The organism is Bradyrhizobium sp. USDA 4502 (assembly GCF_054063355.1).
In genome coordinates this window covers 7,079,054-7,192,555 of sequence record NZ_JBSSGF010000001.1, presented here as the reverse complement: position 1 = coordinate 7,192,555, position 113,502 = coordinate 7,079,054, and the positions used below count along the sequence as shown (strand labels likewise).

Sequence of the window (113,502 nt, the reverse complement as noted above, 5' to 3'; positions counted from 1 at the left end):
CATCCCGAACCGCCGCGGCGTCTGGACGCGCACCGACGCCACGCCGTTCGGCCATGGCCGGCCCTATTCGCGGGCGCAGATCACGCAGCTGTTGCGGCAGACCTGGTTCACGCCGTCGTCGTGGGGCGAGGCGTTGTTCATGCCGCCGGTGCAGGGCAGCTGGTTCCTGCGCTCGGCGATGGCGTGGGAGCGGGTCGGCGCGGCGCTGTCGATGCCGTTCGCCGGCGTGCACATCGTGGAGGCGACCAAGCAGGTCTATCGCGCGATTCCCGCGCGCCGCGAGCGCACGCAGCTGATCCCGTCATTGCGTCCGGTGCTGGTGCCGTCCTCGACGGCGACGCGCAAATCGACTCACGCAGAGTCGTAACACGACCCGAGGCGTGACGCGGACAATTCACCCTCCCCGTGAAGGGAGGGTGACAGATTTTCAGGATTACTCGTTGCCCGGATTGAAGTCGTCGCTCGGCGCGGGCTGCGCCGCCATGTCGGGGCGCGGGCCGTGCGGACGGCGGCGGCGGCGCGGAAAGCGCTCGCTCCGTTCGCCGCGTTCTGCGCCGCCATTATTGCCTTCATAGGCGCCGTTGACCTGTGGCTGCGCGCCGCCGGTGATGAACGAGGGCAGGCGATCGACGCCGCCGGCATCGGCCATCGCGGGCTGCGGCTGGTTCTGCGGTTGCGGCTGATATTGCGGCTGCGGACGATGTTCGCGCTCGCGGTGCTCACGCGGCTGCTGGTCACGCTCGCGATGCTCGCGCGGCTGCTGCTGCTCGCGCTGGTACGGCTGCTGGCCGTTGTCGCGCATGAAAGGTTGCTGCTGCTGCGGCACGAAGCCCGGCTCCTGGCCGAAGCTCGAATAGCCGTCGCTGTCGTCGTCGCCGTCTTCGGTCGGGGTGACCTCGGCGTCGGGGCGCGGCGGCTGCTGATTCTGCCGGAACTGCTCCTGCGCGGCCGCGATGATCCGGTAGTAGTGCTCGGCGTGCTGGTAGTAGTTTTCAGCGGCCACCGGATCGCCGGAGGAGCGCGCATCGCGCGCAAGCTGAACGTATTTCTCGGCCACGTGGGAGGCCGTGCCGCGGATCTTGATGTCGGGTCCGTTCGATTCGTACACCCGTGTCAGGGGATTCTGGCCGCGCCGGTTATTGTTGTTGTTATTGTTGTTGTTATTCCGGTTGCGCATCCGCTTGTTGTTCTGACCGTTTCTCATCTGTCGCCTTTTATTCCAGCCCTGAAGTTATTGCAGTCCACAGTCCGATTTCTCAGCAGTCCGATTTCTCAGAAGTCCGATTCCCAGAGTCCGATTCGGCGCGCGCCTAGGCACACGGAATCGCAATACCGTTCGAAGTGGTTTCGATGTCGCCGACCATCTCGTTCAGCAAAGTCGCGTGCAGCAAAGACGCGTTCCCCAACCGCCGGCAATCGCGCCAGCGACCAAATCATTCCGCCCGTTGAGACAGGCTCAGTTCTCGTGCGTAAGTCTTCAAGCGTAATAACAGGCTTTCGTTCGCTTGGCGGTCGAGAGCAGCACAGCTTCGGCTATTGCGCTCTATGTGACCTGCGTTCCTGGAACCTTTCGATCGGCGGGCTCTGCTGAACCCTGGTCATCACCCGTAACGGATTACGGGGCCAGCACCGATGTTGTGCCCGGAACGTAGTCGTTCCCGGGGGATAATCCAAGAGGTTTTTTTTCGTTCCAATAGGACTTTATCGGGGCAGCCGGCGGGCGGAAACGGCCCTCGGGACGCCCCCCAGATCGACTTTTGGCGGCCCCGTTGGGGATAACCCGGATGCCGTCATCAGCGCTTCAACGTCGCCGCTCTGACCCTGTCCGACTTCCACAATCAGAAATCCTCCTGAGGTCAAAAGACCCGCAGATTGCGAAATCAGCGCGCGGTAGGCGTCGAGCCCGTCGGCACCGCCGTCGAGCGCCGCGCGCGGATCATGCGCGCGCACCTCGATGTCGAGCCCGGCGATGTCGGCCGAGGGGATGTAGGGCGGGTTGGACACGATCAGCTCGAACGCGCCGGCCAACCCGCTGCCGTAGTCGCACTCGATCCATGTCGTGCGATCGGCGAATCCGAGCGCGGCGGCGTTGCGCCTCGCGGTCTGCAGCGCCTCCGCCGAGATGTCGGTGGCGAAGCCATGCGCGTTCGGCAGTTCCGAGAGCAGCGCCAGCAGGATCGCGCCAGAACCGGTGCCGAGATCGGCGATCCGCAACGCGCGCTCGGCCATGCCGTCGGCGCGCAGCAGTTCGAGTGCGCGCTCGACCACCGTCTCGGTGTCCGGGCGCGGCACCAGCGTCGCGGCGGACAGGTACAGCGGCAGTCCCCAGAACTCCTTGACGCCGAGGATGCGCGCGATCGGTTCGCCGGCGAGGCGGCGCTGCGCGAGGTGCTCGAGGCGATCGGCTTCGTCCCTCGTCAGCGCGCGCTTCGCGCCCGTGATCATGCCGGTCAGATCGAGCCCCAGCACGGCGCCGACCAGCAGTCGCGCATCGAGCTCGGCGGCGTCGTGGCCGGCCGCCTTGAGGCGGGCGGCGAGGCTGCGCCTGATGCTCTCGACAGTCTGGCCATGTCCTGCGGGTTCGCTCATGGCGCGTTGTTAGCCGATGGTCGATGCGGCGTCGATATCACTTGCGCCCCGTGCGGCCGGCGCGCACGGTCAGAATCTGAACCTAGCGATCCGGAACGCGCGACCATGGCGGGCTATGACGACCAGAACATCTTCGCCAGGATCCTGCGCGGCGAGATCCCGAGCTTCAAGGTCTACGAGACCGACCGGACCTTTGCCTTTCTCGACATCATGCCGCGATCGCCGGGACATACCCTGGTGATTCCGAAGGCACCCGCGCGCGGCATCCTCGACATCGCCGAAGACGACCTCGCCGAGGTGGCGCGGTCGGCCAAGCGCATCGCCGTCGCCGCGATGAAGGCGTTTGCGGCCGACGGCATCATCATCCAGCAGTTCAGCGAGCCCGCCAGCGGCCAGGTGGTGTTTCACCTGCACATGCATGTGATGCCGGTGAAGGCCGGCGTCGCGCTGCTGCCGGCGCAGACCGTCAAGGCGGAGATGGATGTGCTCGCCGATCACGCCAGGCGGATGATCGCGGCGCTGCGTGGGTGAGCGGGTGGCCCGGTCCGACGCGGGAATGCCGTAATCCCTATCCCGAGAGGCCATGCGCAATATCGAGTTCGTCATTGCGAGGAGCTCGCGACAAAATTTGCAAAGCAATTTTGCGCTGTAGCGACGAAGCAATCCATCCATCCGCGCATGCGGACCGATGGATTGCTTCGCGGAGCCTGTCATCGGGCGCGCGTTCGCGCGACCCGTTGGCTCGCAATGACGGCGGAGAAAGTGACGCGCCCTAAACCCCGAGATAGCGCTGCAGGACATCGGGCTGCGCCTTGATCTCCTGCGCCGGCCCTTCATGGACGATGTGTCCGTTGTTGATGATGTAGATGCGCTGCGCCAGCGCGAGCGTCGCGGCGAGGTTCTGCTCCACCAGCACGATGGTCTGTCCGGCCTCGGCGAGGTCGCGGCACGCCTTCATCAGGTCGCGCACGATCACCGGCGCCAGGCCCTCGAACGGCTCGTCGAGCAGGATGATCTTGGGATCGCGCACAAGGGCGCGCGCGATCGCCAGCATCTGCTGCTCGCCGCCGGACAGGTCGGTGCCGCGATTGCTCCGCCGCTCGCGGAGCCGCGGGAACATCTCGTAGATGCGGTCGAGCGGCCAGCGCTGCGAGGCGGTCAGGCCGGCGATCACAAGGTTCTCCTCGACGCTCAGGCTGCCGAAGATACGGCGCTCCTCATGGACCAGCTGCATGCCGGCCTGCGCGATCTTGTGACTCTTCCGGCCGGAAATCTCGACGCCGTCGAACATCACCGAGCCGCGGCGCGGGGTCACGACGCCCATCAGGCTCTTCAGCGTCGTGCTCTTGCCGGCGCCGTTACGCCCGAGCAGCGCCACCACCTCGTTGCGCTCGACGCGCATCGAGACGTTGAACAGGATGTGGGAATCCCCGTAATAGCTGTTCAGTCCGTTGACCTCGAGCAGGCTCATGCGGCGAGCACTCCATGCACGCCGCCAAGATAGGCTTCCTGGACGGTCGAGTTGGTCTTGATCTCTTCCGGCGTTCCCTCGACCAGCACGCGGCCCTCCTGCAGCACGGTGACGCGCTCGGCGAGCTCGAACAGCGCATCCATGTCGTGATCGATGATGATCATGGTGCGGCCCTGGCTGATCGACTTCAGCAGCTTGACGGTCTCGACGCGTTCGCGCGGGCTCATGCCGGCGAGCGGCTCGTCCAGCAGCAACAGGCTCGGCGACGTCGCCAGCGCCAGCCCGATCTCCAGCCGCCGCTTCTCACCATAGGCGAGCTCGGACACCGGCGTATCGGGCCTCGAGGTCAGATTGACCAGCTCGAGCGTCTGCTGCACGCGCTCGGTCAGGCCGGGGATGCTGTCGATGCTGCGGAACAGGTCGAGCTTGAACTTGCCGCGCAGCGCCGACAGCGCCGCGATCACCAGATTCTCGCGCACTGTCAACCCGGCGAACAGCTGGTTGACCTGGTAGCTCTTGGTCAGGCCGAGCTGACAGACGTCGGTGACGTTCATGCCGGTGATGTCGCGGCCCTCGAACAGGATGGTGCCCGACGTCGGATGCACCTCGCAGGTCAGCATCTTGAAGAAGGTCGACTTGCCGGCGCCGTTCGGGCCGATGATGCCGCGCAGCTCACCGTGATTGACCGTGAAGTCGATGTCGCTGTTGGCGAGCAGGCCGCCATAGCGCTTGGTCAGGCCCCTGGCCTGGAGGATCGGTCCGGACGGACTGCCGCCGGCACGAGCCGCCACCGGCTTCGGCGCGGCGGGCGCCGTGGCGTGCCGCTCGCTTGCCACGGCGACGACCTCGGGTGCGCTCTCCTCCGGCTCCTTGGCGCCGCGCTGTCCGGTCAGGAGGCGGTAGAGATCGGCGAGGCCGCCGATGATGCCGCGGCGCAGGAAGCACACCAGCAGCACGAACACGATGCCGAGCACGAGCTTCCAGGCCGCGCCGAGCCCGAGCGCCGCCTGCAGGAAGTCCTGCAGCGACAGCCACACCGCGGCGCCGACCAGCGGCCCGAACAGCGTGCCGCGGCCGCCGATCGCGGTCTGCATCACGAGCTGCCCCGAGGTGTCGAAGGTGAACGCGTCGGGCGGCATGAAGGCCTGCAGCACGCCGAGCAGCCCGCCGGCAAAGCCGGCATAGGCGGCGGCGATCACGAAGGCGGTCAGCTTGTAGCCGTGGATGTTGTGGCCGACCGCGGTCGCCCGCAGCGGGTTGTCGCGGATCGCGCTGAACACGGCACCGACCGGCGAGCGCACGATGCGCAGCGCGATCACGATGCCGATGAAGTAGCACAGCGCCAGGAACTGATAGAGCGACCAGCCGGTGGTGAAGTGCAGCGTGGTGAAGCCGAGATTGAAGCTCGGGGTCGGCACGCCCGGCAGCCCGTTCTCGCCGCCGGTGAAGTCCGACAGCGGATTGAACTCGACGAAGAAGAACACCTCGGCGATCGCCACCGTGATCATCGCAAAATAGATGCCGGTGCGGCGCAGCGCGATCAGGCCGATCAGATAGCCGGTGGCGGCGGCCGCGATCATCCCGATGACGAGCGCGAGCACGACGTACGGAAAGCCGGCGCGCGTCAGCAGATAGGCCGCGACGAAGCCGCCGGTTCCGTAAAAGGCCGACTGGCCGAACGACAGCAGGCCGGTGAAGCCGAACAGGATGTCGAAGCCGAGGCCGAACAGGCCCCAGACCAGGATCCGGTTCACCGTGTTGGGCGCGAAGCCGAGCCACGGCAGCACGAAGGGCGCGACGATCAGTCCGGCGGCGGTCAGGAATTCGATCAGGTATGGGCGCTGTTTAAGCATCTAAATATCCGTCGTCATTCGCGGCCCTGCGTGCCGAGCAGGCCATGCGGTCTGAGCACCAGCACGAGCGTCATCGCCGCGAACAGCATGACGTAGGCGTAACCGGGGTTGAACATCGAGGTGATGCTGATGATCTCGCCGGCGATCAGCCCGCCGAGGATGGCGCCGGGAAACGAGCCGACGCCGCCGATCACCACCACCACGAAAGTCTCGACCAGGATATCGTCGCCGACACCCGGCGTCAGCGACACCACCGGCGCATTGATGATGCCGGCGAAGCCTGCGGCCATTGCGCCGATGCCGAACACGATCATGAAGACGCGGTAGACGTTGATGCCGAGCGAATCGACCATCACCGAATCCTCGATGCCGGCGCGCACGATCATGCCGAGCCGGGTGCGGTACAGGATCAGGAACAGCGCGCCGAGCGCGACCGCGACGATGCCGACCACCGCAAGCCGGTAGGTCGGGTAGAACAGGAAGCCGAGCGAGGTGATGCCCTGCAGCAGCGCCGGCGGCGGCACCACCTGCGACTGGCTGGTGAAGATCAGCCGCACGATCTCGACGAAGCAGATGCCGAGGCCGAACGTGACCAGCAGCTGGTCCTCATGCGGGCGGTGGTAGAAGTGGCGGATAATGATCCGCTCCATCGCAATCCCGAGCACCATCACGAACAGCGAGCCCGCGATCACGGCGAGAATGAACGAGCCGGTGTAGGAATAGGCCACATATCCGGCGTAGCCGCCGATCATGAACATGGCGCCGTGGGCGAGGTTGAGCACCCCGAGCGTGCCGTAGATGATCGTCAGTCCGGAGCTGATCAGCGCCAGCAGCGCGCCGAGCGCCAGCCCGTTGAAAAGTTGCGAGACGAAATTTGGCCAGTTGATCATGGCGCGCGTTCACTCAGCCGTATACCTGGCCCGGTCGATGGAGGATGCGTTCCGAGAAAAGCGGCGCCGCGGGCCGGGTCGCCCCGCCCACGGCGCCGAGTCTTCCCACGTTAATCAGGTGTAGTCGCCGAGATGGCAGCCGAACGCATCCGGCTTCTGCATCAGACCGTCGCCGGGGACGATCTCGACCACCTCGTAATAGTCCTCCTTGTTCTTCATCTCCTTTTCCATCTTGCCGCGGACGATGACGACGGGGCGGACGCACTGGTGATCCTCGGGGCGATAGTGGACGTCGCCGACCAGCGAGGGCAGCGTCTCGCCCTTCTCATAGGCCTTGATGACGTCGGGCGGGTAGAAGCTGCCGGCTTCCTCGACCATGCGGGCCCAGTGCGCGAAACTGACATAGGCGTTCTCTGCGCCCCATTCCGGCTTGTATCCGTACTTCTTCTCGAAGGCCTCGTTGAACATCTTGGCCAGCGGATATTTGTCCTCGATGGTCCACCAATAGTCGGTCGCGGCGTAGACGCCCTGCATCAGGCCGCCGGTCTCGCGGGCGATGAACGGCACCTGGTAGGGCACCACGAGCTTCATCTTGTCGAGCACGCCGAACTGCTTGGCCTGCTGCGTCGACAGCACGGCATCGTGACCCCAGTTGACGTTGATCAGCACGTCGGCGCCGGAGTTCGCGACGTTGAGCAGATAGGACGAATAGTCCGGCGCGCCGAGCGGCGAGATCTGGTTGGTGACGGTGGTCCAGCCCGCCTGGGCGAGGTAGTCCTGCATCGACTTGGTGACGGTGTGGCCGTAGGTGTAGTCAGGCGTCAGGTAGGCGGCCTTCTTGTTCTTGCCGAACTGCTTGATCAGCACCGGCGCGATCGCCGCCGCGGCGGTCTGGCCGAAGAAGTTCTGGCGGAAGCCGTAGCGCACGCAATCCTTGCCAGTGGTGTCGTTCGAGCCGGAAATGCCGCAGACGAAGATCACCTTCTCGCGCTGCGCCAGCTTGTTCAGCGCCACCGCGACCGCGCTCGACGTGCCGCCGGTGATCATCACCGCCTTGTTCTCGGAGATGAAGCGCTGCTGCGCCTGCACGGCCTCGTTCGGCTTCGCCGCGGAATCCGCGACGCCGAACTTCAGCTCCTTGCCGAGCACGCCCTTGCTGGTCTTCGGCGAGATCTTCTTGATCAGCTCGTGGCCGCTGTTGATGTGCTCGATCGCGAGCTGATAGCCCTTGAGCTCATCCTCGCCCTGCACCGCATAGGTGCCGGTGCGCGGGACCGAGATGCCGATGAACGCCGAAGAGCCCGACGTGCCCGCGGGATAGGTTCCGATCGCCGGGTGGTCCTCGGCGAAGGCCCGCGATGCGATCGAGGCCGGCAGCACGCTGCCGCCGATCAGGCCCGCGCCGGCTTGCAGCAAAGTGCGGCGCGAAACGTTCGGGGTTCTGCCCGGCCGAAAATCCTTGGTGCTCATCGCTCAGTATCCTCCAATTATATTGATTGTTGGCGCGCATGCTCACTCGTCGCCGGATCGGATCGATCGGCGGCACGATGCGCCGGCTGCGATGGAGCAGCCTGTCACGGCTACAATTCCCCACCGGCATATTTAGTCAATGTCACCTTTCGTCGAATCATATCGGCCTACGATAGAAATAATATCGTTCTACGATGTATCGAGGGTTTACCGACCGGGTGCGGGTCCTGTAAGTGAGGGGGCGATGATCCAGGAGCCTTCAAGTCGCACCGGAAATGCCGGAGAGCACGCCGTGTCCGAGCACGGTGCCGCCGGGCAATCGGGCAGCCTGAGCATTCGCGCGATCAACGTCCTGAAGGAACTGGCGGTCGAGCTGCTCGACGAAGTGCCGCCGAAGGTGGGCTGGACGCCGCCGGACGATCTGCTGCGGCTGCTCACCGCGCGCCATCTCGCGACGGCGCGGAATTGCGGACGGCAAACCATGCGCGAGATCATCGCTTGGGCCGAGACGCGCGGAATAACGATCCCGTCTCCGCATCACACCGGCAAGTCGTTGTCGGAGGTCTGGGGCGATCTGGTCGCGCGTGCCTCGGCCGGGCATCTCACCAAGAGCGAGATCACCGAGGCGCTGGAGAAATCCATTCGCCGCAGGAGCCCGCGGATTCCGGTCGCCTTCCAGATCGTGCTGCTGAAAATATTGAGCTCGACCTACGATCACTGGCCGCAGCCCTGAGCTTGCCGGCCCTGCCGCTCGATCGTCAAACCGTTGAAACATGAGTGGAAGGGCGACCGGTAGTATGGTGCGTTCGGCGCGGGCTTGATAGCGTTGCACGGCGTCTGCCGTCCGGCGGAGCGAGCCAGCAGCAGGACGATCGAATGCCGCAACCAAAGCAACGACGAGCGCCAGCCGGCGCAACGAAACGCAAGGCGCTGGCCGCGACGGTGGACTACCGGGCGCTGGCGCAGTTTCGCTACGAGTTGCGCAGGTTTCTTGCATTCAGCGAGGAGGGCGCCCGGAAGGCCGGAATGACGCCGCGGCAGCATCAGGCGCTGCTCGGCATCAAGGGTTTCGTCGATCCCGGTCCGCCGACCGTCGGCGACATCGCCCGGTTCCTGCTGATACGGCATCACTCCGCCGTCGAACTGATGAACCGCATGGCAAAGCTCGGACTGGTCAGCCGGCTTGCCGATCCGGACGACGCGAGGCGGGTTCAGCTCAAGCTAACGGCAAAGGGAGAGCAGAAGCTCCAGGCGGTCTCGAAGAAGAACATCGAGGAGCTGCGCCGCGTCGCGAGCCCGGCGTTGCGCCGCTTGCTGAAGTCCTCGCCGTCTTCCGGCGAATGAGTGATGCATCCGCCGGCGCAAGCGGCGGCGCGCGTCAGGCGGCTGCGCCCTGCGCGGCGAGCTGTGCCGCCTGGTGCTCGGTGGTCAGCGCATCGATCAATTCGCCGAGCGCTTCGCCCGCGATCACCTGCGGCAGCTTGTAGAGCGTCAGATTGATGCGGTGGTCGGTGACGCGTCCCTGCGGAAAATTATAGGTGCGGATGCGCTCCGAGCGGTCGCCGGAGCCGACCTTCTCCTTGCGGTCGGCGGAGCGCGCCGCCTCGACGCGCTGGCGCTCGGCATCGTAGATGCGCGAGCGCAGGATGTTCATCGCCGACGCCCGGTTCTTGTGCTGCGAGCGGCTGTCCTGCATCATCACCACGATGCCGGTCGGCAGATGGGTGATGCGGATCGCCGATTCGGTCTTGTTGACGTGCTGGCCGCCGGCGCCGCCCGCGCGCATGGTCTCGATCCTCAAGTCCGTGTCCTTGATATCGACGTCGACGTCCTCGACCTCCGGCAGCACGGCGACCGTGGCGGCCGAGGTGTGGATGCGGCCCTGCGTCTCGGTGTCGGGCACGCGCTGCACGCGGTGCACGCCGGATTCGAATTTCAGCTTGGCGAACGCGCCGCGGCCCTGCACCTCGGCGATGATTTCCTTGTAGCCGCCGACGGTGCCTTCGCTCGCCGAGATCACCTCGACCTTCCAGCCCTGCAAGGACGCGAAGCGCTCATACATCCGGAACAGGTCGCCGGCGAACAGCGAGGCCTCGTCGCCGCCGGTGCCGGCGCGGATTTCCAGCATCACGTTGCGGTCGTCCATTGCATCCTTCGGCAACAGCGCGATCCGGATCTGCTGCTCGAGCTCGCCGAGCCGCGCCTGCAGCGTTTCCAGCTCGGCTTCCGCCATGCTGCGCATTTCGGCGTCGGTCCCGGCGTCCGCCAGCATCGCCTCGGTATCGGCGAGTTCACTACGCGCAGAACGATAGAGCTTCACTGCATCGATCAGCGGGTTGAGCTCGGCGAGCTCGCGCGTGATCTGCACATAGCGCTCGGACTTGACCTCGCCGAGCAGCTCGGCCTCGAGCGAGGCATGATGGGCGAGCAGGACGTCGAGTTTGGCTTCGGGTAGCATGGCGGTATCTCGAATTGCGGAAGGTACGGAAGGGCGGCAGCGGCGACGGCAGCGTCGCTACAAGGCCAGCCCCTCGGTTTCCGCAAACTTCGTCAGCGCCGCGCGGATCGAGACGCTGCCGACCGGCGCGTCCAGCAGCGGATTGATCATCGCTTCGGCCTTCTTGGCATCGAGGTCAAGGATCAACGCCTTGACCGGGCCGTGCGCGGTTGCCGACAATGAAAGCGAACGGTAGCCGATGGCGATCAGCGCCAGCGCGCCGATCGGCTTCGACGCCATCTCGCCGCACAGCGAGGCGGCCTTCTTCGCCGCCTTGGCCTTGCGCACGATATCGCGCAGCGCGCGCAGGATCGGCGCCGACAAAATGTCGAAGCGTTCGGAGACCTTGGCATTGCCGCGGTCGACCGCAAACAGGAACTGGAACAGATCGTTGGAGCCGACCGAGACGAAGTCGACCTTCTTCAGCAGCTCGTCGAGCTGGTAGAGCAGCGCCGGCACCTCGACCATGGTGCCGATATCGATCCGCTCGGGCAGCGAATGGCCGTGCTGGCGCAGATAGGTCAGCTCGCGCTCGACGATCGCCTTGGCCTGGTCGAACTCGGTGATGTCCGAGATCATCGGGAACATGATCTTCAGCGCGCGGCCGCCGCCAGCACGCAGCAGCGCGCGGATCTGGCCGCGCAAAAGGCCGGGACGGTCGAGGCCGAGCCGGATCGCGCGCCAGCCGAGCGCGGGATTTTCCTCGATCACGGTCTCCATATAGGGCAGCGCCTTGTCGCCGCCGATGTCGAGCGTGCGGAAGGTGACGGGCTTTGAGCCCGCGGCGTCGAGCACGGTGCGGTACAGCGCGAGCTGGTCGCTCGAGCGCGGCAGGTTCGGGCTCACCATGAATTGCAATTCGGTGCGGAACAGGCCGATGCCGGCGCTGCCGGTGTCGTCGATATGCGGCAGGTCGATGGTCAGGCCGGCATTGATCAAAAGCTCGATCGGCTGGCCGTCCTTGGTCACGCAGGCCTTGTCGCGCAGCGCCGAATATTGCGCCTGCCGGCGCGCCCGGAACCGGACGCGCTCGGCATAGGCGGATTCGATCTCGGTCGAGGGGCGGACATAGATCTCGCCGGAAATGCCGTCGACGATGATGGCATCGCCCGGATCGGCGATGCCGGGCGCGTTCGGCACCTCGCCGACCGCGGGAATGCCCAGCGCGCGCGCCACGATCGAGACGTGGGAATTCGCGGTGCCTTCCTCCAGCACCAGGCCGCGCAGCCGCTTGCGGTCATAGTCGAGCAGGGCCGCCGGACCCATCGCGCGGGCGATCAGGATGGCGTTGTCGGGCAATTGCTCGCGCGACGGCGCATGGTCCTGGCCGACCAGCTGCCGCATCAGGCGATGGCCGAGATCCTCGAGGTCGTGCAGGCGGTCGCGCAGATAGGGATCGGTCGAGCGCAGCATGCGCGCGCGGGTGTCGGACTGCACGCGTTCGACGGCCGCTTCCGCGGTGAGGCCGGTGGCGACCGCCTCATGCAGCTTGTGCGACCAGCCCTGGTCGTTGGCGAACATGCGGTAGGCTTCCAGCACCTCGCGGTGCTCGCCGCCGTCGGCGACGTCGCCGCGCTCCAGCATGCGGTCGAGATCGGCGCGCAAATTGGCGAGCGCAGTGTCGAGCCGTTTGATCTCCTTCGGCAGATCCTCGGCGATGTAGTTGGTGATCACCACGCGCGGCTCGTGCAGCACGACATGGCCGAGCGCGATGCCGTCGGAGAGCACCGCGCCGGTCTTGTGCAGCGAGTGCCGTGCGGCGGGCTCGGCGCCAGGCTGCGCCAGCGCGGCAAGCTCGCCGGAGGCGATCATCTCCGCCAGCACCATGGCGGTGGTCTGCAGCGCCTCGACTTCTTCCTCGACATAGGTGCGCTTGGCGCGGTTCTGCACCACGAGCACGCCGAGCGTGTTGCCGGCGCGCAGGATCGGCACGCCGAGGAACGAGTGGTAGGCCTCTTCGCCGGTCTCCGGGCGGTAGGCGAAGGCGGGATGGCTTTGCGCGTCGGACAGATTGAGCGGCGTCGCCTCGCTGGCGACGAGGCCGACCAGGCCTTCATGCGCACTCATCACGGTGCGGTGGACGGCGTCGCGGTTCAGACCTTCGGTGGCGTAGAGCTCGAGGGTGTTGTCGATGCGCAGCACGTAGCACGAGCAGACCTCGGCCACCATGTTGGCCGCGATCAGCACCACGATCTTGTCGAGCCGCTCCTGGGCGGAGACTTGCTCCGCCATGGTCTCGCGGAGCCGTCTCAACAGGATGCGGGGGCCTCCCGACGCGCTCCGCATGTGTTTCAGTCCCTCCCCGCGAAGCCAGCGCACCGGTGCGGCCGGCCGCTGGCGCAAAACTCGTCAAAAACAACAATTTTAGTCATTCGGTGTCGCCGCTCGCCAGTTCCCGCCGATTCGCGATCACCGAAACTGTGCCACAGTTTGCGACAGCCTACCTGACTGGCCGTATAGCCAATCGAGGCTTGCTTTGCCAAGCAAAACGCCTGCCAGTAGCAAATAACGTCTGCGTCAGCCCAATGCTGCGCCCGCTAAGAGAAATTCTAACTCCGGGGCGGGGCTGGGGGACACGGCCAGTGCTCGGTCTCGTCGTTCCGGGGCGTCGCGAAGCGGCGAACCCGGAAACTCGAGATTCCGGGTTCGATGCTGTCGCATCGCCCCGGAATTGACAGCGGAGCGAGCCCCCGCCCCTGCCGGTCGCGCCTACGCCTGATCCAGCCCGTACAGCGTGTGCAGCGTGCGGACCGCGAGCTCGGTATAGGCGGCGTCGATCAGGACCGAGAACTTGATCTCGGAGGTGGTGATGGCGCGGATGTTGATGTTTCGGTCGGCCAGCGCCTTGAACGCCTTGGCCGCGACGCCGGCATGGCTGCGCATGCCGCTGCCGATCACCGAGACCTTGGCGACGTCGGTCGCGGTGTCGAGGCGGGCGTAGCCGATCTTGGCCTTGGCGGCGGTAATCGTGTCCTTGGCGCGGTTATAGTCGCCGGCCGGAACGGTGAAGGTGAGGTCGGTGGTCTTGCCGTCCTCGGACACGTTCTGCACGATCATGTCGACATTGATGTTGGCATCCGCGAGCGGCCCGAAGATCGCGGCGGCGACGCCGGGCTTGTCCTCGATCTGGCGCACGGAAATCTGGGCTTCGTCCTTGGAGAAGGCGATGCCGGTGACGACGTGCATTTCCATGATTTCCTCCTCGCTGCAGATCAGCGTGCCCGGCGGCTGGTTGGCGTGCGGGTCGATATCCTCTGGCTTGTCGAAGCTGGAGCGCACGAAGATCGGCATGTTGTGCACCATGCCGAGTTCCACCGAGCGAACCTGCAGCACCTTGGCGCCCTGCGAGGCCAGTTCCAGCATGTCCTCGAAGGCGATCTTGTCGAGCCGGCGCGCCTTCGGCACCACGCGGGGATCGGTGGTGTAGACGCCGTCGACGTCGGTGTAGATGTCGCAGCGGTCGGCGCGCAGCGCGGCGGCGATCGCTACCGCCGAGGTGTCCGAGCCGCCGCGGCCGAGCGTGGTGATGCGGCCGGTGTCGGGATTGATGCCCTGGAAGCCGGCGATCACGGCGACTTCCTTGCGTTCCTTGAAGCGGGTGATGATCTCGGTGCCGTCGATATCGACGATGCGCGCCGAGGCATGCGCGTCCGAGGTCTTGATCGGGATCTGCCAGCCCTGCCAGGAGCGCGCCTGGATGCCGATGCCCTGCAGCACGATCGCGAGCAGGCCCGAAGTGACCTGTTCGCCGGAGGCGACCACCGCGTCATATTCGCGCGCGTCGTGCATCGGCGAGGCATCGGTGCACCAGGCCACCAGCTCATTGGTCTTGCCGGACATCGCGGAGACGACGACGGCGACCTCGTGGCCCGCGTCGACCTCGCGCTTCACATGCTGCGCGACGTTGCGGATACGATCGATATTGGCGACGGACGTACCGCCGAATTTCATCACGAGGCGGCCCATGACGACGCGTCTATTCCTTTAAGAGGATAAGTAGGTTAACCCACGCCGAAAACCGCAAGCGCGGGGACCGAAACGCGCGTATACATAGCGCCGCGCCCGGGGGCAAGCCGGTAGGTAGGGGGCCCTCGAGTGTCTTTTGGGGGTGTTTTGACCGGTTGCGGGCGGGTTGTGGCGCACGGGTAACACGGGGCAACTCGAAGGCGGATTGGATGGGACGTTATATCGACGAGATCCTGCAGCCTGGCGAGAAGGTGCTGTATTCCACCAATGCGCACTGGATGTTCTATCTGCCGGCGATCGGGGCCTGGATCGTGGTGCTGGCGCTCTTGATCCTGTCGCGGATGACGACGGTCGACGGCCTCGTGATGGCCTGCTTTGCGGCCGCCGCCGTGGTCGCGGTCGCGGCGCTGTACTGGACCGCCGCGGCCTGGTTCCACCGCTGGACCACCGAAACCGACGTCACCAATTTCCGCGTGGTGCACAAGAGCGGCTTCATCAAGCGGCGCACCTTCGAGATGAGCCTCGACAAGGTCGAGAGCGTCGACGTCAACCAGAGCATCATGGGGCGCCTGCTCAATTATGGCGACGTCACCATCCGCGGCGTCGGCGAGGGCATCGAGACCATCAGGACCATCGCCGCGCCGCTGTCGTTCCGCAATTCGATCACCGCGCGATAGGGGCGCGCGCAATCATGGCCACGCAATCAACTCTTTCCGGTTCCTCCGCCAGTTCCTCCGCCAATGCCTCCGCCAGCTCGGTCGATCCGGCCGAGGTCGCGAAATTCTCGAAACTGTCGGATGAATGGTGGGATCCGCGCGGCAAGATGGCGCCGCTGCACAAGATCAACCCGCTGCGCCTGACCTATATCCGCGACGCCGCCTGCCGCAAGTTCGAGCGCAACGCCAAGAGCCTCAGCTGCCTGTCCGGCCTGCGCCTGCTCGACATCGGCTGCGGCGCCGGCCTGTTGTGCGAGCCGTTCACGCGGTTAGGGGCCCAGGTGATCGGGATCGATCCGTCCGCCACCAACATCGCCGCGGCGAAGCTGCACGCCGACAAGGGCCATCTGTCGATCGACTACCGCTGCACCACGGTGGAGGAGATGGACGCCCGCGAGCGCTTCGACATCGTGCTGGCGATGGAGGTGGTCGAGCACGTCAACGACGTCGGCGCCTTCATCAAGCGCTGCGCGGTCATGCTCAAGCCCGGCGGGCTGATGGTGGTCTCGACCCTGAACCGCAACTGGAAAAGTTTTGCGCTGGCGATCGTCGGCGCCGAATACGTGCTGCGCTGGCTGCCGCGCGGCACCCATGAGTGGAGCAAGTTCGTCACCCCCGCCGAGCTCGAGCGCTATCTCGGCGACGTCAACCTCACCGTCACCGAACAGGCCGGCGTGGTCTACAACCCGCTCGCCGACAAATGGACCGTGTCGACCGACATGGACGTGAACTACATGGTGGTGGCGGAAGAGGTGTGAGTTGAGTGTCACGGCCTCGGCCACACAATAGGTGTCGTCCCTGCGAACACAGAATGCGTAGCCCGGATGGAGCGTAGCGTAATCCGGGACTGCTTCGTCCGCGGATGAGCTGGCCCCGGATTGCGCTTCGCTTCATCCGGGCTACGGAAGTTTGTGGACATCGCGCAGGCCTGTCATGCGCCCACTCGGTTGACCGCATGCGTTACGCCGGGCACGCTGGGCGTGTACTCCCGCCGGCATGCTTTCCTTATCCCCCATGTTCACGATCGCCTCGCTCTGGATTCCCTTCACCATCGTCGCTGCGTTCGGGCAGGTGGCGCGCAATGCGATGCAGCGGCATCTGACCGGGCCGCTCGGGACCTGGGGCGCCACCAATATCCGTTTCCTGTTCGGCCTGCCGTTCTCGGTGGTGTTCTTCGCGCTGGCGGTGCTGCTGACCGGCGATCGCGTGCCGTGGCCGGCGGCGGCGTTCTGGCCGTGGCTGGTGACCGGCGCGCTCAGCCAGATCGTCGGCACCGGCTTCATGCTGCTGGCGATGAACGACCGCTCCTTCGTGGTCACCACGGCCTACATGAAGACCGAGGCGATCCAGACCGCGATCTTCGGCTTCATCTTCCTCGGCGACCATCTCACCACGACCAAGGTGATCGCGATCGTGATCGCGACCATCGGCGTCGTCATCACCGCGCTGCGGCCCGGCGGGCAGAAGAGCTTTGCCGACCTGCGCCCGACCGTGCTCGGCCTCGGCGCCGCCGCGGTGTTCGCGATCTCGGCGGTGAGCTTTCGCGGCGCGATCATCGCGGTGCCCTCAGTCTCATTTGTCACGGCGGCCTCCTACACGCTGATGTGGAGCCTCCTCGTGCAGACGCTGATCCTGTCGGTCTATCTGTTGCTGCGCGCGCCCGACGTGCTGAGGTCGATCCTCAAGCTGTGGCGGCCCTCGATGTTCGCGGGCTTCATGGGCGCGTTCTCATCGCAATTCTGGTTCCTGGCGTTCGCGCTCACCGCCGCCGCCAATGTGCGCACGCTGGCGCTGATCGAGGTGCTGTTCGCGCAGGGCGTGGCGTATTTCTCGCTCAAGCAGCCGTTCTCGCTGCGCGAGGTGTTCGGCATCGTCCTGATCGTGATCGGCGTCGCGCTCTTGATTGCCGCGTAATTACCCCTTCACCGCGATCAGCACCGCGCCCGCGGAGATCAGCGCGATCCCGATCCAGCCATAGGCCGAGGGGCGCTCGCCGAGGAAGACGGCGCCGAACAGCGCCACCAGCACGACGCTGAGCTTGTCGATCGGCGCGACGAGCGTGGCCGGTCCGAGCTTGAGCGCGCGGAAATAGCAGATCCATGATGCGCCGGTGCCGAGCCCGGACAACAGCAGGAACAGCCAGCTCTTGCCCGAGATCGGGCCGGACTGGGTGAACTGTCCGGTCGCGAACAGGATGGCCGACAGCGTGATCAGCACGACCACGGTGCGGATCAGGGTGGCGAGATCGGAGTTGATGCCCTCGACGCCGACCTTGGCGAAGATTGCGGTCAGCGCGGCGAAGACGGCGGAAAGAAACGCCCAGACCTGCCAGGAGGAGAATGAGTCGGGAGTCATGCTCTTCCCAGATTGTCATTCCGGGGCGTGCGCAGCACCGAACCCGGAATCTCGAGGTTGCGGCGCGAGATTCCGGGTTCACGCTTCGCGTGCCCCGGAATGACGCTGCGCGTCAATTCCGGTCTTCCGGCAGCGTCGGCAGCGGCGAGACCTCGACGCCTTCGTCGATCAGCGCGCGGGCCTCTTCGGGCGAGGCTTCGCCGTAGATCGGCCGGTGCTCGATATCGCCGTAATGCATCTTGCGCGCTTCGTTCGGGAAGCGGTCGCCGACATTGTCGGCGTTCTTCACGATGTGGTCGCGCAGCTCCTTCAGCTTGCTGCGCAGCTCGCGCTCCTGCGCCATCATCAGCGACGTCGATTCATTGCCAGTCGCCTCGACGGGCGCGGCCGGCGCCGGCTGGGCCGGTTCGCGGCCCTTCTTGCTGACGACCTGCGGCGCCATGATCGCGCGCTCGATCTTGCTCGAGCCGCACGACGGGCAATCGATCAGGTGACGCCGCTCCTGCGATTCATAGGCCGCGGAGCTCTGGAACCAGCTCTCGAACTGGTGGCCGCGCTCGCAGCGCAGCGTGTAGCGGATCATGCCGAACCCCGGACGAGGTGCAGATGCTCCGGGCCGGCCTTGGGGTCGGCAATGCCGAAACGCCTGCCATGCTGCAACGAGGGAATGGTCTTGCGCGCAGTCTCGACCTTGGCGGGGTCGATCTCGGCCAGGAACACGCCCGGCTCGACGCCGCCCTCGGCGAGGATCTCGCCCCAGGGGTCGATGATCAGCGAATGCCCGAAGGTCTCGCGCTTGTTCTCATGCAGGCCGGCCTGCGCCGCTGCGAACACGAAGCAGCCGGTCTCGATGGCGCGGGCGCGCAGCAGCGTGTGCCAATGCGCTTCGCCGGTCTTGCGGGTGAAGGCGGACGGCACGGTGAGGAACGATGCGCCGGCTTCGGCCAGCGCGCGGTACAGCGCCGGGAAGCGCACGTCGTAGCAGATCGTGAGTCCGATTCGGCCCCAGGGTAGGTCGGAGATCACGGCGGTCTCGCCGGGCTGATAATTGGCCGATTCGCGATAGCTTTCGCCGCCCGGCAGATCGATATCGAACATATGGATCTTGTCGTAGCTCGCGAGCAGATTGCCCTCGGGCCCGATCAGGAACGAACGGTTGACCGCCTTCTCCGGCGAGTAGCGCAGCGCCAGCGAGCCGATATGCAGGTGGATCTTCAGTTCGGCGGCCAGCGCGCGATACGCCTTGAGCGACTGGTCGTCCTCTTCGCTCGCCAAATGCTCGAACAGCGCCTTGCGGTTGAGCTGCATCATGTTGCTGACCTCAGGGGTCAGCACGTACTTGGCACCCTGCGCCGCCGCCTCGCGGATCAGCCGCGTGCCCTGCTCGAGGCTCGGCTCCGGCAGCAATCCGGTGCGCATCTGCACCATGGCGGCGGTGAAAATGTTCTCCGTCATCAGGCGCCGCCTCCGTTGCTGAGCAGGCCGTCGAGCTTGCCCTCGCGGTCGAGCGCGTAGAGCTCGTCGCAGCCGCCGACATGGGTCTTGCCGATGAAGATCTGCGGGAAGGTCGAGCCGGCACCGGCGCGGCCATACATCTCGTCGCGATAGGCCGGGTTGCTGGCGACGCTCAATTCGGTGAACGCGGCGTTCTTGCGCGTCAAAAGCGATTTGGCCGCGCTGCAATAACCGCAGCCCGGGCGGGTGTAGATTTCAATGGCAGCGGTCATGGTGCGCTCGGTTGAACCAGAATGTCAGATTATATGGGAGCGCGGTGGGTATCGACAACCCGGGCATACACCAGCACGTCGACCTGCGCGGCTTTGGCGCGGAGCAGCGCCCGTGCGCAGGCGTCCACTGTCGCGCCCGAGGTCAGGACGTCGTCGATCAGGATCACGCGGCGGCCCTGGACGTCAGCCTTGCGTTCATCGGCGACCCCGAATGCGCCCTGGACATTGCTGGCGCGATCCTTGCGTGACAGCCCGATCTGCTGCTCGGTGGCGCGGATGCGCCGCAGCGCTTCGGCAGTCATTTTGACGCCGCTCTGGAGCGCGATCACCTTGGCGAGCGCCCCGGACTGGTTGTAGCGCCGGCTCCAGCCGCGCCGCCAGTGCAGAGGAACCGGAACCAGCAGATCGGCGTCGTGGAGCAATTCCTTCCCCGCCCGCGCCATCCAGCGACCCATTGTGGGCGCCAGATCGGTGCGATCCTGGTATTTCAATGCGTGCACCAGCGTGCGCGCGACATCGTCATAGCGCACCGCGGCGCGGGCTCTGCTGTAGGCCGGCGGATTGGCGATCGCCTCCATCGACAGCAGCTCGGGGCCGGGATCGTAGACGAAGGGAATCCCGAGCCGCGGGCAGAACGGCGGCGCGATGAACGACAATCTGGCCCAGCAGGTCGCGCACACCCCCTCGCCATCGACTGGCTCACGGCACGAAACGCATAGCGTCGGCAGCGCGATATCGAGCGCCAGCCGCGCGGTGCGCAGCCACGCGCTCCCGATCGCGCCGAGCGCGCGGTGGACGTGACCGGTAATGGAGCGTGTCGGTGATGCCTCGGCGTCCATGGCGGGCGAGGCTAGCGTTTGATCAATGCAGGCTCAAGGCACATTGCCTGCGGCGGCGGTCCGGCGTAACCAGCCGGCATGACACCGAACCCGCCGACCGCCCCCATCCTGTTCGATCGCGCCTTGCTCGGCGCGCGGCTGGCGCGCGCGCGGCGCGAGGGCGCGGCGACATTCCTGCTCGAGCGTGCCAGCGAAGACATGGCGGACCGCTTGCTGGCGGTGTCACGCAGCTTTTCGGCGGCTGCCGATGTCTGGACGCCGGGCAACGGGCTCGCGGACGCCCTGCATGGGCGTGTCGCCGCGGTCGATGCGATCGGATTCAGTGAGGCGGAAGCGCTCGGACTGGCGCCGGAGTCGCGCGATCTCGTGGTCTCCGCGCTCGCCTTCCAGTTCGTCAACGACCTACCGGGCGTGCTGGCGCAGATCCGCCGGGGGCTGAAGCCGGACGGGCTATTGCTTGCGGCGATGCTCGGCGGCGATACGCTGACCGAGCTGCGGCAGAGCTTTGCCGCGGCGGAGGCCGAGTGCGAGGGCGGGGCCTCGCCGCGCGTCGCGCCGTTCGCCGATCTGCGCGATATCGGCGCGCTGCTGCAGCGGGCGGGATTCGCGCTGCCGGTGACCGACGTCGACCGCGTCGTGGTGCGCTATGCCAGCGCCTTCGCGCTGATGGCCGATCTCAGGCGCATGGGCGCCACCAATGTGCTGCGCGAGCGCCGGCACACCTTGACCCGCCGCGCCACCATGCTGCGCATGGCGCAGATCTACGGCGAGCGTTTCGCCGATCCCGACGGCCGCATCCGCGCCACCTTCGACATCGTCTGGCTGTCCGGCTGGGCGCCGCATGAAGGCCAGCCGAAGCCGCTCAAGCCCGGCTCGGCGAAAGCGAGCTTGGAGGCGGCGGTGAAGGGGACGAAGCGTTAGGGACGCACGATGCAAGGACTCCCTCTCCCGCTTGCGGGGGAGGGTTGGGGTGGGGTCTCTCCACGAGTCGTATCGCGGAAATGGCCCCCACCCGGATCGCATCTGCGATGCGATCCGGCCTCCCCCGCAAGCGGGAGAGGCCGACCGAGCCAGCGGATAAGTCGCGTTCATATGCGATTGCCCTGCCCTTGCGGGGAAGGCGAGGGGGCGCTTACGCGATTTCGGAATAATGGAATTATGCCGGTGAGTTGCCCGACGTGTCAAGTCGCCTGGTCGGACGCCGGCCACCGCCACCTGCTTTGCATGGGGTTGTTTTCGATATTTTGGTAGCGCGCCTCCCCGCGAGCGGAAGAGGCGAAGAAGATCACAGCAACAGATCGATCAGATGCGGCAGCAGCGGGATGTCCGCGGGCGGCATCGGGTAGTCGCGTAGCTTGCTTGCGCGGACCCAGGCGAGGTTCTGGCCCTCGCGCGCCACCGCGATGCCCTCCCAGCGCCGGCAGATGTAGAGCGGCATCAGCAGATGGAAGGTCTCGTAGGCATGGCTGGCGAAGGTCAGCGGCGCGAGGCACGGCTCGCTCACGGTGATGCCGATCTCCTCGTGCAGTTCGCGGATCAGGGTCTGCTCCGGCCGCTCGCCGGGCTCGATCTTGCCGCCGGGGAATTCCCACAGGCCGGCCAGCGCCTTGCCCTCGGGGCGCTGCGCCAGCAGCACGCGCTTGTCGGCATCGACAAGCGCGCAGGCGACGACGAGGGTCAGCTTGATGTCAGCCATGCGGCGGGGGATTCCTTCCAGTCTGCAAGCTTTCATTAACCAGCAACGCGCTGTCAGCCAAACGATTTATGCCCGCGCGGCTTTCCGCGATCGCGATAAGCCGGCCTTAATTCGTATCCGGCAGGGTGAAGGTTCTCATCTATCTGCCCATCATATTCTTTGCCGACATAACCCATGAGCACCTTGATCCGGACCATCAGCCGTTTCCGTCGCGATCGCTCCGGCAACATCGCAATGACCTTTGGCCTCGCTGTGCTGCCGCTCGTCGTCGCAGTCGGATGCGCGGTCGACTATTCCCGCGCCAACCAGATCCGCAGCAAGCTGATATCGGCCGCCGACGCCGCGAGCGTCGGATCGATCGCCAAGGCGTCGCCCGGCTTCATCGCCGCCGGCGCCATGACCTCGGACGGCGAGATCCAGGCGGGCGAAGCCGATGCAACCAAGATCTTCAACGGCAACATCTTGAACCAGAACGGCTTCACGCTGACCAGCGTGACGCCGACCATGACCAAGAACGGCGGCGTCATCACCTCGACGGTCAAGTTCACCGCCGATGTCCCGACCATGTTCCTCGGCGTGATCGGACAAAGCAAGATGACGGTGACCGGCGCGTCGACCTCGACCGCGAACATGCCGCTCTATATCGATTTCTATCTCCTGCTCGACAACTCGCCGTCGATGGGGGTTGCGGCGACGCCCGCTGACGTGACCAAGATGGTCAACAACACGTCCGACAAGTGCGCCTTCGCCTGTCACGACTACAACGACGCCGACAACTACTACAATCTCGCCAAGACGCTCGGCGTGACGACGCGGATCGACGTGCTGCGCAGCGCGACCCAGCAATTGATGGACACGGCCGCGAACACTGCGACCTATGCCAGCCAGTACCGGATGGCGATCTACGATTTCGGCGCCTCGTCGAAGACGATCGGCCTGCGCGCGCTGTTCTCGCTGTCGACCAGCCTGTCGAGCGCCAAGACCGCGGCCGGCAACATCGACCTGATGGGCGTCTACGGCAACAACGATACCTACACCGCCGACAAGGACAGCCAGTTCTCGACGGTGCTTCCGGCCATCAGCAACGCGATCAGCGCGCCGGGCCCGGGCACGGCGGCAGCGCCGATGAAATACCTGTTCTTCGTATCCGACGGCGTGGCCGACGAGCCGAATTCAAGCTGCCTGAAGCCGATCAGCGGCGGCAATCGCTGCCAGTCGCCGATCAATCCGGCGCTGTGCACGGCGATCAAGAACCGCGGCATCAAGATTGCGGTGCTCTACACGACTTACCTGCAGCTACCGACCAACAGCTGGTACATGACCTGGATCGATCCGTTCAACCAGGGCCCGTTCGGCCCGTCGCCGAACAGCCAGATCGCGCAGAACATGCAGGCCTGCGCGTCGCCGGGCTTCTATTTCGAGGTCAGCCCGACGCAAGGCATCGCCGACGCGATGAACGCGCTGTTCAAGAAGGCCGTCGCCGACGCGCGGATCAGCAGCTAGCGAAGCGCACACGCTCTATCACCGTCACCCTGAGGAGGCCGCAAAGCGGCCGTCTCGAAGGGTCGACGGCCCGATTTTCTCCGCGCGGCGCTATCGGGCCGTGCATCCTTCGAGACGCGCTACGCGCTCCTCAGGATGACGGGACTCACGCCGTCATTGCGAGCCAACGGGTCGCGCGAACGCGCGCCCGATGACAGGCTCCGCGAAGCAATCCATCTGTCCGCATGCATGGACGGATGGATTGCTTCGTCGCTTCGCTCCTCGCAATGACGGCGGTGATTGGGAAAGCGATTACGACCTGTAGTCGCCGTTGATCGCGACGTATTCCTTGGTGAGGTCGCAGGTCAGCACGCGGTCTTTGGCCTTGCCGAGGCCGAGCGCGACCTTGATCTGGATCTTCGGCGCCTTCATCGCCTCCGACACCTCTTTCTCGTTGTAGGACGGATCGCGCGCGCCGCTCTTGGCGACGCGGATGCCGTTGAAGGAGATCGAGAGCTTGTCGCGGTTGGCGGGCTCGCCGGCCTTGCCGACCGCCATCACCACGCGGCCCCAATTGGCGTCCTCGCCGGCGATCGCGGTCTTCACCAGCGGCGAATTGGCGATCGACATCGCGATTCTGCGTGCCGACGGTTTGGTGGTGGCGCCCTCGACCACGACCTCGACCAGCTTGCGCGCGCCTTCGCCGTCGCGCGCCACCTGCTCGGACAGATCAGCGAGGATCTGCTGGAACGCCTTGGTGAAGGCCTTCAGCCGCGGGTCGCCGGCGCGCGAGATCTTCGGCGCGCCGTTGGCAGCGGCGGCGCCGGTCGCGAAGGCGAGCAGCGTGTCCGAGGTCGAGGTATCGCCGTCGATGGTCAGCGCATTGAAGGTGTCCTCGACGCCGGCCTTGAGCAGCGATTGCAGCACCGAGGCCGACAGCGGCGCGTCGGTGAAGACGAACGACAGCATGGTCGCCATGTCCGGCATGATCATGCCGGCGCCCTTGGCCATGCCGTTGATCGTCACCTTGGCCTTGCCGAGCTTGACGGTCGCGGTGGCGACCTTCGGAAAGGTGTCGGTGGTCATGATCGCCTTCGCCGCGTCCATCCAGAGATCGGGGGTCGCGGTCTCGGCGAGCTGCGCCAGCACGCCGTCGAACTTGGTGGCGTCGAGCGGCTCGCCGATCACGCCGGTGGAGGCGAGGAACACGTCCGACGTCGAGCAGCCGACCGCCTTCGCCGCGATCTGCGCGGTCAGCGCGGTGGACGCCTTGCCGGTCTTGCCGGTGAAGGCGTTGGCGTTGCCGGAATTGACCACCAGCGCGCGCGCGGCGCCGCCCTTCAGCTTGGCGCGGCACCATTCGACTGGCGCCGACGGGCACTTCGACTTGGTGAAGACGCCGGCCACCGCGGTGCCCTTGTCGAGCAGTGCGAGCAGCACGTCGGTGCGCCCCTTGTAGCGGATGCCGGCGGCAGCGGTCGCAAGCCGCACACCCGCGATCACGGGCATCTCGGGAACGTCGGGCGGGGCGAGGGGGGAGACGGCGGTGGACATCGGCAAGCTTCCGGCTACGGGGAGGGAAGCGCTCCATAACATCTCGCCGCAAGAAGCGGGAGAGGGCTGCGATGCGAACGCGCTGTCATGAATCGTTCAAGGAAGCAGCAGGGCGACGAATGCGTAGCCCGGATGGAGCGCAGCGCAATCCGGGACGAGTCCCTCCGCGGCAACAGACCCCGGATTTCGCTGCGCTTCATCCGGGCTACGAGGAGGCTGCAAAAAAGCAAAATGGCCGGGACATGCCCGGCCATCGCGCAGTGAAGCTATTGACGTCGCGAAGCTTACTTCTTCGCCGGCGCCATCTTGTTGTCGGCCGGCTTCGGCGCGTCCTTGGCGGCATCCGCCGGCGCGGCCGCATCGGCCGGCTTGTCCATGCGCTCGACCTTGGCGGCCTCGCGCAGCTTGGCGACATAATCGGCCTGGGCCTTGCGGGTCACATAGGTCTCGATCTGGGCCTTCACCTGCTCGAAGTCGGGCGCCTTGCGGTTGCGCTTTTCCTCGACCTTGATGATGTGCCAGCCGAACTGCGACTTGACCGGATCGGAGATCTTGCCCGGCTCGAGCGAGAAGGCGACCGCGGAGAATTCCGGCACCATCTGCTCCTTGGTGAAGAAGCCGAGGTCGCCGCCGTCGGAGGCGCCGGGGTCCTTGGACTTCTTCTTGGCGAGCTCGCCGAAGTCGGCGCCCTTGTCGAGCTCGGCCTTGATCGCCTTGGCCTCGTCCTCGGTCTCGACCAGGATGTGGCGGGCGCGCACCTCCTGCTCGCCGGTGATCTGCTTGGCGGCCTCCTCATAGACCTTCTTCATGGCGTCGTCGGTGGTCGCGGCCTTGCCCTCGCTGGCAAGCAGGCTGTCCATCAACAGGCGGTTGCGGGTGAAGGCGAGCCGCTTCTTGAAGTCGTCATTGTTCTCGATCTTCTTGTCCTCGGCGGCCTTGGACACGATCTTCATGTCGATCAGGAAGGACAGCACGTTGTCCTTGCGGGTCGAGGGGTCCATCTGCTGCAGGCTCGGGCCGAGTTCCTCCTCGGCGAGCGCCACGTCGCTGGCGTGGATCTCCGAGCCGTTGACCTTCGCCAGCACCGGGTCGGATTCCGCGGCCCGGACCGGGAGGCCGGCAGCCAGCACTGCGACAAGACAGCCCGTCGCGGCCAGGGTGGCGAGGCCGAGGCGCAGGCCGGTTTTGGTTTCCGGGGGCGAGGTGGTCATGCAAAATCCTTGTCTCAAAGGGGGGAAGCTCGAGCGGGGCGGACACTCGCCCAATCGTGTTACATTGGCAACGCGAAAGTCTTGTCAAAATGATGAATTCCTTGACATCTTGCCAGCGTTGACAACCCCCCGACCGGGCCATATCTCTGGCCAACCGCGTCAGCGGCGAGAGCGCTTATTTTGCTGCGTTTTTCGCCGTTGAACCCAGGATGGCCTGTTTCCCACTCAATTGGCGGAGGAGCCCCCGGGCCGGGGCTCGAACCGTAGCGCGTCACGGTGAGTTGATAGGCGATCCGGCGGACCATCTCAGGCTGTAATCCAAGACTGAATTCCAAGTTGAATTCCAACACTGAACGAAGACCGAACTCGAGACCGAAGAACAGGAATTTCGCATGATCGGCGCTCTCGCCCGCAAGTTTTTCGGCTCCGCCAACGACCGTCGGGTCAAGGGGTATCAGTCCCGCGTCAACGCCATCAACGCGCTGGAGCCCGAGCTCGTCAAACTGACGGACGATCAGCTCAAGGCCCGCACCGCCGAGTTCAAGCAGCAGCTCGCCAGCGGCAAGACGCTGGACGACATCCTGGTTCCGGCCTTCGCCACGGTGCGCGAGGCCGCCAAGCGGACGCTCGGCCAGCGCCATTTCGACGTTCAGCTGATCGGCGGCATGGTGCTGCACGAGGGCGACATCGCCGAGATGAAGACCGGCGAAGGCAAGACGCTGGTCGCAACGCTCGCGGTCTACCTGAACGCGCTCGCCGGCAAGGGCGTCCACGTCGTCACCGTCAACGACTACCTCGCCCGCCGCGACTCCGGCTGGATGGGCCAGATCTACGCCTTCCTGGGGCTGACCACCGGCGTGATCGTGCACGGCCTCGACGACGCCGAGCGCAAGGCCGCCTATGCCTGCGACATCACCTACGGCACCAACAACGAATACGGCTTCGACTATCTGCGCGACAACATGAAGTACCGCCTGGAGGACATGGTCCAGCGCGAGCACTACTACGCGATCGTCGACGAAGTGGACTCGATCCTGATCGACGAGGCGCGCACGCCGCTGATCATCTCCGGCCCGCTCGACGACCGCTCGGATTTCTACAACACGATCGACACCTTCATGCCGAATCTCGCCAAGAAGGACGACTACGAGGTCGACGAGAAGCAGCGCACGGTGACGCTGACCGAAGGCGGCATGGAGAAGCTGGAGAACCTGCTGCGCGACGCCGGCCAGCTCAAGGGCGACTCGCTTTACGACGTCGAGAACGTCTCCGTCGTGCATCACGTCAACCAGGCGCTGCGCGCGCACACGCTGTTCACGCGCGACAAGGACTACATCGTCCGCGACGACGAGGTCGTCATCATCGACGAGTTCACCGGCCGCATGATGCAGGGCCGCCGCTATTCGGAAGGCCTGCACCAGGCGCTGGAAGCCAAGGAGCACGTCACGGTCCAGCCCGAGAACCAGACGCTGGCCTCGATCACCTTCCAGAACTATTTCCGGATGTACCAGAAGCTGTCCGGCATGACCGGCACGGCGCTGACCGAAGCCGACGAACTGTTCGACATCTACAAGCTCGAGGTCGTTGAGATCCCGACTAACCTGCCGGTGGCGCGCCTTGACGAGGACGACGAGGTCTACCGCACCCAGAACGAGAAATACGCCGCGATCCTTGCCGAGATCGAGCGCGCCAACAAGCGGCTGCAGCCAGTGCTGGTCGGCACGGCGTCGATCGAGAAGTCGGAAGTGCTGGCCGAGTACCTGAAGAAGCACGGCTACAAGCAGATCGACTTCACGTCCGAATCCGGCATGGAGAAGCTCTATGCCGCGGCGCGCGCCGGCAAGCCGGCAAAGCTGTTCGCGGTGCTGAACGCGCGCTTCCACGAGCAGGAAGCCTATATCGTCGCGGAAGCCGGTGTGCCGGGCGCGATCACGATCGCGACCAACATGGCCGGCCGCGGCACCGACATCAAGCTCGGCGGCTCGCTCGAGATGCGGATCCAGCAGGAGACCGCCGGGATCACGGATGAGGCCGAGAAGGCCAAGAAGATCGAGCAGATCAAGGCCGACATCGAGCGCTTCCGCGAGATCGTGCTGAAGGCGGAAGAGGATTTCGAGGTCGAGCCCGCCAAGGGCAACAAGCCCGCGAAAACCGTGAAGAAGCCGGGCGGCCTCTACATCATCGGCTCCGAGCGTCACGAATCCCGCCGCATCGACAACCAGCTGCGCGGCCGTTCCGGCCGTCAGGGCGATCCCGGCCGCTCGAAGTTCTTCCTGTCGCTGGAAGACGATCTGATGCGCATCTTCGGCTCCGATCGGCTCGACAGCATGCTGCAGCGGCTCGGCCTGCAGGAAGGCGAAGCCATCATCCATCCCTGGATCAACAAGGCGCTCGAGAAGGCGCAGCAGAAGGTCGAGGCGCGCAACTTCGACATCCGCAAGAACCTCTTGAAGTTCGACAACGTCCAGAACGACCAGCGCAAGGTGATCTTCGACCAGCGCGTCGACCTGATGAAGGACGACAGCGTCGTCGAGACCGTGACCGACATGCGCCATGCCTTCGTCGAGGACGTGGTCGCCAAATACATTCCCGAGCACGCCTATGCCGAGCAGTGGGACACTGCGGGCCTCAAGGACGAGCTGAAGCGCGTGCTCGATGTCGATCTGCCGGTTGACGAATGGGCCAAGGAAGAGGGCATCGCCGACGAGGAGCTGCTGACCCGCATCGAGACCCACGTCGACGAGCGCATGGCGGCGAAGGTCGCGCAATGGGGTCCCGACGTGATGCGTTACGTCGAGAAGACCATCCTGCTGCAGACGCTGGACCATCTCTGGCGCGAGCACCTGATCATGCTCGACCACCTGCGCCAGGTGATCGGGCTGCGCGGCTATGGCCAGCGCGATCCGTTGCAGGAGTACAAGACCGAGGCCTTCAACCTGTTCCAGGAGATGAGCGCGCATCTGCGCGAGGCCGTCACCGCGCAGCTGATGCGGGTCGAGATCGTGCCGCCGGAGGAGCCGCCGCAGCCGCTGCCGCTGATGGAAGCGCACAAGCTCGATCCCAACACCGGCGAGGACGAGTTCGCGCAGGCCCGCCTGACCGAGGCGACCTACGCCCAGGCCTCGCTGGCGCCGGGGATGATTGCCACCGACCGCGATCCGAACGATCCGGCGAGCTGGGGCAAGGTCGGCCGCAACGAGGACTGCCCCTGCGGGTCTGGCAAGAAGTACAAGCACTGCCACGGCCGGTACGCGTAGCCGCCGCGCGCGCCGACGCCGCGGGCGACTGGCCCGCCCGTCGAGCCGCAGCGCCTTCAGCCGGCGAAGGCCCTGTCGAGATCGGCGATCACGATCTTCTGCATCTTCAGCATCGCCTGCATCGCGCGGTCGGCTGCCTTGCGATCGGGGGCGCTGAGATAGCGGCCGAGCGCGGTCGGGATCACCTGCCAGGACAGGCCGAAGCGGTCCTTGAGCCAGCCGCAGCGCGATTCCTGGCCGCCGTCGGTGAGCTTCTCCCAGAAGTAGTCCACCTGCTCCTGGGTCTCGACGCTCAGGAAGAACGACACCGCCTCGTTGAACTTGTGCTGCGGCCCGCCATTGAGCGCGTGGAACCGCTGCCCTTCGAGCTCGAAGCTCGCCATGAAATCGCTGACGGTCTCGATCTTGGCGTTCGGAAACACCGATTGGTAGAAGGCAACCGCGTCGCGGACGTTGTTGTCGAGCCAGAGGAACGGCGTGATCGAAGTCATGACGGGAAATCCTCACTAACGAGTAATCGGGTGGACCAGCGCGGCCAAGCGCGAAGGCTGCGCCGCAGGGCGCGCCCCAAGGACGCACCAAACCGCCGCATCCCGACATTTTCCTGCCGGTCTTTTTTCGATGGTTTCGGTAAGAGCGCGCCGGGCCGGCGCTGGCCTAATTGGCGCTGCCGATCAGGCTTTCCAGCAGGCGCTTGAGCTCGGTGGTCGACTTGTCGCCATAGCTCTCGACGATGTGCTCCTCCTGGCTCACCGCGAGCGAGTTGAGCCGCCGGCACAGCGCCTTGCCGCGGTCGGAGACGAACATCAGCACCTTGCGGCGATCCTTGGGATCCTGGACGCGATAGACCAGCGCGTCCGACACCATGCGGTCGATCATCTTGGTCAGCGTCGGATGGTTGAGCAGCACAGCATCCGCAAGCTCGCCCATCGAGTGGCCGTTGCCGTCGGACAGCACCTTCAGGATGCGCCACTGCTCGACCGGCACGCCTTCCTTGGCGAGCCGCGTCTCCAACTGCCGGTTGATCTCCCGGTTGGCTTGCGCCAGCAGGTAGGCGAGATGTTCGGTGATCGGGGAATTTTCTTTCGGCGGTTTAGCCACGGCGTGAGACCTGGTTCCTGACCCGGTGAATGAATGTCCGGCAACTCATGCCGTTTCTATATGCACTTCAATTGTTGAATATTCAATATTTTCACCTAGGATATTCCCCCAACCAAGGGGCGGATGCCGCGACCGCCCGCTGGCTGCGTTGCGTACTGCTTCCCAGACAGGAGTTGGCGTGCTCTCGACGGTCTCTTTCCAGGCGTATGGCGGCATGCCCGTCGCGCCGCCGCTGCTGTTTCGAAATCCGTCGTCCTGCGCGGCCGATCTCGCTTTGACCCTCAAGCCCGGCTCGTCGCGCCGTCGCGGCACCGACAGCAAGCTTCGAATCGGCAATTTCATCACCTTCTCCGGCGCGCCCGGGATCTGGGGGCCGATCTCCGCCAACAGCGTCATGCTCGCGGTCGCCGAGATCAACCGCCGCGGCGGCATCCGCGGCCGCGAGGTCGAATTGTCGATGTACGACGCCGGCGGCCCGATCGAGGAGGTGGTGCGCCGCGCCGAGCGGGCGATCGCGTTCGACGAGATCGACGTGATCATGGGCTCGCATATCTCGGCGGTGCGCCTCGCGCTGCGCAAGGTCACGGCCGGCCGCATCCCCTATGTCTACACGCCGGTCTATGAGGGCGGCGAGAGGACGCCCGGCGTGATGGCGATCGGCGAGACGCCGCGCGCCGAGAGTCGCCCGGCGATCCACTGGCTCACCGAGGTCAAGAAGACGCAGCGCTGGTATCTGATCGGCAGCGATTATGTCTGGCCCTGGCAGTCGCATCGCGCGGTGAAGCGCTATATCAAGGAGGCCGGCGGCCATGTCGTCGGCGAGGAATTCGTTCCGCTCGGCGAGGACAATCACGAGCCGCATCTGGCGCGGATTCGCGCCGCCAAGCCCGACGTCGTGCTGATCAGCCTGATCGGCACCGACAGCATCACCTTCAACCGCGCCTTCGCCGAGGCGGGGCTTGCGGCGACCACGCTGCGTTACGCCGGCGCGATGGACGAGACCGTGATGCTCGGCATCGGCCCGGACTCGACCGAGAACCTGTTCTGCGCCTCCGGCTATTTCGGCTGCATCGATTCGCGCGCCAATGACGACTTTCGGACCAGTTACCGCGCGATGTTCGGGGCGCATGCGCCGCCTATCGGTTCGGTCGGGCAGTCCAATTATGAGGGGATGCGCTTTCTCGAGGCGGCGGCCAATCAGGCGCGCTCGCTGTCGATCGGACCGTTGTCCGCCGCAGCGCACAACCTCGTCTACAGCGGCGCGCGCGGCACCGTCACCATCCGCGACGGCCGCGCCGAGATGCCGATCTATCTTGCCGAGGCCGACGGTCTCGACTTCAATGTGATCAGGACGATCTAGATGGACCGGGCGATGCCGCGCTCGCCGCGCGGCTTGCCGGTGCCAGACAGGAGCAGGTGTGCATTCGACGCCCTACGTCATGGCCCGAACCTCGAGCAACAGGTATGGCGGCCTTCCATGCCCGCCTTCCCTGCTGTTCCGGAACCTGACGTCGGCGCGGTCCGATCGCATATTTTCACCGATGGATCGGGACGGTTTCGGTCCGCGCGGTGCGCGCAGCCGGCTTCGGATCGCCGGCTTCGTCTGCTGCACCGGTTCGCCCGGGATGTGGGGACCGGCCGCGACCTCGAGCGCACAGCTCGCCGTCGCCGACATCAACCGGCGCGGCGGCATCCTCGGCCGCGAGGTCGAGTTCTCGGTCTATGACGCCGGCGGACCGATCGAGGACGTGCTCGATCGCGCCGAGCAGGCGATCGCATCCGACGACGTCGATCTCATCATGGGCATGCACACCAGCGCGGTGCGCGTCGCGTTGCGTGGCCTGATCACCCGCAGCAAGATCCCCTACATCTACACGCCGGTCTATGAGGGTGGCGAGCGGACGCCGGGCGTCATTGCGATCGGCGAGACGCCGCGCTGGCAGAACCGGCCGTCGATCCACTGGCTGGCCGAGGCGAAGCGCGCCTCGCGCTGGTACCTGATCGGCAGCGATTATGTCTGGCCATGGCAGTCGCACCGCGCGGTGAAGCGTTACATCAAGGAGACCGGCGGTCTCGTGGTCGGCGAGGAGTTCGTGCCGGTCGGCGAGGATAATCACGAGGCGCAGCTGGAACGCATCCGCGCCGCGAAGCCCGATGTCGTGCTGATCTCGCTGATCGGCACCGACAGCGTGACCTTCAACCGCGCCTTCGCCGATGCCGGCCTTGCCGCTACCACGCTGCGCTTTGCCGGCTGTTTCGACGAGACGGCGCTGCTCGGCATCGGCGCCGACAAGACCGAGAACCTGTACTGCGCCTCCGGCTATTTCCCCTCCGTCGGCTCGCAGGCCGGCGACGATTTCAGGGACCGCTATCGCGCGATGTTCGGGGCGTTCGCGCCGCCGGTCGGCTCGTGCAGCGAGTCCGCCTATGAAGGGTTCTGCCTGCTCGAGGCCGCCGCCAAGCGCGCCGGCACGCTGGACATGCGGCCGCTGCTCGCGGCGGCGGACAACCTCGTCTATCGCGGCCCGCGCGGTCCGGTCACGGTGCACAGCGGCCATGCCAGGATGCCGATGTATCTTGCCGAAGCCGATGGTCTCGACTTCAGGGTGATCAAGCCGATCTGAGCAGTGCGACGGCGTCGCCGGAAGGTTTTGCGAAATAATACTTGAAAAGGAAAATATTTCCGTTTTCAATACAACAACGGGGTGAGCGGTTCGCGCGGGCAACGCGCCGCTGCACCTGCCTCGAAGGATCAAATCCAAAGATCAAAAGCTATCAGGAGAGCGCCGTGACCGTCGTCCTTCCCACACCAACGCAACTTCGTGCCGTCGCCGAGCAGTGCGGCCTGTCACTGACCGATGAGGATGTGGCCTCGTTCCGCGGCCTGATGCAGGGCTCGATCGACGCCTACAACGTGATCGCCGCGATGCCGGACGAACTGCCTGCGGTGAAATATCCGCGCACGCCCGGCTATCGCCCGGCGCCAGAGGAGAACCCGCGCAACGCCTGGTACTACAAGTCGACCGTGAAGGGCGCGGCCTCCGGCAAGCTCAAGGGCAAGACGGTGGCGCTGAAGGACAACATCATGCTGGCCGGCGTGCCGATGACGAACGGCTCGTCGACGCTGGAAGGCTATATCCCCGATTTCGACGCCACCATCGTCACGCGCATGCTCGATGCGGGCGCCGAAATCGCCGGCAAGACCCATTGCGAGCACTTCTGCCTGTCCGGCGGCAGCCACACCAACTCCTACGGAGCGGTGCACAATCCGCACAAGATGGGCTACTCGGCCGGCGGCTCGTCGTCGGGCTCCGGCGTCGTGGTCGCGCTCGGCGAGGTCGACATGGCGATCGGCGGCGACCAGGGCGGCTCGATCCGCATGCCGTCCTCGTTCTGCGGCACCTACGGCATGAAGCCGACCTGGGGCCTCGTGCCCTATACCGGCATCATGCCGATCGAGATTTTCGTCGACCACACCGGACCGATGACCGCGACTGTGGAGGACAACGCGCTGCTGCTCGAGGTGATCGCCGGTGACGACGGCTACGATCCGCGCATCAAGGCGCCCAAGGTCGAGGATTACACCAAGGCGCTGGGCAAGGGCGTCAAGGGCATGAAGATCGGCATCCTCAAGGAAGGTTTCGAGCAGCCGACCGCGGAAGCCGCGGTCAATGAAAGCGTGCGCGAGGCGGCCAAGCGTTTCAAGGACCTCGGTGCGTCGGTCGACACCGTGTCGATCCCGATGCACATGGTCGGCCCCGCGATCTGGACCCCGATCGGCACCGAAGGCCTGACCCAGACCATGATGTTCGGCGACGGCTACGGCCTCAGCCGGCCCGACCTCTATTCGACCTCGCTGATGGATTTCCATCGCGGCTGGCGCCGCCAGGCGGATTCGCTGTCGGAGACCACCAAGCTGTTCATGATGCTCGGCACCTACATCAACAACAGCTTCGGTCCGCGCTTCTACGGCAAGGCGCTCAACATCTCGCGCCGCCTCACCGCGGCCTATGACAAGGCATTCAAGGATTACGACCTGCTGCTGCTGCCGACCACGCCGATGAAGGCGCCGCCTTTGCCGGCGGCCAATGCCAGCCGCGAGGACTATGTCGCCCGCGCGCTCGAGATGATCACCAACACCGCGCCGTTCGACATCACCCATCACCCGGCGATGTCGCTGCCCTGCGGCATGGTCGATGGCCTGCCGGTCGGGTTGATGCTGGTCGGCCGGATGTTCGAGGAATCCACCATCTACCGCGCCGCGCACGCCTTCGAGCAGGCCGGCGACTGGAAGAAGATGTGAGGCGCCGCTTGTTGCAGACGCAGGCTGGATGGATCGAACGCCGGATCGAACGACATGGCTAGCACTTTTGCCGCGGCGTTCGAGATCGTGAGCTTCGGCGCGATCATCGTGCTGGTGGTGCTCGGGCTCGGCATCATCGCCAGCATGATGGGCATCTTCAACTTCGCGCAGGGCGAGTTCGTCCTGCTCGGGGCCTATGTCACCTATCTGGCCTACGCCCATGGCGCACCGGTCTGGGCCGGCATGGTCGCGGCGCCCTTCGTGGTCGGCGCGATCGGCTTCGTGCTCGAGGCGCTCATAATCCGGCGCTTCTACGCCGCGCCGATCGTGGCGATGCTCGGCACCTATGCGCTCGGCCTGATCATCCGCGAAAGCGTGCGCGGCCTGATCGGCGGCTTCTATCTCACGGTGCCGGAGCCGATCGGCGGCTCGATCGACCTCGGCTCGGTCCACATCTCGGCCTGGCGCTTCACCATCATCGTGATCACGCTGTTGGTGATGGGTGGCTGCTATCTCTTGCTGGCGCGCACCTCGTTCGGGCTTCGGGTCCGCGCCACGCTGGAGAATCCGGCGCTGGCGCGCGCGTCGGGCATCTCGACGCCCCTGATCTACGGGGCGACCTTCGCGTTCGGCGCGGCACTGGCCGGGCTTGCCGGCGCGCTGATCGTGCCGGTGTTCAGCCTGTTTGCCGACCTCGGCATCCGCTTCCTGATCCAGGGCTTCGTCGCCGTGATGGTCGGTGGGGTCGGCTCCTTCATCGGTCCGGTCGCCGGCGCCGGTGTGATCGGCACGCTCAGCGCGGCGCTGCCATGGGTGATGTCTCCGGTCGTCGCCGACGTCCTCGTCTTCGTGCTCGCAATTGCCTTCATCAAATTCCGCCCGCAGGGCCTCATATCGGGAAAAGGGGTTTAGTCAGATGTTCGATCGCACCAATCTCACGCGCCGCCGCTTCATGAGCAATTTCGCGTTCGCGACCGGCGCGCTCGCGACCGGGGTCGGCAGCTGGGTGGTCAGGCCCGACTGGGCCAACGCCGCCGAGGGACCGATCAAGGTCGGCATCGCGACCGACCTGACCGGCCCGATCGCCTATGCCGGCAACGCCGACGCCAACGTCGCCAAGATGGTGATCAAGGAGATCAACGCCGGCGGCGGCCTGCTCGGCCGGCCGCTCGAGCTCTATATCGAGGACACCGCCTCGAACGAATCGGTCGCGGTCGGCAATGTCCGCAAGCTGATCCAGCGCGACAAGGTCGACATGGTGCTCGGCGGCATCACCTCGTCGATGCGCAACGCGATCAAGGATCCGATCGTGGCGCGCGGCAAGACGCTCTACATCTATCCGCAGCTCTACGAGGGCAAGGAGTGCACGCCCTATCTGTTCTGCACCGGACCGACCCCGGCGCAGCAATGCGACACCTTCATTCCCTGGCTGATCAAGAACGGCGGCAAGAAATTCGCGCTGCCGAGCGCCAACTATGTCTGGCCGCACACGCTCAACGTCTACGCCCGCAAGGTGATCGAGTCGAGCGGCGGCGAGGTGGTGTTCGAGGAATACTACCCGCTCGACCAGGTCGACTTCTCGGCCACCGTCAACCGCGTCATCTCCAACAAGGTCGACGTCGTCTTCAACACCGTGATCCCGCCCGGCGTCGGTCCGTTCTTCAAGCAGCTCTATGAAGCCGGCTTCCTCAAGAACGGCGGGCGGCTCGCCTGCGTCTACTATGACGAGAACACGCTCAACATCAATCAGGCCAACGAGATCGAGGGCCTTGCGAGCTGCCTCGACTATTTCAAGGTGCTGACCAAGGAGGATCCGTTCGACGCCAAGCTCCAGGCAGCCTATGAGAAGGATTTCCCCGGCAACTTCCTGTTCGCGGCCGGCAGCGCCGCCACCGGAACCTATCGCGGCCTCAAGCTGTGGGAGGCGGCGGTCAAGGAGGCCGGCAAGGTCGACCGCGACTCCGTTGCGGCCGCGCTCGACCACGCCAAGATCGCCGAAGGGCCGGGCGGACCGGCGGAGATGGTGCCGGGCAAGCGTCATTGCAAGATGAAGATGTACACCGCTGTTGCCAAAGGCGGGAACTATGAGATCGTCGCGCGCAGCGACGGTCTCGTTGATCCCAAGGAATGCTGAGCGATCCATGGTTGGAGCAAGAGAGGCTGTCGCACGCGTCGGTGAGGAACCAGATGTCGTGACGGGCGAGGGTGCACCGGCCGCAAGCGCGCCGGCGGGACGGGTATCGGCAGGATGGAAGGTCCTGCCGATCGTGGAAGGGCTGGTGCTGCTGATCGCACTGGTCCTGCCATGGGTGCTGCAGGACTATCTGACGGTGTTCGCCACCCGCGTGGTGATCCTCGCGTTGTTCGCCCTGTCGTTCGACCTGGTGTGGGGCTATGCCGGCATCATGAGCTTCGGCCAGGCGCTGTTCTTCGGCGCCGCCGGCTACGGCGTGGCGCTCTTGGCACGCGATCTCAATGTCACCTCGATCCTCCTGATCCTGCCTGCCGGCACGCTGATCGGGCTCACTGCGTCGCTGCTGCTCGGCGGCTTCCTGCTGCTCGGGCGTTATCCCTCGAGCGTGATCTTCGTCTCGCTCGGCACCCTCACCGGCTCCTATGCCGCGGACCGGCTGGCGCGCGGCTGGTATTATCTCGGCGGCCAGAACGGCATCCCGTCGATCCCGCCGCTCACCCTCGGCAGCTACGAGTTCGAGGAGGGCCCGATCTACTACTACATGGTGCTCGGCATCCTCGTGGTCGTCTACCTGCTCTGCCGCTTCCTGGTGCGCTCGCAATTTGGCCTCGCGCTCGCGGGGCTGCGCGAGAACGAGCAGCGCATCGCCTTCTTCGGCTACAAGGCGCAGCACCTGAAGGCGATCATCTTCGCGGTCGGCGGCACCATCGCCGGTCTCGCCGGCAGCCTCTATGCCTTCCACGAGGGCTTCGTCTGGCCCAACATGCTGGGCGTCGTGTTCTCGACCCAGGTCGTGCTCTACGTCCTGTTCGGCGGCTCCGGCACGCTGATCGGCGCCGTGATCGGCACCGTGATCATCGAGGGCGTCAGCTTCTGGCTGTCGGACAATTACCGCGACGTCTGGCCGATCATCCTCGGCGTGCTGCTGCTGCTCGTCATCATGTTCCGGCCGCTCGGGCTGATCTCCTTCGTGCTCGGCGAGCGCGAGCGGGTCGGCAGTTTCGGCAAAGCCCCGAAGGAGACCGGCAATGCCGCTCCTTGAGGCGCAAGGCATCAGCAAAGTGTTCGGCAAGCTGACCGCGCTCGACGGTGCGGCGCTGACCGTCGGCGAGAACGAGTTCCACGGCCTGATCGGCCCGAACGGCTCGGGCAAGAGCACGCTGATGAAATGCGTCGCCGGCGCCGAGGTGCCGACCACCGGCAAGGTCAGCTTCATCAACACCGACATCACGGCGTTCACGCCGACCGAGCGCGCCCGCGCCGGCATGAGCCTGAAGTTCCAGATCACCTCGGTGCTGCCGACGCTGACGCTGTATGACAACATCCTGCTGGCGCTGCAGGCGCACTGCTCGCTGTTCGACCTGGTGCTGTCGCGCACCCGCAAGAAGCTGCACGATCAGGTGATGACGATGCTGACCCAGTTCCGGCTCGCCGATCGCGCGCATGATGCCGCCGCGGCGCTGTCGCACGGCCAGCAGCAATGGCTCGAGATCGCGATGGCGCTCGCCGGCAAGCCACGGCTGTTGCTGCTGGACGAGCCGACCGGCGGCATGAGCCTCGAGGAGCGCCGCGTCACCGGCGAGCTGTTGCAGCCGATCAAGCAGCATTGCTCGCTCGTCATCGTCGAACACGACCTCGATTTCATCCGCGACATCTGCGACCGCCTCACCGTGCTCGACCAGGGCAAGGTGCTGGCCTCGGGAACGGTCGCGGAAATCCAGGCCAACAAAAGCGTCCAGGAGATCTATCTTCGCCGTGCCTGAGCAAACCTTCCTCGATATCCGGCATCTCGATGCCGGTTATGGCCGCAGCCAGGTCCTGTTCGATGTCAACATCGGCATTCCCTGGCGCGGCGGCGTCGCCGTGCTCGGCCGCAACGGCGCCGGCAAGACCACGCTGATGAAGACCATCGTCGGCGAGCTCACGAGCTCGCAGGGCGAGTTGTTCTTCGACGGCCGCGACATCACCCGCCGCCGCACCGAGGAGCGGGTGCGCTCCGGCATCGGCTATGTGCCGCAGGAGCATTCGGTGTTCGCCCGCCTGTCGGTGCGCGACAACCTCGCGGTCGGGTCGCTGTTCAATTCCGATGCCAGCGCGGTCGATCGCGTGCTGACGATCTTCCCGAAACTCGGCCAGCGGCTCGACCAGCCGGCCGGCACGCTGTCCGGCGGCGAGCGCAAGATGCTGGCGATCGGCCGCGCCATGCTCGGCAATCCGAAGCTGCTGCTGCTGGACGAGCCGACCGAAGGCGTCTGGATCGGCGTGATCGAGGAGATCACCGAACGGCTGATCGAGCTCGCCAAAAGCATCTCGGTCGTGATCGTCGAGCAGCATCTCGACCTCGCGCTGCGCGTCGCCGACTATGCCTATGTGCTGGACCGCGGCCGCGTCGCGCTGCAGGGCGGCGCGAGCGAGGTGCGGAGCGATCCCGAACTGCTGCGCTATCTGGCGCCGTAGCAGGCTTCAGTGCGGCAGGCGATCGGCCTTGCGGCCGATCACGCCGTCTCCCGGCGTCCGCCGTGCCGATCGCATCTCGCGACGCACATACCAGGTCGCGACCGAGCAGATCAGCCAGGCCAGCGATGCGGCGATGAAGGCGGCCGGCACGCTGCGATCGACCGTCAGCAGGAAGACGACAGCAAATGCCAGCATGCCGACCGCGCCGAGCGCAGCGCCCGCCGCATCGAGCGCCGCGGCCTGCTGCCCGCGCCACGTGCCATCGAGGCCGGCGTTCCGCTTGCGGCGGATTTCATGCTTCTCGATCAGGGTGGCGCTGGCGCAGAAGATGGCGGGGAGTGCAAGAAAGGCGCCGCCGACATAGGCGCCGCAAGTGCTGCTGATCAGGCCGGTCAGGACAGTGGCGCCGCCACCGAGCACGAAGCGGATCAGATATTCGGTCCAGCGGCTTTCCCTGAGCGAGGACAGTGAGACGCGGACCGGTGTCATGCCTGTCCTCCGGCAACGCCCAGCAAGCCGAAGACGATCGCGAGCCAGACGACAAGCGCCAGCAAGGTGGCGGGGGCAGCGCGGAGCCTCGCGCGAATCAGCAATTGGCAGACCACGAAGCTATAGATGGCAAGCGCAACGGCGCCAGCCATCATCGCGCGGCTCTGCAGGCCGGCATAGTCGGTGCCGTGCTGGTACACGGCGATGCCGAGGGTGGCGAGCGCAACCGACGGCGCCGCGCCGAACAGCCCGGCGAAGCTCTTCGGACGCAGCACGTCACCCAGCATCGCGAAGGCCGACACCACGGCCCCGCCCACGAGAAAGCGGATGACATATTCGCTCATCGCGCCTTGCCCCGCGGTGGATCGTCACCGGGATAGCCGGTCCACAATCGCAGCAGCCGCTCGAGAAGTGCTCCGAGCCCGAATCCCGCGATCACGTCGCTCGTCCAGTGTGCGAGAACCATAATGCGCGTCAGCGAGAGGCCGACCGCGAGTGCCTGGATTGGGCGGCGCGCGCCGGCGGGCAATGTCGCTGCCGCCGACGCCAGCGCGCCCATATGCAGCGCGTGGCCGGATGGGAAGGCGTCGTCGCGCCTGCCAGAGATCGGGATGCCGTTGGCATGGCCGGCCACGGTCAGGCGATCCGGGCGAGTCTGGTTGAACAGCAACTTCAGGCCATGCGGCAGCAGCGATGCTGCGACCGTCACCAGCAGCGCGTGATTGCCGGCGCGCTCGAGCGAGGCGCCGCGCCCGCGTGAGGCGAGCCAGCCTGCGGCGGCGAGCACAAGCAGGACCTTTTCGTCAGCGCCCCAGGTCAGCGTGCGGGCGATCTCTTCCGGCGCAGGTGCGGTGTTGCGGGCGATCGCACGCGCGATCATGGCGTCCGCCGCGGTCGGGCGAATGGTGATCGGGAAGGGGGCGCCTCGATGGCGGCGTGCGCGAACTCGGGCTGTCGTATGCATGATCAGGTTCCCATCCAACGCACCAGGCGCGGCATGGGTCCTAACCGGCGTGCAAGGAACCAAATGCAGATCGATGCTCTTGAACTCTTGCCCGTCTCGACCTGATCCCAAGGCTCAATCCCGAGGTTTCGCGCGCTAACCGGGATGCACGGCGGGCGATGGATTGTAGGCGGGAGAGGTCTCGATGAAGGAGCCGGACGTTCGCAAGGGGATGCCGCCGGTCAAGCTTTCGCGCGATGAATTCGAACGGCGCTACCGCAAGCGATTTGCCGATCCGGTCGTTCAATCCATGCAGACGGAGCTTGCGACAATCCTCGCCGGCGCCTGGGACGCCTATCGTCATTCGCGCAAGGCGCCGGTTACCCGCAAGGCCGGCCCCGGTTTTGCCGATCCCGACTATGATCTCGCGGTCGATTGGCTGTCCGCGCGCGATGCCATCGATGAAGCGCAGCGCAGGCACGACGATCCAAACGAAGCGCCGCATATCCTGCTGATCAACGGCTCCTCGCGCAGCGAACATACGTGTCCCGGCGAGATGTCCAAAAGCTGGCGCATGGTCGAGATCGCCGAGGCCGCCTTCCGCGAGATGGGCTTGGCGGTCGATGTGCTCGATCTGTCGCGGCTGACGTCCGAGTTCGGCAGGGAGATTCACCCCTGCAAGTCCTGCGTGTCGACCTCGATGGCGCTTTGCCACTGGCCGTGCAGCTGCTATCCGAACCACTCGCTCGGGCAAACCGACGACTGGATGAACGAGATCTATCCGCTGTGGGTGCGCGCGCACGGCATCATGATCATCTCGCCGGTCAACTGGTACCAGACGCCGACCGGACTCAAGGCGATGATCGATCGCCTGGTCTGCGCCGATGGCGGCAATCCCGATCCGACCTCGACCCACGGCAAGACCGCGAGCAAAGCCAAGGCGCTCGAACTCAAGGGCTGGCCATACCCCAAGCATTTGCGCGGCCGGCATTTCGGCATCGTGGTCCACGGCGACAGCGTCGGTGCGGAAACATGCCGCCGCTTCCTTGCGGACTGGCTCACCGACATGGAGTTGATCTCGGCCGGCGGCAGGGCCGAAATCGATGGCTATGTCGGCTACATGAAGCCCTATGCGACGTCGCACCGCGATCTCGACGAAGACAGGGCCTTCCAGGAACAGGTGCGCAATGTCGCGCTGGCGCTCGGCGCCGCCGTCGACCTCGCGCGCACCGGGCATCTGGAAGATCCCGGCAAGGGGCTTGAGGACCCGCGGCCGAAGTAGGATGGAATCCGGGTTCCCAAAGGAACGAAGCGCCCCGGCTGCCCGTTAGGCCGCGGGAGGAAGTCACAATGCGCTATATTTCGATTGCAGCTCTTGTTGCTGCTGCGGTGATGAGCAGCAGTGCCGCGTTGGCGCAGCATTCCGGTACGCCATCGGAACAGAGCGCGTGCACCCGCGATGCACAGCGCTTCTGCCGGAAGGACCTCGGCAATGACGGTGCCGTGCAGAACTGTCTTCAGATGAAGCGGGCCAGCCTGAGCCGAAGCTGCAAGAAGGTTTTCGAAAGCCACGGAATGTAACGGTCAACGTGCATGCGACGGTGACGGAGCGTGGTGTTCGAACCTGCGAGCGTGGCGGTGCGGCAGCGACGAGGCGTCTGCGCGCGGTACTGACGAAAGCACGCAACGCGGACGGCGAAATCGTGCAGGCCTGACGCTTTGGGTGCGATCGGCGCCCGGCTTTCCCTGCGCGCTCTGCCAACGGAGAGGGCGGAACGAAGAGCAAAGCTCGGACAAATCATGTCGCGAGAACGTTGTGGTGTGACTCGCAGACCGCGCCACACACTCAATGTCGTCCTGGCGAAAGCCAGGACCCATTACCCCAAATGAGAGTTGTTGCGCGACGCTGGGGCCACGATCCCATTCACGATCAAGTTCGGTGGTTATGGGTCCCTGCTTTCGCAGGGACGACGGCTGGAAATAGTTTGCGCTACAGCAGCATTGCGACGAGCGGCAGCGAGCTGTCTTCGCGCAGACGCGCCCCGCCTACTTCACCGCCGAGAAGCGGGTGTCGAACGAGTTGGTCTGCACCACAGGCGCGGAGCCGGCGAGTTGGGTCGACGACGACGGGGCCGGTGCAGCGGCTGCGGCCGTGGTCATTGCGGGCTTCGGCGCGGGCTTGGCGGCCTGCTTCGGCTCAGCCTTGGGGGCGACGCGAACCACTGATTGCGGCTTGGTCTCGGCGACCTTGGGCTTGGCCGGGGCAGCAGCGGCCGGAGCCGGCGGCGCGGTCGTCTTGCTGGCGTCGGCGGTGCCGCCGATGCCGACCTTGCGCGCGAAGCTGGAGAAGAAGCCTTCGGACTTGTCAGAGGTGGATTTGTCAGAGGCGGACTTGTCAGAGGCGGATTTGTCGGACGGGTTCGCCGAGGCAATGCGGGTGCCGGCTGACGATGCGGTGGACGACGTCGTCGCCACGACCGGCTCTTCCTGCTGGACCGCGAGATTGGGCTTCGGCGGATTGACCGTACCGGGGATCGTGCCGGGCGCGCGTGCCAGCGACATCGATGCCAGCGCCTGGCTGTCGCCGCCTTCGGAGAGGCCGGTGTTTCCTTCCGGAATCTTCGAGGCGAAGATCGCGTTCATGCCGCCGTCGATGCCGGTGTTGAGGCGCGCAACGGGCGTGCCCTTGGACACCAGCTTGGCGGTCTCGGCGGCGTCCTTCTGCTCCTTCTCGTGCACGGCGCTCGCGATCTCCTCGGGGATCACATAGGCCGGGCACCTCGCGGAGGCGTCGAACACCGGATCGCGTGTCGCGCCCGGCGCCTTCACCGCGTCGAACACGTACTTCTTTTCGCAGAAGTCGACCCTCGGCTCCTGCTTGGTCACCTCGAAATGATCATAGCCTTCCTTGATCATCTTCCAGAAAGGCATGTTCGGATTGTTGCGGTGCTTGGCCATGTTCACCGGCGTCATCCGGAACGGATAGGCCTGCAGCTGGAACGCCTTCTGGCCGCCGAAGAAGGATTCGCGGCCGAGCGAGTAGATCTCTGCGATCTGCTCGTCCGTCATCGCGTAGCAGCCGCGCGAGGAGCAATCGCCGTGCACCATCAGCTGCGAGCCGGTGCGGCCGAGCGCCTTGTCGAAGGCGTTGGGATAGCCGGTGTTGAACGACAGGTAATAGGCCGATTGCGGGTTCATCTGGCTCGGGTTGATCGAATAGAACCCTTCGGGCGCCTGGCGGTCGCCTTCGCGGACCTTCGGACCGAGGTCGCCCGACCAGCGGCAGATCGGATAGGTCTTGAGCAGCGCGAACTGGCCGGAGCGGTTTTGCTTCCAGACCTCGAGCTCGGCCTCCTGCTTGAACAGCCGCACCAGGATCGGCGACTGCATGTCCATGTCCTTTTCGGTCATGGCAGCGACGAGCTTTGGCGGGACCGGCTGGTTGGCCTTGGCGTTCTGCGCGAGCGAGATCTGGTCGCTGTCACAACCGGCGAGCATGACGCCTGCGGCGAGGACCGCCGAGGTCAGAAGCGCGCGTACGAGCGTGCGATGAGTCAAGTCCGAGCTCCACACCCACCGGGCGATTTTCGCGACCCCAACACGGCGAATATGCCCTGAAGCCATTGTGTAAAATATTAGCCTTCGACGACCCCTGCTCGCAACCTGAACCGGGGCGGACAGCCCTCACGGTAGCAGGCATGGTTCAAGGAATGTTAAAGACCCGGCTCGGGGCCCAATTAGGGCAAAATTGGTCGATTTGGGCGAAAAATCGGGCGGTTTGGGTGCCTCAGCCGAGCTTGCGGCCGATATCGAGAAACTTCTGGCGCCGCTGTTTGCGAATCGCGTCCGGATCAAGATTTCGTAGGTCGTTGAGCGCCTGGGCGATGGCATCGCCCGTGGTCGCGATCATCGCGCCCGGGTCGCGATGAGCGCCGCCGGAGGGCTCCTTCAGGATCTGGTCGATCACGCCGAAGCGCAGCATGTCCTGGGCGGTGATCTTCATGCTGTTGGCGGCTTCCTGCGCCTTGGTGCCGTCGCGCCACAGGATCGAGGATGCCGCCTCCGGCGAGATCACGCTGTAGATCGCGTGCTCCATCATCAGGACGCGGTTCGCCGTGGTGATGGCGATGGCGCCGCCCGACATGCCTTCGCCGGTGACGATCGCGACATTGGGCACACCGAGCGACAGGCAGGCGTCGGTCGAGCGCGCGATCGCCTCGGCCTGGCCGCGTTCCTCGGCGCCGATGCCGGGATAGGCGCCGGCGGAATCGACGATCGACAGCACCGGGATGCCGAACCGGTCGGCCATTTCCATCAGGCGCACCGCCTTGCGGTAGCCTTCGGGGCGCGCCATGCCGAAATTGTGCTTGATGCGGCTCTCGGTGGTGGCGCCCTTCTCCTGGCCGACCACACAGATGCTCTCGCCGCGGAAGCGGCCGAAGCCGCCGACCAGGGCCTCGTCGTCGGCGAATTTGCGGTCGCCGGCCATCGGCGTGAATTCGGTGATCAGGCCGCCGATGAAATCGGTGAAGTGCGGTCGCTGCGCGGATGCCGCGCCACCAGCGTCTTCTGCCACGGCGTCAGATTGGAATAGAGCTCGGTGAGCGCCTGCGCCGCCTTGTCCTCGATCCGCGCGACCTCGTCGCCGATGTCGCTGCCGCTCGCGGCAAGCGTGCGCAACTCGTCGATCTTGGATTCAAGCTCGGCGACAGGTTTTTCGAAGTCGAGATAGCTGCGCATCGGGTCGGGCATCAACTCAATATAGGGAAGATCGGTGCGAGGGGCGAAGCGGTTTCGGCGTCGGAAAGAGAAGCTTTGTAACTTCAAACGGTTAACGCGCATCCGGGTGGAATGCACGCTTCGGGATCGCAAGCAGGTGACGCTCTTTCTGCGGAGACGAAGCGGAAGTCAAGGCGGATCAGATGAAGGTATCGAGGTCTCCACGCGCGTAGCCCGGATGGAGCGAAGCGCAATCCGGGGAGCTATATCGACCGATATTCCATTCCCGGATTTCGCTGCGCTTCATCCGGGCTACGGATCCCTAGGACTTCTCCGCCAACGGATGCAGGTCGCGGACCAGGCTCTTCAGCCGCTCCTCGACCACATGGGTGTAGATCTGGGTGGTCGAGATGTCGGTGTGGCCGAGCAGGGTCTGCACGATGCGCAGGTCCGCGCCATTGTGCAGCAGATGGCTGGCAAACGCATGACGCAGCACGTGCGGGGAGACCAGCCGCGGCGCAAGGCCGGAGGCGCTCGCGAGCTCCTTCAGATCGCGGGCGAAATGCTGCCGGGTCAGATGGCCGCTCTCGCCGGAGGACGGAAACAGCCATTTCGCCGGCGCGGCCTTCTTCGCCTTCGGCTGCATCACCTCCAGCGCTGCGAGATAGTCTGCCATCGCCTGGCGCGAGGCGTCGTTCAGCGGCACCAGCCGCTCCTTGTTGCCCTTGCCGCGCACCACGATCATCCGCGCATCGCGCCGCGCCGCCGAGACCGGCAGCGACACCAGCTCGGAGACGCGCAGGCCGGTGGCGTAGAGCACCTCGAGCAGGCAATACAGCCGCAGCGCGCGCAGCCGCTGCGCCGGCGAGACGTCGGTCTGGGTCAGTTCCTTGGCGCGGGTCAGCATGCGGTCGACATCGGCGATCGACAGCACCTTGGGCAGGCCGCGGCCGCGCTTCGGGCCGGACAGGATCGCGGCCGGATCGTCGGTGCGGACCCGCTCATTGAGCAGGAAACGGTAGAGATGCCGCATCGCCGACAGCCGCCGCGCCACGCTGGTCGACTTGAAGCCTCTGACATCGAGGTCGGCGAGGTAGCCACGCAGCGTCTCGGTGTCGGCGCTGGTGAAATCGGCGCCGGCATGGGCGAGGTAGTCGGAGAAATCGGTGAGGTCGCGCCGGTAGGCGTCGAGCGTGTTGGCGCCTGCGCCCTGTTCCGCGGCGAGCATGTCGAGGAACAACGCGGTCAGTCTGGCGTCGGAGGACTTGGCGAGGGTCTTGGCGGGATTTTTGGCAGCAGCGGGCATGCCGGAATCATAGCGTCTATTTCTTGAGGAACTTATCCGGTGGGATGGTCACCGTCATTTCCCGCGGTTTCGGGTGCACGAAATTCGCCAGCGCGAAGACGATGCCGTAGCCGATCCCGAAAATCACGGCGACGACCGTCAGGAAGCGGAACAGGCTGGGCATGGAGGCGACTCGGGCGGCGAATTAACCAATGAAATCATCCAACATGTTCCCCGCGCGGTTGCAAGAGTCGCTGGTAAGGGTGTCGCCGGGGGTAGTATAGGTGGCTCGAATTCTGAACAATTCGTCCCAATATCCGAGCTTTTTGATGTCCGACGCAGCCGTACCGGCGCCCACCCACCCGACCCTGGAGGCCGACATCGCGGCCGCGCTGGGGACGCGGTCGATCGTGCTGGTCGGCATGATGGGGGCCGGCAAGTCGACCATCGGCCGGCGGGTGGCGGCGCGACTCAAGCTGCCGTTCACCGATGCCGACACCGAGATCGAGGCGGCGGCGGACATGACGATCCCGGAGATCTTCGAGAGCAAGGGCGAGCCGTATTTCCGCGACGGTGAGGCGCGGGTGATCGCCCGCATCCTCGGCAATGGCCCGGTCGTGCTGGCGACCGGCGGCGGCGCCTTCATGCGCGAGGAGACCCGCAACCGGATCCGCGACCGCGCGATCTCGATCTGGCTCAAGGCCGACAGTGATATCATCATGCGCCGGGTGCGCCGCCGCGCCGATCGTCCGCTGTTGCACACCCCCGACCCGGAGGCGACCGTCAACCGCCTGCTCAGCGAGCGCGAGCCGGTCTACGGCACCGCCGATTTGACGATTGCCTCGCGCGACGTGCCGCACGACCGCATCGTCGACGAATGCCTCGAGGCCCTGCATGCGCATCTGTGTGGTGCGCGTCCGGCCGACGAGCAACCACCTGTGATGGATTGAACGCGACCTCATGACTGCGCCCTTGAAACATTCCGCCTCCGTTACCGTCGACGTCGCGCTCGGCGACCGCGCCTATGACATCGTGATCGGCCGCGACGTGCTGCAGTCGCTCGGCGAGCGTGTCGCGGCGCTGCGGCCCGGCGTGCGTACCGCCATCGTCACCGACCGCACCGTCGCCAAGCACTGGCTGGAGCCGACCGAGGCATCGCTTGCCGCCGCCGGCGTGCCGACGTCGCGGATCGTCGTCGAGGAGGGCGAGGGCTCGAAGAGCTATGCCACGCTGACCGAGGTCAGCGAGGCGCTGATCGCGGCGAAGATCGAGCGCAATGACCTCGTCATCGCGCTCGGCGGCGGCGTGGTCGGCGATCTCGCCGGCTTCGCGGCCGCGATCCTGCGCCGCGGCGTCGATTTCGTGCAGGTGCCGACCTCGCTGCTGGCGCAGGTCGATTCCTCCGTCGGCGGCAAGACCGGCATCAACTCGCCGCAGGGCAAGAACCTGATCGGCGCATTCCACCAGCCGGTGCTGGTCATCGCCGACACCTCGGTGCTCGACACGCTGTCGCCGCGCCAGTTCCGCGCCGGCTACGCCGAGGTCGCGAAATACGGCATCCTCGGCGACGAGGCCTTCTTCGCCTGGCTCGAGAAGAACCACGCCGACATCTTCGCCGGCGGCGCCGGGCGCGAGCACGCGATCGCAACCTCCTGCCGCGCCAAGGCGGGCGTCGTCTCGCGCGACGAGCGCGAGACCGGCGAGCGGGCGCTGCTCAATCTCGGCCATACCTTCGGCCATGCGCTGGAAGCCGCAACCGGCTTCTCCGACCGGCTGTTCCACGGCGAGGGCGTCGCGGTCGGCATGGTGCTGGCGGCGGAATTCTCGGCGCAGCTCGGCATGATTTCGTCGGACGATGCGGGGCGCATCGCGCGTCATCTGTCCGCGGTCGGATTGCCGACGCGCCTGCAGGATATCGCAGGCTTCGCGCAGGAAGGCCTTGCCGACGCCGACGCGCTGCTGGCGCTGATGGCGCAGGACAAGAAGGTCAAGCGCGGCAAGCTCACCTTCATCCTGCTGGAGGCCGTCGGCCGCGCCGTGATCGCCAACAATGTCGAGCCGCAGCCGGTGCGCGACTTCCTGCAAGCCAAGCTGAAGGCCTAGACCGGGATGCCTTTCCTTCGGATCGTCATCCCGCTCTATCTTTTTGATTTGAGCATGATCTTTTCGGAAAACCGCTACACACTTTTCCGGATCATGCTCTAGCCACGGATCAGTTCAGTGGGATGGTTCACCTTCTCGATCGTGCTGCTCTGCCTGTTCATCTCGGCGTTTTTCGCGGCGAGTGAGACGGCGCTGACCGGCGCCTCGCGCGCCAGCATGCTGCGGCTGTCGAAGCAGGGCAACACCGATGCCGGTGTGGTCTCCAAGCTGGTCAACATGCGCGAGCGCATGATCGGCGCGCTGCTGCTCGGCAACAACATCGCCAATATCGGCGCCTCGGCGCTGGCGACCGGCGTGTTCACCGCCTGGTTTGGCGACGTCGGCGTGCTCTATGCCACCGCTGTCATGACCGTGATGGTCGTGGTGTTTGCCGAGGTGCTGCCCAAGACCATCGCGATCAACGCGCCCGACCGCATCTCGCTTTTGGTCGCGCGGCCGATGCGGCTGACGATCTTCGTGCTGGGGCCGCTGCTCACCATCATCGAGACCATCGTGCTGGCGCTGATGAAGCTGCTCGGCATCAAGGTCGGGGCGCATCAGGCGGTGCTGTCGCCGACCGAACGTCTGCGCGGTGCGGTCGATCTGTTGCATCACGAGGGCAAGGTCGAGAAGCAGGATCGCGACATGCTCGGCGGGTTGCTGGATCTCAGCGAGCTGCAGGTCTCCGACGTCATGGTCCATCGCACCGAGATGACCATGGTCAACGCCGACCTGCCGCCCGAGGAACTGGTGCGCGAGGTGCTGGCGAGCGAATACACCCGCATCCCGCTGTGGCGGGAGAAGCCGGAGAACATCGTCGGCGTGCTCCACGCCAAGGACCTGCTGCGCGCGATGCGCGCCAACGAGGGTGACATGTCGGCGATCGATGCCTCCGCGATCGCGCTGCCGCCCTGGTTCGTGCCGGAGATGCGTCCGGTCTCCGAACAGCTGAAGGCGTTCCGTCGCCGCAAGACCCACTTCGCCCTCGTGGTCGACGAGTATGGCGAGGTCGAAGGCATGGTGACGCTGGAGGACATCCTGGAGGAGATCGTCGGCGACATCTCCGACGAGCATGACGTCGTCGTTGCCGGCGTGCGGGCGCAGCCGGACGGCTCGGTCGTGGTCGACGGCTCGGTACCGATCCGCGATCTCAACCGCGCGATGGACTGGCGCCTGCCGGACGAGGAGGCGACCACCGTCGCCGGCCTCGTGATCCACGAGGCGCGCTCGATCCCGGAGCGCGGCCAGAGCTTCACCTTCCACGGCTTCCGCTTCCGCGTGCTCCGCCGCGAGCGCAACCGCATCACCGCGCTGCGCATCGTCGCCGTCCCGCGCGAGGCCGAGCTGGAGGAGAAGAAGCCGAAGCGGGCGGGGACGGCGTTCTAGTTCGAGTTGGCCAGTCTCCTAGCACCGTCACCCTGAGGAGCGCGCATCGCGCGCGTCTCGAAGGGTCGACGGCCCGGCCGGTGGCCGTGCATCCTTCGCGACGCCGCTTCGCGGCTCCTCCAGCGACAAAGGCGCAGCCTTTGCGCGGGGATGACGGATCAGGCAGCGCCGTGGACCTACTCGATATCGATCGAGATGCCCGACAGCTTCCAGGCGCCGTCGGAGGGGATGAAGCCGAGCTGATACTTCACCTGCTTGGGCGTGGTGTCGAAATGTCCCTTCAGCCGCAGCACGCCCTTGTCGTCGATCTTGGCGTCCTCGTCGAGAACGATCGGCTTGGCGACTACGGCGTCGAACACCGCGTGCTTGTCGACCAGATCCTTGAAGATGGTCTTGAGCTTGTCGGGCGGAAACTGGTCCCGGAACGGCTTTGAGATCTTGGCGTGGAACACGGTGAAATTGTTCGCGGCCACCGCATCGTTGAGCGAGACCAGGATGCTCTTGATCAGCACCTCCTGGACGAACGGGCTCGGCATGTCCAGCGCCGAGGCCGGGCGCATCGCGCAGATCAGGAGCAGGCCGGCGGCGGTGACGATCGACCGGAAACGTGGCCAGCAAGGGATCATCAATGGCCCCATATCATGCGTGGCGGTGCAATCCGTAGTTTCACCTGCTCACCTATGGAGCAGGTCCATCCTGTTCTCATAGAGGAAAACCACCGCTTCGTCTTGAGGCAAGCGCGAACTAGCGCGGCTTTTTCCCGGGGCCGTGGGCGTGGATCGCCAGAGCATGCACCGAGCCGGCGAGTTCCTGCGCCAGCGTCGCATTTATCATGCGATGGCGTTCGATCCGGCTCTTCCCTTCGAAGGCCGGAGACACAATATATACCCGAAAGTGCGTCTCCCCGCCTGGCCTGTGGCCGGCGTGGCCCTCATGCAGATGTGACTCATCGACGACGTCGAGGCTTTCCGGCAAGAAAGCTTCACGCAACTTGTTTATGATAGCGTCTTTGGTGCTCATGGCGGCGGAGTTAGGTTCGCGACAGCTTTTCGTCAATGGTGCAAGCGGGAAACGAGGTCCGCGCAATGTCAAGACTTGAAGATTTGTGCATTGCGTAGTCAAAGAGAACATGCCGATCGATTCATCAAAATTCTTCGACTCCATTCGCATCAAGCCGACCAAGGTCAGTGCGAAGCGCCAGGCGCAGGCCGGCGAGCAGGCCGTGACCTGCGAGTGGGCGGGTTGCCAGAACAAGGGCGCGCATCGCGCCCCGAAAGGCCGCGAGAATTCACGCGAGTATTGGCACTTCTGTCTCGACCACGTCCGTGAATACAACCAGTCCTACAATTTCTTCCAGGGTATGAATCCTGACGACGTCGCGCGCTACCAGAAGGACGCGCTGACCGGCCACCGTCCGACCTGGAAGATGGGCGCCAACAACGGCAAGAAGGGCGAGAGCGGTCTCGATGCCGCCTCCGATCCGTTCCACGTATTCTCCGAGCTCAACGGCCGCGGCCGCTGGCGCCCCGGACCGGGTGGCGCGGAGCCCAAGCCCGAGACCCGCAAGGTCATGAACGCCGAGCGCAAGGCGCTGCAGGTGATGGGGCTCGGGGCCGAGGCGACGCTCGAAGACGTCAAGTCGAAGTACAAGGCGCTGGTCAAGCAGCACCATCCCGACGCCAATGGCGGCGACCGCTCCACCGAGGATCGCCTGATCGAGATCATCAAGGCGTACAATTATCTGAAGACCGTGGTGCGCGAGGCCTGAAGTCTTGCCTCCGTCGCCCCTGCCTAGTGCGCAGTTGCGCACGGGAGCAGGGGCCCATAACCACCGGCCGTTCTCGTTTGCACAAGATGTCTACCCGATTGCCCCATTGTCGGGCCGCGGCGTATGGGTCCCTGCTTTCGCACTAGGGCATTTACACATCTCTTCGAGGCTAGAAAACCGACTCATCATCAAGGGGTTAGCTACTAGGCGAGAGCCGAAATCGGCGGGCGCAACCCTAGTGCAGATGAGTAAGTTCTCTGCGGTTTTCGGCCAACTCTTTGAGAAGACTCCGGAAAGACTGCGGAGGATATGTATATACGCTAGTGCTTTCGCAGGGACGACGGCGGAATATGTAGCTCCGCCGTCGCAAGCGTTGAAACGGTCTAGCTCTCACCCGTTCGGCACTGCCCCGACATAGGACGAACTCGGCCGGATCAGGCGCCCGGTGCGCCGCTGCTCCAGGGCGTGCGCGGTCCAGCCGGCGGCGCGCGCGGTGGCAAAGATCGGCGTGAACGCCTGCCGCGGGATTTCCAGCCCGTCGAGCAGGATCGCGGTGAAGAACTCGACATTGGTCTCGAGCGGCCGCTCCGGATTCTTTTTCCGCAGCGCCTCGCGGATGTAAGCCTCGACCTCGCCGGCAAATGGCAGGTCGGCACCACTGGCCTCGAGGCGCTCGACCGCGACCTTCAGCACGTCGGCGCGCGGGTCGCGCACGCGATAGACGCGGTGACCGAATCCCATCAGCCGTTCGCCGTGCGCCAGCGCGCCGTCGACCCAGGGCTTGATCCGCTCGCGCGTGCCGATCGCGTCCAGCATTTCGAGCACCGGCTCAGGTGCGCCGCCATGCAGCGGGCCGGTCAGCGCGCAATAGCCGCCGGTGATCGCCGCGAACAGGTCGGCCTGCGTCGAGGCGATCACCCGCGTGGTGAAGGTCGACGCATTCATGCCGTGGTCGCAGACCGTGACGAGATAGGCGTCGAGCGCGGCGACCTCGCGCGGCTCGACCTTGCGGCCCAGCAGCATCCGCAGCGTGTCGGCGGCGTGGCCGGCATTCGGGTCCGGCGCGATCGGGTCGTGTCCCTTGGCGTGCCGGACCAGGGCGCCCGCAATCACCGGGAAGGCGCCGACGATGGTCGCCTCATGCTCAAGCCCGTTCTCGCCGCGCAGGCCCGCGATCGCGGCCCGGAAGCCGTCGACGATCGACATGCCGCGCGTCGCCGGCAGCAGGTCCGGCAGGCGGGCGAAGGCGCGTTCGCGGGCGGCGCCGAGGCTGGCGCGGACATTGGCTTCACTCAGCGACTTGCCGGTAGCGCCGTTCCACAGCCGCGCCGTGACGCCCTCGAAGCTCGACTTGCCCGCGAGGTCGGCGACGTGCTCGCCGGCGATGATCAATTCGCCGCGCTCGCCGTCGACATGGCTCAACACGGTCTCGGCGGCAGGAACGCCGTCCAGACCGATCTGGCTCTTGGTGAGGTGCATATTCATGGCCTGATCTCCTTGCTTCACCCCTTCAAGGTCAGGCCTCTCGACGAGTTGATCAATCTTGATTATATAAATCAATATGAAAAAATCCGCCGAGCTTTACCTCTCCGCTCGCGAAGCCGCCGCCGAGCTCGCGATCTCGCCGGCGACCCTCTACGCCTATGTCAGCCGCGGGCTGATCCGCTCCGAGCCGTCGCTGGATTCGCGCAGCCACCGCTACCGCGCCGAGGACATCAGGGGGTTGAAGGAGCGCCGCGTGCCGTCGCCGGAGCCGCGCGGCTTCCGTAATTTCGACGCCGATCTGCCGGTGATGGATTCGGCGATCGCGACCATCACCGAGCAGGGCCCGATCTATCGCGGCGTCAACTGCGTCGAGCTCGCTGAGCGCGACACACTGGAGCACACCGCGACGTTGCTGTGGGATGTCACCGGCGTCGATCCGTTCGCACCGGACAATTGCCCGCACGTCTCGGACGAAATGCGCGCGATCGCCGAAGCCGCGCGCCGCGCCCAGCCGATCGACCGCACGGTCGCGGTGCTGGCGCTGGCGGCAAGTGCCGATCCCGGCGCCTTCACGCGCGCGCCCGACGGCCGCGCCATGGTCGGCGGCCGCATCCTGCGGCTGCTGGTCGCGACCATGCTGAACGCTACGCCATCGAACGAGCCGCTGCACGAGCAGGTGGCGCAGGTTTGGACGCCAGGCAACAAGCACGCGCCCGACCTGATCCGCCGCGCGCTGGTGCTGCTCGCCGATCACGAACTGAATGCGTCGACCTTCACCGCACGCTGCGCGGCATCGACCGGGCTCAATCTGTACGACGCTGTCATTGCGGGTCTCGTCGCGCTGAAAGGACCGATGCATGGCGGCGCCGGCGTGCTCGCCTCGCGCCTCGTCAAGACGATGCTCGATAGTGACGTTGCGCCGGTGGTCCGCGAGCGCGTCGCGCTTGGCGAGCGTTTCGCCGGCTTCGGGCACGGCGTCTACAAGAAGGGCGATCCGCGGGCGATCTCGCTGCTCGAGGCGCTGACGCGGGCCGGCGCGCCGCGGAAATTCACCAGGGAAGTGCCGGAGCGGATCGCGGAAGCGACCGGCGAATTCGTCAACATCGATTACGCGCTGGCGGTGCTGGTGCATGCGCTGCGGATGCCGGCGGGCAGCGAGCTGGCGCTGTTTGCGATGGCCCGCAGCGTCGGCTGGATCGCACATGCCAGCGAGCAGCTTCAGCTCGGCAAGTTGATCAGGCCTCGCGCGCGCTATGTCGGTCCGGCGCCCGGGCGGGCGGGAACGACCAACAGCATCTAGCGCATGATCCGGAAAAGTGGAGACCGGTTTTCCGAGAAGATCATGCGCAAGTGAAAGGAATTATTTCGCCGGCTTGGCCGGTTCGATCAGGCTGCCGCCGTGCCGGCGGCGGATGGTCCAGACGGCCAGCGCCAGGATCACGGCGCCGCCCGCGACCGCAAACATCCACAGATGCTTGCCGACATGGCCATGATGCGGCAGGCCGGCATAGTCATGCAGCGCGGTGACGGCGAGCACGCCGGGCAGCACATGCGCCGGCGCCCAGAGCAGGATCGCGGGGATGTTGACCGCGTAGAAGCGCACCGGCGGCATGTCGAGCGCGCCGGCCGTGATCGGCACGAAGGCGCGGATCGGCGGCACGAAGCGGGCGAAGAACACCGCGAGCACGCCCCAGCGGTTGAAGAAGGCCTCGCTCTGCGCGACCACGCGCGGGTAGTTGGAAAGCGGCCAGGCCGACAGGATCTCGCGCTGGCTGCGGTGGCCGATCAGGTAGGCGGTGCCGTCGCCGAGCATCGCGCCGGCGGCCGCCGCGGCGAGCACCGGCAACAGCTTTAATTCGCCGCCCGGCACCAGCGCGCTCAACGCCAGGATGATGGTCGACCCCGGCACCAGGGAGCCGACCACCGGCACCGCCTCCAGCAGGGCGGCCAGAAACAGCGTCAGATAGGCAAGCCAGGCATGGGCCGAAACGAACGCGATCAAAGGGTCAAGGAATGAAGTCACAAAATTCCCATGTGGCGGTGTTATCGATTTGAGAGCTAACAACTCCCCGCCGGGCTGAAAAGTGCCCGGCCCGGGCCGGCCGTCGTGGTGCTGCGGCAAAAGTACGGCGGGATTTGCAGGGCAGCCTTCCAAAAACCGAGTTTCGCTCCTATCTTTATGATAGAACAACGGAACTTTGATTTGCTCGCGGGCTTCTGCCAACCGTTGCTCTCTGCTAGGCTTATGCGAAGCACCCCATCCGCAGCCAAACGATTAATCTGGTTTCGGGAACGCCCGCGACCTCGGAGGATGAATGACGACCGCCGTCCAGACCAAAGCTCAGGAACCCGTCGGCTTGCCCGACATGAAGGTGTCGGTCCGGCAGGTCTTCGGGATCGATAGCGACCTGGAAGTTCCCGCCTATTCCGAAGTCGATCCGCATGTGCCGGAAGTCGACAGCGACTACCGCTTCGACCGCGCCACCACGCTCGCGATCCTCGCGGGCTTTGCCAAGAACCGCCGCGTGATGGTCACCGGCTATCACGGCACCGGCAAGTCCACCCACATCGAGCAGGTTGCGGCCCGCCTCAACTGGCCCTGCGTGCGCGTCAACCTCGACAGCCACATCAGCCGTATCGACCTCGTCGGCAAGGACGCGATCGTGGTCAAGGAAGGCAAGCAGGTCACCGAATTCCGCGACGGCATCCTGCCCTGGGCGCTGCAGCACAATATCGCGCTGGTGTTCGACGAATACGACGCCGGCCGCCCGGACGTGATGTTCGTGATTCAGCGCGTGCTGGAAGTCTCCGGCCGCCTGACGCTGCTCGACCAGAACAAGGTGATCAAGCCGCATCCGGCGTTCCGCCTGTTCTCGACCGCCAACACGGTCGGCCTCGGCGATACCTCGGGCCTCTATCACGGCACCCAGCAGATCAACCAGGGCCAGATGGACCGCTGGTCGATCGTCACCACGCTGAACTACCTCGCCCATGACGAGGAAGTGGAGATCGTGCTGGCGAAGGCGAAGCACTATCGCACCCAGGAAGGCCGCGACATCGTCAACAAGATGGTGCGGCTGGCGGATCTCACCCGCAACGCGTTCGCCAACGGCGACCTGTCGACGGTGATGAGCCCGCGCACGGTGATCACCTGGGCCGAGAACGCCGACATCTTCAGCGACATCGGCTTCGCGTTCCGCGTCACCTTCCTCAACAAGTGTGACGAGCTGGAACGGCCGCTGGTCGCCGAGTTCTACCAGCGCTGCTTCAACGTCGAGCTGCCGGAATCCTCGGTCAACGTGGCGCTCAGCTAGTCCATGCCGAAAATCTCCGTCGAGCGCACAGTCACACAGACGAAGAAAGCGGTGCTCGGCGGATTGCTCCACTACAACAACGAGAAGATGGGGAAGCAGAAGTACAAGCGCTTCGCCATCTCGCTGCGGCAAGGCGACGAGATTGTCGGCGGCATCGTCGGCGAGGTCTGGACCGCGGTGTTGTTCATCCAGTTGTTCTGGATGGAGCAGAAGTTTCGCAACAAGGGCTTTGGCGCGAAGCTGATCAAGGCGATCGAGGACGAGGCGCGGCGCTTCGGAGCGACGCGATCCTATCTGGATACGATGAGCTTCCAGGCGCCGGGCTTCTACCGCGCCAACGGATATAAAGAGTTCGGTTCGATTGAGGGGTATCCCGGCGGCGTAACGCGCCATTGGTTTACGAAATCGCTATGACAACCTCCAACATCAAATTCCGTCCCGGATCCAAGGAAGCGCCGACCGAGCCGTTCAAGCGCTCGGTGTCGGCGTGCCTGAAGGCGATCGCCAAGAAGCCGGAGCTCGAGGTCTCCTTCGCCGCCGAGCGCCCGGGGCTCGCGCCCGGCAAGGCGCGGCTGCCGGAGCCGGCGCGCAAGATGACCAAGCGCGATGCGGCGATCGTGCGCGGCCACGCCGATTCGATCGCGCTCAAGATCGCCTGTCACGATCCCAAGGTGCATCGCAAGCTGATGCCGGGTAACCCGCAGGCGCGCGGCGTGTTCGAGGCGGTCGAGCAGGCGCGCGTCGAGGCGATCGGTTCGCGGCGGATGGCGGGCGTCGCGAAGAACCTCACCGCGATGCTCGACGATCATTTCCACCGCGGCAAGTATGACGAGATCACCGATCGCGCCGACGCGCCGCTGTCGGATGCGCTGGCGATGCTGGTGCGCGAACGTCTCACCGGCATGGCGCCGCCCGCGGCCGCCAAGAAGATGGTCGATCTCTGGCGTCCGACCCTGGAGGACAAGATCGGCTCGCGGCTCGACAAGCTCAGCCGTTTCACCGAGGACCAGGCGAGGTTCGGCGACCTCGTCCATGATCTGCTGTCGGCGCTCGATCTCGGCGACGACCGCAACATGGATTCGGACGATGACGACGACCAGGACGAGAACCAGGACGGCGAGAGCGATCAGTCCGGCGCCGAGGGCTCGCCCGACTCCGATGCCGCGCAGGAGATGAGCGCCGACCAGGCGCAGACGTCAGCGGAAGAGATGAGCGAAAGCGCGATGGAGAGCGCGCAGGCCTCCACGTCTGATACGTTCGACGACGGCGAGCTCGGCGACGACGAGACGCCGGGCGAGGCGACGCGGCCGAATGCGCGCGGACAGAACGAGCCGCGCGGTCCGGAATATCACGCCTTCGCGCCGAAGTTCGACGAGGTGATCGCCGCCGAAGACCTTTGCGATCACGACGAGCTCGAGCGGCTGCGCTCCTATCTCGACAAGCAGCTCGCGCATCTGCAGGGCATCGTGGCGCGGCTCGCCAACCGCTTGCAGCGCCGGCTGATGGCGCAGCAGAACCGCGCCTGGGATTTCGATCTCGAGGAGGGCATCCTCGATCCGGCGCGGCTGTCGCGCGTCGTCACCGATCCCTATCATCCGCTGTCCTTCATGCATGAGAAGGAGGCGACCTTCCGCGACACCGTGGTGACGCTGCTGCTGGATAACTCCGGCTCGATGCGCGGCCGCCCGATCACGGTCGCCGCCACCTGCGCCGACATTCTGGCGCGCACGCTGGAGCGGTGCGGCGTCAAGGTCGAGATCCTCGGCTTCACCACGCGCGCCTGGAAGGGCGGGCAGTCGCGCGAGGCGTGGCTCGCGGCCGGCAAGCCGGCCAATCCGGGCCGCCTCAACGATCTCAGGCACATCATCTACAAGTCGGCTGACGCACCCTGGCGTCGCGCGCGGAAAAACCTCGGGCTGATGATGCGCGAAGGCCTGCTCAAGGAGAACATCGACGGCGAGGCGCTCGACTGGGCGCACAAGCGCTTGCTCGCGCGCCCCGAGCAGCGCCGCATCCTGATGATGATCTCCGACGGCGCGCCGGTCGACGACTCCACGCTGTCGGTCAATCCCGGCAACTATCTCGAGCGGCATCTGCGTCACATCATCGACGAGATCGAGACCCGCTCGCCGGTCGAGCTGATCGCGATCGGCATCGGTCACGACGTGACGCGCTACTATCGCCGCGCCGTGACCATCGTGGACGCCGAAGAGCTTGGCGGCGCCATCACCGAAAAGCTCGCCGAGCTGTTCAGCGAGACCCACGGCTCGGCGCCCGCGCCGGGCATCCGGCGCCGCCTCCACTCGTGAGACATGCGCTCGTCCCCTAGCCGCCGCCGTTTCCTCCAGGGTATGGCGGCGGGGCTGTCGGCCGCCGCATTGCCGCGTCTTGCGCAGGCGCAGAGCGCGACCCAGCCGCCGGCAACGCCGAGGCCGGCTGCGAGGCCGAGCCCCTACCGGGTCAACGAACCGGTTTCGATCGGCGTCAACGCGCGGCCGCTGCCGTCGTTCGACATCCGCGATCGCGCGCGCACGCGGTTCGGCGCGCTGGAATATCGCAGCGGTCTGATCCTGACCTCGTCGTTCTCCGGCTTCGGCGGCCTCTCCGCGCTACGGCTCGATCCCAAGGGCGAACGCTTCATCGCGGTCAGCGACCAGGGCAGCTGGTTCACCGGCCGCATCGTTTATCGTGGCCGGGAGATGGTCGGGCTCGACGACGTCGAGGCGGCACCGCTGCTCGGCGCCGACGGCAGGCCGATCACCGCGACCCGCGGTTGGTATGATTCGGAATCGCTGGCGCTCGACGGCTCGTTCGCCTATGTCGGGCTCGAGCGGGTCAACCAGGTGCTGCGCTTCGACTTCGCCAAGGGCTTTACCCGCTCGCGCGGCGAGGTGATTGCGCTGCCGGCGGCGGCGCGCAGGCTTCCCAACAACAAGGGGCTGGAGGGCCTCGTCTTCGTGCCCAAGGCCATGGGCCAGCCGCTCGCCGGCACGCTGATCGCGTTCTCGGAACGCGGGCTCGATGCGAGCGGCAATTTGATTGCCTTCCTGGTCGGCGGCAAGACGCCGGGCCAGTTCAGCGTCCGCCGCACCGAGAATTTCGACATCAGCGACGCGGTCCTGCTGCCGTCGGGCGGCCTGTTGATCCTGGAGCGGAAATTCTCCTGGTTCGGCGGCGTCGGCATCCGCATCCGCCGTCTCGCGCTGTCCGAGATCGCGCCCGGCGCCGTGGTCGATGGCCCCGCGATCTTCAATGCCGATCTCGGCAACGAGATCGACAATATGGAAGGCATCGACGCCCATGTCACGGAGGAGGGCGAGACCGTGCTGACCATGGTCTCCGACGACAATTTCTCCCTGATCCAGCGCAATCTGCTGCTGCAGTTCACGCTGGTGGACTGAGAGCGCCGGCCCGGAGGGACCCCGTCAGGACATTGCTGATCTGCGCCCCGGCCTGCGCGGCCTTCCGGACGGTTGGTGATCGGCCGTGCTGCCTCTATCTTAACCGGGCCCTCTCCCCGATCCCGGATATCCGCCGCATGAGCACCCTGTTCTCTCCGATCGAACTGCGCGACCTGAAACTCTCCAATCGCATCATGGTCTCGCCGATGTGCCAGTATTCGGCCGTCGACGGCTCCGCCAACGACTGGCACTTCACCCACATCAACATGCTGGCCCTGTCGGGCGCGGCGATGTTCTGCATCGAGGCCACCCATGTCGAGGATATCGGGCGGATCACGCCCGGCTGCCTCGGTCTTTACAACGACGCCAACGAGGCGGCGCTGAAGCCGATCCTGGCCTCGGTGCGCAAGCATTCGAAAGCGGCGGTCGCCATGCAACTCGCCCATGCCGGCCGCAAGGCGTCGAGCCAGCGCCCCTGGGAGGGCGGGCAGTTGATCCCGATTGCCGAAGGCGGCTGGCAGACGGTCGGACCATCCAACGTCCCGCACAAGGAAGGCGAGGCCGCGCCGGTGGCGCTCGACGACGCCGGCCTGACGCGCATCCGCGAGGCCTTTGTCGCGTCGGCAAAGCGCGCCGACCGGCTCGGCATCGATGCGCTCGAGCTGCACGGCGCGCATGGCTATCTGCTGCACCAGTTCCTGTCGCCGATCGCCAACAAGCGGACCGACCGCTATGGCGGCTCGCTGGAAAATCGCATGCGCTTCCCGCTCGAAGTGTTCGATGCCGTGCGCGCCGTATTCCCGGATCACAAGCCGATCGGCATGCGGGTGTCGGCGACCGACTGGGTCGAGGGCGCCTGGGACCTTGCGCAGACCATCGAGTTTGCCAAGGAGCTGAAGAAGCGCGGCGTCGACTGGATGGATGTCTCCTCCGGCGGCGTCTCGCCGTTGCAGAAGATCCCGCTCGGGCCGGGCTATCAGGTGCCGGCGGCGCTGGCGGTCAAGGAGGCGACCGGCGTTACCACGATGGCGGTCGGCCTGATCACGGAAGCGAAGCAGGCGGAGGAGATCGTCTCGTCCGGCAAGGCCGATATGGTCGCGCTCGCCCGCGGCATGCTCTACGACCCACGCTGGGGCTGGCACGCCGCCGCCGAGCTCGGCGGCGAGGTGAGCGCGCCGCCGCAATACTGGCGCTCGCAGCCCTCGACGCAGAAGGCGCTGTTCGGCAAGACCACGTTCGGGACGCGCTGACAGCGCACCTCGCTTGCGAGATCACTGCATGGCGGGCCCGAACCAGCGCGTCAGCGCGGTGTCGAGGCCCGTCGTGTCGGCGTCGTCGGCCGCCCAGGCGATGCAGGCATCCGGGCGGATCAGCAGCGAAGCGCCGCTACGTCGCGGCACGCATCGCACGAAGATATCCCAGCGTGCCGCGATCGCTGACGCGGCTCCATCAGTCGCATCGACCAGCACGGCCCTGCCGTCCTCCATCTGATCGAACAGGGTTGTTTCCGCGCCGTCGTCGCCGAGAGCAAAATTGCCGGAGAGCCGGCCGATCGAGGGATGGTCGCTGCCGAGATCGTAACGGATCCTGACGCCGCTGATCATTTCGCCGAAATAGCGGGTGCCCTCGTCAAGGCTCATCAGGTCAGCAACGATCTCGCGCAAGGCGTCCGTCATGACATCAGGCCGCATCAAGGCGACCTGGGCGCGGGTGTTGGCGAGCACCCTTGCCGCGATCGGATGCCGCTCTTCGGTGTAGCTGTCGAGCAGGCTTTCGGGCATGCGATCGCACACGACTGCCGCAAGTTTCCAGCCGAGATTGACCGCATCGAGCAGGCCGAGATTGAGGCCTTGTCCGCCGAATGGCGAGTGCACATGCGCCGCATCGCCCGCCAAGAGGACGCGGCCCCTGCGATAGCTGTCGGCCTGCCGCGCATTGTCGGTGAAGCGCGTCGCGGTCTTGACGGCGGTGACGCGAACGTCGGCCCCGCTGATCCGGCGCAGGGTGGTCTCGATCTCCTCGCGCGTGACCGGCGCGCTGCGATCGGCCGGCGGCCCATCGAATTCGGCCAGGAACACCCGGCCAGGAATCGGTCCATACGCCATCATGCCGACCGGCGTCCGTCGCCAGCCGACCGGCAGAAGCCGATCCGGATGATCGAGATCGACGATGGCCTGGTGTCCCGTGAGGGTCGGTTCGGTGCCGGGGAATGCGAAGCCCGCGCGCTTGCGCACGGCGCTGCGTCCGCCGTCGCAGCCGACCAGATAGGCCGCGTGCAGCGTGGCATCGCCGGACGCGTCCTTAGTTTGCACCACGACGCCGTCGCCGCTATCCTCGAAATCGATCAACTCGCAGCCGCGCCTGATCTCGATGCCGAGCGCGTGGGCGCGCTCGGCAAGCATGCTTTCCAGGGCTTGCTGGTTCACCCCGCGCAACCGCCGGTCCGGCTCGCGCTGACGCGTCTGGTCGATCAGGAAAATGCCCGAGAAGTGACCGCCGAATTTCTTGAACGGCAGGTCGCTCGCATCGCCCGAGCCCTTCATGAGCCTGGACATGCTGTCCGCCATGCTGCGTTCGACCGCATTCATCGCGTCGCCGAGGCCGCGGCGCTCCAGAGCCTCGCCTGCCAGCGCGCCGATCGCGCCGGCCTTGATGGTCTGGTCGGGCTCGGTCAGCCGCTCGATCACGATCACGTCGGCGCCGCCCAGGGTCAGTTCGATCGCCAGCAGCAGTCCGGTCGGCCCGGCACCGACCACAACCACATCGGTTCGTTCACGCGTCACGCCGTCACCATAAAATTATACTCAGTATACTATTTACTATGGTACAAATTCCCGCATGTCAAATCAGGGCGGATTGCGCGAGCGGAAGAAGGAGGCGACGCGCCAGGCGATCTCGGATGTCGCCACCGAGCTGTTCCTGGAACGCGGCTTCGACAATGTTTCGGTGGCCGAAGTCGCCGAGGCCGCCGAGGTCTCCCGGATGACTGTGTTCAATTACTTTCCACGCAAGGAAGACCTGTTCTTCGACCGTGAAGAGGAAAGCCGGCAGATGCTGCGGGCCGGCTTTGCCGAGCGGCCGGCGGGCGAGGCGCCGATCGCAACCCTCCGCAAGCTGGTGCACAGCCTGGCGGATCGCGTGCATCCGTTCGCGAAATTCACCGACGCGACGGCGAAATTCTGGCGCACCGTCGCCGAAAGCCCGGCGCTCTCGGCGCGGGCGCGCGAGATGCGTGACGAACTGGTCGATGATCTCGCGAGCGTGCTGGCGGCAGCCATCAAGCGCCCGCTCGCCGATGCCGATGCCCGGCTCGCCGCGTCGATGGTGGTCACGGCGCTGACCGTCGCCTATGCGGAAGGGCTTCGCGAGCACAAGGCCCGCAGGTCGGCTGCGACGTCACGCGAGACCTTCCTGCGGATCATGGAGCGAAGCTTTTCCGGTATCGCGATCATGCTGAAGGATACGCCCTACGCATAGATCCGGGCCGAGCTGATGCGACAGGGCCATTGTTCTGCCGCAGCCCGGGCAGGTACTCTCGAAGCGCGTGCGCAAGACACGCATCGAACAAAGAGAGGAAACCCATGGAACTCGGATACTTCGCGATGCCGTCGCATCCGCCGGAGTGCGGATTGAAGGAGGGCCACGACTGGGACCTGCAGGTGCTGCGCTGGCTCGACGAGCTCGGCTATCAGGAAGCCTGGATCGGCGAGCACCACACCGCACCCTGGGAGCCGCATCCGTCGCCTGATCTGTTGATCGCGCAGGCGCTGCTGCAGACCAAGAACATCCGCATCGGGCCCGGCGGCTTCCTGCTGCCGTATCATCACCCGGCCGAGCTCGCCAACCGCGTCGCGATGCTTGATCACCTCTCGAACGGGCGGCTCAACTTCGGCGTCGCGGCCTCCGGGCTGCCGAGCGACTGGGCGATGTTCAATGTCGACGGCATGTCAGGACAGAACCGCGACATGACCCGCGAGGCGCTCGAGATCATTTTGAAGATGTGGACCGAGCCGGCTCCCTGGACCCACAAGGGCAAGTTCTGGACCGTGACCAAGCCGGACACGATGTTCGATTTCCTCAAGCCGCATATCAAGCCTCAGCAAGCGCCGCATCCGCCGATCGGCGTCGCGGGGCTCTCCAAGAATTCGGACACGCTGAAGCTCGCCGGCGAGCGCGGCTTCATTCCGATGAGCCTCAACCTCAACCCGGCCTATGTCGGCAGCCACTGGGACTCGGTGGAGGCGGGCGCGGCCAAGACCGGCCGCACGCCGAGCCGCAAGGATTGGCGAATGGTGCGCGAGGTATTCGTCGCCGACACTGATGAAGAAGCATGGAAGCTGTCGACCGGCGACATGATGGGCCGGATGATGGGCGAGTACTTCCTGCCGCTGCTCGGCCACTTTGGTTTCAAGGATTACCTGAAGGCCTCGCCCGACGTGCCGGACAGCGACGTCACGGTCGAATATTGCGCGCGCAACAACTGGATCGTCGGCTCGCCCGCGACGGTCACCGAGAAGATCGAGCAGATCTACCAGGAGGTCGGCGGATTCGGCGTGCTCCTGGTGTTCGGCTTCGACTACAAGCACAAGCCGGAAGCCTGGCACAATTCGCTGCGGCTCCTGAAGCAAGAGGTGCTGCCGCGGCTGAAGCATCTCGACGCCTCGGTCGGCCGCGCGGCGTAGGTTTGGCGGAGAGGATAACAAGGGGCAGCGGTAACGCTGCCCCGTGTTCACGACGGATCGCCGGCGTCAGGTGGTGCCGAGCCAGAACCGCGTTTCGGTTTCCGCCCAGCCCTTGCCGATGCGGTTGCTCAGCCAGGTGTCGCTGCGCTTCAGACCCTTGTCCTTCTGGCCCTCCGGCGTGTTGCGCCAGGCCTGCCAGCGATACTGTCCGTAGATGCTGACGATGCGCGCGGCATAGGTCAGCGCCAGCTGCGAATCGCCCCTGATGATGACGAGGTTGTCGTCGTTCTTGGTGCTGGCGCGGTCGGAGAAATTGTGCGAGCCGGTCATGACCACCGGGTTCTTGCCGGCCGGATCCAGCACGATCACCTTGCTGTGCACGGCGATCATGAATTTGCCGGTGTTCTTGATCTCGTGCTCCCACCAGTCCGCGGTCTTGTCGATGCCGGCGGGCCGGATCACGTCGGCGATCTGCTTGCCCTTGAAGACCTGCTGCTGTCCGTCGCCGGCCAGGAGCTGCAGCTGATCCTTCGGGCTGTCCTTGCCCTGCGCCGGGAAATTGTTGAGCACCCCGCGCACATAGAGCTTCTTGTCCTGCGCCTTCTCCAGGATCGGGCCGAGCAGGCCCTTGTTGCCGGGATTGAGCATCAGGCACACCGCGCCATGCTCGGTGTCCTCGATCATCTTGGTGGCTTCCTTGAGGTCGCCGCTCCTGGTGGTGGGCGTGAACCAGACGCTGAGCTTCGACTTGCCGATGGTGAAGGGCCATTCGTGATCGCCGGCCACGGCCAGCGCCTTCGGCGACTTGCTGCCGTCGGCGTAGATCGCTTTCCAATGGTCATGATAGGCCGCCGCGACCTTGTCGTCGGTGATCTCGAGCCCGTTGTTGTTCTGGGTGCACAGTCCGGTCCGGGTCCAGTTGGTGCTGCCGGTCCAGACCACCTTCGGCTTCTGCGCGCCGTCGCAGAACACCGCGAACTTGTTGTGAGCGTAACGGCTCGGCGCGATCTTGCGGCGGACGATGTCGACGCCGGCCTTCTTCAGCACGCCGGCGTTCTTCTCGGTGTCCTTGGCGGTGGCGTCGGACTTGCCGGTGCTGTTGCCGAGCACGACGTGCGCCTTGCCTTTCATTGCGGTCAGCGCGGCGATCAGCTCAGGGTCGTTGAGCTCGTAGAGCGCGAGATAGACGTCGCGCTTGCTCTTCTTGGCATCGGCCAACAGCGCCAGCATGCGGGCGCCGAGCTGGCCCTTGAGGAAGTCGCGGATCTTGTTGCCCTTGGTCGAGATAGCCTTCTCCAGGGTTTGCGCCGGCTTCTTGTCCTTGCCGATCGCGCGCGACAGCCATTGCGCCGAGATCGTGCCGCGGTTGAACCACGGCTTGAGCGGGCCCGACGGCATGGCCGAGACGTATTCGGTCCATGTCGCTGGCGCACTGTAGGCGGGCTTCACCTTGGCGGCGCCGTCCTTGAGAACCGGAACGACGCCATAGCGGACCGGCGCGTCAATCGGCGCCAGGAAATCGGTCCAGTTCGTCTTCTGCACCGGCCATTCGGTGCTCGGCCGATGTTCGCCCGGCTTGTGATCCTGCGCCTGGTCCTCGAACCCGACCCAGGTGTCGACCACGGTTGCACTTTTGCCCTGCTGCTGACGATACAGCGCAAAGCCGAGGCAGTCCGGGATCATTGCCGCGACCTCCCAGACCACGAAGATGCCGTCGGTGGTCGGGAACGCCTGAATTGTGGAAATCATGGTGATGCCTCCAAATCCCTGATGAGAACTTTCCGGTCGACATGAACCTGGCGCGTCAACGTCGCCCGGCGATCCCTGAAGTCGCGTCGGATCGTTCCGGGCGTCGGGGCAGCTGATCTAGCAAGGAGAGTATGCCAGACAATCTACAACCTGATCTGTCGGCAGGATCACAGATCGGTCACGCCGTGCGCACCCGTTGGGCCGCGATGCTGTGGGCCCGATCGCGGCTCCCTACAGCAGCCGCACCGTGACCTTCGCCTTGCCCTTATGGTCGCCGTAGAACCATCCGCAGATCCAGGGCAGGCCGATGACGGCCTGGTTGACGTAGAGGAAGATCTCGCCGCTGCGATCGGCGGTGAACCTCGCCTTGTAGACCTGCGGGTCGGTGTTCGACACCGGCAGGGGGTCGAGGAAATACTCGTCGACGCCGGTCTCTCCGACCCGTGCGATCAGCCTGAACCACGGCCGGAACAGGATCCGCCGCAGGAAGATCGCAAAATAGCCGCGCAACTGCTTTGTGCCTTCGATGGTCGAGGTCCGGTATCCGATCGGCGTCACCGCGCGGCCGGCGTCCTCCCATGGCTCCGACATCGTGATCGCGATCTCGTACTTGAATCCCGTGCGCACCTTGAGACCGGTCGGCGCACAGATGGCGCCGGTGTCGAAGTCGGCGGCATCCTGCGGGATGCCCTTGTCGACGGCGACAAGCTTGTCCGTTGCAGTGCCCTTGCAGAATGCCCCCGTCGAATCGGCGAGATTGAACAGGAAGTGGCTGACCAGCGTCGCGCTGAACCAGACCAGCAGGGCCGTGAGCAGGAAAGGGACGACATGCCGCTTTCCGACATTGAGAATCCACTGATAGACCGCGCTGGTACGGAATCGATAGATCGCATCGTGCATGAACCCGGAGAGCGGCACAGGCTTCGCGCGGTCACGCCAGATGATCCGCATCCTGTCCCGAATCGTGGCGCTGAGCGAACTGCCTGCACCCATCAGCACGATGACAGCGAGGATGCCGCCGGCGAACCATTCCGGGTTGCCGGCGTACCAATCGGTCCACCAATGAAAGGAATCGGGCAGAAACGATTGAACGAAGCGCACCAGCTCAGAGATCATCCTGACAGGTGAGCTGAATTCGTGCTCCTTGTGCTGGTTATGGAACAGCCAGAACGCGGCCAGATGCAGCGACGCCGCCAGCGTGGCGAAGTAGGCGATCCGCCGCATCCAGACGTAGTTCCACAGCTTCTCCTGCGCGGCATAGCGCGCCGGTGCGCCCGCAGGCGTCTCAAACGTATTGGCGCCGAGCGGGGTGACCTGGCCGCTGCGCGAGACGACCACGTAGTTCGGCGGAAGTCCGATCGGGGCATAGGCATTGGCGCCGCTGTCGATCCGCTCGAACACGCTCTCGTGGATCTTCGGCATCGGCACGCTGACGCCGGCATAGGGATCGTTGCAGAGGTCGGCGACCTTGCGCGGACCGTACCGGTAGTACGCGCCGAGGCCGGCCCGGGAATCGTAGAGGCGCCCATCCTTGTCCTCGGAGGACTTGATTGACTTGATCGCGTCAGGGTCGGCGATCGGTGCGCTCTTGAATGCGAGGCCGCGCTTGACGGCTTCGTCGACCAGCCAGGCCAGCGGCACGAAGGCGACGGCGTCGTCCGGATAGCCGCCGCCGACATTGGCATGCATTCCGACGAACCAGACCTGGACGAGGCGCTCGCCATCGATGCTGGTCGGCACCGCCGGCGCGGGCTGTCCCGGCTCTTGCTCGGTCCAGAGCACCGGATGAAAGGTCGTGCGCTCGTCGTCAAGCGCCAGCGCGTGTCGCGCGCACTTGACCTTCGGGCTGAGAATCCGGTTCGGCAGTTCGAGCGGCCACACCCAGTTGGAGATGCCGCGCGTCATCTCGTCGATCGGCAGGCCATAGGCCGCGACGGTGTCCCAGATGCCGATGAACTCGATCGCTGGCACCGGCTTCCGCGCGATCCTTGCATACGGCTTGTTGCCTCGAAGGCGATCCCACAGCGGCACAAGAACATAGTCGCGCAGCGCGCGGAACAGCACCTCGATGCGCCAGATCGAGTGGTAGCCCTCGGCCCGGTATGCGCGATAGGCCTTCACCGCGCCGTCGTGGAGCTCGGATTCGGTGTCCGCGACGATCAGGCCCTGATCGAGGATGAGTGCGGCGAGCGTGCGCACGGTGAACGCGCCGCGGCTGAATCCGAACAGGTAGACCTTCGAATCTTTCGCGTGGTCGTAGTTCCGGCAGATGAACTTGTAGGCGTCGAGGATGTTGCGCTTGAGGCCGTAGCCGAAGGCGCCGCCGAGGATTGCCAGCGGAATGAATTTCGACGTGCCGACGCCGTCATCATACTTGGCGGCCTGCGTATTGCCCTGCAAATCGAGCGACTGGAAGATTCGCCAGACATTGGTGCGCCAGACGCTGGAAGCGGCGTTGCCGGTGCCATCGGACAGAATAATGATCTTCGGACTCGGCATTGAAAGACGCTCGCTGAAACGAATGAAGCGGATGGCGCAGCGTAGCAGGGACCGGATCGTTTGCTACCTTTGATCGCTCTTTAATCATTCCATGCCGCGATAGGTGTGAACTAGCGCACAAAGCGTCACGTGGTCGCGGCCATGTGAGAGGTGACCGCTTTCGCGCTGCTGCGAAAAGGCCTAGCCTGATAGCGGCGCAATTCATTGATGAGGCACAGCCATGCGCAGCCACGTCAGAAAATTTGCCCATGTCCTTGAGCGCTTCGGCCTTGCTTTGGCGGGAGCTGCAAGCGGTCTGTTTGTCGCCATCCATGTCGGCTCGAGCGTCTCGGCGCTGACCTCGCAGGCGTTCCTGCTCATCATGATGCTGGGCGGCGCGATCGGCTTCTATCTCGGCATCGATACGCCCCCCAAGCTGTTCCATCCGAAGGATACGGCCTCGATGCGCAAGATCGACGCGGCGGAGCTGCTCGGCGCGATCGGGACCTTCCTCGCGACAATGGTTGCGTTCTTCTCGGTTGGCGTCGTCGTGCTGCGCAGCGAGCCGGACATCGGCTGGACCGCGGCCATCATGGCGGGCTGGGTGCTCGGCGTTGCCATGCAGATCGTCGGCGGCACGATCGCGCGGGCGCGCGCTTGAAGCGTCGGAGTGGCGTTGGACGAGGCTGGTTTGCTGGCTCGGGATCGGTCGTGTTGCAGGGGGGATGGTCTGAACGCAAGTCCTGTGTCGGCCGTCACCCGCTACGCCGGGACACCGCAAAGGCCTACGCCAAGCCGGATCAGCTGCTACTCCGCCTCCCTCATCGGTTCGCGACCTTGGCGGGGTCCTTGACCGCCTTGAACGTCTCCTGCTCGACGCTGTAGAGCTCGCCGCCGACCTTCTCGACCTTGCGAATGTAGATGTCGTGGACGACCTCGCGCGTCTTCGGGTCGATCGACATCGGGCCGCGCGGGCTTTCCCAGGCCATGCCCTTCATGGCTTCGACCAGCGCATCGCCATTGGTCTTGCCGCCGGTCACCTTCAGCGCCTCGTAGATCAGATGCATGCCGTCATAGGCGCTGACGCTGATGAAGTTCGGTCGAACATTCGCGTTGGCCTTGCGGAACGCCGCGACATAGTCGCGGTTCAGGTCGGATGGATGCGCGGCGGAGTAGAACCCCGCCGTGATCATGCCGATCATCGCATCGCTCATGCCCGGCAGGTCCTCGTCGTCGGCGATGTCGCCGGGGCCGATCAGCTTGATCCCGCTCTTGTCGAGCCCGCGCTCGACAAACTGCTTGGCCAGGATACCGGCCTGGCTTGTCGGGACAAAAATGAACAGGGTGTCGGGATTGCCATCCCGCGCGCGCTGCAGGAACGGCGCGAAATCGGGGTTGGCCAGCGGCACTTTCAGCGCTTCGACAATCGTTCCGCCGGCCACGGTGAAGCTCGCCGAAAATACGCCGGCGGCTTCGCGCCCGGGTGCCCAGTCGGACGCTATGATGGTGGCCCGTTTCGATCCGTTCCGCGCCGCCCAATCCGCCAGCACGCTGGCCTGCTGCGCGTGCGTCCAGCTGGTGCGCACGAAGTAAGGCGACCGTTCGGTCACGATCGAGGTGCCCGATACCATGACGACGGTTGCCGTCTTGCTTTCATTGGCCAGCGGCGCGAGCGCCAGCACGCTCGGCGTTAGCCCGCCGCCGAGGATCGCCACCTCGTCGTTGACGATCAGCTCCTGCGCAATGCGCTTGGCATTGTCGGGCACGCTGGCATCGTCCCGGACGATCAATTCGATCTTGCGGCCGGCGACCATGTCACCGTGCTGCGCCATGTAGAGCCGCGCCCCGGCGACCGCCTGCTTGCCGACCGGCCCCAGAACGCCGGTCAATGGCATCACCAGCCCGACCCTTACGACGTCCTGCGCCTGGGTGGGTCCCGGTCGCACCGCCGCAAGCGCCAGAACGGCCCCGACCAACATGGCAAACCGGGTACTCGACATGGCCAACCTCCCGCGAGCCCGGAGATGATGCCGGGCCGGTTCGCGACTATCGGCTTCGCGCCAGGGAAGTCCTGATGAAGAAGTGACAGAACGGCGAATTTCCTGCTAAATTTTCCCGATTGGTGCCGTCTGTGGGCATGGAGTGACCTCTATGGACCCGGCGACTGATTCCGTTTTGATATTTGATTCCTTTGAGCTTGATCTCGCCCGCGGCGTAGCCCGCGTGGATGGCGTCGATCTCGATCTCAGGCCGAAATCATTCGCGGTGCTCGGCTATCTCGCCGGCAATGCCGGGCGGCTGGCATCCAAGCAGGATCTGCACGAGGCGGTCTGGGGCAACGTCGCGGTTTCCGACGACTCGCTCGTCCAGTGCATCCGCGAGCTGCGCCTGAAGCTGCGCGATGATGACCACCGCATCATCAAGACGGTGTCTCGCCGCGGTTATCGCCTCGACGCCAGGCCGGTGCCGCCGCCGCAGGATCATGGATCGCAGAACATCTCGCGCCGAACGTCCGCTCCCCGCGGCATCGCGGCACGCTTGGCCGCACTTCCCCGATGGTTGCTGATCGCCGGCCTGTCGGTGATCGCCTTCGCATCATTCGCATCCGCGCCGCCGATCGCCAACGGGATGTGGCATCCTCTGGCCGAATTGGCGCACTGGCTTGTGCCGCAGGATCACGGCATCGTGCCGGAGCAGGATGTCGAGCGGATCACCGCGCTGGCCGCCGAGAAGCAGCTGCCGCTTCCCGCCTATCGCGTTCGCGCGCCGGCAAGTGACGTACCGGACAATATCCGCCGCTTTCTCGGCGTGTGGGTGAGCGCCGAGGGATGGATCAATTCGCACCGCCAATTCATGATGATCGTCACCAATGTCGATCGGGATGGTGTCGCGACCGGCTATCTCGTGAACGGTCCGGCGATGCCGCACAGCCGTGTACCCGGGCCCGGCTTTTCCGGCGGCTTCACCGGATATGTCCTCGACGACGTCTTGCGCTATGACGGCAATACCGGACTGCACTCCGCCTCCATCACCGCGGATGGACGGATCGAGTTCAAGCTCGTCTTCCGCGAGGGAGGTACGGGTGTCGTGTTCCTCGAACCGCTCTGGACCCTTGCCCATCCAGGCCGCATTGCACGCAGTCAAACCTGATCGAGGCGCGCCCGGTGTGATTACGTGCGACGCGAAACACCGAGCCCCGCCAGATGCGTGTCGACGAACTGCGCGAGCCGCTCGCGCAGCATCTCGGGCGGGACCGCGACCATGCGCTCCTCGAGGCCGAGCGAGATAATGCCGTGGACCGCGGAGAACATCGTCCGCGACAGCAGCGCGACGTCGCCGGGATCACGATCGGGCAGCAGCCGGAGCAGCGGCGCATGCATCAGCGCGAACGCATCCATCACCATCGTGAGGATGTCTTCCGGAAACGGCCGGTCGTCCTCCATCCGGTGCTCGAACAGCGAGCGCAGCAGATTGGCGTGCTCGGTGGCGAAGCCGAGATAGGCGTCGGCAAGTCCGTGCAGCTGGTGCAGGGGATCGTCGGCCGGGACCGCCTTGAGGCGTGTGGTCAGGGCGTGAACGGTCTCCCGGTTCACGGTCAGGATCAACCCGTCGAAGTCGCCGAACTCATTATAGACACTGCCGATGGAGCAGCCGGCGGCCTCGGCGACATCGCGAACCTTGAGTGATCTCAAGCCTTTAGTGGCGATTGACCGACGCGCGATCTCGATCAGCAGGGCCCGCCGCTGAAGTTTTTTTCGGTCTCGTCGCGATTCTTCTTGAACAATGTTCATTTTCGTACTACTAATTTGAGCGTTGCTCAAATTGGCATAGGAGGCCACTCAGATGCAGACCCTAGCACTTCAATCGACCACCACCCTTGTCGATGACGCGATCGAGCTCGTGAAGGGCTTCGGCCGCGCCGTCCTCAATCTGGCGACCGCGCCGATCGAGCGGATCGCCCGCGCCTGCGACGTCGCAGGCGTCCTGGAGCAGCGGCGCGCGGATCGGCGCGCGCCGCGCCAGGCGGCTGCGAGCGGAGGCCGCTGCAAGCCGCGCAACTGCCGATGGTCACCGTTCGGCGGCTTGAGTGAACTGACCTGAAGCGGGCCCCCGGCAATTGTCGGCGAAACCTCAACAAAGCGCTCACCATGTCCTCTGCGAGCCCATCCGGCGTCGGTCAACCCCAGGTCTGGATAAGGTCTCGTACATCTCTGGCGGGCAATGTCGCGACGTCCCGGTGCGCCCGATTTTGCGCGCCTTCGAACCGATACGTTGCGGAAAAGACTAAAGGCTGCGGCATCTCCGTCATTTTCTCCACGCTCACCATTCTCCGCCACCCGAATTCGCAGACCTGCCAGCGCCGTGCGCGCTAACCCAAGGAACCGGTCATGATCAAGGAATTGATGACGTCCCGCCGCTTCGCGCCGCTGTTCTGGTCGCAGTTCTGCTCGGCGTTGAACGACAACGTGCTGAAGAACGCGCTCGTCATCATGCTGCTGTATGGCGTCGCCAACGAGCAGGGGCCGGCGCTGGTCCAGCTCGCGGGGGCGGTCTTCATCGCTCCGTTCTTCGTGCTGTCGGCGCTCGGCGGCGAGCTCGCCGACCGCTACATCAAGTCCGTCGTCGCCCGCCGGCTGAAGTTCTTCGAGATCTTCGCCGCGGCGTTTGCCGCCGCCGGCTTCTTCACTCATTCGATCCCGCTGCTGTTCATCGCGCTGGCGCTGTTCGGCATCGTCGCGGCGCTGTTCGGCCCGGTGAAATATGCCGTTCTGCCCGACCAGCTGTCGGTGTCCGAACTCGCGACCGGCAACGCGCTGGTCGAGGGCGCAACCTTCATGGCGATCCTGATCGGCACCATCGCGGGCGGCATGTTCGTCGCCGGCGCCAGCCACATGGGCTGGATCTGTGCCGCCGTGGTCGGCCTGTCGGTGCTGTCCTGGGGCTTCGCGTCACGGATCCCGGTGACGCAGCCGTCCGCGCCGGATCTGCCGATCACCAAAAATCCCTGGACCTCGACCGTGCGCCTGTTGAAGTCGCTCTATGCCGAGCCGCGGCTGTGGGACGGCATGGTGATCGTGTCCTGGTTCTGGATGGTCGGCGCGATCGTGCTGTCGCTGCTGCCCGCGCTGATCAAGGAAAGGCGTCGGCGGCACCGAGGGTGTGGTCACGCTGTGCCTTGCCGTGTTCGCGATCGGCATTGCCGCCGGCTCGCTGTTCGCCGCGCAGCTGAGCCATGTCCGCCCGAACCTCGCGCTGGTGCCGATCGGCGCCATCGTGATGGGCGTGGTCGGCCTCGACCTCGCCTGGGCGATCGCCACCACCTCGCTCGGCAAGGACGTCACCGCGGCCGCGTTTGCGACCTCGTTCGGCGGCTTCCGCATGCTGGCCGACTTCTTCCTGTTCGCCTTCGGCGGCGGCCTGTTCGTGGTGCCGTCGTTTGCCGCCGTGCAGGCCTGGACCGCGCCGTCCGAGCGCGCCCGCATCATCGCCGCCGGCAATATCCTGCAGGCTGGCTTCATGGTCGCCGGCGCGGTGTTCGTCGGCGCCCTGCAATATATCGGCCTGCCGATCGCCTGGATTTTCTTCGGCCTCGCCGTCGCGAGCTTCGGCACCGTCTGGTTCGTGCTGAGCAAGTGGGGCAAGGAGGGCGTGCGCGACTTCGGCGCGCTGCTGTTCCGGGCGCTGTTCCGCGTCGAGGTGCGCGGCATGGAGAATCTGCCGCCATCGGGTACGCGGATGCTGATCGCGCCCAACCATGTCAGCCTGGTCGACGGCCCGCTGCTGCACGCCACCTTGCCGATCGATGCGAGCTTCGCGGTCGACACCGGCATCTCCAAGGCGTGGTGGGCCAAGCCGTTCCTGAAGATGATCAAGCACTACACGATGGATCCGTCGAAGCCGCTGGCCGCGCGCGACCTGATCAAGCTGGTCGCCGCCGGCGAGCCGGTGGTGATCTTCCCGGAAGGGCGCATCACGGTCTCGGGTTCGTTGATGAAGGTCTATGACGGCACCGCGATGATCGCCGACAAGGCCGATGCGGTCGTCGTCCCGGTCCGCATCGAGGGTGCGCAGCGTTCGCATCTCAGCTATCTCAAGAATGGCGAGATCAAGCGCTCCTGGTTCCCCAAGGTGACGATCTCGATCCTGCCGCCGGTGAAGCTGCCGGTCGACGAATCGCTGCGAGGCAAGGCGCGCCGCAATGCCGCCGGCGCCGCGCTGCAGGACGTGATGATCAACGCCATGGTCCAGAACGCGATGCTCGACCACACGCTGTTCGAGGGCCTCGGCCACGCCTATCGCGACCGCGATACCGGGAAGCCGATCATCGAGGACGCGCTCGGCACCAAGCTGACCTATCGCAAGCTGATCCTCGGCGCCCAGGTGCTGAGCCGCAAGCTCGAGCAGGGCACCGCGGTCGGCGAGAATGTCGGGGTGCTGCTGCCGAACTCGGCCGGCGTTGCCGTCGTGTTCATGGCGCTGCAGACCATCGGCCGCGTGCCGGCGATGCTCAACTTCTCGGCAGGTCCAGTCAATGTGCTGGCGGCGATGAAGGCGGCGCAGGTGAAGACCGTGCTGACCTCGCAGGCCTTCATCGAGAAGGGCAAGCTCGACAAGCTGATCGCGGCGCTCGCCGGCCAGGCGCGCGTCGTCTATCTCGAGGATGTCAGGGCCGGCATCGGCCTCGCCGACAAGGTCGCGGGCTTCCGCGCCGGCATCGCGCCGCGCGTCGCCCGCAAGGCCAACGATCCCGCGGTCATCCTGTTTACCTCGGGCTCGGAAGGCACACCGAAGGGCGTCGTGCTGTCCCATCGCAACATCCTCGCCAACGCGGCGCAGGCGCTGGCACGGGTCGATGCCAATGCCAACGACAAGGTGTTCAACGTGCTGCCGGTGTTCCACTCGTTTGGTTTGACCGGCGGCATGATGATGCCGATCCTCGGCGGCATCCCGATCTTCATGTATCCGTCGCCGCTGCATTACCGCATCGTGCCCGAGCTGATCTACCAGACCGGCGCGACGATCCTGTTCGGCACCGACACCTTCCTCACCGGCTATGCCCGCTCGGCGCATGCCTATGACTTCCGCACGCTGCGGCTCGTCATCGCCGGTGCGGAGGCGGTGAAGGAGCGCACGCGGCAGATCTACATGGAGCGCTACGGCATCCGCATCCTCGAGGGCTACGGCGTCACCGAGACCGCGCCGGTGCTGGCGATGAACACGCCGATGGCCAACCGTCAGGGCACCGTCGGCCGGATCTCGCCGCTGATGCAGTACCGTCTCGATCCGGTCCCCGGCATCGAGGAAGGCGGCCGGCTGTCGGTGAAGGGCCCGAACGTCATGCTCGGCTATCTCCGCGCCGAGAATCCCGGCGTGCTTGAGCCGCTGCCCGAGGGCTGGCACGACACCGGCGACATCGTCACGGTCGACGCGCAGGGTTTCATCGCGATCAAGGGCCGTGCCAAGCGCTTCGCCAAGATCGCCGGCGAGATGGTCTCGCTCTCGGCGGTGGAGGCGATCGCGGCTGCGATCTGGCCGCAGGCGATGTCGGTTGCGGTCACGCTGCCCGATCAGCGCAAGGGCGAACGCATCGTGCTGCTCACCACGCAGAAGGACGCCGACCGCGCCGCGATGCAGCGCCAGGCCAAGAGCGTCGGCGCCTCCGAGCTCGCGGTGCCGGCCGATATCCGCGTCGTCGACAAGGTGCCTCTGCTCGGCACCGGCAAGACCGACTATGTCGGCGCCACTGCGCTGGCCAAGGAAATAGCAGCGGAACTTGCCGCGGCGCCTGCGCCGCAGGTCGAGCCCGCCGGCGATGAGGGCGAGGCCGAGCCGGCGCAGCTGGCGCAACACGTTGCATGAGGCTTGGCATGATGGTTGTGCTTTTCGGGAGCATGTTGTCAGATAGACGGCAACTGCTCCCGAGAAAGCACGATCATGCTGGACAAACTGAACCCGGCCACGGAGGACGCGCCTGAACTTGCCGCTGAGCGATGGATCGGCGCGCTGGATGCGGCGCTCGCGAGCCGCTCCACGGAGGCTCTATCCGCATTGTTTGCGCCGGAGAGCCACTGGCGCAATATCTTCGGCATCTCCTGGCAGTTTGCGACCTTCAGCGGGCGGCAGCGCGTCGTTGCCGAACTGCTTGCGCGCGCTGAAGCGGCCGGCGCGCGCGGATTTCGTCTCGATGACCGTGCCTTGATACCGCGGCAGGCCGTGGTGGCCGGACGCGAGGCGATCGAGGCTGTCTTCACCTTCGACACATCGAATGGCCCCGGCACCGGCGCGGTGCGGCTGCTCCACGATGCTGACGGAAATTCCGTGGCGTGGACGTTCTCCACGATGCTCGACTTCAACCGCATCTGCGAGGCGCGCGCCGACGGCGCCGCCGAGCAATCCCATGCGCGCGATTTCGCCGCACCCGACTGGCTGGAGCAGCGGCAGGCCTCGCGCGCCTATGCCGACCGCGAGCCCGATGTGCTGATCGTCGGCGGCGGCCATGCCGGCATCGCGGCCGCGGTCGAGTGCAAGCGGATCGGGCTCGATGCCCTGATCGTCGATCGCGAGCGGCGTATCGGCGACAATTGGCGGCTGCGGTATCGCGGCCTCAAGCTGCACAACAAGACGCCAGTCAATCTGTTTCGCTATTTGCCGTTCCCGCCGAGCTTTCCGGACTACATCCCGAAGGACAAGATCGCGAACTGGCTGGAAAGCCATGTCGACATCATGGAGCTCGACTTCTGGACCGAGACCTCGTTCGAAGGCGCGCGCTATGACGATACGACGCAGCGCTGGACCGTGACGCTGCAAGGGACCAGCGGCCCGCGCACGCTGCATCCGAAGCACATCGTGCTCGCGACCAGCGTCAGCGGCACGCCGAACATTCCCAGGATCGACGACATCGGGAATTTCGAGGGGAAGGTGCTGCACTCCAGCGCCTTCGCGGCCGGGCGCGAATGGGCCGGGCGTTCGGTCGTCGTGTTCGGCACCGGCACCAGCGCGCATGACATCTGCCAGGAGCTGCACGCCGCCGGTGCCGACGTCACCATGGTGCAGCGCAGCCCGACCATGGTGGTCAATGTCGAGCCCGCGCAGCTCTACGACAAGACCTATCTCGGCGACGGACCGGCGATCGAGGTGCGCGACATCCTCAATTCCGGCGTGCCGCTCCCGGTGATGAAGATCGCGCACAGGATCATCACCGACGAGGTGAAGCGGCTCGATGCGTCGTTGCTGTCGCGGCTGGAGCGCGCCGGCTTCCGGCTCGAGTTCGGCGAGGACGGCACCGGCTGGCCGCTGAAGTTCCGCTCCCGCGGCGGCGGCTATTACTTCAATGTCGGCTGCTCCGAGCTGATCGCCGACGGTAAGATCCGCCTGATCCAGGCCGCCGACATCGCTGATATCACCGCCACCGGTCTTGCGCTGAAGGACGGCACGTCGCTCGGCGCCGAGCTGTTCGTGCTCGCTACCGGCTACAAGGGGCCGGACCATCTGGTCGGCAGATTGTTCGGCGAGGACGTCGCCGAGCGCGTCGGCCGGGTCTGGGGCTTCGACGATGCGACGCAAGAGCTGCGCAACATGTGGACACGCACGCCGCAGCCCGGCCTTTGGTTCGCCGGCGGCGCGTTCTCGCAGGCCCGCATCTACAGCCGCTTCATCGCGCTGCAGATCGCAGCGATCGAGGCCGGCACGCTTTCCAAGCAACTCACCTGAACTCCACGCACTCGCACTGAAAGACTCCCATGCCGCTTCCGCTCGACCCCGTCATTGAGAAGATCATCCCGCTGCTGCCGCTGCGCGATCCCGAAACCATGACGCCGCAGAGCTGTCGCGATTCGCTCCGGGCGTTGGCGGAGGCGCGCAAGGCGGTGCCGCCGCCGCCGGTCGACGTGGCACGCGATATCGAGGTCGCTGGCGCCGCCGGCAAGCTCGGCGCGCGGCTCTATCGCAACGGCCGCGGCACGGCGCCGACCGTGATCTTCTTCCACGGCGGCGGCTGGGTCGCCGGCGATCTCGAGACGCATGATCGCCAGGCCCGCAACCTCGTGATCGACACCGGCGCTGTCGTGATCTCGGTCGATTACCGCCGCCCGCCGGAGACGCACTTTCCAGGGGCCTTCGAGGATGCGTTCGCCGCGATCCGCGACGTGGTCGCGCGGATCGATGAATTCGGCGGCGATCTCGCCCGCGTCGGCGTTGCCGGCGATTCCGCGGGCGGCAATCTCGCCGCCGCCACCGCGCTGGCCTGCCGCGACGCCGGCATCAGGCTCGCCGGGCAATTGCTGGTCTATCCCGTCACCGACGTGGTCGGCAATTTTGCCGACGCGGCCGAGAACGCCAAATTTCCGTCACGCGCCGAGAATGCGGACGGCTACTTCCTGACGCGGGCGACGATGCAGTGGTTCTGCGGGCACTATCTCGCCGGCAAGGCTGAGGGCGCCGACTGGCGCGTCTCGCCGCTGCGCGCGAAGAGCCTCGCGGGCGTGGCACCGGCGGTGGTCACCACAGCCTGGTTCGACCCGCTGCGCGACGAGGGCCATGCCTACGCCGAGGCGTTGCAGGCGGCCGGCGTGCCGGTCGCGTATCATTCCGGCGAGGGGCTGATTCACGGCTACTTTGGTCTTGGCGATGCCTCGGAGGCCGCACGCGCGGAGGCGCAGCGTGCGCGGGCGGATTTTCGGGTGTTGCTGGAGCGGGGCGTCTAATCTCCGGTCGTCCCGGTCGTTGTTGGCAATGGGACTCTAACCTCCGCGTCGTCCCGGCCTTTGTTGGCGAACGGACTCTAACCTCCTCGTCGTCCCGGCGAAGGCCGGGACCCATAACCACCGCAGCCTGTTATTGCAGCGGGCTGCGGCCCCAGCGTCGCGCCACGCCATCCAGTCGGGGTAATGGGTCCCGGCTTTCGCCGGGACGACGATGTGGATGGATTTGCGTTTAACCCCCTCAATCATTCCCGATCGTGTCGCCGAACAGCTGCCAGGTCTCGCCGTTGAACTTCTGCAGCCGCATCGCTTCGACCGGGAAATAGTCGGTCGGCGAGGTCTTCACCTTGATGCCGGGCAGGAACATCGGCAGCGCGATGTCGAGATTGGCGGCCTGCTTCATGATGTTCTCATGGGTGAGGTCGTCGCCGCACTGCTTTCAGCACCTGCACCGTCGCCTCCGCCACCACATAGCCGTAGACGATCAGCTGGTCCTGCAGATTGCCGTCCGGAAAATACTTCTTCATGAAGTCCTGCCAGGCGATCACGTCCGGGTCCGCTTTCCACTGCGGATCGTTCGGATCCTTCAGCGAGTAGGACGAGATGATGTCCCTGGAATATTCGAAGCCGGCCGGCTTCAGCACCGAGGACACCGAGGTCGAGGTCGCCGCGAGGAAGAACAAATCCGGCTTCCAGCCGATCTCGCCGATCTTCTTGATCGCCTGCGCCGCCTGCTTGGGGATCGCGTGCATGAACAGCACGTTGGCGCCGGATGATTTCAGCTTCACGATCTGGCTGTCGACCGTCGGATCGGTCGATTCATAGGTCGTCTCCGCCACCACCATCTTGGCGGTGTTTTCCGGCCCCAGCCCCTTCTTGAAGCCGTTGCCGTAATCCTTGCCGGCGTCGTCGTTCTGGTAGAACAGCGCGATCTTCGCGTCCGGCTTGTTGGTCAGCACATACTTGGCGTAGACCGCGGTCTCGGCCTGGTACGACGGCTGGAAGCCGATCGTCCACGGATAATGCGCGTAGTCGCCCCACAGCGTGGCGCCGGCGCCGACGAACAGCTGCGGCACCTTCTTGTCGTTGAGATATTTGCGCACGGCCAGGCCCGTCGGCGTGCCCAGCGGATTGAGGATCGCGGCGACCTCCTCCTGCTCGACGAGCTTGCGGGTCTGCTCCACCGTCTTCGGCGGCGAGTAGCCGTCGTCGAGCGTGATCAGGTTGATCTTGCGCCCGTTCACGCCGCCCTGGTCGTTGATCATCCTGAAGTAGGCGGCCTGCGTCTTCGCGATCACGCTGTAGGCCGATGCCGCGCCGGAGAATGGCGAGGTCTGTCCGAGCTTGATCTCGGTGTCGCTGGCGCCGGTGCCATATTTCTTCTCGGCGGCGTGTACCTGCGTCGCGAGCGCAAGCGCGACTGTTGCCGCAATGGCCTTCCAGATCATCGTGAGCCTCCCTGTGCATTTTTTGTTGTTCGCCAGGGGAGCTTACGTGAGGTCCGGGGAGGCAGGCTTGTGGCGAGACGCCGGGGCAGGGATGCGAAAATGCGGGCGGGGGAGGTGATGATTACCGTCGTCCCGGCGAAGGCCGGGACCCATAACCACTAATGTTTGCCGTTACATGGAATGTTGCCCCAGCCTTATAACCAATAAACAGCCGGGGTAATGGGTCCCGGCCTTCGCCGGGACGACGATGATGGATAGAGCGCCCCTTAACGGTAGCGCACGCTGCCGGTCGTGACAGGATCGGTCGGCAGCACGGTAGCGCCGGCTCTGCTGGCGGCGGCGGAGGTGATCATGCCGGGCTCGGCCGCGGCCTGCACATTGCGGGGCGGGTTGAATTCGAGGATGACGAGGGCGGCCGTGGCGAGCACCGCCACGGCGGCGGTTGCAATCGCAGGCACCAGTCTTCCGCGCGGATCGGCTGCGCGAACTTGCATCGAGCAATTCCTTTATCGGGGTCGTTCTTTGGACGTGATGTAAGAACGGCCAGGCTTCTTCCCAAGAGTGCGGCGCACATGCCTCACAATCAGTTGTACCGGCCGTGACGTCCGTCACGGTGTTCGAGCCGCGCGGGGTCGGCCCACGTCGAATCGCATTCGTGTCGGACGGCTTGTTTGCACACTAATATCTGGAAGAGATCGTGGCGTTTTGCATGCGCCTCATGCGCTCGTGATGATGCACAGTGATGTTGTGATTAATAATCGCGCGACAAGCCGCTTTCGCCTTTATTTATAGGCTTTCTTGGTTGGTTAAGGCGCGTGCGTTAAGCGTTTCTTCACTCGCTTAGAACGCATCAACATAGATTCGCGCTGTGGCAAGCGATGACACCGCTGTCATTGGCGGCAGCTGTCAGCGGATTTGCCGCAGCTCGTGGTCGCCGTCATTGCGAGGAGCAAAGCGACGAAGCAATCCATCTCTCCATGTCCATTGCGATGGATGGTTTTGCTTCACGCGCAATCACGCAAAGAAGAATTCACTCTCTATTGGCCATTTGCTACTCACCCGCGCGCACGCGCGTCGGTCGGATCGATTCATCTGTCAGACAGCAGGAGAGGGTGTGCGGACGCACTCTCGCGGCCTGCTCGTCTCGCGCACCTCTCGCGGTCACCGCATCCCGACCCAACGTCCGTGACGATCGCAAAACGCCCCTCTCAGAGGAGGCGGGGCGCGCTGCTTGCACCGATGAGTTTGAGGCTCGGTAAAGAGGAATATCTACCTAGCAAAGGATGAATAAGAGGATATCCTATTGAAATTAATATGTAAATTTAAGTCTTAGCGGGTGGAATCGACGCTCTGCGAACTGGATGCCCTCAGTCATCTACACGGAAAGCTGGCGCTCCGGGGGCGGATGCCGCGCTTGGTCAGCGGCGGCAAGAGACTTTCAGTCCTTCATAACCGAGATACTATCTGGGCCAAATCAACTTGTGAGCGAGGCGATGACGCGCACTCAAGTATTGGGCGGATATGACGACGGATATGACAACTGCAATTGCTTTTGGGGGACTGCTCCAGGCTCATTGGTGCAAACATTTATTGAGAGTAATCCAAAGCTCGATGGCATGCGTGTTCTGGACTTAGGATGCGGTGAAGGAAAGAACGCCGCGGCGTTTGCCAGATCGGGAGCGACTGTTACCGCCGTCGATTGTTCTGCGCGGGCATTGGACAATGGTCGGGCCGCATTTTCCAGCTCAGAGATCGAGTGGTGTCAATCAGACGCCCGTTCGTTTCTCGCTGTTTGCGATTCGTTCGACGTGATCGTTATGTATGGTCTCTTGCACTGCCTAGCGTCATCCGACGAAGTTGAAGAGATGGTTCAGTCGGCCCTACGTAAAACCCGTCCCGAGGGATACCACTTTGTTGTCGCTTTCAACGATGGGCCGCACGATCTGTCCGCCCATCCGCTTTTCTCCCCTGTTTTATTGCCTCACTCATTCTATCTCGATCAATATGCCGGACAGACGATTCTTTCTCACTCGAATGCCGTCATTCACGAGACCCATCCTCACAACGGCATTCCGCACTTTCACAGCTTGACGAGAATTTTGGCGAGAACAGCGAAATGATGTGTCCGTCAGATCTTCGCCGGCTCTATCGAGAACGTCGCGTTGTGCCGTTCGTTGGTGCGGGCGCATCAATGTCGGTGAGTTGGGATGGTGGGCGCAAACGTGGTCCTTCTTGGAGCGCAATGGTAGATCAAGCAGCTATTCTGCTTGGATGTACGGATGCAAACTTGTTGCGTATGCGGGGGAGCGATCTTCAGATCCTTGAGTATTTCAAGATCGTGAACAACGAGCTTGCGCCACTGACTAATTGGTTGGCGTTGCAATTCTCTGAAGCGTCCGATGACGATATCCTTGCGTCACCTATTCATTCTGCATTGGTGCAGTTGGAACGTTGCAGCATTTACTACACGACAAACTATGACAACTTTATCGAAAGGGCGCTTACGAAGAGCGCAAGGGCGGCACATATCGTTTCAGGGGAGCATACGATCTCGCACGATCGCTCCTTAGTCGAAGTTGTAAAATTTCATGGAGACTTCAACAATCCAAAGGAAATGGTTGTCTCGGAGTCGCAGTACATGGAGCGGATGCGTCTTGAGAGCCCCATGGATTTTAAACTTCGTGGTGACATCTTGGGTCGCGCAGTGCTCTTCATCGGGTATAGCTTTCGCGACCCCAACGTCAATTACGTCTTTCACATTGTGAATAGGCTTTTTGCGAACCTGCCTCACTCTTCCACGGGGAGGCGCGCATACATAATCCTGCCTGAGCCATCTGAGTTCGAACGTCGCCTTTTTAACGAACGAAACATCGACGTGATTCCAGTCGCGGCAGATGACATCTCTGCCAACGTAGCCGCAGTTCTCCAAGAGATGAGAAGCTGAGTCCAATGAGCAACCCGATTCAGATCGTCTATTGCTCCGGAAGTGAGTTTAAGAAGCAAGAGTGGTCAATCGCCAAAGGCGCAATTCAGCTCGATTCAACGGGCAAAAAGTTGGGAGAGCTCGTCGACTTTCAGTTTCGCGGGGTTAAGACAACCGAGCCACTTCTTTGCGACATTGAGGCTATGGTGAGATTCAAGGTCGAGTCTGCATACAAGCAGGTGCAGGTGCCGTGCATCGTTGAACATGCTGGATTGATTCTTGAAGGTTACGAGGCCAGCTCATTTCCCGGTGGATTGACGCAGCCGATGTGGGATTCTCTCGACGCTCGGCAATTTGTTTCTTGCTGTTCGACTTTGACCACGCGAGCTATCGCAAGGGCCGTCGTAGGATATTGTGACGGCTTAAACGTCTTTACGTTTACGGGCGAAACTCGTGGGAATTTAGTCGACAGCCCGAGAGGGACTCGAGGCTTCTACTGGGATCCGATCTTCTGTCCCGACGGGGGCGGAGGCAAAACTTATGCGGAAATTGCGAAGGATGATGGTTCGGGCCTTGTAGACAAGCTTGCTATCTCTCAGTCGATACGAGCGCTGCAAAAATTTATCGCGCATCGCGTTAAGACAGAGCCGTTACTCTTTCCTTCCTTATGAAGAAAGCCTTGTTACAAGCGCGTCGAGTGTTCGTCGAAAAGCTTCCATACCAAACGAATTGTAAATATACGCATTTGCTCGCCGGCCAAGGCTTGGAATCTCGTCTTCGACCGGCGCATCGTACACCTTTAAGAATTCGCGGTAGCTGAAAGTGAGATTGCTACTAGCCTCACGCGCTCGATACATATCAAACGCAACATCAGGTGGAGTCTGGACAAAGAGAAGGCCGACGCCTTCCGGGCATTTCTTTTCTAGCCGCTCATAAGTGTCTAAATTTCTTATGCCGTCTACGATCACGCGGTTTCCGGCTCTATTTTCGATTTCTTTGACGATAGTTCCCGCAAGCTTCTCCGTTCCTCCTGGGGCGGTGATGAAACGGTGCGCTCTGGACTGAAACTCTTGTCGTCCTATCTCTGCCAGCGAAGGTGACGACATCAAGTCTTTGACCAGCTCTCCAGTCTTAATCAGCGGACAGTTGAGTTGTTGGCTGAGATATCCAGCCGTCTCGGATTTGCCAGATCCGATTCTTCCCGCGACGACGATGACTCGGTCACTCGCTAGGCGCGAATTGTTGAGTATCTCGTACCTCGCTTTTGTAACGAGCGTTGACGGATAGAATCTGCGTAAGCAGAGTTGCGACCAATACTCAAAATCTGCAATGTCGACGGCGTCTCGCGATAGGTCGATCCACCCAATGCCCTTTATAGATGAATCGCCTTTCTGAAGCCTTCTAACTGCGTTCCAATCTGGCAGCCAAACTCGATAGACCACTGCGACGTGTCGTCGTCCGACTTCAGACGAGTCGTCGTTGAGAACTCCCAGTCGTTCGAGTGGCGCATTCTGAAAGAGGCGGATCGTTGCTTCGTTCGGGTGGTCTAGTTCTGCCCCAGACCTCTGCGTTCGTCTCCGCGCAGAAGAATCGGGAAGATATAACTCCTCCATTAGTTCGCGGCGAGCGCAAGAAGACAAGCCGTAGTCATTGTGCGAGAGCATGTCTAAATCTGCTGCACTAACATGGCCGCCGAAGCCGATGCATTTCGAGCCGCGAAGAAATTCAGCAGCTCGACTCAGGTACGACCGTTTGAAAAAAAGGAGCCGTTGTCCGCATTGGACGAGGACGTACGTTATAAATTGCTTGGCATCATTTCGCCTTTCCGCGTCTGCGCGTCCAACGTAGGTCGTTGTACTCGTGTTCAAGAACCGGTTCAGGATTGATGCCGCGTCTGTATCAATGCCCTGAAAGGTCAAGACATCGCGAAAGGCGGGCTCCGGCACGCAGAGGACTTCTTCTTTGGGCGTGCGCAGGACACGTCGCTGTGCAACGTATTCGGCTGTGACTGCTTCTCCAAGAGTGCCCGGATCGTTATTTCCCGATCCGATCGAAGAGCGCAGTGTGAATCGGCCTCGCGCGGTTCGCACGAAGCCGGAATCGGTTCCGCGGCTGAGTATGTCTACGCTGAGGCGCGCTTGCATAGATTTTTGCGGAGTTCGGCCCATCACGTGATCACCAAACAATCCTTGTTCGATGCCGCGTTCAACAATCTCACCTGCACTCAGTGGGGCTGTCGATTTTCCCAACACGATTTCGGCCACGCGCAGGTAAGTCTGATGATCGCCGTCGACACTGCTGTCGCGGTGATTCTGCACGGGATCCGTTTGCTTTTCGTAACTATGCATCCTCAGTCGCTTGGCGTGCGTCTGCGACAAAAACCATAGGCTAGCCCGATATCTTGAGCCAGCGAAGCGACTTCGCGAGAAGGTAACAGCGAATGTCAGCTTTGAGCCGGAACTAGAAAACGAGCGCTGTCAATTGCTTAGTCTCGGTCGACCGCGGTCAAAGAGGATAACTACTCACGGCTCCGAACGGCACAGGCCTTTAAACAAAAACGGCCGGGTCATCGACCCAGCCGTTCAAAACTCTCTCCGCGAATTCCGCCTGTGTGGCGCGCTCGCTCAGCTCGCCTTCTTCACCGGCGCCGGCTTGCCGACCTTCTTCTCGATCGCGCGCTTCAGGTCGAGGGCGCGGGGCGAGAGCACGTCGGCCTTGGCCTTGAGCAGGTAGGCGTCGAGGCCGCCATTGTGGTCGACGCTCTTCAGCGCGTTGGTCGAGACGCGCAGGCGCACGTTGCGGCCGAGCGCTTCGGAGATGAAGGTGATGTTGGCCAGGTTCGGCAGGAAGCGCCGCTTGGTCTTGATGTTCGAGTGGCTCACCTTGTGGCCCGTCTGGGGGCCCTTGGCCGTCAGTTCGCAGCGCCGGGACATCTTACAAAATCCTTATTGCATCCCCGCCTCTCTGCCAGGCGTGCAATCACACGGCCCGCGCGGGGGTTTTGAATTCGCGTCCATTTTCCAGGAACCGCGGGTGTATAGGGGGAGAATACCCGAGCGTCAAGATTATATCGCCGCATGCGGGGCGCCGGAAATGCCGGTTCATAAGGTCTTCCAGCCACTTAACGGCCGATATGGCAACCATATAAAGGGCGTATTCGGCTGCAAGTCTAGGTTCCATACAAGATGCGCCTTGTTGTCCGGCCGAATTGAACGCCGAAATGGACAACGGATAGAGCGCCGATAGCAGGACCGTCAGGTAGGTTAAGTGACCACCGCCATTGCCATTTTGCCCCCGCTCGGCCGGCTGCTCGGCCTGTGCGCGGGCGCATTACTGCTGTTCTGCGCCGAGCGCGCCAGCGCGCAGGGGCGGCTCGACGCCCAGTATGAGGCGACGCTCGCCGGTATCCCGGTCGGCAAGGGCAGTTGGACCATCGAAATCGGCGACGACAGCTTCTCGGCCTCGGCCCAGGGCGGCACCGCGGGCCTGTTGAAGGCATTCTCCGGCGGCTCCGGCGCGGGCGCCTCGCAGGGCCGCGTCGTCAACGGCGCGCTGGCGGCCTCCTCCTACACCGCGACCACCACCACCTCGAAGAAGTCGGAGACGATCCGGATGGTGCTGGCCAATGGCGGCATCAAGGAATCCGCGATCGAGCCGGAGCCGCCGGTCGATCCCGACCGCCTGCCGGTGACCGATGCGCAGAAGAAGAACGTGTTCGATCCGATGACCGGCTCGTTCCTGCGCGCGCCCGGCAATGCCGAATTGATGAGCCCGGATATTTGCCGCAGCGGCGCCGGCATCTTCGACGGCCGCATGCGCTACGACCTCAAGCTCGATTTCAAGCGGGTCGAGATCGTCAAGGCCGAGCGCGGCTATCACGGCCCGGCGCTGGTTTGCGCGCTCTATTTCGTACCGATCTCGGGCTACATCCCGGATCGCCCGGTCATCAAATATCTCGCCGCCCAGCGCAACATCGAGATCGCCTTCGTGCCGATCGCCGGCACCCGACTGCTGGTGCCGTTCCGCATGACGATCCCGACCCCGCTCGGCCAGGCCATGCTGGAAGCCACCTCGTTCGTCACCACAGCCGCGCCGCCGCGCGTGGCGAAGACGCAGTAGATCGTGCCGTCATTCCGGGGCGATGCGGAAGCATCGAACCCGGAATCTCGAGATTCCGGGTTCGCGCTGCGCGCCCCCCGGAATGACGGGGCGCTCAGCGTGCGGGGCATGCAACGAACGTCACCGGAATCCAGTTGACTCTTGTCCGCTTCTGATTCGACTCGGTCACCCCTGGAACTTAAGGAATTCAGTCCGCATATCCTGTGCTTGTGGAGCCCTCTCAAACTTGATCTAGTGCCGCCGCCGTCAGCCTACCCGAGATGTTGCGGTGAACGTTCCGAGCCCGGAATAGAGTCAGCGATTCGGCCGCGATTCGTTCTAGAGTCGTTCCAGAGCTTAAGGTAGGCGCGGAAAGCGTCGCATTGTGAGACAGATTTTGTGAAAAGGACGCGTGAAGGAGTGAAGACCAGAGCGTCAATCCCTCACCGTCACCCTGAGGAGGCCGTGCAGCGGCCCTCTCGAAGGGCGACGGCCCTGCTGTCTCATCAAGATCGCCGCAAACGGGTCGATCTCGGCCGTGCATCCTTCGAGACGCGCTGACGCGCGGCTCACAGGTACAACGGCGAATTCGCCGTTGTACCGGGGATGACGGATCAGAGAGCGCCCCAACAATTCAAGAAACACCTGCAAAATATGGCTTTCTCAACTTCGTTCGGAAATGACCGCGTGCCCGGTGCAGGCGTCACCGCGGTGCTCGGGCCGACCAACACCGGCAAGACGCATCTGGCCATCGAGCGCATGCTGGCGCATTCGTCCGGCCTGATCGGGCTGCCGCTGCGGCTCTTGGCGCGCGAGGTCTACAACAAGATCGCGGATCGTGCCGGCGTCGACAATGTCGCGCTGGTCACGGGCGAGGAGAAGATCAAGCCGAAGGCGCCGCGCTTCTGGGTCTCGACCGTGGAAGCGATGCCGCGCGATCTCGATGTGTCCTTTCTCGCGGTCGACGAGATCCAGATCGCGGCCGATCTCGAGCGCGGGCATGTGTTCACCGATCGCATCCTCAACCGCCGCGGCCGCGACGAGACGCTGCTGCTGGGCGCGGCGACCATGCGGCCGATGATCGAGCGGCTGTTGCCGGGTGCCTCGATCATCACGCGGCCGCGGCTCTCGCAACTCGAATTCGCCGGCGACCGCAAGATCACGCGGCAGCCGCGCAGAACGGCAATCGTCGCGTTCTCCGCCGACGAAGTCTACGCGATCGCCGAATTGATCCGCCGTCAGCATGGCGGCGCGGCCGTGGTGCTGGGTTCGCTCTCGCCACGCACGCGCAATGCGCAGGTCGCGATGTTCCAGAACGGCGACGTCGATTACCTCGTCGCCACCGATGCGGTCGGCATGGGGCTTAATCTCGACGTCGATCACGTCGCCTTCGCCTCCGACCGCAAGTATGACGGCTACCAGTTCCGCCGCCTGACGCCGGCCGAATTCGCGCAGATCGCCGGCCGCGCCGGGCGCGCGACGCGCAACGGCACCTTCGGCACCACCGGCCGCTGCGCGCCGTTCGAGCCGGAGCTCGTCAACGCGCTGCAGAACCACACCTTCGATGCCGTCAAGGTGCTGCAATGGCGCAACGCGAAGTTGGACTTCGCTTCGCTCGGCGCGTTGCAGGTGTCGCTGGCGCTGTCGCCCAATCATGAGGCACTGACGCGGGCCCCGGTGGCCGAGGACCTGCGCGTGCTCGAGCATGTTGCGCGCGACGCCGAGGTGCGCAATCTCGCGCATGGGGCGGCCGCGGTGGAGCGGCTGTGGGAGGCCTGCCAGGTTCCGGACTACCGGAAGCTGTCGCCGGCCGCCCATGCCGAACTCGTGACCACGCTGTATGGCTTCCTGATGCAAAAGGGGCGTATCCCTGACGCATGGTTTGCCGCCCAGGTCGACCAGGCCAACCGGACCGACGGCGATATCGACACGCTATCGGGCCGGATCGCGCAGATCAGGACCTGGACCTTTGTTGCCAACCGGCCGGACTGGCTCTACGACCCGGACCACTGGCAGGGGATCACGCGCGAGCTCGAAAATAAATTATCCGATGCGCTGCATGAACGGCTCACGGAGCGTTTCGTTGACAGGCGGACCAGTGTATTGATGCGCCGCCTGCGGGAGAACTCAGTTTTGAATACGGAAATTGGCAAGACCGGTGAAGTGATCGTGGAAGGCCACGTGATCGGCCGGCTCGATGGTTTCACCTTCGCACCTGATGCGGCCGAGGCCGGCAGCGACGCCAAGGCGCTGCAAGCCGCCGCCCAGCAGGTGCTGGCGCGCGAGATCGATGCGCGCGCCGAGAAACTGGGCGCCGCCCCCGACGAGCAGTTCGTGCTGACCTCCGACGGCACCATCCGCTGGACCGGCGATGCGGTCGCCAAGCTGGTGGCCGCCGAGGACGCGCTGCATCCGCGGCTGCGCATCATCTCCGACGAGCGGCTGACCGGCGCCTCGCGCGAAGCGGTGCAGATCCGGCTCGACCTCTGGCTCAAGACGCATATCGAAAAGCTGCTCGGGCCGCTGTTCGAACTGTCCAAGGCCGAGGATCTGCAGGGCATCGCCCGCGGCATCGCCTTCCAGCTGGTCGAGGCACTCGGCGTGCTCGAACGTGCGAAGATCGCGGCCGAGATGAAGGATCTTGACCAGCCCTCGCGCGCGGCCTTGCGCAAATACGGCGTGCGGTTCGGCGCCTACCACATCTATTTCCCGCAGCTCTTGAAGCCCGCGGCGCGCTCGCTGGCCTCGCTGCTGTGGGCCGAGAAGCAGAGCAATGCCGACATGGCGGCGCTGTCGAATGTGCAGCATCTCGCCTCCAGCGGCCGCACCTCGTTCCCGGTCGACAAGGCGTTGCCGCGCGATGCCTATCGCGTGCTCGGCTATCGCCAGTGCGGCGAGCGCGCGGTGCGCGTCGACATCCTGGAGCGGCTCGCCGATCTGATCCGCCCCGCTTTGGCCTGGCGCGAGACCTCGCCGGGCGAGAAGCCCGCGGGCGCGTTCGACGGCCGCGGCTTTGTCGTGACGCAGGCGATGACCTCGCTGACCGGCTCCGCGGGCGAGGATTTTGCCTCGATCCTGCGCGCGCTCGGCTACCGCATGGACCGCCGTCCGCCGCTGCCGCCGAAGCCCGTCGAGGCCGCGCCGGCCGAGACCACGGAGGCCGTAGCCGAGACCACGGAGGCCGTGGCCGAGACCACCGAGACGGTCGCCGCCGAGACGCCGCCAGTCGAGGCGACCTCTGAGGCCGCCGTGGATGCGCCGGTTGGTGCCACCGCCGAGGTTGTGGCCGAAGCGCCGGAGGCTGCCACGGATCAGCCGGTGTCGGGCGATCCCGCACCGTCGGCCGCGCTGTTGCCCGATGTCGGCTTTGCCGAGGTGGTGTCCAGCGAGGCGACGCCGGTCGTCGTCGAGACCAAGCCCGAGCCCGTGGCAGAAGTTGCCGCGGAGCCCGCCGCTGTCGCCGAAGAGCCCGCTGCTGAGGCGCCCGCTGCGGAAGCGGTACCCGAGCCCGCGCCTGCCGTGGAAGCCACTGCAGAGACACCCTCCGAGACCGCCACAGAGGCCCCCGCGGAGACCGCGAGTGCCGAGGCAGCACCGGCTGAAGCCGCTGCCGCCGCCGCGGAGACGCCGGTCGAGCCGCAACTGGTCGAAGTCTGGCGTCACGGTGGCCGCTCCGACGAGCGCCGTCCGCATCATCGCGGCCACGATCGCAACCGCGGCCGTCACCAGGGCAAGCCCGCCGAGGGCGCGCAGGCCGCCGAAGGCGGCGGTGAGAGCGACGGCAAGCGCGAGCAGCATCGCCGTCCGCGCCGTCACCAGGATTTCCGCGCGCCGCGCCCGGGTGCGCCCGCGGATCCGGCTGCGGCGCCCGCCGAGGGCGCGCAGGCCCGCGACAACAGGGACGACAAGGGCCAGCGCCGCGAGCGCTTCGAAGGCAAGGGTCGCGATCGCGACAATGAGCGTCGCCGCGACAACAAGTTCGGCGGCGAGCGCAAGGGCGAGCGCGGCGATCGTGATCGCGGCGGCCGCGATTTCGGCAAGGGCGGCCGCGACAAGCGCGAGGGCGGCCCGTCGCATCGGCCCTACGCCTCGAGCGCGCCGCGCGAGCGCGACCGGCCGATCGATCCGAATTCGCCATTCGCCAAGCTCGCTGCCCTGAAAGAGCAGCTCGCAGGCCGGAAGGAATAGTCCAACCCTTGGTTTAACGCTTGGTCTAGTTTGGATCGACAGCGCCTCGACAAATGGCTGTGGCATGCGCGCCTGGTGAAGGCCCGCACCAGCGCCGCTGAACTCGTCGTATCGGGTCATGTCCGGATCAACGGCGCGCGTGAGAAATCGCCGGGCCATGCGGTGAAGGCGGGTGATGTCGTCACCGTCGCGCTCGACAACAGCGTCCGCGTGCTCAAGGTGATCGGCTTTGCCGAGCGGCGCGGCGATGCCAGTTCGGCGCGGGTGCTGTACGAGGATTTGCAGGCCGGCAATTTGCAGGCCGGTAAGGAGTAGTTATCTAGCGCTTGCTATCTCAATTTGGGTGGCAGGAGCGTGAGAATACTGGCGTTTTTCGAGGGCCGCTTCCCTTGCGGCCCCGGTATTCCTGCGCTACGCAACCCCAGAAAAATCGATCGTTCCGGAGTTTTGGATGACCTACGTCGTCACTGAAGCCTGCATCAAGTGCAAATATACCGACTGCGTCGAGGTCTGCCCCGTCGATTGCTTCTACGAGGGCGAGAATATGCTGGTCATCCATCCCGACGAATGCATCGATTGCGGCGTGTGCGAGCCGGAATGCCCGGCGGACGCCATCAAGCCGGACACCGAGCCGGGCCTGGAAAAGTGGCTCGAGGTCAACCGCGACTACGCCAAGAGCTGGCCGAACATCACCCAGAAGAAGGACTCGCCGGAAGACGCCAAGGAGTGGGAAGGCAAGGAAGGCAAGTTCGAGAAATATTTTTCTCCGAATCCCGGCAGCGGCGACTGATTCGCCAGGGAATACCGTGGTAAGGTCGGGCTCTGGTCCGCCGCGGCCCTCCGTTCGGCCGCCGATTTAACCCTAATGACGGACATATGACCTGAACGGCCCCTGTTATGCCCGGAATCGGGCGTAAACCATTGATTTTTGCGGAAAATGTGCTATATCTGACACATTACAGGCCAAGAACCCCCTGCCATGCGTACCTTGTGGCTTCGAGGTTCCCGCAAACTCGAACAGGGGCGTGGCAGTTTCCGCGCGCAGGCTGTGTCACAGAAAACGCGTAAAAAGAGTGCTTCAAAGACGACGAAAAAAGCCGCTGTCGTTGCTCGCAGCGCAACCAAGGGCCGTGCCAAGGCGTCCGTGAAGGGGGCCAAGAAGGCGGCGGCTGCAAAGTCCTCAAAGAACAAAAGAAGCGTGATGCCAGAAAAGACTGCCAAGACTGCCGCGAAAGCGGCAGCTGCGAAGCCCGCTGCTGCCAAGGTCGCCCCCAAGCCTGCCGCGACCAAGACGGCTGCTGCGCCGAAGCCGGCCGCCCCGAAGGCTGCCGTCCCCGCCGCTGCTCCGAAGGCTGCCGCCAAGCCGGCCGCCGCGCCGCGCGTCGAGGAGCCGAAGAAGGTCGTGACGCAGCGTCAGGGCTTCAAGGCCAATGAATTCGTGGTCTATCCCGCTCACGGCGTCGGCCAGATCCTGGCGATCGAGGAGCAGGAGATCGCGGGCGCCAAGCTCGAGCTGTTCGTGATCAATTTCATGAAGGACAAGATGACGCTGCGCGTCCCGACGGCGAAGGTCGCCAATGTCGGCATGCGCAAGCTGTCGGAGCCGGCGCTGGTCAAGAAGGCGCTGGAGACGCTGAAGGGCCGCGCCCGCGTCAAGCGCACCATGTGGTCGCGCCGCGCCCAGGAATACGAAGCGAAGATCAACTCGGGCGACATCGTCGCGATCGCCGAGGTGGTCCGCGACCTCTATCGTTCGGAATCGCAGCCCGAGCAGTCCTATAGCGAACGCCAGCTCTATGAAGCGGCGCTCGACCGTCTGTCGCGCGAGATCGCGGTCGTGCAGCACTCGACCGAGACCGAGGCGATCAAGGAGATCGAAGGCCAGCTCGCCAAGAGCCCGCGCCGCGGCGCCAAGGCAGAAGCCGAGGGTGAAGGCGAGGGCGATGCCGACGGCGAGGATGCCGATACCGATGGCGACGATACCGCCGTCGAGGACGAAGCCGCCTGAAAGGGTTCGACGGATTGAAAACAAAAGCCCGGTCGCAAGACCGGGCTTTTTGCTTTGGCGGCGTGTCCGTGGGGCACGCTTACCTCTCCCCTGGTGGGAGAGGTCGGATTGCATGGCAAATGCAATCCGGGTGAGGGTGCAGGCTCTCCGCAAGTTGCAGCCCCTCGACCGCGATCTTCGCCCGGGCAGATCGATATTCCAAACTGTCCGCGCCGCTGGACTCTTGGACCAGCGGCACTCGTTGCCGACTTATCCCGAAACGGAACGCCGGTAACTTTCGCGCGTTCGCTCGCCAATGAGGAGAGCGGACCATGACATCAAAGGCAGGCATTTTTTTCGCAGGCGTTGGAACAACTTTTATTATCCTAGGCGCTGGGTTCGGTGGTGGACTGTTCATGGCGAATTCGGCGCTTAAGGATTCTGCCGGCGCCCCCGCGCGCGTCTCTTCGCCAGCGCCTGCGGAACCAGCGCGCGTTATCCTGCCATCCACGGCAGAAGCCGCGCAGCCACCGCAGCCTGCCACCCAACGAGAGCCCGCCACGCCAGACGCAGCCTCACCGCCGCAGCCGCCACTGGAGCCGGTCAAGGACGTACAAGCGCCTGTCGAGAAGCAGGCGGACGTGGTGGACACGAGAAAATCTGACATTGCAGAAAAGGAGCGGCGTAAGCGCTACGCCGAACGCAAGGCGAAGCGCGTCGCGACCGAGCAGGCGAGGCGTCAACAGCGGCGCATCGAACAAGGCGAGCAACGCCGCGAAGCTCCGGTGCTCTTGGAGCAGGCGCGACGCCACGAAGTGCCGATCATGGCGTCTGAAGACGATGACTCCCCGCCGCGTCCGTTCGCGAATTTCTTCAGGAATGACTGAGCGCATCGCTTTAGTGAAGGAGCCGAGGAACAGTCCGCAATCGAGGGACGTTAGTGCTGATACAGAAGGCCCGTTCGTCTGATGGCTAACGAAAACTCCATTGCTTCAACTGCCAGTCCTGAACAACGCATAGAGCAGGCGTCAGAGGCGATCCGTCAGATGGCTGAGCGCGGCGTATTCGAACCTTTGCCGCAACAAGATCGGTGGCTGCATCACTTGAGTGAAGCGACCAGGGCGGCTCCGCTTCAATCGCTTGCCGTTGCATTCTTGCTGGGGGTCTTCCTGGCTCGGCGGTAGCCGTCGGCTACGCCGTTGATGCTGCCGCGCCGCGTGCTCAATACGAGCGCTGCTCGATGCCCCAGCGGCGGTTCTCGGAGGTCACGATCCATAGATTGCGGTGACGGCTGGCAATCGATCCGTCGGCGCGGTGGCGGCTGTATTCGACCAGCAGATGCACCTTGCGCGGCCCGACCAGCACCGGCTCCTTGCGCTGATAGGTGCTCTTCGTCCATCCCGTGGTGCGCGCCAGATCGTTGAAGAACGACGGCGGCAGCTGGCCCGGGCCATCCCAGATCACGAGCTGCTCGCCGGACAGGATGACGTGCGGGAAGTGCAGCAGCGCGTCCATGCCGGCGAGATCGCGAGCGTTGAAGCGGTCGGTGAAATCGTCGATGCAACGGATCGCCGCCGCGATCATGGCCGCATGGTCGGCATTGTCAGGGGCGGGTTGGAAGAGCTTGTCGGCATTACTCATGCCGTCGCTTTACACTGGCAGCGAAGCGAGCCGCAATGACGCTCGAAGCTACGTAAACGATCCTGACCAGTATCGTCTTGTCTTGCTTCATGGATGACGACGGCAACGGGAGCGCGGCGTGCTATGCTGACCGCCCTGCCGTTATTTGATCGACATTAAACTGACCCCATCAATTTGCAGCGAGGAGAAATTCGATGACATCCAATGTTGAGGCAACCAGGAAGGGTTATGAGGCCTTTCAACGTGGTGACATTCCGACGCTCATGAGGGATCTGATCGATGACGACTGCACGTGGATAACCCCGGGTCCCCAGGACAAACTGCCTTGGGCCGGGACCTTCAAGGGAAAGCAGCAGATTGCAAACTTCTTCGTCCAGGTTGGCGAGAATCTGGAATTCAGCGAGTTCGCGCCGCGTGAGATGATTGAGCAGGGCGACACCGTCGTGGTCCTGGGTACACTCACGGCGCGGGCAAAGAAAACAGGCAAGACTGTAACGAACGAATGGGCCCACGTTTTCAAGTACCGTGACGGGAAGGCGGTCCGCTTTCAGGAGTACATTGACACTGCGGCGGATGTTGCCGCGATGTCGTGACAAAGCAAGAGGCAGGCGCGCATGCGCGGATGTCGTCGGCGTCATCCGCCTCTATCGCCTACTTCACCCGCTGCTTCTCGAGCTTGCGCGCCAATGTCCGGCGATGCATGCCGAGGCGGCGGGCGGCTTCGGAGATGTTGAAGTCGGTCTCCATCAGGGTCTGGTGGATGCGCTCCCATTCCAGCGTCTTGATCGAGGTCGGCCGCGCGCCAAGCTCGATGGCGGCGTTGCCGGCGGCCTTCTGGAACGCGGCCTCGATGTCGTCGGTGTTTGACGGCTTGGCCAGATAGTGGCAGGCGCCGAGCTTGATCGCCTCGACCGCGGTCGCGATGCTGGCAAATCCGGTCAGCACGACGATCAGCATCTCAGGGTCATGCGCGTGCAGCGCTTCGACGCAGGCAAGGCCCGATGCGCCGCCGGCGAGCTTCAGGTCGACCACCGCATAGCCGGGCGATTGCTGCTCGAGCAGCTGGCGGACCTCGTCGAGCGAGGCCGACACCGCCACATCATAGCCGCGGCGCTCGAACGAGCGCTTCAATGTGCGGGCGAAACCCGCATCGTCCTCGACGATCAGGAGCTGGCGTTCATCCGTCAAGATGGTCTCCGATCGCAAGCGTCGAGAGCGGCAGCTCGAGCCTGACCGCGGCGCCGATGTCCGGCCGGTTGCGCGCCGTCACCACGCCGCCCAGCTTGCGCACCACGTTGACCACCAGGAACAGGCCGAGGCCGCTGCCGGGGCTGCCCTTGGTCGATTGATACGGCTTGCCGATATGCGCCAGCATCTCGTGCGAGAAGCCCGGGCCGCGATCGGTCACCGACAGCACCAGCGTGTCGGCATTGCGCTCGGCCATCAGCTCGATCCAGTCGCGCGACACCTCGGCGGCGTTGTCGAGCACGTTGAAGATCGCCTGCTTGAGCGCGATGTCGGATACGATCGCGAGATCAGCGCCGAAGGCGTTGCGGAAATACAGCGTGGCCGAGGGCCGCGTCGTCCGCCATTCCTCCACCAATGCCGTCAGGAACGCCGTGACCGTGGTCGGCGAGGAGCCTTCGCCGCGGGCTTCGCCCGCCGAGAGCAGGATGCCCGTCACGATCGACTTGCAGCGCTGCACCGAGATCTCCATCTCGCCGAGGTCCTGCGACATTTCAGGGTCGGAGGCGAGCGCGGGCATCCGGCGCCAGTCGCCGAGGATGACCGAGAGCGAGGCGAGCGGCGTGCCGAGCTCATGCGCGGCGCCGGAGGCCAGGAGGCCGATCCGGACGATGTGATCCTGCTCGGCGGCGTGCTGGCGCAGCGCCGCGAGGCGCAGGTCGCGATCGCGCAGATTGCGGTTGATCCGGGTCATGAACACCACGAGCAGCACGGCGTCGAGCACGAGGCCGATGAAGGTGCCGGCGATATAGAGGTTGAAGGCATCGGCGAAGCCGTGCTGCGGCAGCTCGAGCGGCCGGTAATAGCTGGTCAGCCAGGCGAAGTTCATGCAGACCAGCGCCACCAGCGACCAGGTCGAAGGCGCATCGAGCAGCACCGCGCCAAGCGTCACCTGCAGCAGGTAGAGCGAGGTGAAGGGGTTGGTGGCGCCGCCGCTGAGATAGAGCAGGGCGGTCAGCGCCGCGACGTCGAGCGCCAGCGCGACCAGCAGCTCGCGGTTGTTGATGTCGGCGCGGTAGCGCAGCCACAGCAGGCTGACGACATTGAGTGCCACCAGCCCGGAGATCACGGCCGCCAAGGGCAGCAGCGGCAGCGCGACGCCCATCCAGAACTGCACGAAGCCGATGGTGGCGATCTGGCCGATCACGGCGATCCAGCGCAGCTGGACCAGGAGGGCCATGTTCTTGCGATTGGTCGCGATGTCGGCGGGCGCTGCGAGGTCGAACGGCATGCCGGCGGCCGCGCCCGCGGCGGACGGCGTTACCGCCGCGCCGGTCGCGGCCTTGTCGTCATGCAGATCCGATGTGCGCTCGAGCATCTGGGCCTGTGTCGCGAGACAGATTGCGGGCTGCGCCGATCAAGCGGCGCACGGCGGCGCGCCGTGAGCCCCACCTTGGATCGGAGGCGCCGGCGCGGCTCCTGCCGCTGAAGACGCGCAGGAGCGCGCCCACCAGCATAAGGGCCAGTGCGAACCATGTCAGCGCGTAAATCAGGTGGTTGTTCGGAAACCGCACGATCGTGAGCCCGCCGATCGGGGCGCCGCCCGGATTTGGCGTCGCATCGACATCGATGAAGAAGGGGGCTGCTTTCGACAGTCCGTGCGCGGCAGCGATCGCGGCGACGTCGCGGGAATACCAGCGGCCGGCCGAAGCATCGTTGCTGCGCAGGAATCCGCCCTTGGGCTCCGACATCCGCAGCAGTCCGGTGACGCTGACGGCGCCCTGCCGCTCGCCATCGCGCCGTGTCGCGGGATCGCGTTTATCAGAGGGAACAAAGCCGCGGTTGACCAGCACGGTGGTTCCGTCGGCGGCTTGCAGCGGGGTCAGCACCCAGAAGCCGGGGCCCTCGGCCGTGACGGCCTGCACCAGCGTCTCATCGGCGTTGAGGAACGTGCCGCGTACGGTGACGCGTCGGTATTCATCGCTCGCGGCCGTGACCGCCGGCCATGACGATGGGGGCGGCGGCGCGACCGGCGCCGCATGCATGCGCTGCTCGACCCGCTCGATCAGCGCCAGCTTCCAGGTCCGGCGTTCGATCTGCCAGATCCCGAGCGCGCTCAGCAGCACCACGCCCAGCATGCCGAGCGTGAGCAGCAACAGCGACGGTCTGGCAGACCGCATCGTCACGGCATCTGGCTCATGTCGTGCAGCGGCATCATGTTGATGTTGAGATGATGCATGACCCACAGCGAGCCGGTCAGCGCGATCACCACCATGACCACGGTGAAGATCATCGCCATCATGGTCCAGCCGTTTTCGGACCGCGTGTTCATGTGCAGGAAGTACACCATGTGCACGACGATCTGCACCGCGGCGAGCACCAGCACGATCAGCGCGGTGACCTGCTTGTCGGCGATGGCGCCGGTCATCACCAGCCAGAACGGCACCGCGGTGAGGACGACGGAGAGACCGAAGCCGATCAGATAGCTCTGCAGCGAGCCATGGGATGCCCCGCCGTGAGCGTCGTGGCCGTGCCCGCCGGCGTTGGCTTCGAGAGCGTGAGCTTCTTTTGTCATCGCAGCATTCCCAGGAGATAGACGAAGGTGAAGACGCCGATCCAGACCACGTCGAGGAAGTGCCAGAACATCGAGAGGCACATCAGCCGGCGCCGGTTGGCTTCGGTGAGGCCGAAGCGCGCGGTCTGCACCATCAGCGTCACCAGCCAGACCAGGCCGAAGGTGACGTGCAGGCCGTGGGTGCCGACCAGGGTGAAGAATGACGACAGGAAGGCGCTGCGCTGGGGCGTTGCGCCCTCGTGGATCATATGCGCGAACTCGGTGAGCTCGATGCCGAGGAAGGCGAGGCCGAACAGCCCGGTGATGGCGAGCCAGGCTTGCGTCGCGCCGATCCTCGATTTCTCCATCGTCAGCATGGCGAAGCCATAGGTGATCGAGGAGAGCAGCAGCATCGTGGTGTTGAGCGCGACCAGCTTGAGGTCGAACAGGTCCTTCGGCGATGGGCCAGCGGCATAGTTACCGCCGAGCACGCCATAGGTCGCAAACAGCATCGCGAAGATGAGGCAATCGCTCATCAGGTAGATCCAGAAGCCCAGCATGGTGCTGGCGCCTTCCGGATGATCGTGCTCGTCCACAACGTGAAAGATCGGCTCGGAGTCCTGGGTGGAGACGGTTGTTGCTACGCTCATGTCTGGGCTCCCGCGGCGAGCACGCGTGTCCGCGCGTCTTCAGTCCGCACCACCTCATCCGCCTGGATGTGGAAGTCGCGCTGATAGTTGAAGGTGTGGCCGATCGCGACCGCGAGCAGCGCAACGAAGCTGACGGCGGCGAGCCACCAGATGTACCAGATCAGGCCGAACCCCATTACCGTCGCGAGGCCGGCGAGGATGATGCCGGTGCCGGTGTTGGACGGCATGTGGATCGGCTTGAAGCCGGTCAGCGGGCGCCTGTAGCCGCGGCGCTTCATGTCCCACCAGGCATCGTTGTCGTAGACCACGGGCGTGAAGGCGAAGTTGTAGTCCGGCGGCGGCGACGAGGTCGCCCATTCGAGCGTCCGCGCGTTCCAGGGATCGCCGGTGGTGTCCTTCAGCTGCTCGCGGCGCAGAATGCTGACCGCGAACTGCACCAGCATCGCGACGATGCCGAGCAGGATCAGGAACGCGCCGAAGCCCGCGATGATGAACCAGATCTGCAGGGAGGGATCGTCGAACACGCGGAGCCTTCGGGTCACGCCCATCAGGCCGAGCACGTAGAGCGGCATGAAGGCGAAGTAGAAGCCCGAGACCCAGAACCAGAACGACAGCTTGCCCCAGAACGGATCGAGCCTGAAGCCGAACGCCTTCGGGAACCAGTAGTTGATGCCGGCGAACAGGCCGAACAGCACGCCGCCGATGATCACGTTGTGGAAATGCGCGATCAGGAACAGGCTGTTATGCAGCACGAAATCGGCCGGCGGCACCGCCAGCAGCACGCCGGTCATGCCGCCGATCACGAAGGTCAGCATGAATGCCACCGTCCACATCATCGGCAGTTCGAAGCGGATGCGGCCGCGATACATCGTGAACAGCCAGTTGAACATCTTCGCGCCCGTCGGGATCGAGATGATCATGGTGGTGATGCCGAAGAACGAGTTCACGCTGGCGCCGGAGCCCATCGTGAAGAAGTGGTGCAGCCAGACCAGGTAGGACAGGATGGTGATGACGACGGTGGCGTAGACCATCGAGGTGTAGCCGAACAGCCGCTTGCCGGAGAACGTCGCGGTCACCTCGGAGAAGATGCCGAACGCCGGCAGCACCAGGATGTAGACCTCGGGGTGGCCCCAGATCCAGATCAGGTTCACGTACATCATCGGGTTGCCGCCGAAGTCGTTCGTGAAGAAGTTGGTGCCGACGTAACGGTCGAGCGACAGCAGCGCCAGCACCGCCGTCAGTACCGGGAAGGAGGCGACGATCAGGACGTTGGTGCAGAGCGAGGTCCAGGTGAACACCGGCATCTTCATCATCGTCATGCCCGGCGCGCGCAGCTTGACGATGGTGCAGATCAGGTTGATGCCCGATAGCGTCGTGCCGACGCCGGCGACCTGTAGTCCCCATATGTAATAGTCGACGCCGACGTCGGGACTGTAGCCGATGTTCGACAGCGGCGGGTAGGCGAGCCAGCCGGTGCGGGCGAATTCGCCGACGAACAGCGACATCATCACCAGCACGGCGCCGCCGACCGTCATCCAGAAGCTGAAATTGTTCAGAAACGGGAAGGAGACGTCGCGGGCACCGATCTGCAGCGGCACCACATAGTTCATCAGGCCGGTGACCAGCGGCATCGCCACGAAGAAGATCATGATCACGCCGTGCGCGGTGAAGATCTGGTCGTAGTGATGGGCCGGGAGGTAACCGTCGGAGCCGCCAAAGGCGATCGCCTGCTGCAGCCGCATCATCAACGCGTCCGCGAAGCCGCGCAGCAGCATCACGATGCCGAGGATCATGTACATGATGCCGATGCGCTTGTGGTCCACGGTGGTGAACCACTCGCGCCACAGATAGGTCCAGAGCCGGAAATAGGTGACGATCGCAAACAGCGCGAGGCCGCCGGTCGCCACCACCGCGAAGGTGCCGACCAGGATCGGCTCGTGGATCGGCAGCGCCTCCAGATTGAGGCGACCGAAGATCATCTTGACGAGATCGGGATTCATGCGGTCCTCCTCAGGACTCTGATTTCGGACGCTGACCGAGCAGCAAGGATGTCGACGAGGGGTGCGCGGGCGAGAACGGCGGGCGCTTCAGCCCGAAGCCGCGCAGCGGCGTCAGGTCGAGCGGCGCGGTGATCTCGTGCGACGGCGCGTCCTTGATCTCGTCCATCGAACAGATGCCGGCGACGAAGGTCGGCTCGGAGCCGAGCGGCGCGCCGCGGCGGGCGTATTTGTCGTAGGTCAGCGGCAGCGTGTTGTTGAAGCCTTCGCGGCCGAGGCCGCCCTTGGCGTCGATCGCCATCATCTCGCTCATGCACATCTTGCCGGGCTCGACGCACATGTTGAGGACCGCCTTGTAGAGATCGCGGTCGACCGAGCGGTAGAGCCGGACCGGATCGTTCTGGCTCGGACGCTCAAGCTGCAGATAGTCGGTGCGGCCGAGCATATTGGCGCTGGTCTTGGCGGTGGCGATCCACTTGTCGAAATCGGCGCCAGACAGGCTCTTGAAGTCGAAGTGCATGCCGGAGAAGCCGGCGCCGCTGTAGTTGGCGGAGAAGCCGCGATAGGTGCCTTCCTTGTTGGCGACCGCGTGCAGCTTGGTCTCCATGCCGGGCATGGCGTAGATCTGGCCGGCAAGCGCGGGGATATAGAACGAGTTCATCACGGAGGACGCCGTGATGCGGAAGCGGATCGGGCGGTCGACCGGAGCTGCGAGCTCGTTGACGGCGGCGACGCCGTAGTCCGGGTAGATGAACAGCCACTTCCAGTCGAGCGCGACCACCTCGACATTGAGCGGGGCGTCCTTGCTCTCGATCGGCTTGTCGGCGGCGATGCGGCCGAGCGAGCGGTAGGGATCGAGCAGATGGGTGCCCATCCAGGTCAGCGCGCCGAGGCAGATGATGATCAGCAGCGGCGCCGACCAGATCACGAGCTCGAGCTGGGTGGAGTGATCCCACTCCGGCTCATAGGGGGCCGCAGCGTTGGACTGGCGGTAGCGCCAGGCGAAGAACACGGTCAGCGCCATCACCGGAAGCACGATGATGAGCATCAGGACGGTCGAGATGACGACGAGGTCGCGCTGCTGGGCGGCGATGTCGCCGGCAGGCGCTAGGACGACGAAATCGCACCCGCCAAGGAGCGCCGCGAACGGCAATAAGGCCAATAATTTCAAGGCGCGCACGGCTCACCCCACTTGAATTTTATGAGTTCCGCCAAGGGGTAGCTGCGATGCAGCAAAGTTCACATTGGACAATTTGTCCAATGTTGCACTGCGGGATGGAGGGGCAGAAGGTGAGGTGGACCGCGTGGCAATCTGCCCGTGGCCTCACTTCTTGTTTGAGCACGGTCTATTCGGAAAACCGGTTGGATCACGCTGAAAAGGACGGTTCTCCGGCGATGGCACAAGCCCCAGCAATGGCTCACGGCACCCCGACCGCATCAGGTCACGGGCAGGCGAAACCCGGCGAAATCGCCATCGGCGTCATCATCGGACGCACGTCGGAATTCTTCGATTTCTTCGTCTATGCGATCGCCTCGGTCATCGTGTTCCCGAAGCTGGTGTTCCCGTTCGTCAATGAGCTGACCGGCACGCTCTATTCGTTCGGCATCTTCGCGCTGGCCTTCGCCGCGCGGCCACTCGGCACCGTCATCTTCATGGCGGTCGACCGCCGCCACGGCAAGGGCGCCAAGCTCGTCATCGCGCTGTTCCTGCTCGGCACCGCCACTGTGGCGCTCGCGTTCCTGCCCGGCTACGACACGATCGGCGTCGCGGCGATCTGGCTGTTGGCCGCCGCGCGCGTGCTGCAGGGCATCGCCTGGGGCGGCGCCTGGGACGGCCTTGCCTCGCTGCTGGCGATGAATTCGCCGGCAAACCGCCGCGGCTGGTACGCGATGGTGCCGCAGCTCGGCGCGCCGCTCGGGCTGATCGTGGCGAGCGCGCTGTTCGCCTTCTTCGCCGGCAACCTCTCGGCGGATGATTTCTTCGACTGGGGCTGGCGCTATCCGTTCTTCGTCGCCTTCGCCATCAACGTGGTGGCGCTGTTCGCGCGGCTGCGCATGGTGGCGACGGATGAATATTCCGAGCTGTTCGAAAGCCGCGATCTGGAGCCGGCGCGGGTCGGCGAGACCATCGCGCAGGAGGGCCGCAACATCCTGCTCGGCGCCTTCGCGCCGCTGGCGAGCTTTGCGCTGTTCCACATGGTCACGGTGTTTCCGCTGTCCTGGGTGTTCCTGTTCACCAAGGAAAGCCCGGTGCGCTTCCTGATCATCGAGATGATCGGCGCCATGGTCGGCGTCGCCGCGATCGTCGCCTCCGGCATGATCGCCGACCGTGTCGGCCGCAAGCCGCTGCTGCTGGGATCGGCGGTCGCGATCGCGGTGTATAGCGGCTTCGCGCCGCAGCTGCTCGACGCCGGCGCGTTCGGCGAAACGGTGTACATGGTGCTCGGCTTCGTGCTGCTCGGCCTGTCGTTCGGTCAGTCGTCGGGCGCGATCGCCTCGAGCTTCGCGCGCAACTATCGCTACACGGCCTCGGCACTGACCTCGGATCTCGCCTGGCTGTTCGGCGCCGGCTTTGCGCCGCTCGCGGCGCTGCTGCTGGCGACGCATTTCGGCCTGATCTCGGCCGGCGCCTACCTGCTGTCGGGCGCGGTGTGGACGCTGCTGGCGCTGTGGCTGAGCGGATTGCGCGAAGCCGAGGGTTGAGCTCTTCTCCTTCCCCCTGAAAGGGGGAAGGTTGGGATGGGGGTCAGCCACAGGCTCCGCTGCAAGCGGAGAGAGCAGATCCCCACCCGCTTTGCTCTGGCGAGCAAAGCGACCTCCCCTTTTCAAGGGGAGGTGGGCTAGCGGAACAATCCGTCGACGCGGAACGAGTAGCCCAGGCCGACGATGTAGTTCGGTGAGTTGCGGTTGAGTCCGAACGCGACATGGAAGTCGACCTGCTGGGTCGGCGTGATCTGGTACAGGCCGCCGGAGTTGATGAGCTGAGTCGGCCGCGTGCCGTCGGGATAGTCGCCGACATATTCGGTGAACACGCTGATCCGCTCGGTCAGCTTCTTCTCGATCACGAAGGTCGCTTCCGACATGTGCCGGCCGGTCAGCTCGGCAGGGCGGAAGAATTCCGTGAACATGCCGCTGACGCCCCAGCCGTCATGCAGCGCCCATGACCATGGCAGTTGGAGATAGGGCTGCGCGCCGCGCCCGGCGATCTCGGCAGCGCCCGTCGGCAGCGCGACGCCGGCCGTGATCGAGAGGTCGAGCTTCCCCGGCAGCGGACTGATCTGCCATTTGATCCCCGGCGCGACGTCGGAAAAGCCCGAGGCGCCGGGCGATTTCACGGTGCCGACATAGCTCGGCAGGTCGACCAGCACTTCGAGGCAGGGCGCAATCCCGAGCCGCCAGCGGCTATTGCTGCCGTCGATGCTGCGGCCACTGCTGCGGCCGGTCAGGTTGATGCCGTTCTCGTTCTGCAAGCTCCCGACCGGCACGACGATACTCGAATTGGTGACGTCGGGCCGGTCGGTCGCGATTTCGTCGCTCGGCTTGGGACAGCCGTCCGCGCGCGCGGCGGTGGCTGCTGCGAGTGTGAGCGCAGCAAGCACGCACCCGAGTTCGGCAAGTCGAGCGACGGCGCCGAACCGATTCTGAAACACTGGGGATGCTCCAATAGCCCGGCGCCGCTGCGGAGGTGGCAGCTTTCGATAGAGATCGGCGGCGCGCGGGGAAATTCCCGGTTGGCTCAAAAATCTTCGTCAGTCGTCGGCGGCGCGAGCGCGCGACATTTTAGGGAATAGAATGGCAGCATGGCTGCTCCTGTTGTGGTGGCAAACAGGAGAGCCCCGGGAATGACCATTCGTTCGATCGCAGGCGTGCTGGCGCCGCGGCAAGCCAGAATTGCCGCGATGGCGGCCATCGCGATTCTGCTCGCCCTGAACAGCGCCCGTGCCGCGGGAGATGCGGCGCGCGGCGCCACGCTGTACCAGGGCTGCGGCGATTGCCACTCGATCGACAAGAACGACGTCGGCCCGATGCACAAGGGTGTCGTCGGCCGCCTAGCCGGCTCCGTCGCAGGCTACGACTACTCGCCGGCGCTGAAGAACTCGAAGATCGTGTGGACCGAGGAGAATCTCGACAAATGGCTCACCGGTCCGGACACGATGGTTCCGGGCACCAAGATGTTCTACGAGGTTCAGGATCCGAAGGATCGCGCCGACATCATTGCCTTCCTCAAGGAGAAGGCGAAGTAGCGGGCTATCTCTCATGTCGTCCCTGCGGAAGCACTAGTGCATCTACGCGTTTGTCGGGCCATTTGCGAGGATTTGGAAGCGGGCCATTCCGGTGTGGAAGGTGATTGGTCCAGGTGGACGGTGGGAGGCGTAGCCGGTCCATCCGCCGAGTTTTGCGATGATCCATGCCGCCCAAGCAAGAGTGTTGGGGCGATGGTGGTTTTTCTGAAGCTCGGTGCGACCTTTCATGGTTTTGTTGATGGCCCTGAGCGTCTCGATCTCTTCTGCGGTGAAGACAAATTCAGCCGGCAATTCTTCGCCACTGTTGCGGGCCTGAACGAGTTGAATGACGATACATGCCGCTCTGGTGGCGACCGCCACGAGCTTGATCAGGCCTTCGGCGCTCTCGATCTGACTATCCTCGATGCGCAAACCCTGGCTCTTCAGCGAGCGAAAGAGTTGCTCAATGATCCAGCGCTGGCGGTACCAGGAGACGATCTGCCAGGCGTCTTTAACGGTGGCGACCGGATGAGTGGTCAGGAGCAGCCAGCGAATGGGCTCCGCACCTCTCGGCGGATGCAACTCGACCACTTCTACGAAGCTGAGTTTGATGCCCTCCGCCAAGTCGGTGACGCCGGGCCTCTGCGGCCGCTTGAGCACGACGGTTCCGAAGCGCATCGAGAGATGGGCCTGCCGGCCGCGCCGATCCATTCGCTGCGGCAGATCGATCACCGCGTTGTCGCAGAAGCGGCTCCGCTCGACCGCCTGATAAAGTGTGTCGCCATCGACCAGCGCATGGTCGTGCATGGCACGCGACAGAAGATGGACATTCTCAGCTGGCGTCAGCGCCCAGTGAGCAAAGAAATCCCCCTCGCGGTCGTTGACGACGGTGATCATGCGGGCATCTGCCAGGACGTCGCGGCCTTGCTCGGCGGCCGTCACCCAGCGCGCCGACTCCTTGTCGGCCAAGGCGCGCCGCTCATGCGGGATTTTTACCTTGCCTTTGCGCGTCCAAACGTTGCCGCCAGTAAGGCCAAGACAGACCCCGCTGTCGGCATCCACCGCCATCATCGCATGCAACAGCACGCCGCGAGCATTGCCCTTGCCGACTTTGCCCAGCCCGCGCCGCCGTCCCGCCTGGGTCTGGAACTTGACCTCGCTCGTATCCTGGATCGCCAGCACATGACGCCCGCTGACCGCAGTCCGCGTCTGCGCGCTCCAGCCCTCAATCAATTTATCGATCGTGACTTGGGGGTTGTTCACAAACCGCCAGAACGCCATATTGGCAGCCCAATCGCCCCGGGCCATCTGGCGCAAGCAGACGCTGCGCGTGCAAAGCATAGCCCGGAGAAGCGTCGCCCCCTTTTGTCGAGACGAACGTCCCCGAACTCACCCAAAGACAAATCCGGCTGCATCGCTGGCGCTCCTTCGAATCAAAGCGCCAGTGAGAGAATCATACAACATGCTGCAGAGACGCCACTTCTTGCTGCACCGAGTCAATCTGTCGCGCCCCAAAACCGTGTAGACACGCTAGTGCGGAAGCAGGGACCCATAACCACCGGAATACGTTGTTAGGGCGCGCTGTGGCCCCAGCTTTTTTCAATCAATCGATAGCTGTGGTTATGGGTCCCGGCCTTCGCCGGGACGACAGCGGTAGTGAGGCGCGAGCGCGACACCTCGCAACCTCAATCCACCACGATCTTGACGCGGTCGCGCGGCTTCACCTGGGCATGGGCGTCGAGGCCGTTGAGCACGCGGAAGCGCTCGGACGGGTGGTCGACGCCGGACATGCGGTGCGACAGCGATTCCACGGTGTCGCCGGGCTGCACGTTGATGACCTTGATGCGCAGCGGGCGCGCGGCCTGGATCTCGTCGAGCGTCAGGCGGCGGAACGAGTTGACGGTCTCGCGCGCGTTACGCTCGCTCTCGGTGGACTTCTGCTTGGCGGCGAAGATGAAGCGGTAGACGTCGCTGCCGAAGCGCAACGCATAGACCTTGAACTGCCACTGGTCGCCATGCGCGGTGGCCGACGCCGCCGGAAAGCCGTTGATGTTGAGGTCCTCGGTCGAGGACTTCTCGACGCCTTCCATCCAGCCCGAATTCAGGTAATCGCCGAGCGACTGCTCGGCCGGCACCCGCACCACGTCGAAGCGCATCGCCTGGCTGCCGCCCTCGCGCACGCCGATCACCGCCTGCGCGGTGTTGTCGAGCGTGAAATTATCGGGCGCGGTGAAGGTGAAGCCGAGCTTGGGATGCAGGAAGCGGCGGCCGCGCACGAACCCTTCGCTGGGATCCTCGCCATAGACGATGTTGTCGATCGCGGCGAGATAGGTCTCGCGATCGCGCTCGTTGCTCTCGGGCGACGAGTATTGCCGTGCGGTGGTCTGCGCATTGTTGATGCGCTCGGGCGTTGCCGGATGCGACGAGGTGAAGTCCTGCGCGCGCGGATCGAGCGCGGTCTTGCCGATCTTGAGCGCAGCATTGCGCTCCATCGCGGTCAGGAAGCGCGCCGCGCCGTAGGGATCGAAATGCGCGCGGGCGGCGATCCCGACGCCGATGCCGTCGGCCTCGAATTCCTGCTGGCGCGAGAAGCTCGCCATCGTCAGCTTGGTCTTGGCGAGCGCCAGCGCGGTGAGATCGGGATCGGTGCTCATGTCGGTGACGACGCGCGTCACCACCGCCGCCTGGCGGGCCTGGTCCTCGCGCATCGCCGCGTGCTTGGCCAGCACATGCGCCATCTCGTGGCTCAGCACCGAGGACAGCTCGGAGGTGTCGCTGGCGAGCGCAATCAGGCCGCGCGTGACATAGAGCTGGCCGGTCGGCAGCGCGAAGGCGTTGACCGCGCCGGAATTGAGGATGGTGACCTTGTAGGCCTGGTCGGGCCGTTCGGAGGCGGCGACCAGCCGCTCGACGGTCTTGCTGATCAGGGCCTCGAGCTTCGGGTCGTCATAGGCGCCGCCATAGGACGACAGGATGCGCTCATGCTCGCGTTCGCTCGTGGGCGTCTGCTGCACCACGCGGTTCGGCTTTACCGGCGCCGCCGCTGCCGTGGGCGCGGCCTGCTCGAACCGGCCGACATTGCCGCAGGCCGACAGCGTCAGGGCGGCGCAGACGAGCGCCGGCGCAGCCAAAAGGCGGCGGCCAGTCCCCTCTTCACGCCGTCCTGCGCGCTCAATCACGTCAAAAACTCACAAATTGTCCCGTAAAAAGACCGGGGCAGGGCCCCTGGGTTTCTTGAGTCCCTTGGGCCTCTAGTTCCCGCCGAGCACTTCAAGCTGCCCCACCCGGAGCAGTTCGATTCGCGGCCCACGTCGTGCTTCCACCCAGCCTCGTACACGAATCTTACGATTTTCCAGAGACTTGGGCGCAAGCCCGGCCGCCTCGAACGCAGGGACTATGCGCCTTGAAATAGTCGCGGCAAAGTCCTGAGTCCAGTTTCGACCGAAATTCAGGTAAGTCGTCGCGCCCGCCTGACGCACGGACAAAACCCTGCCCTCGACCACTGTAAAACGCCCGATCCCGGTCAAAATATCGGCGGAGCTTTCGGCGTTTTTTATGACGGTGGCCTCGGCCCAGGTTCCCGATCGGGCGGCCCTTGCCTCGGCCTCGGCCGCCATCAGCGCCGCAGCACAGTCCTTGTCGGCGACCTCGGATGACGCCACAGCGAGGCCCTGGCGCAGCAGCTCGCTTTGCACGGGCTTCTCACTGCCTTCGAGGAATGCGTAGGCCGGCTGCCGGCCATAGCGGTCCGGCGTGTCATCCTGTCCGCGCAACGTCACCTCGCGGCCGACCAGCAGCGCCGTCAGTGCAGCGATGGTCTTCGCCTTGTCGGCCACCTCGATACCGGCGAGCTTGACCTCACGGCCGTCGTCCAGCCGCAGGCTGCGCGCATCGACGATGGCGGCGACGCGACCCTCACCCTGAATCTCGAAATTGCATCCATCCGCTTCGGCGCGTCCGCTGCACGCGCCGATCGCGAGGACGCATGCTGTCATCATCACCGCCCACGGACGGCGACGCCATGCTCTATCGCGTGGAGGCGTCATACGGCACTCGTCACTTCGGCGCGCTCCGCTCGGAGCGTGGTCGCCAACAAGGACAGTCTGACGGAAAGATCGCTTCAGAGCCACCACAAGCGAAGCGAGATCGCATCGAGGATGCCATCGTTGATTCGGTGGTCAATTTTTCTGCGGCGCTTCTCATCGCGTGCACAGGCGAGATTCGTGTTTCACATCAATGCGTGCCTGTCGCGGGACGAACTCGTCTTCAGCGCGCCTTGTCGTGACGAAAATTGCCGTCCGATCGTGCGTCGAGCGGCCCTCACACGCGTCAACCTTACCCATTCATGATCGCAACTCCGTGCGCGGAATGAGAATTCGTTATTGTTGCCAATGACTTGCGGCGCAAGGTAACTATTCGGCAATTTTTTGAAAGGCGACCGGTTGCGGTCGCTCACGCATATTGCCGAGGTCCTTGTGTCGAATCCCGTTGTTCTGACGCTGACGACCAGCGATCCGCTCCACGATTATCTCCAGCTCTACAACGCGATCTCGGCGATCAGCGTCGGCGGTGGTCTGGCTGCGGCCAACACCGATTACGTCATCAACTTCTCGCTCTCGTCCGGCGCGCGCACGCTGCAATTGCTGGACGATCTGCCGGCCATCAATCTGATGAACGGCTCAACGCTGACCTTCGACGGCAACTCCGACTACAACAATCAGCTCGGCGGACAGGACTATAGCGACGTCATCGACGCGCGCGGCTACCAAGGCTTCGTCGTCACATCAGGCACGGTGACGTTCAAGAACCTCACGATCGTCAACGCGGTTGCGAGCGGCGGCAATGGCGGGGTCGGCGGTGGCGGCGGCGGCGCGGGTCTTGGCGGCGGCTTGTTCGTCGGACAGAACGCCAACGTCACGCTGAACAACGTCAATTTCGGCAGCAACACGGCCAAGGGCGGCGATGGCGGCGTGGTCGATCCGGCCGGTGGCGGCGGCGGTGGCGGCGGCATCGGTGCCGACGGCGGCAGCGGCAATGGTGGCGGCGGTGGTGGCGGCGGCTTCGGCGGCCAGGACTATTACGGCTATCACGGCAATGGCGGCAGCGGTTACAGCGAGGCGGGCTCCGACAGCCAGCATCCCTCGACCGGGGCGCAGACCGCGGGCGGCACGCCGGCGACGATCGAAGGTGCGGCGGGCGGCGGACAGGGCGCCGACAATTACGGCGGCTCAGGCTACGGCGCACATGCCGGCGGTGGCGCGAGCGGCGGCGGTGGTGGCGGCGGTGTCGGTGGTGGCGGCGGCGGTATCGGCGGCGCCAACTCGGTGGGCGGCGGCCCCTCGGGCATCCTGATCGGCTTCGGCGGCGCCGGCGGCATGGGCGGCGGTGGCGGCGGCGGCATTTATGGCGGCGGCAATGGTGGTTTCGCCGGCGGTGGCGGCGGCTCCGGCAACGGCAGCGGATACGCGCACACCGGCGGCAATGGCGGTTTCGGCGGCGGAGGCGGCGGTTCGAACGGCACGCCCGGCACCGGCGGCTTTGGCGCGGGCAGCGGCTCGCTCGCCGGCGGCGGAGGCGGGGGCCTTGGCGCCGGCGGCGACATCTTCGTTCAGCAAGGCGGAACGCTGACCGTCATCGGCGGCACCTTGATGGATGCCACCGAGACCGGCGGCACCGGCGCCAACGGTGCCGGCAACGGCTCCGCCTATGGCGACATCTTCATCCAGGGCACGATGGTGGTCACGCCGACGCACGCCGTTTCCACGGTCTTCGAGGGATTGCAGACCGTCACCACGCTGACGATCGGCGACAGCATCGCCGATGAGCGGGGCATCAGCGGCAGCGGCACCACTGGCAAGCTGGTCGTCTCCGGCGGCGGTACGCTGACGTTGACGGGTGCGAGCACCTATGTCGGCGGTACGCAGATCGATGCCGGCAACACTCTCTCGATCACGGCCGACAACAACATCGGCGGTTCGGCCGGTGCGCTGATCCTCAACGGCGGCACGCTGACCACGACCGGCGGCTACACTTTCACGCACGATATTCAGCTCACCGCCAATGGCGGCACCTTCGACATATCGTCCGGCACGATCGCGGACACCGGCTCGATCAGCGGCTCCGGTACGTTCATGCTGTCCGGCGCCGGCACGTTGCAGCTCGGGATGGGTCAGCTCGCGGGGCTGACCGGGACGTTCGGTCTGAGCAGCGCGCATCTGTCGCTGACATCGAGCGGCACTTTCGACGACACGCTCTCGGTCACCGGCAATTCGATCCTGTCGATCGCGAACGGCAAGACCGTGTCCGACACGGCCCTCGTCACCGGCAGCGGCAATCTCGGCGTCGATGGCGGCGGTACGCTCGTGCTTGGCCATGCCGCCAATACCTACGGAAGCACGACGATCTATTCGGGCACGGTGTGGCTCACCGCGGCCGGCGC

The 113,502-nt window shown here is 64.8% G+C and carries 100 protein-coding genes and 3 pseudogenes (2 of these 103 only partly in view); 52 read left to right on the top strand and 51 right to left on the bottom strand.

The genetic code is table 11. The features are described from left to right. Positions 1-367, top strand: the final stretch of a protein-coding gene (locus tag ACVW1B_RS33530) for a class I SAM-dependent methyltransferase (RefSeq protein WP_028343579.1). The gene continues 386 nt to the left of window position 1, outside the view; 367 of the gene's 753 nt are visible here — the last part of the coding sequence; its start codon lies off the left edge, out of view; it ends in the stop codon at positions 365-367. Positions 368-433: 66 nt separating this feature from the next. On the opposite strand, the gene ACVW1B_RS33525 is transcribed toward ACVW1B_RS33530, so the two are convergent. Together ACVW1B_RS33525 and prmC are read right to left on the bottom strand one after the other, a co-directional pair. Next, positions 434-1,204 carry a DUF4167 domain-containing protein gene (locus tag ACVW1B_RS33525; protein WP_253606028.1) on the bottom strand — a complete coding sequence of 257 codons (771 nt, stop codon included), beginning with the start codon at positions 1,202-1,204 and terminating at the stop codon, positions 434-436. Positions 1,205-1,701: 497 nt separating this feature from the next. After that, on the bottom strand, positions 1,702-2,589 hold the full coding sequence (prmC, locus tag ACVW1B_RS33520; RefSeq protein WP_253606029.1) for a peptide chain release factor N(5)-glutamine methyltransferase: 888 nt from the start codon (positions 2,587-2,589) through the stop codon (positions 1,702-1,704). Positions 2,590-2,694: 105 nt separating this feature from the next. Between prmC and ACVW1B_RS33515 the strand changes: the two genes are divergently transcribed. Continuing rightward, complete coding sequence (locus ACVW1B_RS33515) at positions 2,695-3,120, top strand: HIT family protein (protein WP_253606030.1); 426 nt, start codon at positions 2,695-2,697, stop codon at positions 3,118-3,120. Between the two features lie 241 nt (positions 3,121-3,361). Here ACVW1B_RS33515 and ACVW1B_RS33510 read toward each other — a convergent pair whose 3' ends face one another. From ACVW1B_RS33510 to ACVW1B_RS33495, 4 genes are all read right to left on the bottom strand, one after another. Continuing rightward, entirely contained in the window at positions 3,362-4,060 is a 699-nt protein-coding gene (locus ACVW1B_RS33510) for an ABC transporter ATP-binding protein (RefSeq protein WP_253606032.1), read from the bottom strand. Then, positions 4,057-5,913: a branched-chain amino acid ABC transporter ATP-binding protein/permease gene (locus ACVW1B_RS33505; RefSeq protein ID WP_253606033.1), complete on the bottom strand. Its 1,857-nt coding sequence runs from the start codon at positions 5,911-5,913 to the stop codon at positions 4,057-4,059. The genes ACVW1B_RS33510 and ACVW1B_RS33505 overlap by 4 nt, the downstream gene beginning before the upstream one ends. A gap of 14 nt (positions 5,914-5,927) precedes the next feature. Further along, positions 5,928-6,803, bottom strand: coding sequence for a branched-chain amino acid ABC transporter permease (locus ACVW1B_RS33500; protein WP_092083102.1), 876 nt, complete (start codon positions 6,801-6,803; stop codon positions 5,928-5,930). A 114-nt stretch (positions 6,804-6,917) separates the two neighbouring features. Continuing rightward, entirely contained in the window at positions 6,918-8,273 is a 1,356-nt protein-coding gene (locus ACVW1B_RS33495) for a substrate-binding protein (protein WP_456822746.1), read from the bottom strand. Between the two features lie 292 nt (positions 8,274-8,565). On the opposite strand from ACVW1B_RS33495, the gene ACVW1B_RS33490 reads away from it, so the two are divergent. Both ACVW1B_RS33490 and ACVW1B_RS33485 read left to right on the top strand, forming a co-directional pair. Then, positions 8,566-9,006 (top strand): hypothetical protein, encoded by a 441-nt coding sequence (locus ACVW1B_RS33490; RefSeq protein ID WP_253606037.1) that lies wholly within the window; start codon positions 8,566-8,568, stop codon positions 9,004-9,006. A gap of 143 nt (positions 9,007-9,149) precedes the next feature. Beyond that, positions 9,150-9,617, top strand: a complete 468-nt coding sequence (locus ACVW1B_RS33485) for a MarR family winged helix-turn-helix transcriptional regulator (RefSeq protein WP_253606046.1) — start codon at positions 9,150-9,152, stop codon at positions 9,615-9,617. A gap of 34 nt (positions 9,618-9,651) precedes the next feature. Here ACVW1B_RS33485 and prfA read toward each other — a convergent pair whose 3' ends face one another. The 3 genes from prfA to ACVW1B_RS33470 form a co-directional block, all read right to left on the bottom strand. Next, the gene (gene prfA, locus ACVW1B_RS33480; protein WP_018269196.1) at positions 9,652-10,731 is read right to left on the bottom strand and encodes a peptide chain release factor 1; all 1,080 of its coding nucleotides are present in this window, start codon (positions 10,729-10,731) and stop codon (positions 9,652-9,654) included. A gap of 57 nt (positions 10,732-10,788) precedes the next feature. After that, entirely contained in the window at positions 10,789-13,056 is a 2,268-nt protein-coding gene (ptsP, locus tag ACVW1B_RS33475) for a phosphoenolpyruvate--protein phosphotransferase (RefSeq protein WP_253606047.1), read from the bottom strand. A 423-nt stretch (positions 13,057-13,479) separates the two neighbouring features. After that, positions 13,480-14,736, bottom strand: a complete 1,257-nt coding sequence (locus ACVW1B_RS33470; RefSeq protein WP_253606048.1) for an aspartate kinase — start codon at positions 14,734-14,736, stop codon at positions 13,480-13,482. Between the two features lie 209 nt (positions 14,737-14,945). Between ACVW1B_RS33470 and ACVW1B_RS33465 the strand changes: the two genes are divergently transcribed. From ACVW1B_RS33465 to ACVW1B_RS33455, 3 genes are all read left to right on the top strand, one after another. Continuing rightward, a complete protein-coding gene (locus ACVW1B_RS33465; RefSeq protein ID WP_057015559.1) occupies positions 14,946-15,413 on the top strand; it encodes a PH domain-containing protein in 468 nt (155 codons plus the stop codon). Positions 15,414-15,427: 14 nt separating this feature from the next. Continuing rightward, positions 15,428-16,210, top strand: a complete 783-nt coding sequence (gene ubiG, locus ACVW1B_RS33460) for a bifunctional 2-polyprenyl-6-hydroxyphenol methylase/3-demethylubiquinol 3-O-methyltransferase UbiG (RefSeq protein ID WP_225647091.1) — start codon at positions 15,428-15,430, stop codon at positions 16,208-16,210. 256 nt (positions 16,211-16,466) lie between these two features. Further along, complete coding sequence (locus ACVW1B_RS33455) at positions 16,467-17,366, top strand: DMT family transporter (protein ID WP_092083108.1); 900 nt, start codon at positions 16,467-16,469, stop codon at positions 17,364-17,366. On the opposite strand, the gene ACVW1B_RS33450 is transcribed toward ACVW1B_RS33455, so the two are convergent. The 5 genes from ACVW1B_RS33450 to ACVW1B_RS33430 form a co-directional block, all read right to left on the bottom strand. Beyond that, positions 17,367-17,807, bottom strand: a complete 441-nt coding sequence (locus ACVW1B_RS33450) for an EamA family transporter (protein WP_253606049.1) — start codon at positions 17,805-17,807, stop codon at positions 17,367-17,369. A gap of 112 nt (positions 17,808-17,919) precedes the next feature. Continuing rightward, positions 17,920-18,390, bottom strand: a complete 471-nt coding sequence (locus ACVW1B_RS33445; protein ID WP_092083110.1) for a DUF1178 family protein — start codon at positions 18,388-18,390, stop codon at positions 17,920-17,922. After that, positions 18,387-19,262: a carbon-nitrogen hydrolase family protein gene (locus ACVW1B_RS33440; RefSeq protein WP_057015555.1), complete on the bottom strand. Its 876-nt coding sequence runs from the start codon at positions 19,260-19,262 to the stop codon at positions 18,387-18,389. The genes ACVW1B_RS33445 and ACVW1B_RS33440 overlap by 4 nt, the downstream gene beginning before the upstream one ends. Beyond that, entirely contained in the window at positions 19,262-19,534 is a 273-nt protein-coding gene (gene grxC, locus ACVW1B_RS33435; RefSeq protein ID WP_057015554.1) for a glutaredoxin 3, read from the bottom strand. Before grxC ends, ACVW1B_RS33440 begins: the two co-directional genes overlap by 1 nt. 29 nt (positions 19,535-19,563) lie before the next feature. Beyond that, positions 19,564-20,373 (bottom strand): ComF family protein, encoded by an 810-nt coding sequence (locus ACVW1B_RS33430; protein ID WP_456822745.1) that lies wholly within the window; start codon positions 20,371-20,373, stop codon positions 19,564-19,566. Positions 20,374-20,451: 78 nt separating this feature from the next. Between ACVW1B_RS33430 and ACVW1B_RS33425 the strand changes: the two genes are divergently transcribed. Continuing rightward, on the top strand, positions 20,452-21,294 hold the full coding sequence (locus ACVW1B_RS33425) for a methyltransferase domain-containing protein (protein WP_253606052.1): 843 nt from the start codon (positions 20,452-20,454) through the stop codon (positions 21,292-21,294). A 364-nt stretch (positions 21,295-21,658) separates the two neighbouring features. Here ACVW1B_RS33425 and ACVW1B_RS33420 read toward each other — a convergent pair whose 3' ends face one another. Next, positions 21,659-22,069, bottom strand: coding sequence for a (deoxy)nucleoside triphosphate pyrophosphohydrolase (locus ACVW1B_RS33420; protein ID WP_028343243.1), 411 nt, complete (start codon positions 22,067-22,069; stop codon positions 21,659-21,661). Positions 22,070-22,243: 174 nt separating this feature from the next. Here ACVW1B_RS33420 and ACVW1B_RS33415 point away from each other — a divergent pair, with 174 nt between their 5' ends. Continuing rightward, entirely contained in the window at positions 22,244-23,572 is a 1,329-nt protein-coding gene (locus ACVW1B_RS33415; RefSeq protein ID WP_253606053.1) for a TadE/TadG family type IV pilus assembly protein, read from the top strand. A 291-nt stretch (positions 23,573-23,863) separates the two neighbouring features. Here ACVW1B_RS33415 and argJ read toward each other — a convergent pair whose 3' ends face one another. Both argJ and ACVW1B_RS33405 read right to left on the bottom strand, forming a co-directional pair. Next, positions 23,864-25,105: a bifunctional glutamate N-acetyltransferase/amino-acid acetyltransferase ArgJ gene (gene argJ / locus ACVW1B_RS33410; RefSeq protein ID WP_253606054.1), complete on the bottom strand. Its 1,242-nt coding sequence runs from the start codon at positions 25,103-25,105 to the stop codon at positions 23,864-23,866. Positions 25,106-25,389: 284 nt separating this feature from the next. Next, entirely contained in the window at positions 25,390-26,316 is a 927-nt protein-coding gene (locus ACVW1B_RS33405) for a peptidylprolyl isomerase (protein WP_028337312.1), read from the bottom strand. Between the two features lie 392 nt (positions 26,317-26,708). Between ACVW1B_RS33405 and secA the strand changes: the two genes are divergently transcribed. Further along, the gene (gene secA, locus ACVW1B_RS33400) at positions 26,709-29,573 is read left to right on the top strand and encodes a preprotein translocase subunit SecA (RefSeq protein ID WP_253606055.1); all 2,865 of its coding nucleotides are present in this window, start codon (positions 26,709-26,711) and stop codon (positions 29,571-29,573) included. A gap of 56 nt (positions 29,574-29,629) precedes the next feature. On the opposite strand, the gene ACVW1B_RS33395 is transcribed toward secA, so the two are convergent. After that, positions 29,630-30,064: a VOC family protein gene (locus ACVW1B_RS33395; RefSeq protein WP_092083116.1), complete on the bottom strand. Its 435-nt coding sequence runs from the start codon at positions 30,062-30,064 to the stop codon at positions 29,630-29,632. A 166-nt stretch (positions 30,065-30,230) separates the two neighbouring features. Next, the gene (locus ACVW1B_RS33390) at positions 30,231-30,674 is read right to left on the bottom strand and encodes a MarR family winged helix-turn-helix transcriptional regulator (RefSeq protein WP_016847408.1); all 444 of its coding nucleotides are present in this window, start codon (positions 30,672-30,674) and stop codon (positions 30,231-30,233) included. Positions 30,675-30,852: 178 nt separating this feature from the next. Here ACVW1B_RS33390 and ACVW1B_RS33385 point away from each other — a divergent pair, with 178 nt between their 5' ends. From ACVW1B_RS33385 to ACVW1B_RS33350, 8 genes are all read left to right on the top strand, one after another. Further along, entirely contained in the window at positions 30,853-32,034 is a 1,182-nt protein-coding gene (locus tag ACVW1B_RS33385) for a substrate-binding domain-containing protein (protein ID WP_253606056.1), read from the top strand. Positions 32,035-32,113: 79 nt separating this feature from the next. Then, positions 32,114-33,298, top strand: coding sequence for a substrate-binding domain-containing protein (locus tag ACVW1B_RS33380; RefSeq protein ID WP_456823079.1), 1,185 nt, complete (start codon positions 32,114-32,116; stop codon positions 33,296-33,298). A gap of 164 nt (positions 33,299-33,462) precedes the next feature. Continuing rightward, on the top strand, positions 33,463-34,977 hold the full coding sequence (locus ACVW1B_RS33375; protein ID WP_253606057.1) for an amidase: 1,515 nt from the start codon (positions 33,463-33,465) through the stop codon (positions 34,975-34,977). A 54-nt stretch (positions 34,978-35,031) separates the two neighbouring features. Then, positions 35,032-35,889 (top strand): branched-chain amino acid ABC transporter permease, encoded by an 858-nt coding sequence (locus tag ACVW1B_RS33370; RefSeq protein WP_028337306.1) that lies wholly within the window; start codon positions 35,032-35,034, stop codon positions 35,887-35,889. A 4-nt stretch (positions 35,890-35,893) separates the two neighbouring features. Then, on the top strand, positions 35,894-37,111 hold the full coding sequence (locus tag ACVW1B_RS33365; RefSeq protein WP_253606058.1) for a substrate-binding protein: 1,218 nt from the start codon (positions 35,894-35,896) through the stop codon (positions 37,109-37,111). Between the two features lie 7 nt (positions 37,112-37,118). After that, positions 37,119-38,213 (top strand): branched-chain amino acid ABC transporter permease, encoded by a 1,095-nt coding sequence (locus ACVW1B_RS33360; protein WP_253588262.1) that lies wholly within the window; start codon positions 37,119-37,121, stop codon positions 38,211-38,213. Continuing rightward, entirely contained in the window at positions 38,200-38,934 is a 735-nt protein-coding gene (locus ACVW1B_RS33355) for an ABC transporter ATP-binding protein (protein ID WP_028343255.1), read from the top strand. The genes ACVW1B_RS33360 and ACVW1B_RS33355 overlap by 14 nt, the downstream gene beginning before the upstream one ends. Then, positions 38,927-39,628 (top strand): branched-chain amino acid ABC transporter ATP-binding protein, encoded by a 702-nt coding sequence (locus ACVW1B_RS33350; RefSeq protein ID WP_253606059.1) that lies wholly within the window; start codon positions 38,927-38,929, stop codon positions 39,626-39,628. Before ACVW1B_RS33355 ends, ACVW1B_RS33350 begins: the two co-directional genes overlap by 8 nt. A gap of 6 nt (positions 39,629-39,634) precedes the next feature. On the opposite strand, the gene ACVW1B_RS33345 is transcribed toward ACVW1B_RS33350, so the two are convergent. Genes ACVW1B_RS33345 through ACVW1B_RS33335 form a run of 3 tightly spaced genes read right to left on the bottom strand, consistent with a single transcriptional unit; the run spans position 39,635 to position 41,081 of the window. Beyond that, a complete protein-coding gene (locus ACVW1B_RS33345) occupies positions 39,635-40,117 on the bottom strand; it encodes a DUF3147 family protein (protein WP_253606060.1) in 483 nt (160 codons plus the stop codon). Beyond that, a complete protein-coding gene (locus ACVW1B_RS33340; protein WP_057015633.1) occupies positions 40,114-40,461 on the bottom strand; it encodes a DUF3147 family protein in 348 nt (115 codons plus the stop codon). Before ACVW1B_RS33340 ends, ACVW1B_RS33345 begins: the two co-directional genes overlap by 4 nt. Further along, positions 40,458-41,081 carry a phosphatase PAP2 family protein gene (locus tag ACVW1B_RS33335; protein ID WP_253606062.1) on the bottom strand — a complete coding sequence of 208 codons (624 nt, stop codon included), beginning with the start codon at positions 41,079-41,081 and terminating at the stop codon, positions 40,458-40,460. Before ACVW1B_RS33335 ends, ACVW1B_RS33340 begins: the two co-directional genes overlap by 4 nt. Before the next feature lie 184 nt (positions 41,082-41,265). Here ACVW1B_RS33335 and ACVW1B_RS33330 point away from each other — a divergent pair, with 184 nt between their 5' ends. Together ACVW1B_RS33330 and ACVW1B_RS33325 are read left to right on the top strand one after the other, a co-directional pair. Beyond that, positions 41,266-42,342 (top strand): flavodoxin family protein, encoded by a 1,077-nt coding sequence (locus ACVW1B_RS33330; RefSeq protein ID WP_310882109.1) that lies wholly within the window; start codon positions 41,266-41,268, stop codon positions 42,340-42,342. 68 nt (positions 42,343-42,410) lie between these two features. After that, positions 42,411-42,641 (top strand): hypothetical protein, encoded by a 231-nt coding sequence (locus ACVW1B_RS33325; RefSeq protein WP_253606066.1) that lies wholly within the window; start codon positions 42,411-42,413, stop codon positions 42,639-42,641. Between the two features lie 465 nt (positions 42,642-43,106). Here ACVW1B_RS33325 and ACVW1B_RS33320 read toward each other — a convergent pair whose 3' ends face one another. From ACVW1B_RS33320 to ACVW1B_RS33305, 4 genes and pseudogenes are all read right to left on the bottom strand, one after another. Next, a complete protein-coding gene (locus ACVW1B_RS33320; protein WP_253606068.1) occupies positions 43,107-44,618 on the bottom strand; it encodes a L,D-transpeptidase family protein in 1,512 nt (503 codons plus the stop codon). A gap of 229 nt (positions 44,619-44,847) precedes the next feature. Then, positions 44,848-45,812, bottom strand: a pseudogene (locus ACVW1B_RS33315) (acetyl-CoA carboxylase carboxyltransferase subunit alpha). A gap of 289 nt (positions 45,813-46,101) precedes the next feature. Beyond that, positions 46,102-47,085, bottom strand: a complete 984-nt coding sequence (gene xerD / locus ACVW1B_RS33310; RefSeq protein WP_057015546.1) for a site-specific tyrosine recombinase XerD — start codon at positions 47,083-47,085, stop codon at positions 46,102-46,104. A gap of 16 nt (positions 47,086-47,101) precedes the next feature. Then, a complete protein-coding gene (locus tag ACVW1B_RS33305) occupies positions 47,102-47,248 on the bottom strand; it encodes a hypothetical protein (RefSeq protein WP_016843561.1) in 147 nt (48 codons plus the stop codon). A gap of 145 nt (positions 47,249-47,393) precedes the next feature. On the opposite strand from ACVW1B_RS33305, the gene ACVW1B_RS33300 reads away from it, so the two are divergent. The 3 genes from ACVW1B_RS33300 (at position 47,394) to ACVW1B_RS33290 (ending at position 50,592) form a co-directional block, all read left to right on the top strand. Beyond that, a complete protein-coding gene (locus ACVW1B_RS33300) occupies positions 47,394-48,014 on the top strand; it encodes a shikimate kinase (protein ID WP_076824827.1) in 621 nt (206 codons plus the stop codon). Between the two features lie 10 nt (positions 48,015-48,024). Next, positions 48,025-49,167 carry a 3-dehydroquinate synthase gene (aroB, locus tag ACVW1B_RS33295; RefSeq protein ID WP_253606070.1) on the top strand — a complete coding sequence of 381 codons (1,143 nt, stop codon included), beginning with the start codon at positions 48,025-48,027 and terminating at the stop codon, positions 49,165-49,167. A 117-nt stretch (positions 49,168-49,284) separates the two neighbouring features. Next, on the top strand, positions 49,285-50,592 hold the full coding sequence (locus tag ACVW1B_RS33290) for an HlyC/CorC family transporter (RefSeq protein WP_057015543.1): 1,308 nt from the start codon (positions 49,285-49,287) through the stop codon (positions 50,590-50,592). Between the two features lie 176 nt (positions 50,593-50,768). On the opposite strand, the gene ACVW1B_RS33285 is transcribed toward ACVW1B_RS33290, so the two are convergent. Together ACVW1B_RS33285 and ACVW1B_RS33280 are read right to left on the bottom strand one after the other, a co-directional pair. Next, the gene (locus tag ACVW1B_RS33285; RefSeq protein WP_057015542.1) at positions 50,769-51,218 is read right to left on the bottom strand and encodes a hypothetical protein; all 450 of its coding nucleotides are present in this window, start codon (positions 51,216-51,218) and stop codon (positions 50,769-50,771) included. Between the two features lie 118 nt (positions 51,219-51,336). Continuing rightward, positions 51,337-51,612, bottom strand: a complete 276-nt coding sequence (locus ACVW1B_RS33280) for a BolA family protein (RefSeq protein ID WP_253606074.1) — start codon at positions 51,610-51,612, stop codon at positions 51,337-51,339. A 109-nt stretch (positions 51,613-51,721) separates the two neighbouring features. Between ACVW1B_RS33280 and ACVW1B_RS33275 the strand changes: the two genes are divergently transcribed. Beyond that, entirely contained in the window at positions 51,722-52,360 is a 639-nt protein-coding gene (locus ACVW1B_RS33275; RefSeq protein WP_028338207.1) for a J domain-containing protein, read from the top strand. Positions 52,361-52,750: 390 nt separating this feature from the next. Here the strand turns inward: ACVW1B_RS33275 and ACVW1B_RS33270 are convergent, their stop codons facing one another. Beyond that, the gene (locus tag ACVW1B_RS33270) at positions 52,751-53,845 is read right to left on the bottom strand and encodes a citrate synthase/methylcitrate synthase (protein WP_456793446.1); all 1,095 of its coding nucleotides are present in this window, start codon (positions 53,843-53,845) and stop codon (positions 52,751-52,753) included. A 76-nt stretch (positions 53,846-53,921) separates the two neighbouring features. Between ACVW1B_RS33270 and ACVW1B_RS33265 the strand changes: the two genes are divergently transcribed. Further along, positions 53,922-55,145 (top strand): citrate synthase family protein, encoded by a 1,224-nt coding sequence (locus ACVW1B_RS33265; protein ID WP_253606078.1) that lies wholly within the window; start codon positions 53,922-53,924, stop codon positions 55,143-55,145. Between the two features lie 60 nt (positions 55,146-55,205). Here the strand turns inward: ACVW1B_RS33265 and ACVW1B_RS33260 are convergent, their stop codons facing one another. Next, positions 55,206-55,868 carry a DedA family protein gene (locus ACVW1B_RS33260; RefSeq protein ID WP_225646908.1) on the bottom strand — a complete coding sequence of 221 codons (663 nt, stop codon included), beginning with the start codon at positions 55,866-55,868 and terminating at the stop codon, positions 55,206-55,208. Between the two features lie 292 nt (positions 55,869-56,160). Here ACVW1B_RS33260 and cobS point away from each other — a divergent pair, with 292 nt between their 5' ends. The 5 genes from cobS to ACVW1B_RS33235 all read left to right on the top strand — a co-directional run bounded on the left by cobS (position 56,161) and on the right by ACVW1B_RS33235 (position 61,810). Further along, positions 56,161-57,159: a cobaltochelatase subunit CobS gene (gene cobS / locus ACVW1B_RS33255; protein ID WP_057015539.1), complete on the top strand. Its 999-nt coding sequence runs from the start codon at positions 56,161-56,163 to the stop codon at positions 57,157-57,159. A 3-nt stretch (positions 57,160-57,162) separates the two neighbouring features. After that, positions 57,163-57,573 (top strand): GNAT family N-acetyltransferase, encoded by a 411-nt coding sequence (locus ACVW1B_RS33250; RefSeq protein ID WP_028343272.1) that lies wholly within the window; start codon positions 57,163-57,165, stop codon positions 57,571-57,573. Then, a complete protein-coding gene (cobT, locus tag ACVW1B_RS33245; RefSeq protein ID WP_028343273.1) occupies positions 57,570-59,468 on the top strand; it encodes a cobaltochelatase subunit CobT in 1,899 nt (632 codons plus the stop codon). Before ACVW1B_RS33250 ends, cobT begins: the two co-directional genes overlap by 4 nt. Positions 59,469-59,471: 3 nt before the next feature. Next, positions 59,472-60,560, top strand: coding sequence for an esterase-like activity of phytase family protein (locus tag ACVW1B_RS33240; RefSeq protein WP_253606080.1), 1,089 nt, complete (start codon positions 59,472-59,474; stop codon positions 60,558-60,560). 137 nt (positions 60,561-60,697) lie between these two features. Further along, complete coding sequence (locus tag ACVW1B_RS33235) at positions 60,698-61,810, top strand: NADH:flavin oxidoreductase/NADH oxidase (RefSeq protein WP_253606082.1); 1,113 nt, start codon at positions 60,698-60,700, stop codon at positions 61,808-61,810. 21 nt (positions 61,811-61,831) lie between these two features. On the opposite strand, the gene ACVW1B_RS33230 is transcribed toward ACVW1B_RS33235, so the two are convergent. Beyond that, complete coding sequence (locus ACVW1B_RS33230; protein ID WP_253606083.1) at positions 61,832-63,343, bottom strand: FAD-dependent monooxygenase; 1,512 nt, start codon at positions 63,341-63,343, stop codon at positions 61,832-61,834. A 55-nt stretch (positions 63,344-63,398) separates the two neighbouring features. Here ACVW1B_RS33230 and ACVW1B_RS33225 point away from each other — a divergent pair, with 55 nt between their 5' ends. Together ACVW1B_RS33225 and ACVW1B_RS33220 are read left to right on the top strand one after the other, a co-directional pair. Continuing rightward, positions 63,399-64,037 (top strand): TetR/AcrR family transcriptional regulator, encoded by a 639-nt coding sequence (locus tag ACVW1B_RS33225; RefSeq protein ID WP_253606085.1) that lies wholly within the window; start codon positions 63,399-63,401, stop codon positions 64,035-64,037. Positions 64,038-64,141: 104 nt separating this feature from the next. Next, positions 64,142-65,242 carry an LLM class flavin-dependent oxidoreductase gene (locus ACVW1B_RS33220; protein WP_057015535.1) on the top strand — a complete coding sequence of 367 codons (1,101 nt, stop codon included), beginning with the start codon at positions 64,142-64,144 and terminating at the stop codon, positions 65,240-65,242. A 66-nt stretch (positions 65,243-65,308) separates the two neighbouring features. Here the strand turns inward: ACVW1B_RS33220 and ACVW1B_RS33215 are convergent, their stop codons facing one another. Then, the gene (locus ACVW1B_RS33215) at positions 65,309-66,991 is read right to left on the bottom strand and encodes a phospholipase D-like domain-containing protein (RefSeq protein ID WP_253606087.1); all 1,683 of its coding nucleotides are present in this window, start codon (positions 66,989-66,991) and stop codon (positions 65,309-65,311) included. Between the two features lie 231 nt (positions 66,992-67,222). Next, positions 67,223-69,490 (bottom strand): DUF2235 domain-containing protein, encoded by a 2,268-nt coding sequence (locus ACVW1B_RS33210; protein WP_253606089.1) that lies wholly within the window; start codon positions 69,488-69,490, stop codon positions 67,223-67,225. Between the two features lie 220 nt (positions 69,491-69,710). Here ACVW1B_RS33210 and ACVW1B_RS33205 point away from each other — a divergent pair, with 220 nt between their 5' ends. Beyond that, positions 69,711-70,130 (top strand): hypothetical protein, encoded by a 420-nt coding sequence (locus tag ACVW1B_RS33205; RefSeq protein ID WP_028343281.1) that lies wholly within the window; start codon positions 69,711-69,713, stop codon positions 70,128-70,130. A 160-nt stretch (positions 70,131-70,290) separates the two neighbouring features. On the opposite strand, the gene ACVW1B_RS33200 is transcribed toward ACVW1B_RS33205, so the two are convergent. Continuing rightward, positions 70,291-71,469: an ABC transporter substrate-binding protein gene (locus tag ACVW1B_RS33200; protein WP_309145002.1), complete on the bottom strand. Its 1,179-nt coding sequence runs from the start codon at positions 71,467-71,469 to the stop codon at positions 70,291-70,293. Between the two features lie 151 nt (positions 71,470-71,620). On the opposite strand from ACVW1B_RS33200, the gene ACVW1B_RS33195 reads away from it, so the two are divergent. After that, a complete protein-coding gene (locus ACVW1B_RS33195; RefSeq protein ID WP_253606091.1) occupies positions 71,621-72,619 on the top strand; it encodes a winged helix-turn-helix domain-containing protein in 999 nt (332 codons plus the stop codon). 20 nt (positions 72,620-72,639) lie between these two features. On the opposite strand, the gene ACVW1B_RS33190 is transcribed toward ACVW1B_RS33195, so the two are convergent. After that, positions 72,640-73,260, bottom strand: coding sequence for a TetR/AcrR family transcriptional regulator (locus tag ACVW1B_RS33190; protein WP_253609854.1), 621 nt, complete (start codon positions 73,258-73,260; stop codon positions 72,640-72,642). Between the two features lie 52 nt (positions 73,261-73,312). Here ACVW1B_RS33190 and ACVW1B_RS33185 point away from each other — a divergent pair, with 52 nt between their 5' ends. The 4 genes and pseudogenes from ACVW1B_RS33185 (at position 73,313) to ACVW1B_RS33170 (ending at position 80,172) form a co-directional block, all read left to right on the top strand. Then, positions 73,313-73,570 carry a hypothetical protein gene (locus ACVW1B_RS33185; RefSeq protein ID WP_253606093.1) on the top strand — a complete coding sequence of 86 codons (258 nt, stop codon included), beginning with the start codon at positions 73,313-73,315 and terminating at the stop codon, positions 73,568-73,570. A 287-nt stretch (positions 73,571-73,857) separates the two neighbouring features. Beyond that, positions 73,858-77,329: pseudogene (locus tag ACVW1B_RS33180) on the top strand (acyl-[ACP]--phospholipid O-acyltransferase). Positions 77,330-77,404: 75 nt separating this feature from the next. Further along, entirely contained in the window at positions 77,405-79,180 is a 1,776-nt protein-coding gene (locus ACVW1B_RS33175) for an NAD(P)-binding domain-containing protein (RefSeq protein ID WP_253606097.1), read from the top strand. 29 nt (positions 79,181-79,209) lie between these two features. Then, on the top strand, positions 79,210-80,172 hold the full coding sequence (locus tag ACVW1B_RS33170; RefSeq protein WP_253606099.1) for an alpha/beta hydrolase: 963 nt from the start codon (positions 79,210-79,212) through the stop codon (positions 80,170-80,172). 238 nt (positions 80,173-80,410) lie between these two features. Here the strand turns inward: ACVW1B_RS33170 and ACVW1B_RS33165 are convergent. Both ACVW1B_RS33165 and ACVW1B_RS33160 read right to left on the bottom strand, forming a co-directional pair. After that, a pseudogene (locus ACVW1B_RS33165) lies at positions 80,411-81,617 on the bottom strand (ABC transporter substrate-binding protein). Positions 81,618-81,883: 266 nt separating this feature from the next. Then, the gene (locus ACVW1B_RS33160; RefSeq protein ID WP_016843499.1) at positions 81,884-82,111 is read right to left on the bottom strand and encodes a hypothetical protein; all 228 of its coding nucleotides are present in this window, start codon (positions 82,109-82,111) and stop codon (positions 81,884-81,886) included. A 999-nt stretch (positions 82,112-83,110) separates the two neighbouring features. Between ACVW1B_RS33160 and ACVW1B_RS33155 the strand changes: the two genes are divergently transcribed. The 3 genes from ACVW1B_RS33155 to ACVW1B_RS33145 are packed head-to-tail and all read left to right on the top strand — an operon-like array spanning position 83,111 to position 85,211. After that, on the top strand, positions 83,111-83,737 hold the full coding sequence (locus ACVW1B_RS33155) for a class I SAM-dependent methyltransferase (RefSeq protein ID WP_456822744.1): 627 nt from the start codon (positions 83,111-83,113) through the stop codon (positions 83,735-83,737). Between the two features lie 44 nt (positions 83,738-83,781). Then, entirely contained in the window at positions 83,782-84,561 is a 780-nt protein-coding gene (locus ACVW1B_RS33150; RefSeq protein ID WP_456822743.1) for an SIR2 family NAD-dependent protein deacylase, read from the top strand. 5 nt (positions 84,562-84,566) lie between these two features. After that, positions 84,567-85,211, top strand: a complete 645-nt coding sequence (locus tag ACVW1B_RS33145; RefSeq protein ID WP_456822742.1) for a non-canonical purine NTP pyrophosphatase — start codon at positions 84,567-84,569, stop codon at positions 85,209-85,211. Here the strand turns inward: ACVW1B_RS33145 and ACVW1B_RS33140 are convergent. Together ACVW1B_RS33140 and rpmB are read right to left on the bottom strand one after the other, a co-directional pair. Continuing rightward, positions 85,206-86,888: an HTH domain-containing protein gene (locus ACVW1B_RS33140; protein WP_456822741.1), complete on the bottom strand. Its 1,683-nt coding sequence runs from the start codon at positions 86,886-86,888 to the stop codon at positions 85,206-85,208. The genes ACVW1B_RS33145 and ACVW1B_RS33140 overlap by 6 nt on opposite strands. A gap of 276 nt (positions 86,889-87,164) precedes the next feature. Continuing rightward, positions 87,165-87,473: a 50S ribosomal protein L28 gene (gene rpmB / locus ACVW1B_RS33135; protein ID WP_028341882.1), complete on the bottom strand. Its 309-nt coding sequence runs from the start codon at positions 87,471-87,473 to the stop codon at positions 87,165-87,167. A 355-nt stretch (positions 87,474-87,828) separates the two neighbouring features. On the opposite strand from rpmB, the gene ACVW1B_RS33130 reads away from it, so the two are divergent. The 6 genes from ACVW1B_RS33130 to ACVW1B_RS33105 all read left to right on the top strand — a co-directional run bounded on the left by ACVW1B_RS33130 (position 87,829) and on the right by ACVW1B_RS33105 (position 95,700). Continuing rightward, complete coding sequence (locus tag ACVW1B_RS33130) at positions 87,829-88,659, top strand: DUF3108 domain-containing protein (RefSeq protein ID WP_375166756.1); 831 nt, start codon at positions 87,829-87,831, stop codon at positions 88,657-88,659. Between the two features lie 633 nt (positions 88,660-89,292). Continuing rightward, complete coding sequence (locus tag ACVW1B_RS33125) at positions 89,293-92,826, top strand: helicase-related protein (RefSeq protein WP_456822740.1); 3,534 nt, start codon at positions 89,293-89,295, stop codon at positions 92,824-92,826. A 30-nt stretch (positions 92,827-92,856) separates the two neighbouring features. Further along, complete coding sequence (locus tag ACVW1B_RS33120; RefSeq protein ID WP_076824784.1) at positions 92,857-93,141, top strand: RNA-binding S4 domain-containing protein; 285 nt, start codon at positions 92,857-92,859, stop codon at positions 93,139-93,141. A gap of 136 nt (positions 93,142-93,277) precedes the next feature. Further along, positions 93,278-93,616 carry a ferredoxin FdxA gene (fdxA, locus tag ACVW1B_RS33115; RefSeq protein WP_016844914.1) on the top strand — a complete coding sequence of 113 codons (339 nt, stop codon included), beginning with the start codon at positions 93,278-93,280 and terminating at the stop codon, positions 93,614-93,616. 411 nt (positions 93,617-94,027) lie between these two features. After that, positions 94,028-94,834 carry a CarD family transcriptional regulator gene (locus tag ACVW1B_RS33110; protein WP_080686805.1) on the top strand — a complete coding sequence of 269 codons (807 nt, stop codon included), beginning with the start codon at positions 94,028-94,030 and terminating at the stop codon, positions 94,832-94,834. Between the two features lie 311 nt (positions 94,835-95,145). Then, positions 95,146-95,700 (top strand): hypothetical protein, encoded by a 555-nt coding sequence (locus ACVW1B_RS33105; protein WP_156436051.1) that lies wholly within the window; start codon positions 95,146-95,148, stop codon positions 95,698-95,700. 334 nt (positions 95,701-96,034) lie between these two features. Here the strand turns inward: ACVW1B_RS33105 and ACVW1B_RS33100 are convergent, their stop codons facing one another. Next, positions 96,035-96,454 (bottom strand): hypothetical protein, encoded by a 420-nt coding sequence (locus tag ACVW1B_RS33100; protein ID WP_253606105.1) that lies wholly within the window; start codon positions 96,452-96,454, stop codon positions 96,035-96,037. A gap of 194 nt (positions 96,455-96,648) precedes the next feature. On the opposite strand from ACVW1B_RS33100, the gene ACVW1B_RS33095 reads away from it, so the two are divergent. Beyond that, positions 96,649-97,047, top strand: coding sequence for a nuclear transport factor 2 family protein (locus ACVW1B_RS33095; RefSeq protein ID WP_057015516.1), 399 nt, complete (start codon positions 96,649-96,651; stop codon positions 97,045-97,047). Positions 97,048-97,105: 58 nt separating this feature from the next. Here ACVW1B_RS33095 and ACVW1B_RS33090 read toward each other — a convergent pair whose 3' ends face one another. From ACVW1B_RS33090 to cyoA, 7 genes are read right to left on the bottom strand one after another with little or no spacing between them, the layout of a single operon-like run. Beyond that, complete coding sequence (locus tag ACVW1B_RS33090) at positions 97,106-97,642, bottom strand: response regulator transcription factor (protein WP_253606106.1); 537 nt, start codon at positions 97,640-97,642, stop codon at positions 97,106-97,108. Then, complete coding sequence (locus ACVW1B_RS33085; RefSeq protein WP_253606107.1) at positions 97,632-99,017, bottom strand: ATP-binding protein; 1,386 nt, start codon at positions 99,015-99,017, stop codon at positions 97,632-97,634. Before ACVW1B_RS33085 ends, ACVW1B_RS33090 begins: the two co-directional genes overlap by 11 nt. Continuing rightward, on the bottom strand, positions 98,989-99,819 hold the full coding sequence (locus tag ACVW1B_RS33080) for an SURF1 family protein (RefSeq protein WP_253606109.1): 831 nt from the start codon (positions 99,817-99,819) through the stop codon (positions 98,989-98,991). The genes ACVW1B_RS33085 and ACVW1B_RS33080 overlap by 29 nt, the downstream gene beginning before the upstream one ends. A 2-nt stretch (positions 99,820-99,821) precedes the next feature. Continuing rightward, positions 99,822-100,214, bottom strand: a complete 393-nt coding sequence (gene cyoD, locus ACVW1B_RS33075) for a cytochrome o ubiquinol oxidase subunit IV (RefSeq protein ID WP_253606110.1) — start codon at positions 100,212-100,214, stop codon at positions 99,822-99,824. After that, entirely contained in the window at positions 100,211-100,843 is a 633-nt protein-coding gene (cyoC, locus tag ACVW1B_RS33070) for a cytochrome o ubiquinol oxidase subunit III (protein ID WP_225163208.1), read from the bottom strand. The genes cyoD and cyoC overlap by 4 nt, the downstream gene beginning before the upstream one ends. Beyond that, positions 100,840-102,843 (bottom strand): cytochrome o ubiquinol oxidase subunit I, encoded by a 2,004-nt coding sequence (cyoB, locus tag ACVW1B_RS33065; RefSeq protein ID WP_253606112.1) that lies wholly within the window; start codon positions 102,841-102,843, stop codon positions 100,840-100,842. Before cyoB ends, cyoC begins: the two co-directional genes overlap by 4 nt. Positions 102,844-102,853: 10 nt before the next feature. Beyond that, entirely contained in the window at positions 102,854-104,020 is a 1,167-nt protein-coding gene (cyoA, locus tag ACVW1B_RS33060; RefSeq protein ID WP_253606114.1) for a ubiquinol oxidase subunit II, read from the bottom strand. Between the two features lie 233 nt (positions 104,021-104,253). Between cyoA and ACVW1B_RS33055 the strand changes: the two genes are divergently transcribed. Then, a complete protein-coding gene (locus ACVW1B_RS33055; protein WP_253606115.1) occupies positions 104,254-105,543 on the top strand; it encodes an MFS transporter in 1,290 nt (429 codons plus the stop codon). Positions 105,544-105,680: 137 nt separating this feature from the next. On the opposite strand, the gene ACVW1B_RS33050 is transcribed toward ACVW1B_RS33055, so the two are convergent. After that, on the bottom strand, positions 105,681-106,490 hold the full coding sequence (locus tag ACVW1B_RS33050; protein ID WP_253606117.1) for a transporter: 810 nt from the start codon (positions 106,488-106,490) through the stop codon (positions 105,681-105,683). A gap of 192 nt (positions 106,491-106,682) precedes the next feature. On the opposite strand from ACVW1B_RS33050, the gene ACVW1B_RS33045 reads away from it, so the two are divergent. Then, positions 106,683-107,084 (top strand): c-type cytochrome, encoded by a 402-nt coding sequence (locus tag ACVW1B_RS33045; protein ID WP_253606119.1) that lies wholly within the window; start codon positions 106,683-106,685, stop codon positions 107,082-107,084. 42 nt (positions 107,085-107,126) lie between these two features. On the opposite strand, the gene ACVW1B_RS33040 is transcribed toward ACVW1B_RS33045, so the two are convergent. The 3 genes from ACVW1B_RS33040 to ACVW1B_RS33030 form a co-directional block, all read right to left on the bottom strand. Then, positions 107,127-108,371, bottom strand: a complete 1,245-nt coding sequence (locus ACVW1B_RS33040) for an IS4 family transposase (protein WP_456794172.1) — start codon at positions 108,369-108,371, stop codon at positions 107,127-107,129. Between the two features lie 377 nt (positions 108,372-108,748). Beyond that, entirely contained in the window at positions 108,749-110,242 is a 1,494-nt protein-coding gene (locus ACVW1B_RS33035; protein ID WP_253606121.1) for a M48 family metalloprotease, read from the bottom strand. A gap of 72 nt (positions 110,243-110,314) precedes the next feature. Next, positions 110,315-111,061 carry a thermonuclease family protein gene (locus tag ACVW1B_RS33030; protein ID WP_253606123.1) on the bottom strand — a complete coding sequence of 249 codons (747 nt, stop codon included), beginning with the start codon at positions 111,059-111,061 and terminating at the stop codon, positions 110,315-110,317. On the opposite strand from ACVW1B_RS33030, the gene ACVW1B_RS33025 reads away from it, so the two are divergent. After that, a complete protein-coding gene (locus tag ACVW1B_RS33025; protein WP_253606125.1) occupies positions 111,049-111,348 on the top strand; it encodes a hypothetical protein in 300 nt (99 codons plus the stop codon). The genes ACVW1B_RS33030 and ACVW1B_RS33025 overlap by 13 nt on opposite strands. 190 nt (positions 111,349-111,538) lie before the next feature. Further along, positions 111,539-113,502: the 5' portion of an Ig-like domain-containing protein gene (locus tag ACVW1B_RS33020; RefSeq protein WP_309145004.1), read on the top strand. Its footprint extends 5,554 nt past the window's final position; only the first 1,964 of its 7,518 coding nucleotides appear in the window; it begins with the start codon at positions 111,539-111,541; its stop codon lies beyond the right edge, outside the window.

What these genes read in the sequence shown, in the direction of transcription:
- prfA (WP_018269196.1), bottom strand. Translation starts at nt 10,731, where the DNA reads ATGCTACCCGAAGCCAAACTCGACGTCCTGCTCGCCCATCATGCCTCG.
- ACVW1B_RS33335 (WP_253606062.1), bottom strand. Translation starts at nt 41,081, where the DNA reads ATGCATACGACAGCCCGAGTTCGCGCACGCCGCCATCGAGGCGCCCCC.
- ACVW1B_RS33355 (WP_028343255.1), top strand. Translation starts at nt 38,200, where the DNA reads ATGCCGCTCCTTGAGGCGCAAGGCATCAGCAAAGTGTTCGGCAAGCTG.
- ACVW1B_RS33195 (WP_253606091.1), top strand. Translation starts at nt 71,621, where the DNA reads ATGGACCCGGCGACTGATTCCGTTTTGATATTTGATTCCTTTGAGCTT.
- ACVW1B_RS33100 (WP_253606105.1), bottom strand. Translation starts at nt 96,454, where the DNA reads ATGAGTAATGCCGACAAGCTCTTCCAACCCGCCCCTGACAATGCCGAC.
- ACVW1B_RS33225 (WP_253606085.1), top strand. Translation starts at nt 63,399, where the DNA reads ATGTCAAATCAGGGCGGATTGCGCGAGCGGAAGAAGGAGGCGACGCGC.
- ACVW1B_RS33505 (WP_253606033.1), bottom strand. Translation starts at nt 5,913, where the DNA reads ATGCTTAAACAGCGCCCATACCTGATCGAATTCCTGACCGCCGCCGGA.
- ACVW1B_RS33250 (WP_028343272.1), top strand. Translation starts at nt 57,163, where the DNA reads ATGCCGAAAATCTCCGTCGAGCGCACAGTCACACAGACGAAGAAAGCG.
- ACVW1B_RS33495 (WP_456822746.1), bottom strand. Translation starts at nt 8,273, where the DNA reads ATGAGCACCAAGGATTTTCGGCCGGGCAGAACCCCGAACGTTTCGCGC.
- ACVW1B_RS33395 (WP_092083116.1), bottom strand. Translation starts at nt 30,064, where the DNA reads ATGACTTCGATCACGCCGTTCCTCTGGCTCGACAACAACGTCCGCGAC.
- ACVW1B_RS33160 (WP_016843499.1), bottom strand. Translation starts at nt 82,111, where the DNA reads ATGCAAGTTCGCGCAGCCGATCCGCGCGGAAGACTGGTGCCTGCGATT.
- ACVW1B_RS33425 (WP_253606052.1), top strand. Translation starts at nt 20,452, where the DNA reads ATGACACCGAACCCGCCGACCGCCCCCATCCTGTTCGATCGCGCCTTG.
- ACVW1B_RS33405 (WP_028337312.1), bottom strand. Translation starts at nt 26,316, where the DNA reads ATGACCACCTCGCCCCCGGAAACCAAAACCGGCCTGCGCCTCGGCCTC.
- ACVW1B_RS33275 (WP_028338207.1), top strand. Translation starts at nt 51,722, where the DNA reads ATGCCGATCGATTCATCAAAATTCTTCGACTCCATTCGCATCAAGCCG.
- ACVW1B_RS33285 (WP_057015542.1), bottom strand. Translation starts at nt 51,218, where the DNA reads ATGATCCCTTGCTGGCCACGTTTCCGGTCGATCGTCACCGCCGCCGGC.
- ACVW1B_RS33430 (WP_456822745.1), bottom strand. Translation starts at nt 20,373, where the DNA reads ATGGACGCCGAGGCATCACCGACACGCTCCATTACCGGTCACGTCCAC.
- ACVW1B_RS33415 (WP_253606053.1), top strand. Translation starts at nt 22,244, where the DNA reads ATGAGCACCTTGATCCGGACCATCAGCCGTTTCCGTCGCGATCGCTCC.
- ACVW1B_RS33420 (WP_028343243.1), bottom strand. Translation starts at nt 22,069, where the DNA reads ATGGCTGACATCAAGCTGACCCTCGTCGTCGCCTGCGCGCTTGTCGAT.
- ACVW1B_RS33235 (WP_253606082.1), top strand. Translation starts at nt 60,698, where the DNA reads ATGAGCACCCTGTTCTCTCCGATCGAACTGCGCGACCTGAAACTCTCC.
- cobS (WP_057015539.1), top strand. Translation starts at nt 56,161, where the DNA reads ATGACGACCGCCGTCCAGACCAAAGCTCAGGAACCCGTCGGCTTGCCC.
- ACVW1B_RS33360 (WP_253588262.1), top strand. Translation starts at nt 37,119, where the DNA reads ATGGTTGGAGCAAGAGAGGCTGTCGCACGCGTCGGTGAGGAACCAGAT.
- ACVW1B_RS33325 (WP_253606066.1), top strand. Translation starts at nt 42,411, where the DNA reads ATGCGCTATATTTCGATTGCAGCTCTTGTTGCTGCTGCGGTGATGAGC.
- ACVW1B_RS33110 (WP_080686805.1), top strand. Translation starts at nt 94,028, where the DNA reads ATGCCAGAAAAGACTGCCAAGACTGCCGCGAAAGCGGCAGCTGCGAAG.
- ptsP (WP_253606047.1), bottom strand. Translation starts at nt 13,056, where the DNA reads ATGCGGAGCGCGTCGGGAGGCCCCCGCATCCTGTTGAGACGGCTCCGC.
- ACVW1B_RS33220 (WP_057015535.1), top strand. Translation starts at nt 64,142, where the DNA reads ATGGAACTCGGATACTTCGCGATGCCGTCGCATCCGCCGGAGTGCGGA.
- ACVW1B_RS33190 (WP_253609854.1), bottom strand. Translation starts at nt 73,260, where the DNA reads ATGAACATTGTTCAAGAAGAATCGCGACGAGACCGAAAAAAACTTCAG.
- ACVW1B_RS33470 (WP_253606048.1), bottom strand. Translation starts at nt 14,736, where the DNA reads ATGGGCCGCCTCGTGATGAAATTCGGCGGTACGTCCGTCGCCAATATC.
- ACVW1B_RS33170 (WP_253606099.1), top strand. Translation starts at nt 79,210, where the DNA reads ATGCCGCTTCCGCTCGACCCCGTCATTGAGAAGATCATCCCGCTGCTG.
- cyoB (WP_253606112.1), bottom strand. Translation starts at nt 102,843, where the DNA reads ATGAATCCCGATCTCGTCAAGATGATCTTCGGTCGCCTCAATCTGGAG.
- ACVW1B_RS33025 (WP_253606125.1), top strand. Translation starts at nt 111,049, where the DNA reads ATGCTGTCATCATCACCGCCCACGGACGGCGACGCCATGCTCTATCGC.
- cobT (WP_028343273.1), top strand. Translation starts at nt 57,570, where the DNA reads ATGACAACCTCCAACATCAAATTCCGTCCCGGATCCAAGGAAGCGCCG.
- ACVW1B_RS33485 (WP_253606046.1), top strand. Translation starts at nt 9,150, where the DNA reads ATGCCGCAACCAAAGCAACGACGAGCGCCAGCCGGCGCAACGAAACGC.
- fdxA (WP_016844914.1), top strand. Translation starts at nt 93,278, where the DNA reads ATGACCTACGTCGTCACTGAAGCCTGCATCAAGTGCAAATATACCGAC.
- ACVW1B_RS33270 (WP_456793446.1), bottom strand. Translation starts at nt 53,845, where the DNA reads ATGAATATGCACCTCACCAAGAGCCAGATCGGTCTGGACGGCGTTCCT.
- ACVW1B_RS33305 (WP_016843561.1), bottom strand. Translation starts at nt 47,248, where the DNA reads ATGCCCAGCCTGTTCCGCTTCCTGACGGTCGTCGCCGTGATTTTCGGG.
- grxC (WP_057015554.1), bottom strand. Translation starts at nt 19,534, where the DNA reads ATGACCGCTGCCATTGAAATCTACACCCGCCCGGGCTGCGGTTATTGC.
- ACVW1B_RS33205 (WP_028343281.1), top strand. Translation starts at nt 69,711, where the DNA reads ATGCGCAGCCACGTCAGAAAATTTGCCCATGTCCTTGAGCGCTTCGGC.
- cyoD (WP_253606110.1), bottom strand. Translation starts at nt 100,214, where the DNA reads ATGACAAAAGAAGCTCACGCTCTCGAAGCCAACGCCGGCGGGCACGGC.
- ACVW1B_RS33210 (WP_253606089.1), bottom strand. Translation starts at nt 69,490, where the DNA reads ATGCCGAGTCCGAAGATCATTATTCTGTCCGATGGCACCGGCAACGCC.
- ACVW1B_RS33265 (WP_253606078.1), top strand. Translation starts at nt 53,922, where the DNA reads ATGAAAAAATCCGCCGAGCTTTACCTCTCCGCTCGCGAAGCCGCCGCC.
- ACVW1B_RS33200 (WP_309145002.1), bottom strand. Translation starts at nt 71,469, where the DNA reads ATGTCGAGTACCCGGTTTGCCATGTTGGTCGGGGCCGTTCTGGCGCTT.
- ACVW1B_RS33510 (WP_253606032.1), bottom strand. Translation starts at nt 4,060, where the DNA reads ATGAGCCTGCTCGAGGTCAACGGACTGAACAGCTATTACGGGGATTCC.
- ACVW1B_RS33085 (WP_253606107.1), bottom strand. Translation starts at nt 99,017, where the DNA reads ATGCTCGAGCGCACATCGGATCTGCATGACGACAAGGCCGCGACCGGC.
- ACVW1B_RS33155 (WP_456822744.1), top strand. Translation starts at nt 83,111, where the DNA reads ATGACGCGCACTCAAGTATTGGGCGGATATGACGACGGATATGACAAC.
- ACVW1B_RS33185 (WP_253606093.1), top strand. Translation starts at nt 73,313, where the DNA reads ATGCAGACCCTAGCACTTCAATCGACCACCACCCTTGTCGATGACGCG.
- ACVW1B_RS33280 (WP_253606074.1), bottom strand. Translation starts at nt 51,612, where the DNA reads ATGAGCACCAAAGACGCTATCATAAACAAGTTGCGTGAAGCTTTCTTG.
- argJ (WP_253606054.1), bottom strand. Translation starts at nt 25,105, where the DNA reads ATGTCCACCGCCGTCTCCCCCCTCGCCCCGCCCGACGTTCCCGAGATG.
- ACVW1B_RS33450 (WP_253606049.1), bottom strand. Translation starts at nt 17,807, where the DNA reads ATGACTCCCGACTCATTCTCCTCCTGGCAGGTCTGGGCGTTTCTTTCC.
- ACVW1B_RS33105 (WP_156436051.1), top strand. Translation starts at nt 95,146, where the DNA reads ATGACATCAAAGGCAGGCATTTTTTTCGCAGGCGTTGGAACAACTTTT.
- rpmB (WP_028341882.1), bottom strand. Translation starts at nt 87,473, where the DNA reads ATGTCCCGGCGCTGCGAACTGACGGCCAAGGGCCCCCAGACGGGCCAC.
- ACVW1B_RS33370 (WP_028337306.1), top strand. Translation starts at nt 35,032, where the DNA reads ATGGCTAGCACTTTTGCCGCGGCGTTCGAGATCGTGAGCTTCGGCGCG.
- ubiG (WP_225647091.1), top strand. Translation starts at nt 15,428, where the DNA reads ATGGCCACGCAATCAACTCTTTCCGGTTCCTCCGCCAGTTCCTCCGCC.
- ACVW1B_RS33445 (WP_092083110.1), bottom strand. Translation starts at nt 18,390, where the DNA reads ATGATCCGCTACACGCTGCGCTGCGAGCGCGGCCACCAGTTCGAGAGC.
- ACVW1B_RS33145 (WP_456822742.1), top strand. Translation starts at nt 84,567, where the DNA reads ATGAGCAACCCGATTCAGATCGTCTATTGCTCCGGAAGTGAGTTTAAG.
- ACVW1B_RS33125 (WP_456822740.1), top strand. Translation starts at nt 89,293, where the DNA reads ATGGCTTTCTCAACTTCGTTCGGAAATGACCGCGTGCCCGGTGCAGGC.
- ACVW1B_RS33340 (WP_057015633.1), bottom strand. Translation starts at nt 40,461, where the DNA reads ATGAGCGAATATGTCATCCGCTTTCTCGTGGGCGGGGCCGTGGTGTCG.
- xerD (WP_057015546.1), bottom strand. Translation starts at nt 47,085, where the DNA reads ATGCCCGCTGCTGCCAAAAATCCCGCCAAGACCCTCGCCAAGTCCTCC.
- ACVW1B_RS33500 (WP_092083102.1), bottom strand. Translation starts at nt 6,803, where the DNA reads ATGATCAACTGGCCAAATTTCGTCTCGCAACTTTTCAACGGGCTGGCG.
- secA (WP_253606055.1), top strand. Translation starts at nt 26,709, where the DNA reads ATGATCGGCGCTCTCGCCCGCAAGTTTTTCGGCTCCGCCAACGACCGT.
- ACVW1B_RS33055 (WP_253606115.1), top strand. Translation starts at nt 104,254, where the DNA reads ATGGCTCACGGCACCCCGACCGCATCAGGTCACGGGCAGGCGAAACCC.
- ACVW1B_RS33345 (WP_253606060.1), bottom strand. Translation starts at nt 40,117, where the DNA reads ATGACACCGGTCCGCGTCTCACTGTCCTCGCTCAGGGAAAGCCGCTGG.
- prmC (WP_253606029.1), bottom strand. Translation starts at nt 2,589, where the DNA reads ATGAGCGAACCCGCAGGACATGGCCAGACTGTCGAGAGCATCAGGCGC.
- ACVW1B_RS33040 (WP_456794172.1), bottom strand. Translation starts at nt 108,371, where the DNA reads ATGGCCCGGGGCGATTGGGCTGCCAATATGGCGTTCTGGCGGTTTGTG.
- ACVW1B_RS33175 (WP_253606097.1), top strand. Translation starts at nt 77,405, where the DNA reads ATGCTGGACAAACTGAACCCGGCCACGGAGGACGCGCCTGAACTTGCC.
- ACVW1B_RS33080 (WP_253606109.1), bottom strand. Translation starts at nt 99,819, where the DNA reads ATGCGGTCTGCCAGACCGTCGCTGTTGCTGCTCACGCTCGGCATGCTG.
- ACVW1B_RS33330 (WP_310882109.1), top strand. Translation starts at nt 41,266, where the DNA reads ATGAAGGAGCCGGACGTTCGCAAGGGGATGCCGCCGGTCAAGCTTTCG.
- ACVW1B_RS33215 (WP_253606087.1), bottom strand. Translation starts at nt 66,991, where the DNA reads ATGATTTCCACAATTCAGGCGTTCCCGACCACCGACGGCATCTTCGTG.
- ACVW1B_RS33515 (WP_253606030.1), top strand. Translation starts at nt 2,695, where the DNA reads ATGGCGGGCTATGACGACCAGAACATCTTCGCCAGGATCCTGCGCGGC.
- ACVW1B_RS33300 (WP_076824827.1), top strand. Translation starts at nt 47,394, where the DNA reads ATGTCCGACGCAGCCGTACCGGCGCCCACCCACCCGACCCTGGAGGCC.
- ACVW1B_RS33455 (WP_092083108.1), top strand. Translation starts at nt 16,467, where the DNA reads ATGTTCACGATCGCCTCGCTCTGGATTCCCTTCACCATCGTCGCTGCG.
- cyoC (WP_225163208.1), bottom strand. Translation starts at nt 100,843, where the DNA reads ATGAGCGTAGCAACAACCGTCTCCACCCAGGACTCCGAGCCGATCTTT.
- ACVW1B_RS33095 (WP_057015516.1), top strand. Translation starts at nt 96,649, where the DNA reads ATGACATCCAATGTTGAGGCAACCAGGAAGGGTTATGAGGCCTTTCAA.
- aroB (WP_253606070.1), top strand. Translation starts at nt 48,025, where the DNA reads ATGACTGCGCCCTTGAAACATTCCGCCTCCGTTACCGTCGACGTCGCG.
- ACVW1B_RS33140 (WP_456822741.1), bottom strand. Translation starts at nt 86,888, where the DNA reads ATGCATAGTTACGAAAAGCAAACGGATCCCGTGCAGAATCACCGCGAC.
- ACVW1B_RS33380 (WP_456823079.1), top strand. Translation starts at nt 32,114, where the DNA reads ATGGCCCGAACCTCGAGCAACAGGTATGGCGGCCTTCCATGCCCGCCT.
- ACVW1B_RS33440 (WP_057015555.1), bottom strand. Translation starts at nt 19,262, where the DNA reads ATGACGGAGAACATTTTCACCGCCGCCATGGTGCAGATGCGCACCGGA.
- ACVW1B_RS33525 (WP_253606028.1), bottom strand. Translation starts at nt 1,204, where the DNA reads ATGAGAAACGGTCAGAACAACAAGCGGATGCGCAACCGGAATAACAAC.
- ACVW1B_RS33365 (WP_253606058.1), top strand. Translation starts at nt 35,894, where the DNA reads ATGTTCGATCGCACCAATCTCACGCGCCGCCGCTTCATGAGCAATTTC.
- ACVW1B_RS33030 (WP_253606123.1), bottom strand. Translation starts at nt 111,061, where the DNA reads ATGATGACAGCATGCGTCCTCGCGATCGGCGCGTGCAGCGGACGCGCC.
- ACVW1B_RS33465 (WP_057015559.1), top strand. Translation starts at nt 14,946, where the DNA reads ATGGGACGTTATATCGACGAGATCCTGCAGCCTGGCGAGAAGGTGCTG.
- ACVW1B_RS33240 (WP_253606080.1), top strand. Translation starts at nt 59,472, where the DNA reads ATGCGCTCGTCCCCTAGCCGCCGCCGTTTCCTCCAGGGTATGGCGGCG.
- ACVW1B_RS33045 (WP_253606119.1), top strand. Translation starts at nt 106,683, where the DNA reads ATGACCATTCGTTCGATCGCAGGCGTGCTGGCGCCGCGGCAAGCCAGA.